The organism is Sphingomonas melonis (genome assembly GCF_013409985.1).
GTDB classification, from domain to species: domain Bacteria; phylum Pseudomonadota; class Alphaproteobacteria; order Sphingomonadales; family Sphingomonadaceae; genus Sphingomonas; species Sphingomonas melonis_A.
The window spans coordinates 389,631-500,507 of sequence record NZ_JACCBY010000001.1; the positions used below are offsets into that span (position 1 = coordinate 389,631).

Annotated in this window: 112 protein-coding genes and 1 tRNA gene (2 of these 113 running past the window's edge); 59 read left to right on the top strand and 54 right to left on the bottom strand. The window is 69.3% G+C overall.

Annotated elements, in window-relative coordinates; all coding sequences use genetic code 11:
• The 5 genes from HD841_RS01940 to gltX form a co-directional block, all read right to left on the bottom strand.
• Positions 1 to 22, bottom strand: the 5' portion of a protein-coding gene (locus HD841_RS01940) for a riboflavin synthase (protein WP_179507198.1). It extends 596 nt beyond the left edge of the window; the window shows 22 of its 618 coding nt (coding positions 1-22); its start codon is at positions 20 to 22; its stop codon lies off the left edge, out of view.
• Entirely contained in the window at positions 7 to 987 is a 981-nt protein-coding gene (gene ribD, locus HD841_RS01945; RefSeq protein WP_179508057.1) for a bifunctional diaminohydroxyphosphoribosylaminopyrimidine deaminase/5-amino-6-(5-phosphoribosylamino)uracil reductase RibD, read from the bottom strand. The genes HD841_RS01940 and ribD overlap by 16 nt, the downstream gene beginning before the upstream one ends.
• Before the next feature lie 23 nt (positions 988 to 1,010).
• Positions 1,011 to 1,358, bottom strand: a complete 348-nt coding sequence (locus HD841_RS01950; RefSeq protein WP_179507199.1) for a hypothetical protein — start codon at positions 1,356 to 1,358, stop codon at positions 1,011 to 1,013.
• A gap of 524 nt (positions 1,359 to 1,882) precedes the next feature.
• Positions 1,883 to 2,560 carry an energy transducer TonB gene (locus tag HD841_RS01955; protein WP_257015174.1) on the bottom strand — a complete coding sequence of 226 codons (678 nt, stop codon included), beginning with the start codon at positions 2,558 to 2,560 and terminating at the stop codon, positions 1,883 to 1,885.
• A gap of 122 nt (positions 2,561 to 2,682) precedes the next feature.
• A complete protein-coding gene (gene gltX, locus HD841_RS01960; protein ID WP_179507200.1) occupies positions 2,683 to 4,011 on the bottom strand; it encodes a glutamate--tRNA ligase in 1,329 nt (442 codons plus the stop codon).
• 118 nt (positions 4,012 to 4,129) lie between these two features.
• Between gltX and HD841_RS01965 the strand changes: the two genes are divergently transcribed.
• Positions 4,130 to 5,065: a ribose-phosphate pyrophosphokinase gene (locus HD841_RS01965; protein WP_179507201.1), complete on the top strand. Its 936-nt coding sequence runs from the start codon at positions 4,130 to 4,132 to the stop codon at positions 5,063 to 5,065.
• 37 nt (positions 5,066 to 5,102) lie between these two features.
• Positions 5,103 to 5,567, top strand: a complete 465-nt coding sequence (locus HD841_RS01970) for a hypothetical protein (RefSeq protein WP_179507202.1) — start codon at positions 5,103 to 5,105, stop codon at positions 5,565 to 5,567.
• Positions 5,568 to 5,583: 16 nt separating this feature from the next.
• Here HD841_RS01970 and HD841_RS01975 read toward each other — a convergent pair whose 3' ends face one another.
• Positions 5,584 to 5,919, bottom strand: coding sequence for a PilZ domain-containing protein (locus HD841_RS01975; protein WP_038664156.1), 336 nt, complete (start codon positions 5,917 to 5,919; stop codon positions 5,584 to 5,586).
• A gap of 24 nt (positions 5,920 to 5,943) precedes the next feature.
• Entirely contained in the window at positions 5,944 to 6,462 is a 519-nt protein-coding gene (locus HD841_RS01980; protein ID WP_179507203.1) for a sterol desaturase family protein, read from the bottom strand.
• Positions 6,463 to 6,593: 131 nt separating this feature from the next.
• On the opposite strand from HD841_RS01980, the gene sucC reads away from it, so the two are divergent.
• The 3 genes from sucC to HD841_RS01995 all read left to right on the top strand — a co-directional run bounded on the left by sucC (position 6,594) and on the right by HD841_RS01995 (position 9,676).
• Positions 6,594 to 7,793 (top strand): ADP-forming succinate--CoA ligase subunit beta, encoded by a 1,200-nt coding sequence (gene sucC, locus HD841_RS01985; RefSeq protein ID WP_179507204.1) that lies wholly within the window; start codon positions 6,594 to 6,596, stop codon positions 7,791 to 7,793.
• Between the two features lie 210 nt (positions 7,794 to 8,003).
• On the top strand, positions 8,004 to 8,750 hold the full coding sequence (locus HD841_RS01990) for an electron transfer flavoprotein subunit beta/FixA family protein (protein ID WP_179507205.1): 747 nt from the start codon (positions 8,004 to 8,006) through the stop codon (positions 8,748 to 8,750).
• Positions 8,747 to 9,676 carry an electron transfer flavoprotein subunit alpha/FixB family protein gene (locus HD841_RS01995; protein ID WP_179507206.1) on the top strand — a complete coding sequence of 310 codons (930 nt, stop codon included), beginning with the start codon at positions 8,747 to 8,749 and terminating at the stop codon, positions 9,674 to 9,676. Before HD841_RS01990 ends, HD841_RS01995 begins: the two co-directional genes overlap by 4 nt.
• A gap of 135 nt (positions 9,677 to 9,811) precedes the next feature.
• Here the strand turns inward: HD841_RS01995 and HD841_RS02000 are convergent, their stop codons facing one another.
• From HD841_RS02000 to HD841_RS02030, 7 genes are all read right to left on the bottom strand, one after another.
• Positions 9,812 to 10,048, bottom strand: coding sequence for a hypothetical protein (locus tag HD841_RS02000; RefSeq protein ID WP_179507207.1), 237 nt, complete (start codon positions 10,046 to 10,048; stop codon positions 9,812 to 9,814).
• A complete protein-coding gene (locus tag HD841_RS02005; RefSeq protein WP_179507208.1) occupies positions 10,045 to 10,824 on the bottom strand; it encodes a gamma-glutamyl-gamma-aminobutyrate hydrolase family protein in 780 nt (259 codons plus the stop codon). The genes HD841_RS02000 and HD841_RS02005 overlap by 4 nt, the downstream gene beginning before the upstream one ends.
• Positions 10,824 to 11,789 carry a serine O-acetyltransferase gene (locus tag HD841_RS02010; RefSeq protein WP_179507209.1) on the bottom strand — a complete coding sequence of 322 codons (966 nt, stop codon included), beginning with the start codon at positions 11,787 to 11,789 and terminating at the stop codon, positions 10,824 to 10,826. Before HD841_RS02010 ends, HD841_RS02005 begins: the two co-directional genes overlap by 1 nt.
• 134 nt (positions 11,790 to 11,923) lie before the next feature.
• Positions 11,924 to 13,153, bottom strand: coding sequence for an MFS transporter (locus HD841_RS02015; RefSeq protein WP_179507210.1), 1,230 nt, complete (start codon positions 13,151 to 13,153; stop codon positions 11,924 to 11,926).
• Entirely contained in the window at positions 13,140 to 14,345 is a 1,206-nt protein-coding gene (locus HD841_RS02020; RefSeq protein WP_179507211.1) for an MFS transporter, read from the bottom strand. The genes HD841_RS02015 and HD841_RS02020 overlap by 14 nt, the downstream gene beginning before the upstream one ends.
• A gap of 565 nt (positions 14,346 to 14,910) precedes the next feature.
• Positions 14,911 to 16,491, bottom strand: a complete 1,581-nt coding sequence (locus tag HD841_RS02025; RefSeq protein ID WP_179507212.1) for a lysine--tRNA ligase — start codon at positions 16,489 to 16,491, stop codon at positions 14,911 to 14,913.
• A 57-nt stretch (positions 16,492 to 16,548) separates the two neighbouring features.
• Entirely contained in the window at positions 16,549 to 16,857 is a 309-nt protein-coding gene (locus tag HD841_RS02030; protein ID WP_179507213.1) for a hypothetical protein, read from the bottom strand.
• 95 nt (positions 16,858 to 16,952) lie between these two features.
• On the opposite strand from HD841_RS02030, the gene HD841_RS02035 reads away from it, so the two are divergent.
• The 3 genes from HD841_RS02035 (at position 16,953) to HD841_RS02045 (ending at position 21,649) form a co-directional block, all read left to right on the top strand.
• Positions 16,953 to 19,682, top strand: coding sequence for an ATP-dependent DNA helicase (locus HD841_RS02035; RefSeq protein ID WP_179507214.1), 2,730 nt, complete (start codon positions 16,953 to 16,955; stop codon positions 19,680 to 19,682).
• Positions 19,679 to 20,218 carry a SixA phosphatase family protein gene (locus HD841_RS02040; protein WP_179507215.1) on the top strand — a complete coding sequence of 180 codons (540 nt, stop codon included), beginning with the start codon at positions 19,679 to 19,681 and terminating at the stop codon, positions 20,216 to 20,218. Before HD841_RS02035 ends, HD841_RS02040 begins: the two co-directional genes overlap by 4 nt.
• A 357-nt stretch (positions 20,219 to 20,575) precedes the next feature.
• Positions 20,576 to 21,649, top strand: coding sequence for an AI-2E family transporter (locus tag HD841_RS02045; RefSeq protein ID WP_179507216.1), 1,074 nt, complete (start codon positions 20,576 to 20,578; stop codon positions 21,647 to 21,649).
• 137 nt (positions 21,650 to 21,786) lie between these two features.
• On the opposite strand, the gene HD841_RS02050 is transcribed toward HD841_RS02045, so the two are convergent.
• Positions 21,787 to 22,305, bottom strand: coding sequence for a DUF177 domain-containing protein (locus tag HD841_RS02050; RefSeq protein WP_179507217.1), 519 nt, complete (start codon positions 22,303 to 22,305; stop codon positions 21,787 to 21,789).
• Positions 22,302 to 22,790, bottom strand: coding sequence for a ubiquinol-cytochrome C chaperone family protein (locus HD841_RS02055; protein ID WP_179507218.1), 489 nt, complete (start codon positions 22,788 to 22,790; stop codon positions 22,302 to 22,304). Before HD841_RS02055 ends, HD841_RS02050 begins: the two co-directional genes overlap by 4 nt.
• A 139-nt stretch (positions 22,791 to 22,929) precedes the next feature.
• Here HD841_RS02055 and HD841_RS02060 point away from each other — a divergent pair, with 139 nt between their 5' ends.
• The gene (locus tag HD841_RS02060) at positions 22,930 to 23,424 is read left to right on the top strand and encodes an outer membrane protein assembly factor BamE (RefSeq protein ID WP_179507219.1); all 495 of its coding nucleotides are present in this window, start codon (positions 22,930 to 22,932) and stop codon (positions 23,422 to 23,424) included.
• A 200-nt stretch (positions 23,425 to 23,624) separates the two neighbouring features.
• On the opposite strand, the gene pbpC is transcribed toward HD841_RS02060, so the two are convergent.
• Entirely contained in the window at positions 23,625 to 25,715 is a 2,091-nt protein-coding gene (pbpC, locus tag HD841_RS02065) for a penicillin-binding protein 1C (RefSeq protein ID WP_179508059.1), read from the bottom strand.
• A 222-nt stretch (positions 25,716 to 25,937) separates the two neighbouring features.
• Entirely contained in the window at positions 25,938 to 31,667 is a 5,730-nt protein-coding gene (locus HD841_RS02070; protein ID WP_179507220.1) for an alpha-2-macroglobulin family protein, read from the bottom strand.
• 174 nt (positions 31,668 to 31,841) lie between these two features.
• Between HD841_RS02070 and HD841_RS02075 the strand changes: the two genes are divergently transcribed.
• The 5 genes from HD841_RS02075 (at position 31,842) to HD841_RS02095 (ending at position 37,728) form a co-directional block, all read left to right on the top strand.
• Entirely contained in the window at positions 31,842 to 33,212 is a 1,371-nt protein-coding gene (locus HD841_RS02075; protein WP_179507221.1) for a glycosyl transferase family protein, read from the top strand.
• 386 nt (positions 33,213 to 33,598) lie between these two features.
• Positions 33,599 to 34,267, top strand: coding sequence for a hypothetical protein (locus tag HD841_RS02080; protein WP_179507222.1), 669 nt, complete (start codon positions 33,599 to 33,601; stop codon positions 34,265 to 34,267).
• Between the two features lie 39 nt (positions 34,268 to 34,306).
• Positions 34,307 to 35,221 (top strand): sulfite exporter TauE/SafE family protein, encoded by a 915-nt coding sequence (locus HD841_RS02085; protein ID WP_179507223.1) that lies wholly within the window; start codon positions 34,307 to 34,309, stop codon positions 35,219 to 35,221.
• Between the two features lie 35 nt (positions 35,222 to 35,256).
• Positions 35,257 to 35,979 (top strand): TIGR02186 family protein, encoded by a 723-nt coding sequence (locus HD841_RS02090; RefSeq protein ID WP_179508060.1) that lies wholly within the window; start codon positions 35,257 to 35,259, stop codon positions 35,977 to 35,979.
• Between the two features lie 66 nt (positions 35,980 to 36,045).
• A complete protein-coding gene (locus HD841_RS02095; RefSeq protein WP_179507224.1) occupies positions 36,046 to 37,728 on the top strand; it encodes an ATP-binding protein in 1,683 nt (560 codons plus the stop codon).
• Positions 37,729 to 37,761: 33 nt separating this feature from the next.
• Here HD841_RS02095 and HD841_RS02100 read toward each other — a convergent pair whose 3' ends face one another.
• On the bottom strand, positions 37,762 to 39,225 hold the full coding sequence (locus tag HD841_RS02100; protein ID WP_179507225.1) for a M23 family metallopeptidase: 1,464 nt from the start codon (positions 39,223 to 39,225) through the stop codon (positions 37,762 to 37,764).
• 335 nt (positions 39,226 to 39,560) lie between these two features.
• On the opposite strand from HD841_RS02100, the gene HD841_RS02105 reads away from it, so the two are divergent.
• The 6 genes from HD841_RS02105 to HD841_RS02130 all read left to right on the top strand — a co-directional run bounded on the left by HD841_RS02105 (position 39,561) and on the right by HD841_RS02130 (position 45,247).
• Positions 39,561 to 42,056 carry a helicase-related protein gene (locus HD841_RS02105; protein WP_373562911.1) on the top strand — a complete coding sequence of 832 codons (2,496 nt, stop codon included), beginning with the start codon at positions 39,561 to 39,563 and terminating at the stop codon, positions 42,054 to 42,056.
• The gene (locus HD841_RS02110; RefSeq protein ID WP_179507227.1) at positions 42,049 to 42,339 is read left to right on the top strand and encodes an RNA-binding S4 domain-containing protein; all 291 of its coding nucleotides are present in this window, start codon (positions 42,049 to 42,051) and stop codon (positions 42,337 to 42,339) included. Before HD841_RS02105 ends, HD841_RS02110 begins: the two co-directional genes overlap by 8 nt.
• Before the next feature lie 82 nt (positions 42,340 to 42,421).
• Positions 42,422 to 42,763 (top strand): ferredoxin FdxA, encoded by a 342-nt coding sequence (fdxA, locus tag HD841_RS02115; protein ID WP_179507228.1) that lies wholly within the window; start codon positions 42,422 to 42,424, stop codon positions 42,761 to 42,763.
• A 267-nt stretch (positions 42,764 to 43,030) separates the two neighbouring features.
• Positions 43,031 to 43,564 carry a CarD family transcriptional regulator gene (locus tag HD841_RS02120; RefSeq protein ID WP_179507229.1) on the top strand — a complete coding sequence of 178 codons (534 nt, stop codon included), beginning with the start codon at positions 43,031 to 43,033 and terminating at the stop codon, positions 43,562 to 43,564.
• A gap of 171 nt (positions 43,565 to 43,735) precedes the next feature.
• Complete coding sequence (locus HD841_RS02125; RefSeq protein WP_179507230.1) at positions 43,736 to 44,455, top strand: head GIN domain-containing protein; 720 nt, start codon at positions 43,736 to 43,738, stop codon at positions 44,453 to 44,455.
• Between the two features lie 96 nt (positions 44,456 to 44,551).
• A complete protein-coding gene (locus HD841_RS02130; RefSeq protein ID WP_179507231.1) occupies positions 44,552 to 45,247 on the top strand; it encodes a GIN domain-containing protein in 696 nt (231 codons plus the stop codon).
• A 33-nt stretch (positions 45,248 to 45,280) separates the two neighbouring features.
• On the opposite strand, the gene HD841_RS02135 is transcribed toward HD841_RS02130, so the two are convergent.
• On the bottom strand, positions 45,281 to 45,700 hold the full coding sequence (locus tag HD841_RS02135) for a DUF1489 family protein (protein WP_179507232.1): 420 nt from the start codon (positions 45,698 to 45,700) through the stop codon (positions 45,281 to 45,283).
• A 16-nt stretch (positions 45,701 to 45,716) separates the two neighbouring features.
• Positions 45,717 to 47,120, bottom strand: a complete 1,404-nt coding sequence (mgtE, locus tag HD841_RS02140; protein WP_179507233.1) for a magnesium transporter — start codon at positions 47,118 to 47,120, stop codon at positions 45,717 to 45,719.
• Positions 47,121 to 47,244: 124 nt separating this feature from the next.
• Between mgtE and HD841_RS02145 the strand changes: the two genes are divergently transcribed.
• On the top strand, positions 47,245 to 47,700 hold the full coding sequence (locus HD841_RS02145) for a peptidylprolyl isomerase (RefSeq protein WP_179507234.1): 456 nt from the start codon (positions 47,245 to 47,247) through the stop codon (positions 47,698 to 47,700).
• Positions 47,701 to 47,817: 117 nt separating this feature from the next.
• On the opposite strand, the gene HD841_RS02150 is transcribed toward HD841_RS02145, so the two are convergent.
• Entirely contained in the window at positions 47,818 to 48,705 is an 888-nt protein-coding gene (locus HD841_RS02150; RefSeq protein ID WP_179507235.1) for a LysR substrate-binding domain-containing protein, read from the bottom strand.
• Positions 48,706 to 48,960: 255 nt separating this feature from the next.
• Here HD841_RS02150 and HD841_RS02155 point away from each other — a divergent pair, with 255 nt between their 5' ends.
• A complete protein-coding gene (locus HD841_RS02155) occupies positions 48,961 to 51,252 on the top strand; it encodes a CDC48 family AAA ATPase (protein ID WP_179507236.1) in 2,292 nt (763 codons plus the stop codon).
• 95 nt (positions 51,253 to 51,347) lie between these two features.
• Here HD841_RS02155 and HD841_RS02160 read toward each other — a convergent pair whose 3' ends face one another.
• Both HD841_RS02160 and HD841_RS02165 read right to left on the bottom strand, forming a co-directional pair.
• Positions 51,348 to 52,586: an MFS transporter gene (locus HD841_RS02160; RefSeq protein ID WP_179508061.1), complete on the bottom strand. Its 1,239-nt coding sequence runs from the start codon at positions 52,584 to 52,586 to the stop codon at positions 51,348 to 51,350.
• Positions 52,587 to 52,636: 50 nt separating this feature from the next.
• Positions 52,637 to 52,960 carry an antibiotic biosynthesis monooxygenase family protein gene (locus HD841_RS02165; protein ID WP_179507237.1) on the bottom strand — a complete coding sequence of 108 codons (324 nt, stop codon included), beginning with the start codon at positions 52,958 to 52,960 and terminating at the stop codon, positions 52,637 to 52,639.
• 192 nt (positions 52,961 to 53,152) lie between these two features.
• On the opposite strand from HD841_RS02165, the gene HD841_RS02170 reads away from it, so the two are divergent.
• Together HD841_RS02170 and HD841_RS02175 are read left to right on the top strand one after the other, a co-directional pair.
• On the top strand, positions 53,153 to 53,764 hold the full coding sequence (locus HD841_RS02170; RefSeq protein ID WP_179507238.1) for a class I SAM-dependent methyltransferase: 612 nt from the start codon (positions 53,153 to 53,155) through the stop codon (positions 53,762 to 53,764).
• Between the two features lie 88 nt (positions 53,765 to 53,852).
• Positions 53,853 to 54,338 (top strand): MarR family winged helix-turn-helix transcriptional regulator, encoded by a 486-nt coding sequence (locus HD841_RS02175; protein WP_179507239.1) that lies wholly within the window; start codon positions 53,853 to 53,855, stop codon positions 54,336 to 54,338.
• 27 nt (positions 54,339 to 54,365) lie between these two features.
• Here the strand turns inward: HD841_RS02175 and HD841_RS02180 are convergent, their stop codons facing one another.
• Positions 54,366 to 55,535, bottom strand: coding sequence for a phospholipase D-like domain-containing protein (locus HD841_RS02180; protein WP_179507240.1), 1,170 nt, complete (start codon positions 55,533 to 55,535; stop codon positions 54,366 to 54,368).
• Between the two features lie 122 nt (positions 55,536 to 55,657).
• On the opposite strand from HD841_RS02180, the gene rpoZ reads away from it, so the two are divergent.
• Positions 55,658 to 56,002, top strand: coding sequence for a DNA-directed RNA polymerase subunit omega (gene rpoZ / locus HD841_RS02185; protein ID WP_038664062.1), 345 nt, complete (start codon positions 55,658 to 55,660; stop codon positions 56,000 to 56,002).
• A 464-nt stretch (positions 56,003 to 56,466) separates the two neighbouring features.
• Here rpoZ and HD841_RS02190 read toward each other — a convergent pair whose 3' ends face one another.
• Both HD841_RS02190 and HD841_RS02195 read right to left on the bottom strand, forming a co-directional pair.
• A complete protein-coding gene (locus HD841_RS02190) occupies positions 56,467 to 57,138 on the bottom strand; it encodes an RlmE family RNA methyltransferase (RefSeq protein WP_179507241.1) in 672 nt (223 codons plus the stop codon).
• Between the two features lie 13 nt (positions 57,139 to 57,151).
• Positions 57,152 to 58,174 carry a Ppx/GppA phosphatase family protein gene (locus tag HD841_RS02195; protein WP_179507242.1) on the bottom strand — a complete coding sequence of 341 codons (1,023 nt, stop codon included), beginning with the start codon at positions 58,172 to 58,174 and terminating at the stop codon, positions 57,152 to 57,154.
• A 174-nt stretch (positions 58,175 to 58,348) separates the two neighbouring features.
• On the opposite strand from HD841_RS02195, the gene HD841_RS02200 reads away from it, so the two are divergent.
• From HD841_RS02200 to HD841_RS02210, 3 genes are all read left to right on the top strand, one after another.
• A tRNA-Gln gene (locus HD841_RS02200) sits at positions 58,349 to 58,422 on the top strand.
• A gap of 26 nt (positions 58,423 to 58,448) precedes the next feature.
• The gene (locus tag HD841_RS02205) at positions 58,449 to 59,282 is read left to right on the top strand and encodes a DUF429 domain-containing protein (RefSeq protein WP_257015175.1); all 834 of its coding nucleotides are present in this window, start codon (positions 58,449 to 58,451) and stop codon (positions 59,280 to 59,282) included.
• A gap of 7 nt (positions 59,283 to 59,289) precedes the next feature.
• The gene (locus tag HD841_RS02210) at positions 59,290 to 59,847 is read left to right on the top strand and encodes a hydrolase (RefSeq protein WP_179507243.1); all 558 of its coding nucleotides are present in this window, start codon (positions 59,290 to 59,292) and stop codon (positions 59,845 to 59,847) included.
• Between the two features lie 28 nt (positions 59,848 to 59,875).
• Here the strand turns inward: HD841_RS02210 and HD841_RS02215 are convergent, their stop codons facing one another.
• Positions 59,876 to 60,469 (bottom strand): TlpA family protein disulfide reductase, encoded by a 594-nt coding sequence (locus tag HD841_RS02215; RefSeq protein ID WP_179507244.1) that lies wholly within the window; start codon positions 60,467 to 60,469, stop codon positions 59,876 to 59,878.
• 16 nt (positions 60,470 to 60,485) lie between these two features.
• Here HD841_RS02215 and argH point away from each other — a divergent pair, with 16 nt between their 5' ends.
• The 5 genes from argH to HD841_RS02240 are packed head-to-tail and all read left to right on the top strand — an operon-like array spanning position 60,486 to position 65,091.
• Complete coding sequence (argH, locus tag HD841_RS02220) at positions 60,486 to 61,853, top strand: argininosuccinate lyase (protein WP_179508063.1); 1,368 nt, start codon at positions 60,486 to 60,488, stop codon at positions 61,851 to 61,853.
• Positions 61,850 to 62,086 (top strand): hypothetical protein, encoded by a 237-nt coding sequence (locus HD841_RS02225; protein ID WP_179507245.1) that lies wholly within the window; start codon positions 61,850 to 61,852, stop codon positions 62,084 to 62,086. Before argH ends, HD841_RS02225 begins: the two co-directional genes overlap by 4 nt.
• Before the next feature lie 10 nt (positions 62,087 to 62,096).
• Positions 62,097 to 63,374 (top strand): diaminopimelate decarboxylase, encoded by a 1,278-nt coding sequence (gene lysA, locus HD841_RS02230; protein WP_179507246.1) that lies wholly within the window; start codon positions 62,097 to 62,099, stop codon positions 63,372 to 63,374.
• Complete coding sequence (locus tag HD841_RS02235) at positions 63,371 to 64,141, top strand: precorrin-2 dehydrogenase/sirohydrochlorin ferrochelatase family protein (protein WP_373562912.1); 771 nt, start codon at positions 63,371 to 63,373, stop codon at positions 64,139 to 64,141. Before lysA ends, HD841_RS02235 begins: the two co-directional genes overlap by 4 nt.
• Positions 64,138 to 65,091 (top strand): CorA family divalent cation transporter, encoded by a 954-nt coding sequence (locus HD841_RS02240; RefSeq protein ID WP_179507247.1) that lies wholly within the window; start codon positions 64,138 to 64,140, stop codon positions 65,089 to 65,091. The genes HD841_RS02235 and HD841_RS02240 overlap by 4 nt, the downstream gene beginning before the upstream one ends.
• Before the next feature lie 261 nt (positions 65,092 to 65,352).
• Here HD841_RS02240 and HD841_RS02245 read toward each other — a convergent pair whose 3' ends face one another.
• The 18 genes from HD841_RS02245 to HD841_RS02330 all read right to left on the bottom strand — a co-directional run bounded on the left by HD841_RS02245 (position 65,353) and on the right by HD841_RS02330 (position 82,411).
• The gene (locus HD841_RS02245) at positions 65,353 to 65,751 is read right to left on the bottom strand and encodes a flagellar export chaperone FliS (RefSeq protein WP_179507248.1); all 399 of its coding nucleotides are present in this window, start codon (positions 65,749 to 65,751) and stop codon (positions 65,353 to 65,355) included.
• The gene (gene fliD / locus HD841_RS02250; protein WP_179507249.1) at positions 65,752 to 67,248 is read right to left on the bottom strand and encodes a flagellar filament capping protein FliD; all 1,497 of its coding nucleotides are present in this window, start codon (positions 67,246 to 67,248) and stop codon (positions 65,752 to 65,754) included. It lies immediately after the preceding gene.
• A gap of 49 nt (positions 67,249 to 67,297) precedes the next feature.
• On the bottom strand, positions 67,298 to 68,437 hold the full coding sequence (gene flhB, locus HD841_RS02255) for a flagellar type III secretion system protein FlhB (protein ID WP_179507250.1): 1,140 nt from the start codon (positions 68,435 to 68,437) through the stop codon (positions 67,298 to 67,300).
• A complete protein-coding gene (fliR, locus tag HD841_RS02260; RefSeq protein ID WP_179507251.1) occupies positions 68,437 to 69,207 on the bottom strand; it encodes a flagellar biosynthetic protein FliR in 771 nt (256 codons plus the stop codon). The genes flhB and fliR overlap by 1 nt, the downstream gene beginning before the upstream one ends.
• Positions 69,208 to 69,370: 163 nt before the next feature.
• Complete coding sequence (fliQ, locus tag HD841_RS02265) at positions 69,371 to 69,640, bottom strand: flagellar biosynthesis protein FliQ (RefSeq protein ID WP_038664029.1); 270 nt, start codon at positions 69,638 to 69,640, stop codon at positions 69,371 to 69,373.
• Between the two features lie 108 nt (positions 69,641 to 69,748).
• Complete coding sequence (fliP, locus tag HD841_RS02270; RefSeq protein ID WP_179507252.1) at positions 69,749 to 70,642, bottom strand: flagellar type III secretion system pore protein FliP; 894 nt, start codon at positions 70,640 to 70,642, stop codon at positions 69,749 to 69,751.
• Positions 70,639 to 70,893, bottom strand: a complete 255-nt coding sequence (locus HD841_RS02275; protein ID WP_179507253.1) for a flagellar biosynthetic protein FliO — start codon at positions 70,891 to 70,893, stop codon at positions 70,639 to 70,641. The genes fliP and HD841_RS02275 overlap by 4 nt, the downstream gene beginning before the upstream one ends.
• 9 nt (positions 70,894 to 70,902) lie before the next feature.
• Complete coding sequence (fliN, locus tag HD841_RS02280; protein WP_038664020.1) at positions 70,903 to 71,205, bottom strand: flagellar motor switch protein FliN; 303 nt, start codon at positions 71,203 to 71,205, stop codon at positions 70,903 to 70,905.
• Positions 71,202 to 72,140 (bottom strand): flagellar motor switch protein FliM, encoded by a 939-nt coding sequence (locus HD841_RS02285; RefSeq protein WP_179507254.1) that lies wholly within the window; start codon positions 72,138 to 72,140, stop codon positions 71,202 to 71,204. The genes fliN and HD841_RS02285 overlap by 4 nt, the downstream gene beginning before the upstream one ends.
• Positions 72,141 to 72,144: 4 nt before the next feature.
• Positions 72,145 to 72,765: a flagellar basal body-associated FliL family protein gene (locus HD841_RS02290; RefSeq protein WP_179507255.1), complete on the bottom strand. Its 621-nt coding sequence runs from the start codon at positions 72,763 to 72,765 to the stop codon at positions 72,145 to 72,147.
• Positions 72,766 to 72,785: 20 nt separating this feature from the next.
• Entirely contained in the window at positions 72,786 to 75,473 is a 2,688-nt protein-coding gene (locus HD841_RS02295; RefSeq protein WP_179507256.1) for a flagellar hook-length control protein FliK, read from the bottom strand.
• 36 nt (positions 75,474 to 75,509) lie between these two features.
• The gene (locus HD841_RS02300; RefSeq protein ID WP_179507257.1) at positions 75,510 to 75,941 is read right to left on the bottom strand and encodes a hypothetical protein; all 432 of its coding nucleotides are present in this window, start codon (positions 75,939 to 75,941) and stop codon (positions 75,510 to 75,512) included.
• Positions 75,934 to 77,262: a FliI/YscN family ATPase gene (locus HD841_RS02305; RefSeq protein ID WP_179507258.1), complete on the bottom strand. Its 1,329-nt coding sequence runs from the start codon at positions 77,260 to 77,262 to the stop codon at positions 75,934 to 75,936. Before HD841_RS02305 ends, HD841_RS02300 begins: the two co-directional genes overlap by 8 nt.
• Entirely contained in the window at positions 77,256 to 78,017 is a 762-nt protein-coding gene (locus HD841_RS02310; protein WP_179507259.1) for a FliH/SctL family protein, read from the bottom strand. The genes HD841_RS02305 and HD841_RS02310 overlap by 7 nt, the downstream gene beginning before the upstream one ends.
• Complete coding sequence (fliG, locus tag HD841_RS02315; RefSeq protein WP_179507260.1) at positions 78,010 to 79,029, bottom strand: flagellar motor switch protein FliG; 1,020 nt, start codon at positions 79,027 to 79,029, stop codon at positions 78,010 to 78,012. The genes HD841_RS02310 and fliG overlap by 8 nt, the downstream gene beginning before the upstream one ends.
• A complete protein-coding gene (gene fliF / locus HD841_RS02320; RefSeq protein ID WP_179507261.1) occupies positions 79,026 to 80,708 on the bottom strand; it encodes a flagellar basal-body MS-ring/collar protein FliF in 1,683 nt (560 codons plus the stop codon). Before fliF ends, fliG begins: the two co-directional genes overlap by 4 nt.
• A gap of 3 nt (positions 80,709 to 80,711) precedes the next feature.
• On the bottom strand, positions 80,712 to 81,074 hold the full coding sequence (gene fliE / locus HD841_RS02325; protein ID WP_179507262.1) for a flagellar hook-basal body complex protein FliE: 363 nt from the start codon (positions 81,072 to 81,074) through the stop codon (positions 80,712 to 80,714).
• A complete protein-coding gene (locus tag HD841_RS02330) occupies positions 81,071 to 82,411 on the bottom strand; it encodes a sigma-54 interaction domain-containing protein (RefSeq protein WP_179507263.1) in 1,341 nt (446 codons plus the stop codon). Before HD841_RS02330 ends, fliE begins: the two co-directional genes overlap by 4 nt.
• Before the next feature lie 269 nt (positions 82,412 to 82,680).
• On the opposite strand from HD841_RS02330, the gene HD841_RS02335 reads away from it, so the two are divergent.
• Complete coding sequence (locus tag HD841_RS02335) at positions 82,681 to 83,709, top strand: flagellin N-terminal helical domain-containing protein (RefSeq protein ID WP_179507264.1); 1,029 nt, start codon at positions 82,681 to 82,683, stop codon at positions 83,707 to 83,709.
• A 151-nt stretch (positions 83,710 to 83,860) separates the two neighbouring features.
• On the opposite strand, the gene HD841_RS02340 is transcribed toward HD841_RS02335, so the two are convergent.
• Positions 83,861 to 84,784: an L-threonylcarbamoyladenylate synthase gene (locus tag HD841_RS02340; RefSeq protein ID WP_179507265.1), complete on the bottom strand. Its 924-nt coding sequence runs from the start codon at positions 84,782 to 84,784 to the stop codon at positions 83,861 to 83,863.
• Positions 84,785 to 84,820: 36 nt separating this feature from the next.
• On the opposite strand from HD841_RS02340, the gene HD841_RS02345 reads away from it, so the two are divergent.
• Both HD841_RS02345 and HD841_RS02350 read left to right on the top strand, forming a co-directional pair.
• Complete coding sequence (locus tag HD841_RS02345; RefSeq protein WP_179507266.1) at positions 84,821 to 86,539, top strand: acyl-CoA dehydrogenase; 1,719 nt, start codon at positions 84,821 to 84,823, stop codon at positions 86,537 to 86,539.
• Between the two features lie 327 nt (positions 86,540 to 86,866).
• Positions 86,867 to 87,685, top strand: coding sequence for an arylamine N-acetyltransferase family protein (locus HD841_RS02350; RefSeq protein WP_179507267.1), 819 nt, complete (start codon positions 86,867 to 86,869; stop codon positions 87,683 to 87,685).
• 692 nt (positions 87,686 to 88,377) lie between these two features.
• Here HD841_RS02350 and HD841_RS02355 read toward each other — a convergent pair.
• Complete coding sequence (locus HD841_RS02355) at positions 88,378 to 88,734, bottom strand: GntR family transcriptional regulator (RefSeq protein WP_179507268.1); 357 nt, start codon at positions 88,732 to 88,734, stop codon at positions 88,378 to 88,380.
• A 51-nt stretch (positions 88,735 to 88,785) separates the two neighbouring features.
• On the bottom strand, positions 88,786 to 89,367 hold the full coding sequence (locus HD841_RS02360; RefSeq protein WP_179507269.1) for a nitroreductase family protein: 582 nt from the start codon (positions 89,365 to 89,367) through the stop codon (positions 88,786 to 88,788).
• 118 nt (positions 89,368 to 89,485) lie between these two features.
• Here HD841_RS02360 and HD841_RS02365 point away from each other — a divergent pair, with 118 nt between their 5' ends.
• Entirely contained in the window at positions 89,486 to 91,081 is a 1,596-nt protein-coding gene (locus HD841_RS02365; protein WP_179507270.1) for a peptide MFS transporter, read from the top strand.
• Positions 91,082 to 91,252: 171 nt separating this feature from the next.
• Here HD841_RS02365 and HD841_RS02370 read toward each other — a convergent pair whose 3' ends face one another.
• On the bottom strand, positions 91,253 to 92,473 hold the full coding sequence (locus HD841_RS02370) for a dicarboxylate/amino acid:cation symporter (protein ID WP_179507271.1): 1,221 nt from the start codon (positions 92,471 to 92,473) through the stop codon (positions 91,253 to 91,255).
• 58 nt (positions 92,474 to 92,531) lie between these two features.
• On the opposite strand from HD841_RS02370, the gene glmM reads away from it, so the two are divergent.
• From glmM to HD841_RS02405, 7 genes are all read left to right on the top strand, one after another.
• Positions 92,532 to 93,884, top strand: coding sequence for a phosphoglucosamine mutase (glmM, locus tag HD841_RS02375; RefSeq protein WP_179507272.1), 1,353 nt, complete (start codon positions 92,532 to 92,534; stop codon positions 93,882 to 93,884).
• Positions 93,884 to 94,108 carry a DUF1272 domain-containing protein gene (locus HD841_RS02380; protein ID WP_179507273.1) on the top strand — a complete coding sequence of 75 codons (225 nt, stop codon included), beginning with the start codon at positions 93,884 to 93,886 and terminating at the stop codon, positions 94,106 to 94,108. Before glmM ends, HD841_RS02380 begins: the two co-directional genes overlap by 1 nt.
• A gap of 560 nt (positions 94,109 to 94,668) precedes the next feature.
• On the top strand, positions 94,669 to 95,436 hold the full coding sequence (thiD, locus tag HD841_RS02385; RefSeq protein WP_179507274.1) for a bifunctional hydroxymethylpyrimidine kinase/phosphomethylpyrimidine kinase: 768 nt from the start codon (positions 94,669 to 94,671) through the stop codon (positions 95,434 to 95,436).
• Positions 95,437 to 96,123 (top strand): ribonuclease HII, encoded by a 687-nt coding sequence (locus HD841_RS02390; RefSeq protein WP_179507275.1) that lies wholly within the window; start codon positions 95,437 to 95,439, stop codon positions 96,121 to 96,123. It abuts the gene before it with no gap.
• A 175-nt stretch (positions 96,124 to 96,298) separates the two neighbouring features.
• Positions 96,299 to 97,450 (top strand): site-specific DNA-methyltransferase, encoded by a 1,152-nt coding sequence (locus HD841_RS02395; protein WP_306455764.1) that lies wholly within the window; start codon positions 96,299 to 96,301, stop codon positions 97,448 to 97,450.
• A gap of 198 nt (positions 97,451 to 97,648) precedes the next feature.
• Positions 97,649 to 98,704, top strand: coding sequence for a dihydropteroate synthase (folP, locus tag HD841_RS02400; RefSeq protein WP_179507276.1), 1,056 nt, complete (start codon positions 97,649 to 97,651; stop codon positions 98,702 to 98,704).
• Between the two features lie 71 nt (positions 98,705 to 98,775).
• Positions 98,776 to 99,660, top strand: a complete 885-nt coding sequence (locus HD841_RS02405; protein ID WP_179507277.1) for a bestrophin family protein — start codon at positions 98,776 to 98,778, stop codon at positions 99,658 to 99,660.
• On the opposite strand, the gene HD841_RS02410 is transcribed toward HD841_RS02405, so the two are convergent.
• Both HD841_RS02410 and HD841_RS02415 read right to left on the bottom strand, forming a co-directional pair.
• Positions 99,661 to 100,401: an SDR family NAD(P)-dependent oxidoreductase gene (locus HD841_RS02410; RefSeq protein WP_179507278.1), complete on the bottom strand. Its 741-nt coding sequence runs from the start codon at positions 100,399 to 100,401 to the stop codon at positions 99,661 to 99,663.
• A gap of 36 nt (positions 100,402 to 100,437) precedes the next feature.
• The gene (locus HD841_RS02415) at positions 100,438 to 101,856 is read right to left on the bottom strand and encodes a sigma-54-dependent transcriptional regulator (RefSeq protein WP_179507279.1); all 1,419 of its coding nucleotides are present in this window, start codon (positions 101,854 to 101,856) and stop codon (positions 100,438 to 100,440) included.
• A gap of 157 nt (positions 101,857 to 102,013) precedes the next feature.
• Between HD841_RS02415 and HD841_RS02420 the strand changes: the two genes are divergently transcribed.
• The 15 genes from HD841_RS02420 (at position 102,014) to HD841_RS02490 (ending at position 110,105) form a co-directional block, all read left to right on the top strand.
• A complete protein-coding gene (locus tag HD841_RS02420; RefSeq protein WP_257015176.1) occupies positions 102,014 to 102,136 on the top strand; it encodes an aa3-type cytochrome c oxidase subunit IV in 123 nt (40 codons plus the stop codon).
• A 10-nt stretch (positions 102,137 to 102,146) separates the two neighbouring features.
• Entirely contained in the window at positions 102,147 to 103,268 is a 1,122-nt protein-coding gene (locus tag HD841_RS02425; RefSeq protein ID WP_179507281.1) for an NAD(P) transhydrogenase subunit alpha, read from the top strand.
• Positions 103,269 to 103,420: 152 nt separating this feature from the next.
• Entirely contained in the window at positions 103,421 to 103,720 is a 300-nt protein-coding gene (locus tag HD841_RS02430; protein WP_179507282.1) for an NAD(P) transhydrogenase subunit alpha, read from the top strand.
• A gap of 41 nt (positions 103,721 to 103,761) precedes the next feature.
• Positions 103,762 to 105,315, top strand: a complete 1,554-nt coding sequence (locus HD841_RS02435) for an NAD(P)(+) transhydrogenase (Re/Si-specific) subunit beta (protein ID WP_179507283.1) — start codon at positions 103,762 to 103,764, stop codon at positions 105,313 to 105,315.
• Positions 105,316 to 105,435: 120 nt separating this feature from the next.
• Positions 105,436 to 106,446 carry a MarR family winged helix-turn-helix transcriptional regulator gene (locus tag HD841_RS02440; protein WP_257015177.1) on the top strand — a complete coding sequence of 337 codons (1,011 nt, stop codon included), beginning with the start codon at positions 105,436 to 105,438 and terminating at the stop codon, positions 106,444 to 106,446.
• A 157-nt stretch (positions 106,447 to 106,603) separates the two neighbouring features.
• On the top strand, positions 106,604 to 106,900 hold the full coding sequence (locus HD841_RS02445; RefSeq protein WP_179507284.1) for a hypothetical protein: 297 nt from the start codon (positions 106,604 to 106,606) through the stop codon (positions 106,898 to 106,900).
• Complete coding sequence (locus HD841_RS02450) at positions 106,897 to 107,241, top strand: hypothetical protein (protein WP_179507285.1); 345 nt, start codon at positions 106,897 to 106,899, stop codon at positions 107,239 to 107,241. The genes HD841_RS02445 and HD841_RS02450 overlap by 4 nt, the downstream gene beginning before the upstream one ends.
• On the top strand, positions 107,238 to 107,405 hold the full coding sequence (locus HD841_RS02455) for a hypothetical protein (RefSeq protein WP_179507286.1): 168 nt from the start codon (positions 107,238 to 107,240) through the stop codon (positions 107,403 to 107,405). Before HD841_RS02450 ends, HD841_RS02455 begins: the two co-directional genes overlap by 4 nt.
• Positions 107,402 to 107,710, top strand: coding sequence for a hypothetical protein (locus HD841_RS02460; protein WP_179507287.1), 309 nt, complete (start codon positions 107,402 to 107,404; stop codon positions 107,708 to 107,710). Before HD841_RS02455 ends, HD841_RS02460 begins: the two co-directional genes overlap by 4 nt.
• Positions 107,707 to 108,015 (top strand): hypothetical protein, encoded by a 309-nt coding sequence (locus HD841_RS02465; RefSeq protein ID WP_179507288.1) that lies wholly within the window; start codon positions 107,707 to 107,709, stop codon positions 108,013 to 108,015. Before HD841_RS02460 ends, HD841_RS02465 begins: the two co-directional genes overlap by 4 nt.
• A 287-nt stretch (positions 108,016 to 108,302) precedes the next feature.
• A complete protein-coding gene (locus HD841_RS02470) occupies positions 108,303 to 108,683 on the top strand; it encodes a hypothetical protein (protein ID WP_179507289.1) in 381 nt (126 codons plus the stop codon).
• A complete protein-coding gene (locus HD841_RS02475) occupies positions 108,676 to 108,948 on the top strand; it encodes a hypothetical protein (protein ID WP_179507290.1) in 273 nt (90 codons plus the stop codon). The genes HD841_RS02470 and HD841_RS02475 overlap by 8 nt, the downstream gene beginning before the upstream one ends.
• Entirely contained in the window at positions 108,938 to 109,252 is a 315-nt protein-coding gene (locus tag HD841_RS02480) for a hypothetical protein (protein ID WP_179507291.1), read from the top strand. Before HD841_RS02475 ends, HD841_RS02480 begins: the two co-directional genes overlap by 11 nt.
• Positions 109,252 to 109,680: a hypothetical protein gene (locus HD841_RS02485; RefSeq protein WP_179507292.1), complete on the top strand. Its 429-nt coding sequence runs from the start codon at positions 109,252 to 109,254 to the stop codon at positions 109,678 to 109,680. The genes HD841_RS02480 and HD841_RS02485 overlap by 1 nt, the downstream gene beginning before the upstream one ends.
• Before the next feature lie 47 nt (positions 109,681 to 109,727).
• Complete coding sequence (locus HD841_RS02490) at positions 109,728 to 110,105, top strand: hypothetical protein (protein WP_179507293.1); 378 nt, start codon at positions 109,728 to 109,730, stop codon at positions 110,103 to 110,105.
• Here the strand turns inward: HD841_RS02490 and HD841_RS02495 are convergent, their stop codons facing one another.
• Together HD841_RS02495 and HD841_RS02500 are read right to left on the bottom strand one after the other, a co-directional pair.
• Positions 110,106 to 110,378 carry a hypothetical protein gene (locus tag HD841_RS02495; protein ID WP_179507294.1) on the bottom strand — a complete coding sequence of 91 codons (273 nt, stop codon included), beginning with the start codon at positions 110,376 to 110,378 and terminating at the stop codon, positions 110,106 to 110,108. It abuts the gene before it with no gap.
• A 324-nt stretch (positions 110,379 to 110,702) separates the two neighbouring features.
• Positions 110,703 to 110,877 carry the 3' portion of a hypothetical protein gene (locus HD841_RS02500; RefSeq protein ID WP_179507295.1) on the bottom strand. 68 nt of this gene lie beyond the right edge of the window, so 175 of the gene's 243 nt are visible here — the last part of the coding sequence; its start codon lies off the right edge, out of view — the gene reads right to left on this strand; its stop codon occupies positions 110,703 to 110,705.

The window sequence follows — 110,877 nt, forward strand, 5'->3', positions numbered from 1 at the left end:
CGCTGACTATGCCGGTGAACATGGGGTGCGCTCGTAGACCTCGAGACGGTCGGTGCCAAGGTCGCGCGCATCGTGCAACCGCCAGCGGCCGTGGGTGGTGCCAAGATCGGCGATGCCGAGGTCGCCGAGCGCCGCCTTGCCCGCGCCGATCAGGATCGGCGCACGGTAGAGCAGCAGGCGATCGACCAGATCGGCGCGGAGGAAGGCGGCGGCGGTCCCGGCGCCGCCCTCGACGAGGATATGGTCGGCGGGGAGGGTGGCGACGGCGTCGGGCGAGTCGATCCAGACCACCCCGCGCTCGCCCTCACCCGCAGGCGCGGATGGGTGAGGGCGAGAGGACAGGATGATGCGTAACGGGCTGCGATCCTCCAGCCCCGGCAGCCGCACGTCGAGGCCGGGCTTATCCGTCTCCCACGTCCCGCGGCCGACGAGGATCGCCTCGTGCCGGCTGCGTTCGAGGTGCGCGTGGGCGCGCGCCTCGGGGCCGGTGATCCAGCGGCTGCTGCCGTCGGGCAACGCGATCCGTCCGTCGAGCGAGGTGGCGAGCTTGAGCGTCACGAACGGCCGGCCGAGTCGCCGACGCGTGAGGAAGCCGGCCATGCTGCGCACCGCGTCCGCTTCGCACACGCCGACGCTGACCAGGATGCCCGCATCGCGCAGGCGGGCGAGGCCGCTGCCGTTCGTGCGCGGATCGGGGTCGCCGAGCGCCACCACCACGCGTGCCACCCCCGCCGCCACGAGCAGGTCGGCGCAGGCCGGTCCGCGCGGCGAAACATGCGCGCAGGGTTCGAGCGTCACATAAGCGGTGGCGCCCCGCGCGGCCGAGCCGGCGGCGGCGAGCGCCATCGCCTCGGCATGGGGGCGGCCGCCGGGCTGCGTCCAGCCGCGGCCGACGACGCGATCCTTCGCGACAAGGACGCAGCCGACATTGGGATTGGGTGCGGTGCGGCCGCGCGTCCGTTCGGCGAGCGCGAGCGCCGCGGCCATCCAGCGCCGGTCTTCGGCGGCGGTTACAGCCCCCACTTGTTCATCGCGTCATCGACCGTCTTGAACTGGCTGCGCAATTTCTCCTCGCGCGCCTTTTGCGCGGCGATGCGCTGATCCTGTTCGACCTTGTCGATCGCCTGCTGCGCCTTGATCTGCGCGTCGGTGCGATTGGCGGCGTAATTCTTGAAGTAGATGATGTTGGGCTGGTACGGCTCGGGCGGAATGTCGTTGCGCATGAAGGCGTAGACGAAGAAGCCGGTGACCGCCATCGCCGCCACCAGAAAGCCGAGGTCGCGCGGCTCACGCTGCGACAGGAAGAAACGCAGGTCGCGGAAGGCGTGGAGCGGCGAGAAGCGGCGGAAGAACTGCATCACCGGAAGATAGGGGACGGGGGACGGCGAGGCCAGCCCCCGGGACGCAGCAGGGCGATCGCGTTTGCCTATGGCTGCGGTGATGAGGTTCGATCGGCTTCCTCCTCTTACCCGTCACCCCGGACTTGTTCCGGGGTCCACCAGGCCACAAGGGAATGGTGTCGGATCGAGCCTTTCTCCTCGCCGCAGAGTGGACCCCGGAACAAGTCCGGGGTGACGGGGTGTTGGTGGAAAGCGGCGGACTCAAGCAGACCTCCATATGCGATGGCCCGCTCTAGCGGGGGAGGAACTGGACTGAACGTCGATCAGGCCTGGAGCACGGCAGACTCACGAACCCGCGCCTATGCACCCGCGGCGCGCAGAGGGTGCAGCCGATACCCAATCCCGGCGACACCCAGTTCCGGCTTCGTCGCAGCGACTTGCCCCGATGCGCCTGCGCAAGCCGGCACACCGGAGCCGCGGCAAGGCCGACGACCTCGGCGGTCGCGACGGGTGGGTAGGGCGAAGGTCCGCCCCACCGCCGTTCAGTCGGCGTCTTCCATGCGGAAGGTCAGCGTCATCGTCCGCCAGGCCTCGACGGGCACGCTGCCGCGGGTGGCGGGCTTGAAGCGCCAGGCGCGCGTCGCCCGCTCCATCGTCGCCTGCCAGAAGGCGTCGCTGGTCGCGTTGACCCGCTCGATCTGTTTGACGCGGCCGTCGGTGCCGACCAGCACGCGAACGGTGACGCGGCCATCGTGATTGGCGCGCCGCTCGGCGGGCGGATAGGTCGGCTGGAAGTCGTCGGCGTAGCGCGGATCGACCTGCGGCCCGACCAGTGGCGGCAGCGGCGGCGCGACCGGTTCGGCGGCGACGGGACCGGGGTCGCTGCCGATCGTCGGGCCGGCGGGCGGGGTCGGGTCGACGGCGCTTGTTGTGAAGTCCGATGTCGTCGGTACCGTGATCGGGGGGATCGGTGCGGTGATCGACTCGATCGGACGGCTCGCCGCCATCTCGTGCGGCTGGGGCTGGGGCCGCGGCTGTTCGGGCGGCGGCGGATCGAGCGGGATGTTGTGGGTCACCAGCACATGTTCGGGGCCGCCGGGCAGGATCTGCGGACCGGCGAACATCAGCGCGGCGACCAGCGCGGCGTTGATCGCGATCGCGGCGGTGAGGCCGGTGGGGTTGAAACGGGTCGGTTGGGCGTAGCGGTCAGCGTACATCATCCGTCTCCTGTGCTGCGACTCGATTTGTTCTCCTGCAGTGAAGCGATGCTACGTTGTATCGTCACGCCGTCAAGCCGAAGCTAGCCGTGGCGCGGAGGCACGGGCGGCGGCGCGGTCGCGGGTCAGGCGGACAGGCGCGCCATCGTCCGTTCGCGGCCGATCAGCGGCAGCAGCGCCGCCATGTCCGGGCCGTGGTCGAGGCCGGTCAGCGCCTGGCGCAGCGGCAGGAACAGCGCCTTGCCCTTGCGGCCGGTCGTCTCCTTCAGCGCAGCGGTCAGCGCCGCCCAGGGATCATGCGCCCAGTCGATCGCGCCGGCCGCGGCGGCCGCCTGGGACAGATAGGCTCGCGTCTCGTCGTCGAACGCCGGGGGCTCGATCGGCCCTTCGATCACCCGCCACCAGTCTGCCGCCTCGGCGACGCGGGTCAGGTTGGGGCGCACCGCGTCCCATTCCGCCGCGCCCATCCCCGCGGGCAGCCGTGCCGCCACCGCCGCGAACGGCAGCTGGTGGACGATCCGCGCATTGACCTGCGCCAGCTCCGCCTCGTCGAAGCGCGCGGGCGCGCGGCCGAAACGCGCGAAGTCGAATGCGGCGATCAGCGGCGCGGGATCGGCGAGCGGCTCGACCGGATCGCTGGTGCCGATCCGCGCGAGCAGCGCGATCACCGCCTGCGGCTCGATCGCGGCCTCGCGGAAATGCTCGACGCCGAGCGAGCCGAGCCGCTTCGACAATTTGCCTTCCGCGCCGGTCAGCAGCGCCTCGTGTGCGAAGCGCGGCGGGGCCACGCCCATCGCATCGAACATCTGCAATTGCAGCGCGGTGTTGGAGACGTGATCCTCGCCGCGCACGACATGGCTGATGCCGAGGTCGGCGTCGTCGATCGCGGACGGCAGCATATACAGCCACGAGCCGTCGGCGCGGCGGATCACCGGGTCACTCATCGTCTTCGGATCGAAGCTCTGCGGGCCGCGGATCAGGTCGTCCCAGGCGATCGGCGCGTCATGGTCGAGCTTGAAGCGCCAGTGCGGGCGGATGCCCTCCGCCTCCAGCCGGGCGCGCTCCGCCTCGCCCAGCGCCAGCGCGGCGCGGTCGTAGACCGGCGGCAGGCCGCGGCCGAGCAGGATCTTGCGCTTGAGGTCGAGCTCCTGCGCGGTCTCATAGGCCGGATAGATCCGTCCCGCCGCGACGAGCGAATCGAATCGTTGCTGGTAGAGGGCGAATCGCTCGGATTGGCGCACCTCGGCGTCGGGCGTCAGCCCCAGCCAGGCGAGATCAGCGCGGATCGCGTCGACGAACCGCTCCTCGGACCGTTCGGCATCGGTATCGTCGATGCGCAGCACGAAGCGCCCGCCATGGCCGCGCGCGAACATCCAATTGTGCAGCGCCGCCCGGATGTTGCCGACGTGCAGCATGCCGGTGGGCGAGGGGGCGAAGCGGGTGGTGACGGTCATGGCGGGTGGCCTAGTCAGTCGGCCCCGCGGCGACAAGCGCGTCGCCGGTGCGTCTCGATGCTTTCGATTTTGTGACGGTGGCTCTAAGGCGCGGGGCGATACGGGCGGGAGCTGACCAATGAAATTGATGACCGGCAATTCGAACCTTCCGCTCGCGCGGGCGGTGGCGGGCTATCTCGAAATCCCGCTGACCGACGCGCTGGTCCGCCGCTTCGCCGACGAGGAGATCTTCGTCGAGATCCAGGAGAACGTGCGCGGCGAGGACGTGTTCGTGCTCCAGTCGACCGGCTTCCCGGCCAACGACAACCTCATGGAAATGCTCATCATGATCGACGCGCTCAAGCGCGCGTCGGCGCGGCGGATCACCGCGGTGATCCCGTATATGGGCTATGCGCGGCAGGACCGGAAACCGGGACCGCGCACGCCGATCTCGGCCAAGCTGGTCGCCAATCTGATCACCGTCGCCGGCGCCGACCGCGTCCTGTCGGTCGACCTGCATGCCGGCCAGATCCAGGGCTTTTTCGATATCCCGACCGACAATCTCTATGCCGCGCCGGTGATGAGCGCGGACATCAACGCCCGCTTCAAGGGCAAGAACCTGATGGTCGTCTCGCCTGACGTCGGCGGCGTGGTGCGCGCGCGGCAACTGGCCAAGCGACTCGACAATGCCCCGCTCGCGATCGTCGACAAGCGCCGCGAACGGGCCGGCGAGTCGGAGGTGATGAACATCATCGGCGACGTCGAGGGCCGCTTCTGCATCCTGATCGACGATATCGTCGACTCCGCGGGCACGCTGTGCAACGCCGCAGCCGCGCTGCGCGAGGCGGGGGCGGAGGATGTCGTCGCCTATGTCACGCACGGTGTGCTGTCGGGTGGCGCGGTGGCGCGCGTCGAAGGCTCGGCGCTGCGCGAGCTGGTGATCACCGACTCGATCGGCAACCACGAGTCGATCGGCAAGGCGGACAAGATCCGCCACCTGCCGATCGCGCCGCTGCTCGGCGAGGCGATCAAGCGCATCGCCGACGAGACGAGCGTGTCGTCGCTGTTCGATTGATGCTATAAAGCGAGCGTTGGACCGGCCCTCATCTCTGATGAGGTGGCTGCGGAGGTGTCGCAATGTCCTTGTTCCCCAAGATCAAGCGCCCTGCCCTTATGTCAGCGATCTCGATGCCGTTGTTTCACAAGGGCATTGTTCCTATTGCGACAAGGTCGTCCACGATATCACCTGCATGACCGATGGCGGGCGGCGGCAGCTGGTCGAGTCGCACGACGGCAATCTCTGCGTGCGTTACACGGTGCTCCGCCCCGTCCTGGCGGCGATGGCGATCGGCCTGAGCACGACGGCGGCGGTCGCCGCCGATCGACCGGCCGAACCGGCCCGCCATCATAAGGGCAAAGCCGTCAAGGCCGCGGCGAAGACGGCGCACGATCCGCCCGTCATCGCTGTCCCCATGGTGGGGGCGCCGATCATGCCGTCGCCAGCGGAGGACGCATCTCATCCAGCGCCGGACGGCGTCACCTGGGTCAAGGAAACGCCCGCCGTCAGCAACGATTGAGCCGGCGTCCTCCTGCTCAGCGCTGCGAGAGCGCGACGATATGGTCGAACACCGCCGGGTGCAGCGGCTTGGCAAAGGCGCAGCCGTATTTGAACTTGTCGCGCCAGGCGACGACCGCCTCCAGCCCCGCGAGGCCAGGCAGCGTCAGCCACACCACCGTGCCCGGCCAGAGCGTGAAGCTCGTCTCGGCGCGGAAGCCGGACAGCGACAGGTCGGTCACCTCGATCTCGAACCGGGTCTGGCCGCGATCGCGCAGGTGTGCGCGCATCTTGACCGACTTGCGCAGCGCCTGACGGGCTTCCTCACCCGGTTCGACCGGGTCATAGGGTGGCGTGAAAGTCGGCTGTTCCATGGCCGCAACCCTGGCAGCGATTGGTTACTTTTCTGCCAACGTCTGTCCCGCGGCGGGCACGCGGACACCCTGGCGGCCGCGCCGCTTGAGCTCCGCCTTGAGGTCTTCGGGCCGGGGCGCGACGAGGAAGCCGAAGCTGACATTGCCCTCGCGCGTCTCGACGACGTGATGCAGCCGGTGCGCCTGGACGATGCGGCGCATATAGGCCGATTTCGGCAGGTAGCGCGTCGGGATGCGCTGATGGACGATGATGTCGTGGAAGCCGAAATAGATCGCACCGTATGCGGCGATCCCCGCACCGATCCAGACGCAGCCCGGCCACCAGCCCCATTGCAGTCCGCCGAGCAGCAGCACGAACGAGGGCACCGCGAAGATCGCGGCATAGAGGTCGTTGAGTTCCCACGCCCCGGTGCGCTTGCGATGATGGCTGGCGTGCAGGAACCAGCCCGGCCCGTGCATCACCCAGCGGTGCGCGGCATAGGCGAACGCCTCCATGCCGATCACGGTGGCGAGGAAGAGGAGGATGCCAAGCGGCCAGGCCATGCGCGTTCCGTGTAATGCGATGCGTTTGCAATAACGATCGAACGGGGATGTCGATCCGGGGTGGATTCGGCGCGCTGCCTGTGCAAAAGGCCGCACCAATCTCCTCTTAATAGCATAACGCGAGGCAGGCCATGAACATCCACGAATATCAAGCCAAGGAACTGCTCGCCAAGTTCGGCGTGCCCGTTCCCGCCGGATTCGCCGCGCTGAGCGTCGAAGAAGCCGTCGCCGCGACGAGCAAGCTTCCCGGGCCGCTCTACGTCGTCAAGGCGCAGATCCACGCAGGCGGCCGCGGCAAGGGCAAGTTCAAGGAACTCGGCCCCGACGCCAAGGGTGGTGTCCGCCTCGCCAAGACCGCCGACGAAGTCCGTGCGGCGGCGACCGAGATGCTCGGCAACACGCTGGTGACGATCCAGACGGGTGAGGCCGGCAAGCAGGTCAACCGCCTGTACATCACCGACGGCGTCGACATCGCCAAGGAATTCTACCTCGCGCTGCTCGTCAATCGCGCCACCGGCCGCGTGTCGATGGTCGCCTCGACCGAGGGCGGCATGGACATCGAGACCGTCGCGCACGACACGCCCGAGAAGATCCACTCGATCGACATCGATCCGGCGACCGGCTTCATGCCGCATCACGGCCGTGCCGTCGCCGCCGCGCTCGAACTGTCCGGCGATCTCGCCAAGCAGGCCGCCAACGTCGCCGCGAAGCTGTACGACGCCTTCCTCGGCACCGATGCCGAGCAGATCGAGATCAACCCGCTCGCCGTCACCGAGGACGGCAAGCTGATGGTGCTCGACGCCAAGGTCGGCTTCGACGGCAATTCGATGTTCCGTCACAAGGACCTGATGGAGCTGCGCGACACCACCGAAGAGGATGCGATGGAGCTGGAGGCGTCGAAGTACGACCTCGCCTACATCAAGCTCGACGGCGACATCGGCTGCATGGTCAACGGCGCCGGCCTCGCGATGGCGACGATGGACATCATCAAGCTCAACGGCATGTTCCCGGCCAACTTCCTCGACGTCGGCGGCGGCGCCAACAAGGAGAAGGTGACCGCGGCGTTCAAGATCATCCTCGCCGATCCGTCGGTGAAGGGCATCCTGGTCAACATCTTCGGCGGCATCATGAAGTGCGACATCATCGCCGAGGGCATCGTCGCCGCGGCGAAGGAAGTGAACCTGCAGGTGCCGCTCGTCGTCCGCCTCGAAGGCACCAACGTGCAGGCCGGCAAGGACATCCTCGCCAATTCGGGCCTCGCGATCGTCCCGGCGAACGACCTGGGCGATGCCGCCAAGAAGATCGTCGCCGAGGTGCAGAAGGCGGCGTGATCCGGCTTCTTCCCCGCGAGGGGAGGAAATCGCGTAAAATTTATCGGGCCCGGGCATCATGTCCGGGCCCGATTCGTTTGATCGGGGCAGATGCCGTTACGGCAAGCGGCATTTCCCGTACCGGACTTGCGAAAGTCGCGGAAAATAGCCATCTCACCCGCCGATGCGACGCCGGAAACAGGCGTCGAGGGCGCAATCGGAAGGAAGCTGATGAAGGTGCTGGTGCCGGTCAAGCGCGTGCTTGATTACAACGTGAAGCCCCGCGTGAAGGCGGACGGGACGGGCGTCGATCTGGCGAACGTCAAGATGAGCATGAACCCGTTCGACGAGATCGCGGTGGAAGAAGCCATCCGTCTCAAGGACAAGGGCGTCACCGAGATCGTCGTCGTTTCGATCGGCGAGCCCAAGGCGCAGGAGACGCTGCGCACCGCGCTGGCGATGGGCGCGGATCGGGCGATCCTCGTCACCTCCGACACCAAGGTCGAGCCGCTCGGCGTCGCCAAGATCCTTGCCAAGATCGTCGAGGAGGAGGAGCCGCAGCTGGTCATCCTCGGCAAGCAGGCGATCGACGACGACAACAACCAGACCGGCCAGATGCTCGCCGGCCTGCTCGGCTGGGGCCAGGGGACGTTCGCGTCGAAGGTCGAGTTGGGCGACGGCACCGTTACCGTGACGCGCGAGGTCGACGGCGGGCTGGAGACCGATTCGTTCCCGCTGCCGGCGATCGTCACCACCGACCTGCGCCTCAACGAGCCGCGCTACGCCTCGCTGCCCAACATCATGAAGGCCAAGTCCAAGCCGCTCGCGCAGAAGACCGCTGCCGATTACGGCGTCGACGTCACGCCGCGGCTGACGACGCTCAAGGTCGTCGAGCCGGGCAAGCGCCAGGCGGGCGTCAAGGTCGCCGATGTCGACGAACTCGTCACGAAGCTGCATGCGATGGGGATTGCCAAGTGAAGACGCTGGTCTGGGTCGAGCATGACGGCAGCGCCGTCAAGGATGCCACGCTCGCCGCGGTGACCGCCGCGTCGCAGCTCGGCGAGGTCCATCTGCTGGTCGCCGGCCAGGGCGTCGATGGCGTCGCACAGGCGGCGGCGAAGATCGCCGGCGTCGGCAAGGTGCACGTCGCCGACGATGCCGCTTATGCCCATGCGCTGGCGGAGAATATCGCGCCGCTCGTCGTCGATCTGATGGGGCATCACGATGCCTTCGTCGCGCCGTCGACGACCACCGGCAAGAATGTCGCGCCGCGCGTCGCCGCGCTGCTCGACGTCATGCAGATCAGCGACATCCTGTCGGTCGAGAGCGAGGACACGTTCACGCGTCCGATCTACGCCGGCAATGCGATCGCGACGGTGCAGTCGTCGGACGCCAAGAAGGTGATCACCGTCCGCGGCACCGCCTTCGAGAAGGCGGCGACCGAAGGCGGGACGGGCGAGATCGAGGCGGTGGCGGCAAAGGGCGATGCGGGCGTGTCGACCTTCGTCAACGCCGAGATCGCGCAGAACGCCCGGCCCGAACTGACCAGCGCGAAGATCATCGTGTCGGGCGGCCGTGCGCTGCAGAACGGCGAAAACTTCCATGCGATCATCGAGCCGCTCGCCGACAAGCTCGGCGCCGGCGTCGGCGCGAGCCGCGCGGCGGTGGACGCGGGCTTCGTGCCCAACGACTATCAGGTCGGCCAGACCGGCAAGATCGTCGCGCCGGAAGTCTATATCGCGGTCGGCATCTCCGGCGCGATCCAGCATCTCGCCGGCATGAAGGATTCGAAGGTCATCGTCGCGATCAACAAGGACGAGGATGCACCGATCTTCCAGGTCGCGGACATCGGCCTTGTCGGCGACCTCTTCAAGGTCGTGCCGGAGCTGACCGAGAAGCTGTGATGTGACGGTGGCGCGCGGCCTGCGGGGCGCGCGCCACCTTCCCGTCCGAACAAAAAAGAGCGGCCCGACACCAGCAATGTCGGACCGCAGTCTACGCCTAGGGAGCTGACCTGGCGTGTTCGGGAAATCCAAAACCTAGAGCGCGTTGCCCGCCGCCGGAGCCGCTGCGTTGTCGCCGGCGGCACCGTTGTCGAGCGCGACGTCGTTGCCGGTCGCGAAGTCGTCGGCATTGCCGAGGCCGGCGTCACCCTCCTCGTTGAGCGTCAGCGTATCGGTCGCGGCGGTGTTGTTGGCGGCATCGCCCTTTGGCGTGCACGCCGCGAGGCTCAGCGCGGCGAGCGCGGCGATCGGCGCGAGGGTGGTGATCTTCATTCGGTCCTCCGTGTTGAAACAGCGTCGGTGCCGCCGCGCAGGCCGGCACCGATCAGGGAAAAGAAGGCGCGGCTCGCCGGCGAGCTCGCGGTGTCCCATTCGGGATGCCATTGGACGCCGAGCACATCGGCGCCGCATGGCCGCGCCGAGACGGCCTCGATCAGCCCGTCATCGGCGGCGACCGCTTCCACCGTCAGGCCGCCGCCGAGCCGGTCGATACCCTGCTGGTGAACCGAGTTGACGCGCACCCGCTGCGCGCCGGTCGCGTCGGCAAGCCGGCCGCTGGCGCTCAGCTCGATGTCGTGGCCGTGATGGAACAGCGAATCGTAATCGTCCGACCAGGCGCCGCGGTGATGGCGTCCGGCATCGGCGGCGGCGCACAGGCTGCCCCCGAACAGCACGTTGATCTCCTGCAGGCCGCGGCAGATGCCGAACACCGGCTTGCCCGCCTCGATCATCCCGCCGGCGAGCGCCAGCGCGACCTCATCGCGGCCCTCGTCGACGATCTGGCCCGCGGGCAGCGGCCGCGCGCCATAGCGCCATGGCGCGACATGCGAGCGCGACCCGGTCAGCAGCAGCCCGTCGAGCACCGCGGTGAGCGTCGCGACATCGGTCGAGTCGGGCAGTGCCGGGACGAGCAGCACGGTCGCCCCCGCGAGGCGGGTGAGCGGCGCGACGAAGCGGCTGGCGACGGCCTGCACCGGACGGTCCGCCACTTCGTTGCAGCAGAGCACGCCGATGACGGGGCGGCGGCAGGGATCGGCGCGGCGACCCATCACACCACCGCCGCGACGAGCGTGTCGCGCAGCGCATGGCCGGCGGAGGGGGCGAGCAGGTCGGCCTCGGGCTGGACCACAACACCGCCGGGCGGCATGTCGGTGAGCAGCCAGACGTTGCCGCCGATCGTCGCGCCGGCGCCGATCGTCACCCGGCCGAGGATCGTCGCGCCGGCATAGATGACGACGTCGTCGCCGACGATGGGATGGCGGGCATAGCGCTCGCGCGGGCCGCGGCGGGCGGCGCCCAGCGGGCTGCGCGCGCCGAGCGTGACATGCTGGTAGAGGCGCACGCCCGTGCCGACGATCGCGGTCTCGCCGATGACGACGCCGGTGCCGTGATCGATGAAGAAGCGTTCGCCGATCGTCGCGCCGGCGTGGATGTCGATGCCGGTGCGCTCGTTGGCGAGTTCGGAGATCAGCCGCGCGATGATCGGCGCACCCAAGCCGTGCAGCTGGTGTGCGATGCGATGGTGCAGGCTGGCGATCGCACCGGGGTAGCAGACGAGGATCTCGTCGGTGCTGCCCGCCGCGGGATCGCCGAGGAACGCCGCCTCGACATCGCTGTCGATCAGCCGCCGGATGTCGCCGAGAGTATCGGCGAACAGGCGGACGATCGTCGCAGCCTGGTCGGGATCGAAGGCGCAGCGCGCCTCCGCCTGCCAATAGCCGAGCTCGTGACCGATCTCGCGCTCCAGCTCGGTGAAGGCGGCGGTGAGCTTGGCGGCGACGAATCGGTCTTCGTCCGCCGGCGCGATCGCCTGACGGCCGAGGCGGCGGGGATAGAGCGCCTCGGCGAGGAGCTGGACGATCCGCTCGATCGCGCCGCGCGACGGGAAGGTGGCGGCGGCGCGGGCCGGGGCCTGCCGCGCCCGCCAGTCCTGTCGGGCGGCGCGCAATGCATCCACCGCCTCGCCGAGCGTCGCGCCGGCGGACCGGACCGGCTGAGGGGCGACGGCGGTCATCGGCGCAGCCGGCGCGCGGCGTGGGCGGAATTGCGCATCCTCATCGTCCGATACCTCCAGCGTGGAAGATATCCTATCATCTTAGTAGGAATAGGAAGAAAAGCTATCCCTGCGCCAAGTTTCGGCTCATCCGCTCATGGTTCGAGCGGGGCGGACTGGCGTGTTTCGGGGAGGGCGAGCGGCGGAATCCGCGCGAGCAGCACCCCCAGCAGCAACGCGATTCCGCCGAGCGCGAGGCAGAACAGCGCGACTCCCGGCCAGCCGGCGTGCGTCCACGCGAACCCGCCCGCCGATCCGAGCACGCTCGACCCGAGATAGTAGAAGAACAGGTAGAAGGCGGCGCCCTGGCCGCGATTCGCCTGCGCACGGCGGCCGACCCAAGCGCTGGCGATCGAATGCGCGCCGAAGAAGCCGATCGTGACCAGCGCGATGCCGAGGATGACGAGCGCCAGCGCGCGCGCCTCGGTCGCGGCGACGCCGGCGATCAGCAGCACGATCGGCAGCCAGAACACGCGCCGCCGCCCGACGGTACCGGCAAACGACCCGAACACGGCCGAACTCGCCGAGCCGAGGATGTAGAGCAGGAAGACGCCGCCGACCGCGGCCTGGCTGAGGCCATAGGGCGGTGCGAGCAGACGGAAGCCGGCGTAGTTGTAGATGGTGACGAAGACGCCCATCAGCAGGAACGCCTCGGCGTAGAGCAGCGGCAGCGCGCGGTCGCGGAACAGCGCCGCCGCGCCGGCGAGCGGGCTGCCGCCGGCCCCCGCGATGAAGCCACGCGACGGCGGCGCAAGGCGACGGAACGCCTCGGCCATCACGAGCCCGGCGAGGCCGACGCTGCCCAACGCCCAGCGCCAGCCGGCGAGGTCGGCGACGAGGCTGGCGACGAGCCGTCCGCCCATGCCGCCGATCGCGCTGCCGGCGATATAGAGGCCCATCGCGGCACCGACCGAGGCGACATCGACCTCTTCGGCGACATAGGCCATCGCCACCGCCGGAACGCCGGCGAGCGCGACGCCGGTGAGCAGCCGCAGCGCGAGCAAGGCGCTCCAGCCCGGCACCAGCGCGGCGGCGAGGGTCAGCGCGCCGGCAGCGAACATCGCCCAGACCATCAACGGCCGTCGCCCGACGCGGTCGGACAGGATGCCGGCGAACAGGATGCCGATCGCCAGCGGCCCGGTGGCGAGCGAGACCGCCAGCGACGCCGCCTCGGCGCTAAGCGCGTAATCGACGGCGAACAGCGGCAGCAGCGGCTGCACCGAATAGAGCAGCGAGAAGGTCGAGAAGCCGGCGAACAGCATGGCGAGGGTCAGCCGCCGATAGGCCGGCGTGCCCTTTGCCAGCCGCACGTCACTGGCGGGCATGGCGGCGCCCGGTTGCGAAGGGGAGGCCGCGCTCGAGCATCAGCGACGCCGCCCAGATCGCGAGCCCGCCGAGCGCGAGGCCGCAGCCGACGATCCCCGTCGAGGTCCAGCCCAACCCGGCGGCGATGGCAAGCCCGCCGAGCCACGGCCCGATCGCATTGGCGGTGTTGAACGCCGAATGGTTGAGCGCCGCGGCGAGCGACTGCGCATCGCCGGCAACGTCCATCAGCCGCGTCTGCAACACGGTGCCGAGCGCACCGCCGAGGCCGATCGCGAAGATGTCGAGCGTCATCGTCCACACGTTGCCGGCGGCAAGCGGATAGAGCAGCAGCGCCGCCGCCGACCAGACCAGCAGCGCGCCCGCGGTGGGCATCAGCGCCCGGTCGGCGAAGCGCGGCACGACGAGGTTGCCGAGCGTCATGCCGGTGCCGAACACCGCGAGCATCAGCGGCACGCTGCGCTGGCTGAGGCCGGTTACGTCCATCAGCGTCGCGGCGAGATAGGTATAGACCGCGAACATGCCGCCGAAGCCGATCGCGCCGGTGCCGAGCGTCAGCCACACCTGCGGCCGGCGCAGCGCGGTGAGTTCGCGCAGCGGGCTGGCGTTGCGGTCGGGCGCGTCGATCGGCGCGAGCAGGGCGACCAGCCCGGCCGTGGTCAGCGCGAGCAGCGCGACGAGGCCGAACACCCAGCGCCAGCTCGCGATCTGGCCGAGCAGCGTCGCGAAGGGGACGCCGACGATCGTCGCCACGGTCAGGCCGAGCATCACCCGCCCCACCGCCTGCGTGCGCCGGTAGACCGGCACCAGCGACGCCGCCACCAGCGAGGCGATACCGAAATAGGCGCCGTGCGGCAGGCCGGCGAGGAAGCGGAAGACGAGCATCCAGCCATAGCTCGGCGCCAGCGCCGACAAGCTGTTGCCGATCGCGAACAAGGCCATCAGGCCGATCAGCAGCGTCCGCCGCGACATCTTCGCCGACAGCACCGCAATCGTTGGCGCGCCGACGACGACGCCGAGCGCATAGGCGCTGATGACATGGCCGACGCTCGGCGCATCGATGCCGAGCCCGCGCGCGAGATCGGGTTCAAGGCTCATCGCGGCAAATTCGGTCGTACCGATCGCGAATCCGCCGACGGCGAGCGCGAGGTGGACGAGGCCCGGATGGGACTCGGCGGTCTGTCTTAGGGTCATGGGAGTCTTCTAGCCGCCGTTGCTGCAATGCAGCAAACAACGGGTGGCGGGTTGGAGAGGTTCCGACCGGTAAATCTTCCCTCGCGGGGCCGCCTCTCCCTGTCGGGGGAGGACCATCGCATAGGGGTGCGATGACGGGGCTCGATCCCTGTCCTCCTCCTATCCGTCACCCCGGACTTGTTCCGGGGTCCACCGGGCCGCAAGCGAACGGTGTCGACTTAAGCCTTTCTCCTCGCCGCAGGGTGGACCCCGGAACAAGTCCGGGGTGACGGGGGGCATGGCAGGCGCCGGGGCCAACAGGACCGGCCATCTGCGGTCGCCCTGTCGGGGGAGGATCATCGCATAGAGCTGCGATGATGGGGCTCGATCCGTGCCCCCCAACCGTCACCCCGGACTTGTTCCGGGGTCCACCGGGCCGCAAGCGAACGATGTCGACCCAAGCCCTTCTCCGCGCCGCAGAGTGGACCCCGGAACAAGTCCGGGGTGACGGGGGGCTTGGCGCGCGCGGGGCCAACAGGACCGGTCATATGCGATCGTCCTGCTCTGGCGGGGCAGGACGATGGAATCAGCCCGCCTTCGCCAGGGCCTCGGCGATCAGCTTGCGGCTGTTGTCGATGCCATACAACGCGATGAAACTGCCCATCCGCGGGCCCTGCTCCGAACCCAGCAGCGTCTCGTACAGCGCCTTGAACCAGTCGCGCAGGGTTTCGAAACCGGCGGTCTTGCCGATCTCATAGACGACGTTCTGGATATCCTCGGCGCTCGCCTCGGCCGGCAGCGCGGCAAGGTCGGCATCGAGCCGGCGCAACGCCTCGATCTCGACGCCTTCGGGCGCCCGGCGCTTCAAGGTCGGCGCAACGAAATCGCGCGCATAGGCCAGCGCATAGCCGATCAGCCGGTCGAGCTCGGGATCGCGTTCCGGCGTCGCGTCGGGAACGTAGTTGCGCAGATAGCCCCAGACCTGCTCCTTGCTCGCCTCGCCCATCACGCCGACGAGGTTGAGCAGCAGGCCGAAGGTGACCGGCAGCGTCGCGGTCGGCACCTTGCCGTCGTGGATATGGTGGACCGGGTTGCCGAGCCGCTGCGCGATCGCCTGCGTCGGATAGGTGCCGCGGAACTGCCAATAATCGTCGACCGCGCGCGGGATGACGCCGAAATGCAGCGCCTTGGCCTTCTTGGGTTCGCGATAGGCGAAGAAGGCGAGGCTCTCTTCGGGGCCATAGGTCAGCCATTGGTCGAGGCTGAGGCCGTTGCCCTTCGACTTGGAGATCTTCTCGCCCTTTTCGTCGAGGAACATCTCATAGTTGAAGCCCTCGGGCGGGCGGCCGCCGAGCACGCGCGCGATCTTCGACGACTGCGTCACCGAATCGATCAGGTCCTTGCCCGCCATCTCGTAATCGACGCCGAGCGCGACCCAGCGCATCGCCCAGTCGACCTTCCATTGCAGCTTCGAAAGACCGCCGAGCGCCGACTGGACGATGCGCTCGCCGCTTTCGTCGGTGAAGGCGATCGTGCCCGCCTCGGCGTCGACCACCTCGACCGGTACCTGCAACACGATGCCGGTCGTCGGGCTGACCGGCAGCACCGGCGAATAGGTCTCGCGGCGTTCGGCGCGCAGCGTCGGCAGCATGACGTCGAGGATGCCCTGATAGTGCCGCAGCACGCCCTTGATGGCGTCGTCGAACCGGCCGCCCTCGTAATAGTCGGTGGACGAGGCGAACTCATAGTCGAAGCCGAAGCGGTCGAGGAACTGGCGCAGCATCGCGTTATTGTGCGCGGCGAAACTGTCGAACTTGCCGAACGGATCGGGGATGCGGGTCAGCGGCTTGCCGAGGTGCTCGCGCAGCATGTCGCCGTTGGGGACGTTGTCGGGCACCTTGCGCAGGCCGTCCATATCGTCGCTGAACGCGATCAGCCGCGTCGGCTGGTCGGACAGCGCGTGGAAGGCGTTGCGCACCATCGTCGTCCGCAGCACCTCGTTGAACGTGCCGATATGCGGCAGGCCCGACGGGCCATAGCCGGTCTCGAACAGGATCGGTGCGCCGCCGGGCTTGCCGTCGGGATAGCGCTTGAGGAGCTTGCGCGCCTCCTCATAGGGCCAGGCCTTGGAGTCGAGGGCGGCGGATCGCAGGTCGATATCGGTCATAGCGCCGCGGGACTAAGCACCCGGCGCGCTCACGGCAACTCTCTTGGCAGGCTGGACTTAGCGGCAGCGATCCTTTGCAGTGATCGTGCGGTCGATCGCACGGCCCGCAAAGGCGCCGCCGACCGCGCCGCCGATCGTCCCGAGCGCGCCATGGCCGAGCACCGACTTGCCGAGCAGCGCGCCGCCGACGCCGCCCGCGACAAGGCCGGTGGTGCCGCTCGAATGGCGGCAGCGCTTGACGTGGCGATAGCCGCGCTCGTGCGAGTTGCGATAATGGTGGCGGGCCTCGGCCTTGCTGACCGGCAGCGCGACGCTGGCGGGCAGGGCGAGCGAGACGGCGCCGAGCGCGAGCAGCAGATGACGCATGGAACTGATCCTTATCAAGCGGATGATCCGGGCCGAACGTGCGATGGACGGTCCGGTTGCACCACCGTCCGGTTGCCATTCTGTTCCGGCGGGCTATGGCGGCAGGGGTGATCGCCTATCCCGCCCTCCACGCCAGCCATGGCGGCATCTGGATCGCCACCGTCGAGGGGACGCGGCCGATCGGGCGCGGCGAGGCGATCCGCATCGCCGCTGACACGCCGGTGATCCTGCTCAACGCGCCCTTGGTGGGGCAGCGGCTCGGCTATCCCGAACTGTCGGGGCTCGACCTGCTCGAGCTGTTCGCCTTCCTCTATCCGGCACGGTTCGCGGTGCCGACGCCCAAGGGGCTGGCGCGCGCGGTCGATCTGTCGCCGCCCGAGACGGACGAGGGCGTCGCCGCCTTCCTGCGCGAGGCGGCGGCGGCGCTGCTCGCGGTGACGCAGGGCGACTGGCCCGAGCGCGAGGGCGCGTGGACCGCGGCGCAGTCGCTGACCCGGCTGCGCTGGCCATGGGGACCGGCGCTCGCGCCGCTGCTCGCCAAGCCGCAGGTCAACGAGCGCTGGCTGTTCTCGACCCTGCCCGAATGGGAGGAACAGGCGCCACGGCCGGCGCCGCTGACCGTCGCGATCCCGCCTGCGGATGCCGAGGCGCGGCTCGCCGACCTCACCGGTCATGGCGCCGAGGAGCGGCTCGGCCAGCGTGCCTTCGCCGCGGCGGCGACCGATGCCTTCGCCCCGCGCGCGATGCGCGACGCGCCCAATCTGGTGCTCGCCGAGGCGGGGACGGGGATCGGCAAGACCCTGGGCTATCTCGCGCCCGCCTCGCTCTGGGCGGAGCGGGCCGGCGGCGCGGTGTGGATCAGCACCTATACCAAGGCGCTGCAACGCCAGCTGTCGAAGGAGACCGAGCGGCTGTTCCCCGATCCGGCATTGCGCCGGCAAAAGGTGGTGACGCGCAAGGGCCGCGAGAATTATCTGTGCCTGCTCAATCTGGAGGATGCGTTGCAGGGCGGGTTTGCCGGCCGCGCGGCGATCCTCGCGCAACTGGTGGCGCGCTGGGCGGCGTATAGCGCCGATGGCGACATGGTCGGCGGCGACCTGCCCGGCTGGCTGCCGACGCTGTTCCGGCGCAACGGCCCAACCGCGCTGACCGACCGGCGCGGCGAATGCGTCTATGCCGGCTGTCCGCATTACCGCAAATGCTTCATCGAGCGCGCGGCGCGCGCCTCGGCGGAAGCCGATGTGGTGATCGCCAATCATGCGCTGGTGATGGTCAATGCCGCGCGCGGTCGCGAGACGACGACACGGCCGACACGCTATGTGTTCGACGAGGGCCATCATCTGTTCGAGGCAGCGGATTCGATGTTCGCCACCGCGCTGACCGGGCAGGAGACGATCGAGCTGCGGCGCTGGATCCTCGGGCCGGAGAGCGGCGGGCGCGGCCGGCGGCGCGGGCTTCAGGCGCGGCTGTCCGACGTCGCCAGTTACGACGAACAGGGCGGCATCGCGATCCAAGACGCGATCGAGGCGTCGCGGCATCTCGCCAGCGACGGCTGGCTCGCGCGGATCAATGAGGGCGCGCCGTTCGGGCCGATCGAGCATCTGCTCGCCGCGGTGCGCGGCCTGACCTATGCACGCGCCGAACAGCCGGGCGATGCCGGTTACGGGCTGGAAACCGAGCTCGCCGAGCCGACCCCCGAGCTGATCGAGGCGGCGGCGCCAGCCGCGGCGGCGCTCGATGCCCTGGTGCGGCCGCTGGTGACGCTGGGGCGGCGGCTGGAGGCGGTGCTCGCCGAGGCGCCCGACTGGATGGATGCGCCGGCGCGGGCGCGGGTCGAGGGCGCGATTGCTTCGATCGGCTGGCGCGCCGAGACGGTGGCGGCGTGGCTGTCGCTGCTCGCGCGCGTCGGTGGCCCGGTCGATCCGGCGCACGTCGACTGGCTCGCGGTCGACCGGATCGAGGGGCGCGAATACGACATCGGGCTGCACCGCCACTGGCTCGACCCGACCCGGCCGTTCGCCGAGATCGTGCTGAAGCCCGCGCATGGCGCGCTCGTCACCTCGGCGACGCTGACCGGCGGCGGGGATTGGGAAACGGCGGAGGCGCGCGTCGGTGCGCCGCATCTCGCCCGCGCGCCATCGCGGTTCGAGGCGAAAAGCCCGTTCGACTATCCCGCCAATGCCGAAGTGCTGATCGTCACCGACGTCAAGCGCGGCGACCTGCCCGCGCTCGCCAATGCCTATGCGCGGCTGATCGTCGCCGCGGGCGGCGGGACGCTCGGGCTGTTCACCGCGATCCGGCGCTTACGCGGTGTGCACGGCCGTATCGCCGACCGGCTGGCGCGCGAGGGGCTGCCGCTCCACGCGCAGCACGTCGATCCCATCGATACCGGCACGCTCGTCGATATCTTCCGCGACGATCCGCACGCCTCGCTGCTCGGCACCGATGCGCTGCGCGATGGCGTCGACGTGCCGGGATCGTCGTTGCGGCTGGTGGTGATGGAGGGCGTGCCCTGGCCCAAGCCGAGCGTGCTGCATGCCGCGCGGCGGCTGGCGGGGGGCGGGTCGGCCTATGACGACCGGATCGTGCGGGCGCGCCTCGCGCAGGCGTTCGGGCGGCTGATCCGCCGCGCCGACGATCGCGGCGCGTTCGTGATGCTGTCGTCGGCGATGCCGTCACGATTGCTCTCGGCGTTTCCGCCCGGCGTCGGGATCACGCGGGTGACGCTGGACGAGGCGGTGGCGCGGGTGCAGGCGCGGCTTTCCTTGTCGGACCGTATCGGGCATGAGGCGGCTCTCGCGACGCACCACGGAGACTCCGGTTGAAGACGCTGACGCTGCTGCGCCACGCCAAGTCCGGCTGGGACGATCCGGTGACCCGCGACTTCGATCGGCCGCTCAACGCCAAGGGCAAGCGCGCCGCCGAGGCGGTGGGGCGCAACATGCGGTCGCTGGAGCTGGCGTTCGATCATGTCGTCGCCTCGCCGGCGGTGCGCGTCGGCGAGACGCTGGATGCGGTGGTGGCGGGCTATGGCCGCACGCTCGCGCCGGTGTGGGAGCGGCGTATCTACCTCGCCTCGGCGGCGACCCTGCTCGACGTGGTGCACGAACTGCCGGCGGAGGCGCAGCGGGTGTTGCTGGTCGGGCATAATCCGGGACTCGAGGATCTGGTGCTGATGCTGGTGCCGGCGACGCCCGCGGGGCTGCGCGCCCTGGTCGAGGAAAAGTATCCGACCGCAACGCTGGCGGAGATGACCTTCGACATCGCCGACTGGTCGGCGGTGGCGCCGGGCGGAGGGGCGCTCAGCCGGTTCGTGCGGCCGCGCGACCTCGATCCGAGCCTCGGGCCGGACGAGCGCTGATTTCCACGCGAAGGCGCGAAGGCGCGAAGAAGAATTTGCGCGCAGAGGCGCAGAGAACGCAGAGCTGTTGTCGCTGCTACGCCGAAGGCGCTCACAAATCTGGTGGGGATCTGCCTACGATGCACGCACTCACTCCGCTGCGCCTCGTTGCGCAAATCTGATCGGGGCCGTGCTTGTGGTGCGCGGTGACGATCCCGCGGGTGCTACCTCTCCGCGCCTCCGCGCCTCTGCGCGAACCGATCTTCCTGCTTCTTCGCCGCGTCGCGAGGTCCAACTTGCATCCGAGACGGACCCGAAACGGTCCTGACGGGTTCTTGCCCCGGTCCGCATGGGGACGGACGGCGAAGGGGGACTGACGTGATCGAAAGACGACGGCTCGAATCGGGCGGGCTGATCCTGTTCCTGGTGCTGATCACGGCGGGGCTGCTGCTCGTCGTCTCGTCGTTCATTGGCGCGCTGCTGTGGAGCCTGCTGGCCGCGATCCTGTTCCAGTCGCTGTTCCACTGGCTGCTCGCCAAATGGCCGGGGCGGCGCAATTGGGCGGCGGCGGCGACGCTGCTCATCATCCTCGTCGCGGTGATCATTCCGGCGCTGGCGATCACCGGCATGGTCGTCGACCAGTCCGCCGGCGTCTATGCCAAGGTGCAGAGCGGCCAGATCGACTTCGCCCGCTACTTCAAGCAGGTTCATGACGCGCTGCCCGATTGGGTGCAACGGCCGCTCGATCGCGCCGGGCTCGGCAGCTTCGACACCGCGCAGGCGCGGATCGCACAGGGCCTGCGCGCCAGCTTCCAGTCGATCGCCACGCAGGCGCTGTCGATCGGGCGCAACGCGGCGGCATTCCTGCTCGCCTTCGGCGTCGGGCTGTACGTCACCTTCTTCCTGCTGCGCGACGGCGACCGGCTCGGGCCGGCGATCCGCGATGCGCTGCCGCTGCAACGGCCGGTGGCGGACCGGCTGATCGACAAATTCGTCGCCGTGGTGCGCGCGACGATCAAGGGATCGGTCGTCGTCGCCCTCGTGCAGGGGGCGCTGGGCGCGGTGACCTTCTGGATCGTCGGTGTACCCGCGGCGCTGCTATGGGGCCTGTTCATGGCGCTCGCCGCGCTGCTGCCCGCGATCGGGCCGGCCTTGGTCTGGGTGCCGGTCGCGATCTATCTGCTCGCCACCGGCGCGGTATGGCAGGGCGTCGTCGTGGTCGTCTCGGGCGTCGCAGTGATCGGGCTCGCCGACAATATCCTGCGGCCGATCCTAGTCGGGCGCGATACCGGCATCCCCGACTGGCTGGTGCTGGTCACCACGCTCGGCGGGATCGAGGTCGCCGGCATCAGCGGCATCGTCGTCGGCCCGCTGGTCGCCGCATTGTTCATCACCGGCTGGCAGATCCTGACCGAGGAGCGCCACGGCCAGCGCGGCGCGGAAGCGGCGTAGCGAGCGAGCACGACACCCCCGTGCGTCATCCCGACGGAAGTCGGGACCCATGGATGCGGCACGCTGGTGAGGTGCATTCCATCAGCCGTCCGTGACCATGGGTCCTGCCCTTCGCCGGGATGACGGCGTCGGGGACGTTATCGCTTCTCCATCAGCGATTTGAGGTCCTGCAACGGGCTGTACGGACGGTGTTCGTCCTCGCTGATCACACCGGCGGCGCGCAGCACCGCTTCGGCATCGGGACTGCGCGGGAACGGATCGAGCGCGAGCGCCATCGTCTCCGCCGCCGCCTCGCCGAGGTCGACCGCGCCGCCCTCGATCTCGACGGTGTCGAGCGCGCCGGCGTCAAGTTCGACCTCCTCCTGATCGTCAAGCGCCTCGACGAACAGCAGCGCCACCGGCTCGTCGATCGTCGCGTTCAGCGGCGTGCCGGTGACCGAACACGCCTGGACCAGCGCGCCGGTGACCCGGCCGCGCACGGCGATTCCCGCCGCCTCGCGCTTCACCTTGAGCACCGCGTCGAGCCGCCCGACCGACAGCACGCCGAAGCGCACCGCCAGCGCCTGGCGCTCCGCCTCGGTCGCGGCGATCTGGATCTCCCGTTCGCCGGCGCCGATGGCGTCGAGTCGTTCGGGGCGGCTGAATTCGGGTGTCATGGCAGGTCTCCGGCGACGAGGCGGTCGAGCGGGGTGGTGGCGAGCGCGGCGTGCAGCGCGGTCAGGTCGCGCGCGACCTGCGCTAGCGCCGCCGGCGCGGGCGCCGTGCCGCGATAGAGGTTGCGGACCAGCGCCGGGGCGAGGTCGCCGGTGGCGAGCCCGTCGCGATACGCGCCGATACGGCCGCCGAGCATGCTCATCATCTTGCCGATATGCTTGCCGACGACGATGTCGCCGATGCCCATCTGACGCAACTGGCCGTCCATGTCGTCGACGAACCGCTCGGTCAGATGTGCCGACAGCGCCGCCGCCGCAGGCTCATGCTCCAGGCGCACCAGCACCAGCGCCAGCACCGCCGCGATCATGTCGAAACGGCCGTCGACCGTGTCCGGCACGGCGCCCGCCAGATACCAATGTTCGGCGCGCCCGCGCGTCACCACCGCATTGTAGAGCGGCAACGCCTCGTCGCGGCGTTCCCCGAACAATCGACCCCACCAGCCCAAATCACATCCTCACCATTCGCGCCAACATGGCCCCGGCGCTTGAAGCCCGCCCGTGCTTCGCATATCGAGGCGATCGGCGGGCGATGCAATCACATGCGCGCGGCTGCCGCTGGAGATAGTGATGAGCGTATCCTTTGCCCGTATCGGCCTCGGGCTGACCCTCGGGCTGACCGTCGCCATGGGCGCCTGCGCGCCGCTGCGGTCGCATCAGGGCTATATCATCGATGCCGACCTGGTGAATTCGGTGCAGCCGGGGGTCGACAATCGTCAGTCGGTGGCAAGCACCCTCGGCCAGCCGACGATCGCCAGCCAGTTCGCGCCGCAGGATTGGTATTATGTCGCTCGCGACAGCCGCAACCTCAACTTCCAGAAGCCCAAGGCCAAGGACCAGATCGCGCTAAAGATCAGCTTCGACGCCAATGGCACGGTCAAGTCGGTGACGCGCACCGGTCTCGAGCAGATCGCCAGCGTCGATCCCTATGGCAAGACGACCCCGACGCTGGGTCGCAAGCGCGGCTTCTTCGAGGATCTGTTCGGCAACATCGGCACGGTCGGTGCGGCGGGTGCGGGCGGCGGCGCGGGCCGCGGCACCGGTGGCGGGCGCGACACGCCGTAACCGTCCAGCACGTTGGCCGCGCCGCCTGCTACGCATCGGCGCGACCGTGCCGTGCTTGGACCGGCACTGATCCCGAAAGGGGAAAAGGGATCAGTGGCGAGTAACGCGCCGACCGGCGAATGGTTCGCCCGATTGTGTCCGTCCGGCGCAATTCTCGTGCGTGTCGGCGAACACCTCGGTCGCGACACGCTCCGGGCTGCTCAGCGGATCGTGAAGACGACCTGATCGACGACGCGGCCGGCGATATCGACCAGCCGCAGCCGGTGCTGCCCCGGGCCGGGGAGGATCAGCGGCGCGTGATCGGCGGGGCCGAGGTCGCGGCGGTCGAGCAGCACGCGATGCGCGGTCGCGGCGCCGCTGATCGCGATGCCGAGCCGCTGGCGGTCCATCGGAATATCGGGATCGAGCGCATAGACGCTGCCCGACACCGGATTGGTGATCCGCGGCCGGCGTGCCGCGGCAGGGGCGGCGGCGACCAGCGTCTGGGCGGTGCCGCGCAGGAAGTAATCGCGGCGCGGTTCCTCGATGCCGTCGGCGAAAGCGACGCGCGTCGCAGCGACGTCGACGGGGGCGGCGGGTTCGCGGCTTGGCCGGTGCGCGTGCAACGCCATCATCACGTCGCGCCAGACCGGCGCCGCGCCGCTGGTCCCGGACACCGCGCGCATCGGGTCGCCCTCGGCATTGCCGACCCAGACCGCGACGGTGAAGCGGTCGGAGAAGCCGACGCACCAATTGTCGCGCATCGCCTTGGACGTGCCCGTCTTCACCGCCGCCCAGAACGGCAGCCGCAGCGCCGAATCGAGCCCGAAGGTGGCGGCCCGCGCGTTGGGATCGGCGATGATATCGTCGACGATCCATGCCGCTGCGGGGGCGACGATCGCGCGCGGCGCCGCGGTCGGCTGGTCGCGGGTCAGGCGGAGCGCGCTCCAGCGGCCGAGGTTGGCGAGCGCGCGATAGGCGGCGGCCTGTTCGAGCAGCGTGACCTCGGCCGAGCCCAGCGCCAGCGAGAAGCCGTAATAGCCGCCATCCTCGACCAGGCCACGATAGCCGAGATCCCAGAGGCGGTCGCGGAAGGGCTCGACCCCGACCAGCAGCAAGGTGCGCACCGCGGGCACGTTGAGCGATCCCGCCAGTGCCGTGCGCGCCGACACCGGCCCCTTGAAGCCGCGATCGTAATTCTGCGGCACGTAGAGGCCCGACGCGGTGTCGAGCTGCACCGGCGAATCGTCGAGGATCGACGCGGCGGTGAGATAGCGACGCTCGATCGCCTGTGCGTAGAGGAAGGGTTTGAGCGTCGATCCGGCCTGGCGATAGGCGTTGGCATTGTCGACCGCGGGGGCGGTCGAGGCGCCGCCGATCCCGCCGACATAGGCGAGCACCTCGCCACTGGCATTGTCGACCACCACCACCGCGCCATCGCGGGCGCGGGTGCCGCCGAGGCCGAGCAATTGCCGGCGCAGCGCCGCCGCGGCGTAGCGCTGGATATCGGCGTCGAGCGTCGTGGCGACGCGCAGCCCCGGTCTGGTGAGCAGCCGGTCGGCGAGATGCGGCGCGAGGCCGGGATCGAGCGCGAGGCTGCGCGCCGGGCCGAGCGTCGCCGCGGCGAGCGCGGGGAAGCGGGCGCAGTCGCGCGTCGCGGCAAGCGCGCAGGCGCGGCGGGCGATCGTCGCGGCGTCGGCGCGCGGATCGGGGAGCAAAGCGGCGAGCAGCAGGCCGTCGTCGCGGGTCAGGCTGGCGGGGGTCTTGCCGAACAGGCCGAGCGCGGCGGCGCCGATCCCCTGCGCCTCGCCGCGATAGCCGGCGAGGTTGAGATAGGCTTCGAGGATCTGGTTCTTGCTCCAGCGCGATTCGAGCGCGCGGGCGGCGCGGAGCTGGCGGAGCTTGTCGCGCCAGCCGCGCGCGCCGGGGCGGGCGAGCGCGGGCGACAGGAAGGCGGCGAGCTGCATCGACAGCGTCGAGGCGCCGCGCGTCCGGCGACGGTCGAGCCGGTCGCGCGCGGCGGCGCCGAGTGCGATCCAGTCGATGCCGCCATGGTCGCGGAAGCGGTGATCCTCGGCGGCGACGATCGCATCGCGCGCGGCCGGTGCGACCGCGGCGAGCGGCGTCCAGGCGAGGCGGCGCGCGGCGAAGTCGACGCGGGCGCTGTCGATCAGCCGGCCATGGCGATCATAGAGCCACGCTTCGGACGGATGCCAGCGCGCGCGGACCTGCGCATAATCGGGGAGGGCGGGCGGACGGGTCGCATAGTCGATCGCGCCGCCAGCGACGGCGAGCGCGGCGACCAGCGCCATGACGCGGGGCGGGGTGAACAGGGTCACGGGCGGGTGGAGCGCATGGGAGGGGTTCGGGACCCGTCCACACGAGACCCGTCACCCCGGGCGTGTTCCGGGCTCCACGCCGCGGCGAGGAGAGGGGCTTGAGCCTTGAGCGTACCCTTGCGGCCCGGTGGACCCCGGAACACGTCCGGGGTGACGGGGGAGCGGGGTGGAGGTGCGGGCATCACCGGGGCGCCGTCACCTCTGCGCCACCACCACCGGCGCGTTGGGCAGCTGCGCGCGGATGCTGGGCGAATACATCGCCTCGATCCGCGTCGGCGGCAGGCTGAAGCGCCCCGCGCCGTTGAGCCGCACCGTATAGCTCACCGTGAAGCGACCGCGTGGCACCCAGGCGAAGAAGCCGCGCCAGCTGTCGTTGCCGCGCTCGACATAGGAGGGCTGGACGCCCGCCTCGCTGCCGCCGTCGCCCAGCATCTGCGACTGGTTGGCGAGATCGCCGATGATCGTTGCGCCGGCGGGGATCGGATCGTTGACCACCACCCAGTTGCGCTCGGCACTGGCATCGACGGTGATCGTCACGCGTACCACGTCGCCGCGGGTGAGCTGGCCCTTGGTGCGCACCTGTACCGGCGTGACGCTGCGGCTGGCGCGATAGCCGGCGAACAGCGGCGCCTTGAGCGGCACCGCGGCGCGCACCGACACCGTCGCCCAAGGTCCGTCGCCCCCGCTCTGGCGCAGCAGCAGCGGCGTCGACGCGGCGGGCAGCGGCAGGCTGATCGTGCGCGCCGTGGGGGCGAGCGGCCAGGCGCGCGAGACGCTGGTGCCGCCGAGCTGCACGTTCGTGGTGCCGGCGATCGCCTGCGCCGGATAGAGTTGCGCGAACTTGCGGACGGCGACGCTGCCCCAGGCGTTGGCGGTTGTCGTGTCCCAATGGCCGCGCGACTGACGCAAGGTGACGCCGACCATCATCTTCGCCGCCTCGTCCTGCCAGCCGGGGCGGCCGAGCGTCACCAGCAGCGCCTTGATCGACGCTTCGTCGCCCGACGACATCAGCCACCACGGCGAGCCCGCCGCATCGGAGAGGTCGAGCCGCGTGCCTTCGTAGACGAGGCGACTGCGCAGCACGGTCTCCGCCTGCGCCTTGAGGGCCGCGGCATTGGCGAGGGGGACGCGGTCGAGCGCGGCGATATAGTCGGCGAGCAAGGCGGTCGGCATGTCCTGCGCGGGCAGGCCGATCTGGCCGAGCATCGCCGGCGTCGCCGCCCCGGCGCGGGCCAGCGCGGCGAAGGCGACGACGCGCTGCTGGCGCGGATCACCATAGCTTTCGCGGCGGACGCGGCCGTCGAGCACCGCCTTCAGTCCTTCGATCATCCGTGCGCGCGGCGCGGCGGGCAGCGGCAGGCCGGCCTCGCTGGTCAGCGACAGGACATAGGCGGTGAGCGCCTCCGATCCGTCGAGCGACTCGCTCGGCCAGTAGCGCAGCAGCCCGTCCGATGCCTGATAGGTCGGGATCGCCCCGGCCAGCGTGGTCCAGCCGCGCGTGTCGCCGAGCGCGACGATCCGGCTCAATTGCTGCTCGAAGCAATTGTACGGATAGTCGGTCATATAGCGGCGCACCCCGGTGAGCGGCGGCGCGAGCGTGTCGGTCAGCTGGATGTCGACCGAGCCGCGGCCCGGGATCGCACCGGCGGGCGGCGCGACCGGCAGCGTCGTGTCGGCGACGCGGGTCAGCGCCGCCGCCCAGGTTTCGACCGGCACCGCGGTAATGACCTCCTGCGATGCGGTGATCGTGTCGACGGCCTTGCCGTCCTTGCTGCGCGCGGTGACCTGCCAGCGCAGCGTGCCGCTCGCCGGGGGCGCGGTGAGGTTCCAGGCGACCGGCACCGCCCCGCCCGCGGGGATGGTGACGGTGAGCGGCTTGCCCTGCGCGATGCGCGGCGACACCTCGACCGCGGCGGTGACGGTCATCGGCTTGTCGCTGCCGTTGCGCAGCGTGAAGCCGGCGGCATACCAGTCGCCGCTGCGCACCAGCGGCGGCAGGCCGGCGTAGAGCGACAGATCCTGCGCGGTACGGATCGCAGTGGTGCCGGTGCCGAACAGGCCGTCGCCGTCGGTGGCGATCGCGACCAGTTTGAACGAGGACAGGGCATCGGACAGCGGCACCGAAAGCCGCGCCCGGCCCTGTGCGTCGAGCGCGACATGGCCGCGCCACAGCAGCACCGGCTGGAAATTCTCGCGGTTGAGCGCCGCCGCGGCATCGCCGCCGCCGCCGCCCGCCTCGACCGCCTTGCGACCGTAATGGCGCTTGCCGACGACCTGCATCTGCGCGGTCGCGGTCAGCACCGACAGCGGACGCTCGCCCATCATCGCGGTCAGCACGTCCCAGCTGGGGTTGGGCGCGAGTTGCAACAATGCCTCGTCGACCGCGGCGAAGGCGACGTCGGCGCTTGCCGCAGGGCGGCCGTCGGGCCGGCGGACCTGCAATGCGACCTGCGCGGTGCCGCGCGGCGCAAAGCGTTCGCGATCCGCCTTCACGTCGACCGCGAGCGTATGACCTTCCCAGCCGACCTTAACCTTGGCGATGCCGAGGCGATAGGCGGGCTTGGACAGGTCGACCAGCGCGGTCGGTTCGGGGGCGGGTTCGGCGCGCACCAGCCCGAGCCTGGCGCCGATGCCGCGCAGCCAGCTCGTCCAGCCGCTCTCGATCCGCCCGCGCACGGCCATCACCGACACGTAGACATCGGGCGCATAGCTGCCGGGCATCGGCACCTCGACGACGGGATCGGTGCCGCTGAGTTCGGTGACGAAGCTGGACAGCACGCCCTCGCGCTCGACGGTGACCAGCGCGGTCGCGGAGCGGAACGGCATGCGCACCTGGAAGCGCGCAGTCTCGCCCGCCTTGTAGGTGGTGCGTTCGGGCACGACGTCCATCCGGTCGCCATTGTCGCCGCCGAACCACCAGGCGTCGTCGCCCGCCAGCCATACCGAGCGGACCGCGCGCGCGACATTGCCGTCGGCGTCGGCGGTGGTGGCGACGACATAGACCTCGCCCGACACGCCGGGATCGACGCTGCACTGCGCCAGGCCCTGTGCGTCGGTCGTCGCGGTGCAGGTCGCAGCGATCCGGGTCGTACGCATCTGATTGTCATAGGCGTAGAAACCGCCGATCAGCCGGCGCCGCGCGGTGAGGATCTGGCGGCTGTAGAGCGCGACCTCGATCTTCTGGTCCTTGAGCGGCTTGCCCGCGGTGTCGAGCGCGACGAAGCGCAGGCGCAGGTCGTCCTGCTTCATCAGCCAGCCGTCGGTCTTCACCCCGAGCTGCACCGCGGACGGATAGATCGGCACAGTGCGGCTGGCGGTGAGCACCTCGCCATTGGCGTCCTGATAATCCATCTCGACGCGCATGTCGGCCAGGCCGTCGAGCGCGGGCACGTCGACAGTGGTGCGCGCGGTGCCGCCGGCGCCGAGCGTGACGGGGAGCGTCTGGGTCGGCGGCAGCGATGTCGGCTGGTCGTCGCCCTCGCCGTCGAGCGGCTTGACGCCCTCCTCGATCTTCGCGCCGCCGAAGGTGAAGCCGTCATAGCCCTCGGGCGCGGCGGAGCGCGCGAACCAGCCGATGCGCACGTCGACCGGCAGATGGCCCGCGCCGCCGCCGGAGAGATAGCCGACGTACAGGTCGAGCGGCAGCGACTTGGGCCGGACCGCGGCGGTCTTCGGCCCCGATACGGTCGCCCGCATCGTCGGCAGCCTGTATTCGTCGACCTTGAACGACTGGTCGGTGTAGGTGACGTCGTCGCCGCGGACGATGCGCAGATCATAGTCGCCCATCGGCGCGCCCTGCGGCGCGGTCCAGCGCGTCTCGCCGATGCCGCGCGCGTCGATGGTCAGCGGCAGGTCGAATTCCGTGTCCGAGCCGCGGTGCGAGAGGCGCAGGGTGCCAGTGAAGCCCGTGGGAATTGTGAAGCCGCTGCCGTTGGGCCGGCGCATGATGTGCTTCATGTGGATCGTCTCGCCCTGGCGGACGAGCGCCCGGTCGAAGACGGTGTGGAAGATGTCCGCCGGCGCGGAATAGCCATAAGGCAGTTCGAAATCGGACGGGCGGATGCCCTCGCCCCAGCTGGTCAGCGCGAAGCTGAAATCGTCGCCGGCGCGCGCCGACACCATCAGCGGGTGCGACGAACTGGTTTCGCTGCAACTGCCGTAGGTTTCGGGTTCCGGCAGTCCGGCGGGGATCATCACGCCGCCGCTGCGATAGGTCGCGCCGCGGGCGATCGGCTTGCCGGTGCAGCTGTCGCTGATCTGGATGCTGGCGTTGGCCACGGGCTTGCCGGTGTCGAGCGCGGTCACCCAGACGAGGCTGCGCTCCCGCCCCCATTTGAAATGGACCGCCATGTTGGTGACGAGCGCGGCGCTGGCGACGTAGCGCGGCGCGTTGCGGCCGAGGAGTGAGCGGCCGAGCACCGGGCTGGCGAGTTCGACGACGTAGAAGCCGGGCTTGCCGAGCGGAATGCCGACGACCTCGAAGTCGCGCCCCTTGCCGGGCAGGCCGAGCTTCAGCCCCGCGCCCTGGCTGCCGAGGATCGAGCGGTCGCCGGTATGGTTGATCCGGCGCACGACCGCGTCGCCGCGCTTCACCTCCTCGATATTCTCTTCGTCGGCGGCATCGACGGTGCGCAGCCATTCGGCGACCGCGCCGTCGGAATCGGCGACCTTGAGCGTGCGGCCGCCGATGTTGAGGTTCTTGCCCTGCAACGCCGGCTCGACATTGCGCACGGTGACCGGCAGCACCCCGCCCTGCGCCGCCTCGAGGATGCCGAAGCCGGCGGCGAACTTGACCAGCGGTGGCGCGGCGTCGAAGCGCACGTCCAGCGGGAAGCGCTCGGCATTGGTGAGCGGGCGGCCGCTCTCGTCCTTGAGCGCGGCGGGCAGCGTCAGCTTCGCCGCGCTGTCATAGGGCAGCGGCGCCTTGAAGGTGATGTCGGCGATCGTCGCCTTCTTCTTGTCGTCGTCGTCGAAGGTCGGTGCGATCTGCTTGCCGTCGGCGAGCGTCAGCCGGATCTTGGCCGCCTCGCTCATCGGCACCGGCGCGGTGAAGCGGACATAGGCGGGCTGCACCGGGCTGCATCCCGCCTGCGGATTGGTGCGGCTGCATTCGAAGCGGGCGGCGAACGGCTTGCGTACGCTATAGTCGAAGCGTTGGTCGCTGCCGGCGAGCTTGCCCGAGGCGGAGGCGATGCTCTTCGGCCAGACGAGCGCGATGTCGCGGCCGGGGGGCAGGGCGCGGCGGCATTTCAGCGCGGTGATGCCGGCATAGAGCGCCTGGCGCTCGGCAGGTTTGGCGGGGATCGCTTCGGGCAGGCCGGCGCTTTCGAGGAAGCTGCGCACCGACCAGGTCTGCGTCCCCATCTCGCCGATCAGGCGGGCGGCGAGATCGGGGGCGAGCACGTCGACCGGGATCTTCTCGCCCAGCCCGTCGACGGCGCAATAGGCATTGGCGGCGACCGAGGCGCGCGTCGGTGCAACCGGCGCCGCGACGAGGAAGACCTGATCCTCCTCGATCGTGTCGCCATCGCCCGAAGGCAGGACCGCGAGCGCACGGGGGCCGCCGGCCTCGACGGTGAAGCGGGTACGGCCGCTCAGCGTATAGCCGGCCACGCTCTTGACGCCCTCGGCCGCCGTGAAGCTGCACGTCGTCTCGCCGCTCAGCGGGGCGGCGAAATCGAACACCCAGGTCTGCGTATCGACCCAGCGGCCGGTGCCGGCGCAAGCGGTGGTGAAGGGCGCGGCGGCGCGGGGATCGCCGAGCGGGACCATCGGCTGGTTGAAGCGGATCGTATAGCGTTCGATCGCGCCGCTGTTGCCGCCGCTGCCGGGCTGGGCGAGCACGACCTGTGGGCTGTTGTCGCCGAACGCCGCCACCGGCGCGAGCGCCAACGCCAGCACCGCCCACCGCATCGCCCTGCGCATCCGCCGTCTCCCCCCGTCGTCATCACAGGCTAGGCGCGTTGCCGGACCGAATCCAGCGGTGATCGATATGTCAGCGTAACGAGGGTGTTGAGCGTTTATAGCGAGTTGCACAATTCTCCTTGCCGACGACGTGTCCATATCGGATCATATGATCGGAAAGACGGGGCGGGGGTCTTGGATTTTTACACGATCGTCTTGGACGGTGCCGCACGCGAGTCGATCCTGTTCGCGGCGACCTGGTTGTTGATCGGCGGCATCGATGACCTGGGGGTTGACCTGTGCTTCCTCGGCAACCGGTTGACGCGGCGCAAACCTCGCGCGCTGGTGGAGGATCTGCCTGCCTCCGCCGTGCCGGAGTCATTTGCGGTCTTCGTCGCGGCGTGGCGGGAAGAGGCGGTGATCGGCGCGATGCTGGCGGCGGCGGTTGCGCGGCTCGATCATCCGGATTACCGTATCTATGTCGGCGTCTATCCCAACGATCCTGCGACGATCGCCGCGGTCGGGGACGCTGCCGCGAGGGATGCGCGCATCCGCCTGGTCATCGGCACGCGGGACGGGCCGACGACCAAGGCCGATTGCCTCAACACGATCTGGGCCCACCTGCAGCAGGAGGATGCCGCCACCGGACGCCGCACCACGGCAATCGTGATCCACGATGCCGAGGATGTCGTCCATCCCGCCGAACTGCGCGTGTTCGACGCGTTGCTGCGCACCTATGGTGTCGTGCAATTGCCCGTTCTGCCGCTGATCCGGCCGGGTTCGCTGGTGTCGGGCCATTATGCCGACGAATTCGCCTATGCGCATGGCGTGCAGCAGCCGGTGCGGGCGATGCTGGGCGCGCCGTTGCCGCTCGCCGGCACCGGTTGCGCGATCCGTACCGCGACGCTGGCGGCAATCGCCGCGGAGCGGGGTGGCGCGCCGTTCGACCCGTCGAGCCTGACCGAGGATTACGAACTGGGCCTCCACGTCGCGGCGCGTGGCGGCGGCGTGTGTTTCGCGCGGCTGCGGGACGCGCGGGACGGCAGCCTCGTCGCGGTGCGCGCCTATTTCCCGGAGACGCTGGTCGCCGCGATCCGCCAGAAGGCGCGGTGGATGACCGGTATCGCGCTCGCCGGCTGGGACCGGATCGGCTGGGGCGAGCCGGCGGCGTTCGCCGATCACTGGATGCGCATGCGCGACCGGCGGGCGCTTATCGCGGTGCTGGTAGTCGCCGTGGCCTATGCTGCGATCGGCCTGTGGCTGGTGACCGCGATGCTGCACTGGCTGGGCGGCCTTCCGGATGCGGGGCCGCATCTTGCCGGTTGGCTGTGGTCGACAACGACACTGCTGCTCGGCTGGCGGCTGTCGGCACGGATCGTGTGTACGGGGCGCGCGTATGGCTGGCGCGAGGCCTGTTTGTCGCTGCCGCGGTTCATCGTCGGCAATGTCATCGCGTTGCTCGCCACGCCACTGGCGTTGCGCCGGTACGCGCAATTCCTGCGCGGGGACGCGCCCGTCTGGGACAAGACGGTCCATGCCTTTCCCGACGCTGCCGCATTGGGATGAAGGTCAGCCGGCCCTTCCGGTTCCTGATGCTGGTACTTGGAGTGTGGACGGGAATGCGGGTGACGGACGTGTGGCGGCGCGGCATGGTCGAGCAGCGGTCGCGGGTGGCGCTGCGCGTCGAGGATCGGCATGTGGCTCGCCCTCCACGCCGGGGTTCGCCTCTGGCGAGGGCCGCCGTGCCGCAGCGGGTCGCGCGTTCGATGGCGTCCCAAGAGAGCGAAAGTCCCCCACCGCACGTCAGCGCCCGACGTCTTTCAACTGCCGGCGTCGCGGTCGGGCGGGAGGTCGGAATCAGCGGCCCAGTCGGTCGGCCGGCGGGTAAGTTCGCTCTCGCCGTGCTGCCGCCGCTGCCGCCCGAGCCGCCCGTCGTGCCCGATACGCCCATCGTGCCCGTCACACGTCTCGCAAGGGTCGCCATACCGCCGCCTGCGGGGCCGCGGCTCGCCGGCAGTGGCTGGCTGATCGTCCGCGGCGGTGCCACCTCGCGCGTGCCGGCCAGCCAGCTCGGCGGCTCGCAGGCAGGACTGCGGCTGACCTATCCGGTGGACGATAGGCGCCGCATCGCGCTGTCGGCGCGGGCATCGGCACCGCTGGAAGGGCGGGGCAGCGAACTCGCGATAGGGCTCGACTGGCAACCGACGCGACTGCCGGTCCATGTCCTCGCCGAACAGCGGCTCGCGATCGATGGCGGGGCGAGCGGGCCGATGATCGCGATGGTCGGCGGCTTCGGCCGGGGCGCAGGTGCGCACCGCCTCGATCTCGAAGGCTATGGCCAGGCCGGCTTCGTCGCGCGGCGCGACGGCGGTGGTTTCGTCGATGGCGCGCTGCGTGTGACGCATCTGCTCGGAACGATCCACGGCGTGGCGGTTGGCGCCGGCGCCGGCATGTGGGGCGGCATGCAGCGCGGTGCCAGCCGTCTCGACGTCGGGCCGACGATCGGGTTTGCACTCCCTCTCACCCCCCGCATCCGGCTGGCCGCTGACTGGCGGCAACGGATCGCAGGCCGGTCGCGACCGGGCTCCGGCCCGGCTTTGTCGCTCGGCACCGGTTGGTGACGGCTGGTCCGCGGCGGAGAGCGGCGTATAAAGCCCGCCGTGGACGTCTATCTCCCCATCGCCAATCTGTCGGTCAACGCGCTGGTCATCGTGCTGCTCGGCGGCGGCGTCGGGCTGCTGTCGGGCATGTTCGGCGTCGGCGGCGGCTTCCTGACGACGCCGCTGCTGATCATCTACGGCATTCCGCCGACCGTCGCCGCTGCCTCCTCGGCGAGCCAGGTCACCGGCGCCAGCGTCTCGGGCGTGGTCGCGCATTTCCACCGACGCGGCGTGGATATCAAGATGGGCGGGGTGCTGGTCGCCGGCGGTATCGTCGGCAGTTTCGCCGGCGCGTGGATCTTCCGCCTGCTGCAGGCAAGCGGCCAGATCGATACGGTGATCGGCGTCGTCTATGTCGTGATGCTCGGCTCGATCGGCACGCTGATGGCGCGCGAATCGATCGGCGCGATCGGCGTGGCACGCGGGCGCAGGCCGGTGAAGCCGCGCAAGCGCCGCCACCATCCGCTGGTCGCCGCGCTGCCGCTGCGCACCCGCTTCTACGCCTCCGGCCTCTACATCTCGCCGCTCGCGCCGCTGCTGCTCGGCTTCGGCACCGGTATCCTCACCATCCTGCTCGGCATCGGCGGCGGCTTCATCCTGGTGCCGGCGATGATCTACCTGCTCGGCATGGCGACCAGCGTCGTCGTCGGCACCTCGCTGTTCCAGACGCTGTTCGTCACCGCGGTGGCGACGATGGTGCACGCGCTGACCACCAAGGCGGTCGATATCGTGCTCGCCGGCCTGCTGCTGATCGGCTCGGTGATCGGCGCCCAGCTCGGCGCGCGGTTCGCGACCAAGGTGAAGCCGGAATATCTCCGCCTCGCGCTGGCGATCATGGTGCTGCTCGTCGGCCTGCGCATCCTGCTCGGCCTCGTCTGGCGGCCGGAGGAGATCTTCACGGTCGAGCTGACGTGACGCGCCGGCTGCTCCTGCTGCTCGCGCCGCTGCTGATGGCGCAGGCGCCCAAGCCGGTGCTGGTCCCCGACGTGTCGCAGCGCGATATCGAGATCGCCTACAGCTTTACCGGTGCCGAGCTGCTGCTGTTCGGCGCCATCCTCTATCCCGGCGGGCGGCTGCCCCGGGGCGAGGCGCGCACCGACATCGTCGTCGTGGTCAAGGGGCCGACCCAGCCGGTGCTGGTCCGCGAGAAGAAGAAGGTCGCCGGCATCTGGGTCAATGCCGAGCATCAGCGCTACAGTTCGGTGCCGAGCTTCTATGCGCTCGCCTCGTCGCGGCCGATCCAGCAGATCGTCGACGAGCGCACCCGCGCGATCTACGAACTGGGGCTCGACAGCCTGCAATTGTCGCCCGGCTCGAACACCGCCAGCGCGGTCGAGCATCGCTTCCAGCGCGGGCTGGTCGATCTCAAGCGTCGCGCCGGCCTGTATCTCGAGGCGCCGCATGCGGTCGAGATCACCGAGGGCGTGCTGTACCGCGCGCGGCTGACCATCCCCGCGCGCGTGCCGGTCGGGCGGTTCACCGCCGAAACCTTCCTGATCCGCGACGGCCGCGTGCTTGCCGCCGCGGTGCGTGAGATCGACATCCGCAAATCGGGGTTCGAGCGCTTCGTCGCGCGTGCCGCCGAGCGCCAGTCGCTCCTCTACGGCCTTGCCGCGGTGGCGCTCTCCGTCGGCCTGGGCCTTGCCGCCGGCTGGATCGCGCGGCGCATTTAATTCCGCGATGACGGTATCTTAACGGCTCGCCTCTAGCCGCAGCGAGACGATGAGGAAGCTGCCGCAATGACCGAGATGCCCGGATCGAGCGTGTTCGCGGGCGCGATGCCCCTGGTTGCCGCGGCGGCGGCGCAGCCGGGCGCGGGGCCGCTCCCGATCGGCTGCGTGGTCGCGGTCGCCGGCGGCGGCAGCCGCGTGCTGTTCGACCGCAACGCGCTCGAACTGGCGGCGCAGGATGGTGACCCGGTGGTCGCCACCGCCGGCCAGGTCGGCGGCCAGATCAAGATGCGCGTCGGCGGTGCCTGGCTGATCGCCAACGTCCGCAGCCTGGTGCTGGACGGCGCGGCCAGCGACTGGGTTGCCGCCGACATCGACTTCTTGGGCGAGGGCGACGAGGAGCGGCTGACCGGCAGGCTCTATCATTTCCGCCGCGGCGTGACGCGCTATCCCATCCCCGGCTGCGACGTCTTCGCGATCACGACGCGCGACCTCGAACAGATCTATTCCGCCGCCGACCAGCCGCATATCAAGGTCGGCACCGTCTACCCGACCCGCGACGTCCAAGCCTCGCTCTACGTCGATGCGATGCTCGGCAAGCATTTCGCCCTGGTCGGCTCGACCGGCACCGGCAAGTCGACCGCGGCGGCGCTGATCCTCCACCGCATCTGCGCGCTGGCGCCGCAGGGCCATGTCGTGATGATCGATCCGCACGGCGAATATGCCGCGGCGTTCCGCGGCAACGGCGCGATCTACGACGTCAACAATCTCGCCATGCCCTATTGGCTGATGAACCTCGAGGAGCATTGCGAGGTCTTCGTCACCGCGAGCGCAGCCGATCGCCAGACCGACAGCGACATCCTCGCCAAATGCCTGCTGATGGCGCGCGCCAAGAACCGGCTGGGGCAGGAGATCGCCAAGCTGACCGTCGACGCGCCGATCCCCTATCTGCTCAGCGACCTCACCGGCATCATCAACGCCGAAATGGGCAAGATGGACCGCGCCGGCGATACCTCGCCCTATCTGCGGCTCAAGGCGAAGATCGACGAGATCAAGGCCGATCCGCGCTACAGCTTCATGTTCTCGGGCATGCTGGTCGCGGACACGATGGCGGATTTCCTCGCGCGCATCTTCCGCATGCCGGGCGACGGCAAGCCGATCTCGATCATCGACGTGTCGGGCGTGCCATCGGAGATCACGTCGGTGGTCGTCGCGGTGCTGAGCCGGATGACGTTCGACTTCGCGATCTGGTCGCGCAACGAGCCGCAGCGGCCGATCCTGCTCGTCTGCGAGGAGGCGCACCGCTACATCCCGAGCAGCGCGCGCGACGAGGCGCGCAACGCCTCGGTCGGGCGCATCCTCGGCCGGATCGCCAAGGAAGGGCGCAAATATGGCGTCAGCCTGGGGCTGATCACGCAGCGGCCGTCCGATCTCGAGGAGGGCGTGCTGTCGCAATGCGGCACGATCATCGCGATGCGGCTCAACAACGAGCGCGACCAGGCGTTCGTCCGCGCGGCGATGCCGGAGGGCGCGCGCGGTTTCCTCGATGCGATCCCCGCGCTGCGCAACCGCGAATGCGTCATCTGCGGCGAGGGCGTCGCGGTGCCGATCCGGGTGAGCTTCGATACGCTCGACGACGGCAAGCGGCCGGCCTCGGGCGATCCGATCTTCTCGGCGCTGTGGCGCGATGCCGGCGGCGAGGAATCGATCATCCAGCGCACCATCCTGCGCTGGCGCGCGCAGGGGCGGTAACCGCGCCTTCCTCCCCCTGGCGGGGGGAGGCATTCAGCTGTGTCCGGGCTTTACCGCCAGCAGCGCCGCGACGCGCGCCTTGAAGCGGCGCAGGTCCTCGCCCGACAGCGCCTGCACGCTGGCGAAGGAGATCGAGCGCGGGTTGATCGTCTGGCCGTTGCGCCAAACCTCCCAATGGAGGTGCGGGCCGGTCGACATGCCGGTCGAGCCGACATAGCCGATCACCTGTCCCTGCCGGACGTGCTGGCCGCGCGCCACCGCGATGCGGCTCATATGGCCGTAGCCGCTCGCCAGCCCGCCGCCATGGACGAGCTTGACGAAATTGCCATAACCGCCCGACCGGCCGGCGCCCTGCACGACTCCGTCGAGCGCGGCGAAGATCGGCGCCCCATAGGGCGCGCCGATATCGAGCCCCTTGTGCATCTTGAGATAACCGAGCAGCGGATGCATGCGATAGCCGAACGACGAGGTGATCCGCCCCGCCACCGGCATGCCCATGAACCCGCGACGCTCGCTCTGGCCGTGGGCATCGAACCAGGCCGGCTTGCCGCCGTCGTCCCAGCGTACGAGCTGCACGGTGCGGCGGCCCTGGTCGATCCCGGCGTAGAGCAGATCGCCGAGCCGGACCTCGCCGGTGGCGGCCCGCTGCTGCTCCACGATCAGGTCGAAGCCGTCGGCGGCGGTGATGTCGCGGCCGATCGACAGGCGGGTGGCGAGCGCCTTGATATAGCTTTCGACGACGCGCGCCGGGGCGCCGGCGGCGCGCGCCGAGCGGTAGAGGCTGGAGCCGACGAGGCCCTGGATGCGCAAGGGCGTGCTGTCGACCGCGATCGGTTTGCGCGTCATGACGAGGCCGCCGGCGCTGCGGTCGAGGCTGAGCGCGAGGTCGAAGCGCGCGCGCAACGCCAGCTTGTCGAGCGGGCGCGCCACTGTCTTGGCTGGGCGGCGGCCGAGCGTCAGCGCGATCCGCGTACCCGGCTGGATGTCGCCGAGCGTCACCGCCTGCGCGACGAGCCCGGCGGCGGCGCGCGCATCGCCGCGGCCGACGCCGGCGCGCATCAGCACATGGTCGAAGTCGTCGCCCTCGCCGAGCGTCGCGTTGAGTTCGACGACCGGCCGTTCCGGTGCCTCGGCGAGCGGTGCGACGAGGTCGTTCGCCGCCATCCGCCGCCCGGTGTCGCCGCCCCAGGCGAGCGGCGCGATCGCCTGCGCGCGATTCTCCTCGAACGCCGCGCCGTCGAGCGGTGCGGGGGTGGCGCCGGTCAGCGGCGGGATACCGGGCGCGAGCGCCCAGACCGCGCCGATCAGCGTGCCGAAGGTGGCGAGCCCGCGCCACCAGTCGCGGCTGCCGATCCGCACGCCGAGATCGGGTGCCCAGTCGAGCGCGCGCAGCTGCTCCATCCGCCCGCGCTGGCGCGGCACGGCCAAGGCGCGCCCGAACGGTCGTGCGGCGGTGCCGCCGGCGAGATCGAAACCCTGATCGGTGCGCAGGAACACGCGGGAAAGCGCCTCATCGTGGAGCGTGGACGGTTGCCGATCACCCGGCGCCGTGTGGCCGCACTGTGGGGGGCAAAGTCTAAAGTCAAATTAACCGGGGCCCCGGGTGCGGTGGACGGGTTTGCCGCTGCGGTGGTTCGGCGCGCTACCCGATCCACGGCTTCGTCCCGGACTCGGTCCGGGGTCCGCCGGGCGGCTGGGGGAAGCGCTTGATGCGCAAGCTGCTTTCCTCGCCGCGGAGCAGAACCCCGGAACGAGTCCGGGGTGACAGGGGATTTGAGGGAAGGCTTCGCCCCGCTTGCTTTGCCTCATTGCACGATCGCCCGCGACACCCGATGTTGCGGCGTATGAAAGCGGCGGTCACCGCGGTCCTCGGGCCGACCAACACGGGCAAGACCCATCTCGCCGTCGAGCGGATGTGCGCGCATTCGAGCGGGATCATGGGCTTTCCGCTCCGCCTGCTGGCGCGCGAGGTCTATGACCGCGTCGTCAAGCTGAAGGGCGCGGACAGCGTCGCGCTCGTCACCGGCGAAGAGAAGATCGTGCCGCCCAATGCACGCTGGCATCTGTGCACGGTCGAATCGATGCCCGAACATGACGCCGCCTTCGTCGCGCTCGACGAGGCGCAACTCGGCACCGATGCCGAGCGCGGCCATGTCTTCACCGACCGGCTGTTGCGCCGGCGCGGGCGCGAGGAGACGATGATCCTCGGCTCCGAGGCGCTGCGGCCGATGGTGCGCGCGCTGGTGCCCGATGCCGAGATCATCGTCCGGCCGCGCTTCTCCAAGCTGACCTATGCGGGGGCCAAGAAGATCAGCCGGCTGCCCAAACGCTCGGCGATCGTCGCATTCAGCGCCGAGGAGGTCTATGCCGTCGCCGAGATGCTGCGGCGGGTGCGCGGCGGCGCGGCGGTGGTGATGGGCGCGCTGTCCCCGCGCACCCGCAATGCACAGGTGGCGATGTTCCAGGCGGGCGAGGTCGATTATCTCGTCGCCACCGATGCGATCGGCATGGGGCTCAACATGGACGTCGCGCATGTCGCCTTCGCGGGCTTGAGCAAGTTCGACGGGCGCCGCAGCCGCCGGCTGACGGTGGCGGAGATGGCGCAGATCGCCGGCCGCGCCGGCCGCCACCAGCGCGACGGCACCTTCGGCGGCGTCACCGAGGAGGGGCCGGGCGCGTTCCTGCCCGAGGAGGTGTTCGCGATCGAGGAGCACCGCTTCCCGCGCATCGAACAGCTCTATTGGCGCAACGGCGAGCCCGATTACGCCAGCGTCGACGCGCTGATCGCCAGCCTTGAGCGGCGCCCGGAACCCGGCGTGCTGCTCGCCGCGCCGCAATCGACCGACCTCGCCGTGCTCAAGCGGCTCGCCGACGAGCCATGGGTGCGCGAGCGTGCGCGGCATCCGGCGATGGTCAAGCGGCTGTGGGCGGCGTGCGGCCTGCCCGATTTCCGCAAGCTCGGGCTCGATCCGCATACCCGCTTCGTCAGCCGCATCTTCGGCTATCTCAGCGAGGGGCGCGGCGTCGTGCCCAACCAATGGTTCGCGGACGAGGTGACGCGGCTCGACACGATCGCCGGCGATGTCGAGACGATCGCCGGACGGATCGCCGCGATCCGCAGCTGGGCCTATATCGCGCAGCGGCCCGATTGGCTCGCCGACCCCGCCGCCGGCGCCGAGCGCACCAAGATGATCGAGGAGCGATTGTCCGACGGCCTCCACGCCAGCCTGACCCAGCGCTTCGTCGACAAGCGCACCACCGCGCTGATCCGCCAGATCGGCGCCGACGCCTCGCTGCTGCCGGTGGTGATCGGACCGGAGGGCGAGGTGCTGGTCGAGGATCATCCGATCGGGCGGCTCGACGGCTTCCGCTTCACCGTCGATCCCGCGGCGCGCGCGACCGACCGACGGCTGCTGCTCGCCGCGGCAGAGAAGCATCTCAGCGGCGAACGGCGTCGGCGCGGCGAGGCGCTGGTCGCGGCGGAGGATGCCGCCTTCACGCTGGTCGAAGAGGCGATCGTCTGGAACGGCCATGTCGTCGCGCGGCTGACGCCGGGGCCGTCGCTCGCCCGGCCGCAGCTCAAGCTCGACCGCGACCTCGACTGTCTCGCCAAGCCGCAGCGCGAGGCGGTGGCGGCGCGGGTCGCCACGTGGTTCGCGGCGATGCTCGGTCGGCATCTGCCCGCGCTGGTCGCTCTCGCCGATGCGGCGCGCGATCCGCAGGCGACGCCGGCGCTGCGCGTCGTCGCGGGCGAGCTGGAGGCGGCGGGCGGGCTGGTGCCGCGACTGGCGCTGCACGAGCCGCTCGACGCGCTCGGGCAGGACGAGCGCAAGCGGTTGCGCCGGATCGGCATCACCATCGGCGCGCTCGACCTGTTCGACGCGCGGCTGCTCAAGCCCGGTGCGGCGCGCTGGCGGCAGGCGCTGCTCGGCGTGCGCGGCAAGGTCGGCGTGCTGCCGCGCGAGGGTGCGACGGTGTTGCCGCGCGGCGTGCCGGGGGCGCAGCTCGCCACCGGCTTCCGTCCGCTCGCCGCACAGGCGGTGCGCGTCGATCTGGTCGAGCGGATCGCGCGCGCCGCGCATGACGCGCGACAGGGGCGCAAGCCGTTCGCGCCCGATCCGGCGCTCGCCACCTCGATGGGGATCACGGCGCCGACGCTGGAGCGGCTGATGACCGAACTCGGCTTCCGCACCGTACGCGGCGAGGGGGAGGGCGAGGCCCCGGCCTGGGTGTGGCGCGGCCGCCGGCCGCCGCAGCGCGCCGAGCGGCCGGTAGCGTCGCCGACCGGCGCCTTCGCCGCACTGGCGGCATGGAGCGGCCATGGCTGACAGCATGCGGATCGATATGTTCCTGTGGTTCGTCCGGCTCGCCAAGACGCGCAGCCTCGCCCAGGACCTCGCGTGCGATGGCCGGTTGCGCATCGACGGGCGGCGGATCGAGCGCAGCGCGGCGCCGGTGCGCGTCGGCAATATCCTCACCTTCGCGCTCCACGATCGGGTCCGCGTCTTGCGCGTCGAGGCGCTGCCGACGCGGCGCGGACCGGCACCCGAGGCGCAGGGCTGTTACCAGGAGCTCGTTGCAAACGTGTCGCAACCGAACGGCTTCGATTGACGCGGGGGGGAACGCGGCATAGCAGCCTCGCGTTCATACCCGGCTTTTCCCGAGCCGACGCATAAGGCCGCAAGGAACCAGAATGACCTACGTCGTCACCGATGCCTGCATCCGCTGCAAGTATATGGACTGCGTCGAGGTGTGTCCGGTCGACTGCTTCTACGAAGGCGAGAACATGCTCGTCATCAATCCGAGCGAATGTATCGACTGCGGCGTGTGCGAGCCTGAATGCCCGGCCGAGGCGATCCTGCCCGATACCGAAAGCGGGCTGGAGCAATGGCTAGAGCTCAACACGACCTTCTCGGCGCAATGGCCCAACGTCACGCGCAAGCTCGACCAGACGCCGCCCGATGCGGATGCGATGAAGGGCGTCGAGAACAAATATGAGAAGTTCTTCTCGCCGGAGCCGGGCGCAGGCGACTGAGCCTTCGCGCTAAGCGTCGGAAACGCGCGGATCGGTACGGCCAACCGCGCCGGCCGGCCCGAATCGGGTGCGATCCTTGCCGGTAAGTCAGCCCAACTGGCTTATCCACGCTGGTAATTTTGTTGCGACTGTGTTAAAAGTGTCCATGACGGGCATGATGAGTCCTGTCCGTCAGGAGACACTCGTACCAACCATCCTCGCCGTCCGGACCGCGGATACCCGCCCCGGACGACCCTCGCGACGGATGCGATCCAGAAAGGCCCGTTCATGGCTGCCAAGGCATTGTCCTTCGATGTCGGTGATTACGTTGTTTATCCGAAGCATGGCGTCGGCCGTGTGATCGAGCTGCAGAAGCAGGAGATCGCTGGTTGCAGCCTGGAGCTGTACGTGCTGCGCTTCGAGAAGGAGCGGATGACGCTCCGCGTCCCCACCAACAAGGCCGAATCGGTCGGTATGCGCAAGCTCTCGTCGGACAAGACGATGCGCGAGGCGATGGAAACGCTCAAGGGCAAACCCAAGGTGAAGCGCACCATGTGGTCGCGCCGCGCGCAGGAATATGAGGCGAAGATCAACTCGGGCGACCTTGCGTCGATCGCCGAAGTGGTCCGCGACCTGTTCCGCGCCGACGATCAGCCCGAACAGAGCTATTCCGAGCGGCAGATCTTCGAAGCGGCGTGCAGCCGCCTCGCCCGCGAACTCGCCGCGATGGAAGAGGTCGACGAGCCCAAGGCGCAGGAGAAGATCCTCGACATCCTCCGCGCCGCTGCGGCGATCTACAACAAGGAGAAGGTGCCGGCGTAAGCCGCGCCCCTTCGGCGATCCAAGAGGGCGGTCCCGCGGGGCCGCCCTTTTTCTTTGGCGTTGCCGGGCCACGTCACCCATCTTGCCCGCCGGCGCGGTGAGGACGGCAAGGGGGCTTGCGCTTGCCTCATCCCGTGTATTAATCATGCAATACACACGGAGGGATCACCGATGTACGCTATCGCGATTGTCCTGCTCGGCGCGGCGCTCGCCGGCTGCTCGATCGGACAGGACGACGGGCCCGGCGTCGCGCCGAGCGGCAGCGGCCCGACGCGCAGCTTTGCGGTCGACGGCTTCACCAGGATCGATCTGACCGGCAGCGACAGGGTGGAGGTGCACGCCGGCAAGGCGTTCTCGGTCCGCGCCGAAGGAAAGCCGGAGGATCTCGACACCCTGCGCATCGCCCGGAACGACGACACGCTGGCGATCGGCCGCAAGCGGTCGTTCCGCTGGGGCCATAACAGCGAGGTCACCGTCTATGTGACGCTGCCGCGCTTTGCCGAGGCGCGCATCACCGGCTCTGGGACGATGGCGGTCGATCGCGTCGTCGGCGACAGCTTCACGGCGGATGTGAAGGGATCGGGCGATCTCAACATCGCCACGCTCACCGTCGACCGTGCCGATCTGTCGATCGCGGGGACGGGCGACATCCGCGCGGGCGGTGCGGTCAAGGTCCTGGCGGTCCGCATCGCCGGCACCGGTGACCTCGACGCCGCGGGGCTGCGCGCCGCGCACGCCGATGTTTCGGTCGCCGGCACCGGGGACGTCCGCGCGGCTGTCACGGGCACCGCGAAGGTGTCGCTGACCGGAACCGGCGATGTCGATCTCGGCGCGGCGGCGCGCTGTACGGTGGCGAACACCGGCACCGGCTCGGTCCGGTGCGGGCGCTAGGATCGACCTGGGGGCTTGTTGCCGGACGGAGAAGGAGTCGCGCGGCGCAGCGCTAAACCCTTGCTGCGGCAGGGAAGGGGTGCGACGTTCGCGGTCATGATCCGTCTGGCCGCGCTGCTTCTGCTTCTCCCTTCCGCAGCGATGGCGGAGGAACGCCGCGTCGCGCTCGGCAGCTTCGAGCGGGTGCGGATCAACGGCGCGTTCGAGGTGACGATCACCACCGGCTCGCCCGGCGCGACGGTGATCGGTGATCGCACCGTGATCGGCGACATCGACCTGCACACCGACGGCACGACGCTGATCGTGCGGCAGAGCAATGCCGGACGCTGGGGCGAACGGCGGCAGGGCGCGGCGACCGCGCCTGTGCGCATCCTGCTCGTCACGCCGCGGCTTTCCGGCATCATGATGGTCGGCGGCAGCACGATATCCGTGGCGCGGCTGGTCGGCACGCGCGTCGACCTGTCCGCCGCCGGCCCCGGCGCGATCCAGGTCGCCGCGGTGCAGGCCGACCAGCTCACCGCGCAACTCGCCGGCGACGGCAAGATCGGCCTGGCCGGTCGCGCGACGACGGCACGGTTGACCGCAAGCGGCGCGGGGATGATCGACGCCGCCGGGCTGGAGGCAGGCGATCTCAACGTGCATCTCGACGGCCCCGGCGCGGTGACCGCGCGGGCGCGCTATACCGCCTTGGTGGCGAGCAACGGACTGGGACGCGTGACGGTTTCCGGGCGTCCGAAATGCCGCGTCATCGCCGCGGCCGGTGCGCCGGTGACCTGCGGTACGGCGGAGTAGCGCGCCTCCGCCCCCAGCGGACCGGCGCGTCGTTCAGATCAGCGCCAGTTCCGCCAGCTTGCCGACCAGCGCCGGCGGCATCTGTGCCAGCCCGTCCGCGCCATCGCCGCCGAGATCGAGCGGCGCGTCGGCTGCTTCCAGATAGCGCCAGCCCTGATGCGCGCGCTTCGGCCGCGCCTGCACCAGCACCAGCACCGGATCGATGTGGATCGCGACGCGCCCGCCTTCGGCCTCGCCGAAGCCGAGGATCGCCGAGCGCGCGACCAGCTGGTGCTTGAGGATCCAGAACAGCGAGCCCCCCTCTTCCGCCTTGGGCCCGGCGACCTCCTCGTGGCGCTTGGGCAGGTAGCGGGTGGTGAGGAACACCGGCCCGTCGGCGGCGCGCACCGCAAGGCGTTCGGCGAGATGCTCGACACTGGTCGCGCCGAAGGCCACTTTCGTCAGGTGCAACATGGACGTGCGATGTGGGTCAGGCGTGCAGTCCCCACAAGGTCGCCAGACCCAGGAACGAGAAGAAGCCCATCGTGTCGGTCAAGGTGGTCACGAACACCGCGGAGGAGACGGCGGGGTCGATGTTCATCCGGTCGAGCGTCACCGGCACCAGCACGCCGCCCAGCCCTGCGGTGATGTTGTTGGTGAACATCGCGGTGGCGATGACCAGCGCGAGATCGGCCCGGCCGAAGATCAGGAAGGTGCCGATCCCGATCAGCACGCCCAATGCCGCGCCGTTCGCCGCCGCGATGCGCAGCTCGCGCATCACCATCCAGCGCGTATTGGAATCGGTCAGCTGGTTGGTGGCGATCGCGCGGACGACGACCGCGAGCGTCTGCGTGCCGGCATTGCCGCCCATCCCCGACACGATCGGCATCAGGATGGCGAGCGTGGCGAAACCGGCGATCGTGCTTTCGAACACGCCGACCACCGACGAGGCGATCATCGCGGTGCCGAGGTTGACGACCAGCCACATCAGCCGCGTCCGCACCGTCAGCCGGATCGGTTCGTTGATGTCGCCGTCGCCCGCGCCGGAGAGCAGCAGCGTATCCTCGCCGGCCTCTTCCTGGATGATGTGGACGATATCGTCGACGGTGATCATGCCGACCAGCCGGTTGGCCGAATCGACCACCGCGGCGCTGATCAGCGCATATTTCTGGAAGCGGAGCGCGACCTCTTCCTGGTCCATGTCGACCGGGATCAGCGTCTGTTCGCGCTTCATCACGTCGGCGATGGCGATATTGCCCGGCGTGCGCAGGATCCACGACAACTGGCAGGTGCCGACCGGGTGATGGCCGGCATCGACGACGAAGATCTCCCAGAAATCGGTGGTCAGTTCCTCATGGCCGCGCAGGAAGTCGATCGCGTCGCCGACCGTCCAGTGATCCGGCACCGCGATCAGCTCGCGCTGCATCAGGCGGCCGGCGGATTCCTCGGGATAGGACAGCGCCTCTTCGATCGCGGCGCGATCGTCGGGGTCGAGCGCGCGCAGCACTGCGCGCTGCTCCGCCTCGTCCATGTCCTCGATGATCGCGACGGCATCGTCGGTGTCGAGTTCGGAGGCGAGGTCGGCGACCTCGGTCGGCGTCAGCGCGTCGATCAGGTCCTCGCGGACGTAATCGTTCATCTCCGCGAAGACGTCGGCGTCGAGCAGGTCCTTCAGCGCCTTGGCGAGCGGACCGCGATCCTCGTGCGGGGTCAGCTCGAACAGATCGGCGATGTCGGCGGGGTGCAGCGGCTCGACCAGCGCGCGCGCCGCCTCGTCGTCACCCTCGGCGACCGCATCGAGCACCGCATCGACGAACTCGGGGCGCAGCCGGTCGTCCTCGTCGAGCTCGTCCTGCTCCGGCGCGGGCGCCTCGGGAAGTTCGGTCTCGCTCATCGCTGCCTCCTCCCGGCGTTGTTCGCTGGCGCTCTACCGCGCTGCGGCACGATTGGCCACCCTCGCGCATTTGCCTCGCGGCGCCAGCGATACTACCTGCATGTCAACCATAAGAGGACGAACCATGGCCGACACTTATTCTACCCTGACGCTGACGCTTGCCGACGGCGACGTCACGATCAAGCTGCGCCCCGATCTCGCGCCCAACCATGTCGCGCGCATCGCCGAGCTGGCGAACGAGGGCTTTTATGACGGTGTCGTGTTCCATCGCGTCATCCCCGGCTTCATGGCGCAGGGCGGCGATCCCACCGGCACCGGCACCAGCGGGTCGGACAAGCCGAACCTCAAGCAGGAATTCAGCAAGGAACCGCACGTGCGCGGCGTCTGCTCGATGGCGCGGACCAGCGATCCCAATTCGGCGAACAGCCAGTTCTTCATCGTCTTCGACGATGCCCGCTTCCTCGACAACCAGTACACCGTCTGGGGCGAAGTCACTGATGGCATGGAGCTGATCGACGCGCTGCCGAAGGGCGAGCCGCCCCGCGAGCCGGGCAAGATCGTCAAGGCGCGCGCCGAGTAACGATGCGACCGGGAGCTGGGGCGGATGCGGCGGATGGTCCGCGTCCGCCCCTGCGTCGCCGCTTTGCGGGGGACCGGGGAAGCGGGTGAAGGGGGAGGACGCGGGACGTCCGCTCCCTCACACCTCGCCCAGCGTCCGGATCAGCCAGTCGTGGAACATGCGCACCGGCCGCTGTTGCAGCGCCCTTGGGCGGCAGACGAACCAATAGCTGTACGGGCTTTCCACGACGATATCGAACAGCCGCACCAACCGCGGATCGCGCGCGTCCTGGAAATGGCTTTCGTGCATGAAGGCGACGCCGAGCCCCTGCGCCGCCGCCTCGAGCATCAGCGCACCCGAATCGAAATAGTCCACCGCCAGCGGTTCGATGCTCGGATCGATGTTCGCCGCCTCGCGCCAGGCGGTGAAATTGTCGGGCATTTCGCGGTGGATCAGGGCGGTGAGGCGGGAGAGCTGGTCCGGCCGGGTCACCGGGTCCGGTCCCTCCAGCAGGGTCCGCGCGCCGATCACATAGACCGAATTGCGGTCCAGCCGCTTGGCGTAGAGCGTCGGGTCGATCTCGCGCGACAGTGCGATCACCGCGTCCAGCCCTTCGCCGAGCCGCGCGATGCCATGACCGGCGGTATCGATGTCGAGATGCAGTTCGGGATGCGCGGCGCGCAATTCACCCAGCCGCGGAAACAGCCGCTGCGACGCGAACAGCGGCAGGATGCCGAGCCGCAGCCGCAGCACCTCGACCGTACCGGTCATCGCCTCCACCGCATCGGACAGGCTGTCGAGCACCGGCGCGATCTGGCCGAGCAGCCGTTCGCCGTCGGCGTTGAGCACCATCGCCTGATGCCGCCGCTCGAACAAAGGCCTGTCAATAAAGCGTTCTAGCGACTGGACGCGGCGGCTGAGCGCCGGTGCGGACAGCGCCAATTCGGTGGCCGCGGCCTTGACCGAGCCCAGTCGTGCCACCTGCACGAAGGCCTCGATCGCGCCAAGCGGCGGCAATCTGCGCATGACGATCCTCCCCTGCATCCGATCTTGACCCATCCCGCCAGCGAATGCAACTTCTGCAATCGTAATACATCTTTTCGCACTTGCAACATAAAGCTGCGACGGACAAAAGGGACGGGCCTTTCAGGCATCCTCTCCTAAAACTTTCACGGGCCGGCCCTTCGGGGCTGGCCCTTTTTTTGGTTCGGCGTCCGGGTGGCGCAGCCGGAACCGCCTCCCTATCTCGCACGCTCGACGCCCTTTCGAGGACCTGACTGCATGGCCGATAGCGATACCCCTCCCCGTAAGATCCAGGTGGCGAACAGCCGGCCGGAAGATTCCGGCCGTGGCCTTGCGCATATGCCGCGCAGCCTGATGGCGGCGCTGGGCGTGGGCGAAGGCGACGTGATCGAGATCGTCGGCAAACAGTCGACGCCGGCGCGCGCGGTCGGCCCCTATACCGAAGACGAAGGCATCGAGGTGCTGCGCATCGACGGCCTGCAGCGTGCCAATGCCGGCGTCGGCGCCGGCGATTTCGTCGAGGTGCGCAAGGTCGAATCCAAGCCGGCGACGCGCGTCGTCTTCGCCCCGGCGCAGGCCAATCTGCGTCTGCAGGGCCAGCCGCAGGCGCTCAAGCGCACCTTCTTCGGCCGTCCGCTGTGCCAGGGCGATGTCGTCGCGACCGCCGGGCATCAGCGCGTCGGCAACATGCCGCCGGGCATCCAGCAGTTCATGAATGCGCCCGCTTATGCCTTGCAGGAGATCCGCCTTGCGGTCGTCTCGGCGAGCCCGAAGGGCGTCGTCCATATCGACGAGAATACCGAGATCGAGCTGCGCCCCGAATATGAGGAGCCGACGCAGCGCCGCGCCGACGTGACCTATGACGATATCGGCGGCATGGCGACGACGATCGACCAGCTGCGCGAGATGGTCGAACTGCCGCTCCGCTATCCCGAATTGTTCGAACGGCTGGGTGTCGAGCCGCCCAAGGGGTTGTTGCTCTATGGCCCGCCGGGCACCGGCAAGACGCGCCTCGCCCGCGCGGTCGCCAATGAATCGGACGCCAGCTTCTTCCTGATCAACGGGCCGGAGATCATGGGCTCGGCCTACGGCGAGTCCGAAGGCCGGTTGCGCGAGATCTTCGAGGAGGCGGCCAAGTCGGCGCCCTCGATCGTCTTCATCGACGAGATCGACTCGATCGCGCCCAAGCGCGGCAACGTGCAGGGCGAGGCGGAGAAACGCGTCGTCGCGCAGCTGCTGACGCTGATGGACGGGCTCGAATCGCGCGCCAATCTCGTCGTCATCGCCGCGACCAACCGGCCCGAGGCGATCGACGAGGCATTGCGCCGGCCGGGCCGCTTCGATCGCGAGATCGTCGTCGGCGTGCCCGACGAGCGCGGCCGGCGCGAGATCCTGGGCATCCACACCCGCGGCATGCCGCTGGGCGAGAAGGTCGACCTCGCCGAGCTGGCGCGCACCACCTACGGCTTCGTCGGTGCCGACCTCGCCGCGCTGACCCGCGAAGCGGCGATCGAGGCGGTGCGGCGGATCATGCCCAAGCTCAACCTCGAGGAGCGCACCGTGCCGCCCGAGGTGCTCGATACCTTGTCGGTGACGCGCGAGGATTTCCTCGGCGCGTTGAAGCGGGTCCAGCCCTCCGCAATGCGCGAGGTGATGGTCGAGGCGCCGCGCGTGCGCTGGGAGGATGTCGGCGGGCTCGATGCTGCGCAGACCCGGCTCAAGGAGGGGGTCGAACTGCCGCTCAAGGACCCGGATGCGTTCCGGCGGCTCGGTATCCGGCCGGCCAAGGGCTTCCTGCTCTACGGCCCCCCCGGCACCGGCAAGACCTTGCTCGCCAAGGCGGTCGCGCGCGAGGCGGAGGCGAATTTCATCGCCACCAAATCGTCGGACCTGCTCAGCAAATGGTATGGCGAGAGCGAGCAGCAGATCACCCGCCTGTTCCAGCGCGCACGCCAGGTCGCGCCGTGCGTGATCTTCATCGACGAGCTCGACAGCCTGGTGCCGGCGCGTGGCTCGGGCGCGGGTGAGCCGCAGGTGACCGAACGCGTGGTCAATACGATCCTGGCGGAGATGGACGGGCTGGAGGAGTTGCAGTCGGTCGTCGTGATCGGCGCCACCAACCGGCCCAATCTGATCGATCCGGCGCTGCTGCGGCCGGGCCGGTTCGACGAGCTGGTCTATGTCGGCGTCCCCAACACCGAGGGGCGGCGGCGGATCCTGTCGATCCAGACGCAGAAGATGCCGCTGGCCGGCGATGTCGATCTCGACGTGGTCGCCAAGCGGACCGATCGCTTCACCGGTGCCGATCTGGAGGACGTGGTGCGCCGCGCCGGCCTGATCGCGCTGCGGCGCTCGCTGCAATCGACCGAGGTGACGATGGCCGACTTCGAGGAAGCGCTGACCGAATCGCGGGCGAGCGTCACGCCCGAGATGGAGAAGGATTACGAGCAGATCGCCTCGCGCCTGAAACAGGATGCGGCGGCGATCCAGCCGCTCGGCTTCATCTCGCCCGGCCAGTTGCAGAGCCGCGGCAGCAAGGCGGATTATTGACCTTCTTCCGTTCGCGCTGAGCCTGTCGAAGCGCCGCTCTCCCCGAGCGTCACGCCGGCGGGGGGGCTTCGACGGGCTGAGCCCGAACGGAGCGGCTAGCCGCGCTCCTTCAGGCTCACCCACGCATAGCCGAACAGCAGCACCAGCGCGGCCGCCGCCGTCAGATACGGCAGCGGCCGCGCCATCTCGTACAGCCCGACCCCGATCGACGGCCCGAGCACGAAGCTGGCGCCGTTGACGCTGGTCACCTTGCCCGCGACCGACCCTTGCGCCGCCGGTCCGACCGCAAGGCTCGCGCCCGCGGTGAACCCCGGACGGGTGAAGCCGAAGCCGAGGTTCGCCAGCGCATAGGCCGTCGCGATGCCGTACAGCGATGTCGCCACGCCGGTCAGCGCCACCCCGGCGGCGGCGAGCACCAGCCCGGTCAGCACCAGCCGCCGCGGGCTGAGGTTGAGCAGCGGGATCACGCCCCATTGCACGAGCAGCGCCGCGCCCGCGCCCATCATCAGCACGATGCCGGTCGGCTCCAGCGCCAGGCTCGGCGCGATCGCCAGCCGGTCGATGACCAGAAAGCCGATCGCCTGGCTGGTCATCGCCTGCGCATGACCCATCACCAGCCCGGCGATCATCCAGCCGCGCACGCGCCGGTCGAGATAGCCGACCCGCTCGGCATGCGGCTGCGTCGCGGCGGTGACGCTCGCCCCGGTCGGCGCGCCGCCGATCGAGGGATAGGCAGCCGAGGCGCCATGTTCGCGATGCCCCGTGCGCCGGTCGTCGGGCAGCAGCGCCCGCACCGCGATCCACACGCCGACGCCGAACAGCGCGAAGACGAAGGCCGGCCCGGCCAGCCCGATCTCGACCCCGCCGACGCTGCCCAGCAGCAGGTAGGGCGCGATCGCCGGGCCGAGGATGGTGCCGAGCCCGAAGGCGCTCGCCAGCAGCGTCAACGCGCGGGTGCGATCCTGCCGGCTGGTCTCGCCCGCAACGAGCGCCTGCACCGCCGGCGGCGCGGCCGAGCCGAAGGTCCCGTAGATCAGCCGCCCGCCGATGAAACAGCCGAACGCCGCGGTGCCGCCGATCCAGCCGTTGATCCCGGCCGCCAGGAACAGCCCGCACAGGCCGAGCGATACCGCAAAGCCGCCGACGCCGAGCAGGATCAGCGCGCGATGGCCATGCCGGTCCGACCGGTTCGCCCAGAAGGGCGCGGCGATCACCCACAGCAGGGCCGAGACGGAGAAGGCGGCCGCGACCGCACGGTCGGCGACGCCGAGCGAGCGGCCGAGCGCCGGCAGGATCGACTGCAACGCGGTATTGCCCGCCGCGATGGTCAGCATGACGAGGAACAGCAGCGCGAAATGCGGATCGATCGTTCTTTGATCGCCCCTCACGCGCGCGTCCAGGCATAGGCCCGCGTCGTCGTCGTCACGGCGACGCGATACCAGTCGTACCAGGTCGCGCGGCCGCGGTCGCGGATCGCGACATGGTCGGGGTGGTCGCGCCACGCCTGTGCGCTCGCCGTGTCCGCCCAATAGCTGATCGTGATGCCGATGCCGGCGGCATCGCGCACGCTGTCGACGCCGCGATAGCCCGGCTGCGCCGCGGCCAGGGCGTCCATCGCGGCCGCGGCGGCATCGTAGCCGTCCGGATCGACGCCGTTGCGCTGCGAAACGAAGATCACCGCCACCTCGCCTTCGGTCTTCCGCTGCATAGCCGCTTGCCCTCCATGCCGACGTGCGTCGCACCCGTCCTACGCCGCGGCGCGCATGGAGCAAGCGGGGCCGTGCTGCGATGAACCGCGATGCCAAACGCAACCCTGCGTCTTGAAACGCGTTCGGGAAACGTGGCACGGGGTGTCACCCGCGTGTCGACGCGGGCCGATCACGAGAACGACAGGAACACGATGCCCAGTCCGACCACCGCCGCCCGGCGCAATTCCCGTCCTGCCGGCGTGCCGAGTCCGGTCGCGATGTTCTTCCAGGGGTTCCTCAAGCATCCGGTGATGGTCGGCTCGATCATCCCGTCGTCGGACAAGCTGATCCGCAAGATGCTCGGCCCGGTCGACTGGAACGCCTGCAAGCTGTTCGTCGAATACGGCCCCGGCGTCGGCACCTTCTGCCGCCCGATCCTCGAGCGGATGGCACCGGACGCGACGCTGATCGCGATCGACACCAATGCCGATTTCATCCGCTACCTGGATCACACCATCACCGATTCGCGCTTCGTAGCAGTCGAGGGGTCGGCAGCGGACGTCGAGCAGATCGTCCGCGATCACGGCCACGACCACGCCGATTACGTGCTGTCGGGCCTGCCCTTCTCGACTTTGCCCGCCGGGGTCGGCCCGGCGATCGCGTCGGCGACGCATCGCGTGCTGCGCACCGGCGGCGCGTTCCTGGTCTATCAGTTCTCGCCGAAGGTGAAGGATTTCCTCACCCCGCATTTCGATTCGATCGATCACGACATGGAATGGTGGAACGTGCCGCCCGCCCAGCTCTATTGGGCATGGAAGGATTGATCGTAAATCCAACGCTTAGAGAAATTTAGATGCGTTTTCGGTTTCGAATCCGCTTCCATTTTATACGAGGTTAAGGTACCCGTCCGTAATGGACGCACCCAAGCTCTCGTCTGCGCTGTTCCTGCACGATTCGGCGATCCGTCGCGGCATGGAATTGATGATCTTCGCCCAGTCCCGGTTCGTCCGCAGCGCGGACGAAAAGCTCGCCGAAATCGGCCTGGGACGGGCGCATCATCGCGCAATGTACCTCATCGGCCGTAAGCCCGACATCACGGTCGGCGAACTGCTCATGCTGCTTGGCGTCACCAAACAGTCGCTCGGTCGGGTGATGAAGGATCTGGTCGACCGCGATCTCGTCAAGATGCGGCACGGCGACCTCGACCGCCGCCACCGCCTGCTGCGGCTGACCGACAGCGGCGAGGTGCTGGAACAGGCGCTGTACGAAGAGCAGCGCGACAAGATGGCACGCGCCTATTCGCATGCGGGGCAGGACGCGGTCGCGGGCTATTGGTCGGTGCTCGAGGCGCTGATCCCAGACGCGGCGCGGGTGCACGTCGACGCGCTGGGGCGTTGACACCGGGGGGCTTCGACAAGCCCCGCCCTATTCGTCGATGCCGAAATTGAGGCCGCGCGATACGCCGGGATCGACCACCGCGATCATCAGATAGGCGAAGAACTGGCGGATGCGCTGCACCGGCCCGGTATGCGCCTTGTACCATGCCTTGGTGATCGGCTGCGAGCGCGCGATCTCGCCCTCGACATAGCTGCGGACGTGATCGGCAAAGGCGCGGTCCTCGACGCGGAACATCAATTCCATGTTGATGAACAGGCTGCGCATATCGAAATTGGCCGAGCCGATGTGCACCGCATCGTCGATCACGTACAATTTGGTGTGCAGCTTGGTCGGCTGATATTCGTACAATTCCACGCCCTTGCGCAGCAGGCCGGCATAGGTGAAGCGCGCCGCGGCGATCGTCGCGGCATTGTCGGACTTGGCGGCGGTGACGATCCGCACCTTGGCCTTGCGCCGCCCCGCCTTGTCGAGCCGGCGCAGGATGGTGGGCGAGGGGGTGAAATAGGCGGCGATGATGTCGATCCGCCTGCCGCGGCGCAGGTCGTCGCGCACCGCGCGCGCCCAGGGTGACAGCCGCCGCGTCGGGCCGCCGATCAGCCAGCGGGTCAGCCCACGCGCCTCGCTCCACCGCGACAGCGCCTTGTTGAGGTGGCGTACCTTGCCCTTGGGCGCGCGCACCCACGCGTGCAGCGCGTCGAAATAGCCGGCCAGCCGCCCCGCCGCCGGTCCCTCGACCAACAGGCCCAGGTCGCGCCACGCCGCTTCGGCCGGGGTGCCGAAATAATCGTCCTCGACGTTGAAGCCCCCAATGATGATGCGCTGGCGGTCGCTGCCGGCATCGGCGAGCGCCAGTTTCTGGTGGTTGCGCAGCAGATAGCGGCGGCCGAACCGCGGCGAGAAGCGGCACACCGACACGCCCGCCTCGCGCAGCGGTGCGTAGAAGCTTTCGTCGGTCTCGCTGCCGAAGCCGTCGACGATCAGCGCGGTGGCGACGCCGCGTGCCGCCGCGGCGATCAGCGCGGCGTTGACGCGCCGGCCGGTCGCGTCGTCCGCATAGATATAATAGAGGATGCGCAGGTCGCTTTGCGCCCCGTCGATCAGCGTCAGCAGCGCGTCGAGCCGCCGCGGCCCGGTGTCGAGCAGCGTCAACCGGTTGCCGTCGACGGTGAACGTCGGCTGGGGGGCGGGGGCGGCCATCGCCGTGTGTGTGGCGACTGCGCCGCCGCGGCACAAGCGCAGCCGCGCTTTTCTTGACTTTGCGGGCATAGGGGCCTAGTGCCCCGCCTTCACTGCATCGGTATTTGCGAAGGAAAGCGTCCATGGCGCGCGTCACTGTCGAGGATTGCGTCGACAAGATCCCCAACCGCTTCGATCTGGTCCTGTTCGCCGCGCAGCGCGCGCGACAGATCTCGGGCGGCGCAGAGCTGCTGCTCGATCGCGATCGCGACAAGAACCCGGTCGTCGCGCTGCGCGAGATCGCCGACGAGCTGGTCCGTCCGGACAATCTCGAAGAGGCGGTGATCAACAGCCTGCAGCGTGTCCAGATCGACGACGACGACGAAGTCGATGCGGTCGGCTCGCTGTCGGCCTCGGCCGAGGCGCTCCGCCTGACGGCCGCCGCGCCGCCGCGGAACCAGAATCTCGGCGCCGATTACGACGGGTGAGGGATCGGTCAGCGGATTAGCCTGCTAATCCGCGTCCCGGACCGATCCCTGGCCAGCGGGCGGCTGGCCCGACTGACGACGCGGCTTTGCCGCGTCGTTTGCGTTTGGGGGCATGGGCGTCCTCCCACCCGTCATCCCCGCGGAGGCGGGGATCCATAAACGCTGACGTCCATGACTGGAGCCGCGGGACCCGCAGGTATGGATTCCCGCCTGCGCGGGAATGACAATTTTGGGAGGGAGGAACGCGGCCCCACCCCTTCGTCATCCCGGCGAAAGCCGGGACCCATGGTCACGGTGTCGCGGGAGATCCGTGCACCATCAGCCGCCCGCATCCATGGGTCCCGGCTTTCGCCGGGATGACGAGGGTGGGGGCAGGGATGGCGTTGGCCCCCGCCGCAACAAAGCCGCGTCGTGAGTCGTCGCGTGCCGCGACGCTGGCCGAGCAGGTCAGCGGACCCGCTGCGCTACTCCGCTGACCTGCCCTTGAATCCCTGCGCCACCACGAACCATTCGACCGAGCCCTTGCGGCTCGACGGCGGCTTGGCGTGCTTCACCGTGGCGAAGTTGCGCTTCATCTCGGCGACCAATTGCTGGTCCGCGCCGCCGGCGAACACCTTCGACACGAACGTGCCGCCCTTCTCCAGCACCTCGACCGCGAAGGCCAGGGCGGTCTCGACCAGCGCCATCGTGCGCAGCGCATCGGTCTGCGGGTGGCCGACCGTGTTCGCCGCCATGTCCGACAGCACCAGGTCGGGCGCGCCGCCCAGCGCCTCGATCAATTTGCCCGGCGCGGCATCGTCCATGAAGTCCATCTCGAAGATCGTCACGCCGTCGATCGGATCGACCGGCAACAGGTCGATGCCGACCACCGACGCCTTGGGCAGGCGGCGCTTGATCACCTGGCTCCAGCCGCCCGGCGCGATGCCGAGATCGACGACGCGCTTCGACCCGCGGATGATCCCGAACCGCTCGTCGAGCTCGATCAGCTTGTAGGCGGCGCGGCTGCGATAGCCCTCCGCCTTGGCGCGTTTGACATAGGGATCGTTGAGCTGGCGTTCGAGCCAGCGCGTCGACTGCGCGGTGCGTCCGCGTGCCGTCTTCACCCGCGTGCGCAGGCCGCCACCATCACGGCTCAAGGGATATTCCTCTTCACGGTCGGGGACTCCCCATCAAACGTCGCAAAATGCCCTCGCGGATGCCGCGATCGGCGATGCCGAGCCGTTCGGCCGGCCAGAGATCGAGGATCGTCTCGAGGATCGCGCAGCCGGCGACGACCAGATCGGCGCGCTCCGATCCGATACAGGCGAGCTGCGCGCGTTCGCGCACCGACTTGCGCGACAGGTCCGCGCTGATCCGCCGCATCGCATCGGCGGGCACGATCAGTCCGTCGACCTGCGCACGGTCGTAATGGCTGAGCCCGAGATGGACGCTGCCGAGCGTCGTCACCGTGCCGCTGGTGCCGAGCAGCCGCGGCCGCGCCACCTTCCTGGGCAGGCGCGCGGCGAAGCCGGCGAAGCTCTCCGCGACGATGCTGCGCATCCGCTCGTACGCCGCGAGCCGGCCGCTCTCGCCCTCGCCGCCACCGGCATGTTCGGTCAGCGACACCACGCCCCACGGCGCCGAATGCCAGTCGAGCACGCGCGGCATCGCGCCCGGCTTGGTGTCGATCAGCACCAGTTCGGTCGAGCCGCCGCCGATGTCGAAGATCAGCGCCGGATCGTCGCCCGGCTCGATCAGCGCATGGCAGCCGAGCACGGCGAGCCGCGCCTCCTCCTCCGCCGAGATGATGTCGAGGTGGATGCCGGTCTCGGAATAGGCGCGGGCGATGAAGTCGGTGCCGTTGGCGGCGCGCCGGCACGCCTCGGTCGCCACCGAGCGCGCGAGCGTGACGTTGCGGCGCTTCAGCTTGTCGGCGCAGACGCGCAGCGCCGCGATGGTCCGCTCGATCGCGGTATCGCTCAGCCGCCCGGTCGCGGCCAGGCCTTCGCCGAGTCGCACGATTCGCGAGAAGGCATCGACCACCGCGAACCCGTCGCCCTGCGGGCGCGCGATCAGCAGGCGGCAATTGTTGGTGCCGAGATCCAATGCGGCAAAGGCCTGCGCATCGGACCAGCGGCCGCGAGGCGGCCGGCTCGGCGCCGGACGGGCAGGGGAGTCCTGCCGGTACGGCATTCGGGCGGATCGATCCCCCATAGCCGTGGTGACTTTCTATTTTGTACTGCCGTCGCGGGACGATACCCACTCGGTGCTTGCCCCCTAGGTAGCGTGGCGCGGGGCTTGCGACAAGCGGAGGCGCGTTTGCCGTTGACAGCCCTGCACCCGCACCCTAGATGCGCCGCCTGCGATTGCCCGATCCTCTAATGGTAAGAGAGCGGACTCTGACTCCGTCAATCAAGGTTCGAATCCTTGTCGGGCATCCAGTTTTCATCGCCGCACGGGCGATTTCTTGTCACCGCTGAACCCGGATGTCGTGCTCGGCATCGACGCTGCCTGGACCGCGACGCGGCCGAGCGGGGTGGCGCTTGCCGTGCGGCGGGCGGGACGGTGGACGCTGCGCGCGGTCGTGCCGTCCTATGGGCATTTCCTGGCGCTCGCGCGCGGCGAGGCGCTGGACGGCGCGCCGATGGGAGCGGTGCCGGACGTGGTGGCGCTGCTCGATGCGGCGCAGAAGCTGGCGGGAACGCCCGTCGGGCTGGTCGCGATCGACATGCCGCTGGCGCACACACCGATCGTCGCACGGCGGCCGTCAGATAATGCGATCGCGCGGGCGTTCGGGGCGTGGCATTGCGCCACCCATTCGCCGAGCGCCGACCGGCCGGGGGTGCTGAGCGATGCGTTGCGCGCGGGCTTCGCCGCCGCCGGCTATCCGTTGCGGACCCGCGACGCGACCGCCGGCGGGCTGATCGAGGTCTATCCGCATCCGGCGCTGGTGCGTCTCGCCGGCGCTACGCGGCGCCTGCCGTACAAGGCGGGCAACAGCGCCAGATATTGGCCGGGCGAATCGCTCGCGGTGCGCCGCGGCCGGCTGCATGCCGAGTGGCGGCGGATCGCGGCGCTGCTCGCGACGCGGTTCGCGGGGCTGGCCGATCATCTGCCGCCGCTGGCGCAAGACGCCAGCGGCGCGGCGGCCAAGGCGCATGAGGACATGCTCGACGCGATCGTCTGCGCCTGGGTCGGTGTCACCGCCCTCGACGGCGCGGCGGACGCCTATGGCGATGAGGAGTCGGCGATCTGGGTGCCGCGCGCGCTGCCGGGAACCGGGGCAGGCACGACCGGTTGAAGCGGGCATGCCGACGCTCGACCCCCGCTCCACCGCCCTCATCCTCATCGACCTGCAAGACGGCATCGTTGCCGGCGACAAGGGGCCGCATAGCGCCAAGTCGGTCGTCGCCGCGGGCAAGGCGCTCGCCGGGCGCTTCCGCGCGCAGGGCGCGCCGGTGGTCCTGGTCCATGTCGGCTTCACGCCCGAGACGATGCCGAGCCGCACCGTCGACGACCCGCGCCTGCCCGCCGAGGGCACGCCGCCCGCATTCAGTACGCTGGTCGAGGGATTGCGGCAGGACGGCGACATCGTCGTGCTCAAACATCATTGGGGCGCCTTCACCGGCACCGACCTCGACCTCCAGCTGCGTCGCCGCGGCGTGAAGACGGTGGTGATCGCCGGCATCGCGACCAATTTCGGCGTCGAATCGACCGCGCGATCCGCCTGGGAGCTGTCGTACGACGTGGTGATCGTCGAGGATGCGTGCACCTCGCGCTCGGCCGAGCTGCACGACTTCGCAATCCGCCACATCCTGCCGCAGATCGCGCGGGTGGTCAGCGTGGAGGCGGTAACGCTGGGGTGACGGAGTGGGTGGGCTGACGGTCTGAACCTCACCCCGCTTCCGCGATCAGCCTGGCGGCGGCGGCGCTGTTCCAGTCGTTGCCGCCGTTCCAGCGCCACACTTCCTTGCCGGCCGAATCGAACAGGATCGTCGTCGGCAGGTTCGCGCTCCAGCCGGTCGACAGCGCCATTGTGTCGTCGAGATAGGGCGTCAGCGTCGGCGCGCCGTGGTCCTTGAGGAACGCCGGCACCGTCGCCGCCGCACCCGTGTCCTGGCTGATCGCGGCGACGCGCACCTTGCCGCTCTTCGCCAGCGCCTCGAGCGTCGGCAGTTCGGCGACGCACGGCCCGCACCATGTCGCCCAGAGGTTTACGAGCACCGGCTTGCCCTTGAACGCCGCCAGCGTCGTCGGCTTGCCGGCGGCATCCTTGAACGTCGTGGTGGGCGCGGCCTCGCCCTTGTGGCTGCGATCGACGCCGATCTGCGCGGTCGCGCCCGCGCCCGTCGCCTCGTCCGGAGAGGGCGCGGTCGCGTTTGCTTGCGCGTTTGCTTGCTCAGGGGGCGGGCTTTGCCTATCGCAGCCCGCGGCGGTGAGCGCCAGGAGACAGACGATCGCGACGCGCGCGGAAGAGGCCAAGAGCATGAGCGGTTCCAATTCGATGTGGGGCGGCAGGTTCGCCGAGGGCCCGGCGGCGGTGATGCGTGAGATTAACGCATCGATCCCGTTCGACAAGCGGATGTGGCGACAGGATATCGCCGGATCCAAGGCGCATGTCGCGATGCTCGCGCAGCAGGGCATCGTCTCGGCGGACGATGCCGCGACGATCGACGCCGGGCTCGACACCGTCGCCGCCGATTATGCGGCGAACGGCGTGCCGGAGGATCTGGCGCTCGAAGACATCCATATGCTGACCGAGGCGAAGCTGGCGCAGGCGATCGGCCCGGTTGCCGGCCGGCTGCACACCGCACGCTCGCGCAACGACCAGGTCGCGACCGATTTCCGCCTGTGGGTGCGCGATGCGATCGACCAGGTGCTCGCCGCGCTCGACGCGCTGACGCAGGCGCTGCTGACGCGTGCGGAGGAGCATGCCGATGCGGTGATGCCCGGCTTCACCCATCTGCAATCGGCGCAGCCGGTGACGCTCGGCCATCATCTGATGGCCTATGTCGAGATGGTCGCGCGCGACATCTCGCGCTTCCGCGACGCGCGGGCACGGATGAACCTGTGCCCATTGGGTTCGGCGGCGCTGGCGGGGACGAGCTTCCCACTCGACCGGCAGATGACCGCGGCGGCGCTCGGCTTCGACGGGCCGACGCGCAACAGCCTCGATGCGGTCAGCGACCGCGACTTCGCGCTCGATTACCTGACCGCGGCGACGCAGACCGCGCTGCACCTGTCGCGGCTCGCCGAGGAATTCGTGCTGTGGGCGTCGCAGCCGTTCGGCTTCGTCGCGCTGTCCGATCAATGGTCGACCGGCAGCTCGATCATGCCGCAGAAGCGCAACCCCGACGCCGCCGAGCTGGTGCGCGGCCATGCCGGGCGCATCCTCGGCTGCCAGACCGCGCTGATGGTGACGATGAAGGGCCTGCCGCTCGCCTATTCCAAGGACATGCAGGACGACAAGCCGCCGGTGTTCGAGGCGCACGACCTGCTCGGCCTGTCGATCGCGGCGATGACCGGCATGATCGAGAGCGCGACCTTCCGCACCGACCGGATGCGCGGCCTCGCCGAGAGCGGCTTCGCCACCGCGACCGATTTCGCCGACTGGCTGGTGCGCGAGGCGGGGCTGCCGTTCCGCGAGGCGCATCACGTCACCGGCCGCGCGGTCAAGCGCGCCGAGGAGCTGGGCGTGCGGCTCGACGAACTGCCCTATGCCGAATTCCAGGCGATCGACGCGCGGGTGAACGAGAGCCTGTACGACGTGCTGTCGGTCGATGCCTCGGTCGCCAGCCGGACCAGCTTCGGCGGCACCGCCCCCGCCAATGTGCGCGCCGCGATCCGCGCCGCGCGGGAGAGCCTGCGATGAAATGCCTGATTCCCGTCGCCCTGCTGCTGGCGCTCGCCGGCTGCGGCGCCGCCAAGGAACTGCAGCCGGCGCCGGGCGCGTCGCTGCCGGTCGCGCCTTATGGCGCCAAGGCGACGCCGACCCCGGCGCAATTGCTCACCCCGACGACGCAGCAGCGGCCGCAGCGCAGCGACGAACTGCTGCGCAATTCCGAACAGCGGCGCAGCGACGATTTCGACCTGCCCCCCAATTGATACGGCATTCATGAACCATTTCGAGTATCGCGACGGCATCCTCCATTGCGAGGACGTGCCGATGACCCGCATCGCCGACGAGGTCGGCACGCCGGTCTATGTCTATTCGACCGCGACCTTCCGGCGCCATGCGCAGGTGTTCCGGGACGGGCTGAAGGACCTCGGCCGCATCCATCTCGCTTATGCGATCAAGGCCAATCCCAACGTCGCGGTGCTGCGCGTCCTCGCCGAGGAGGGCTATGGCGCCGACGTCGTCTCGGGCGGCGAGATGGCGCGCGCGCTGGCGGCGGGCATCCCGGCCGCGGACATCGTCTTCTCCGGCGTCGGCAAGACCCGCGCCGAGCTGTCGCGCGGGATTGACGAGGGGATCGGCCAGTTCAACCTCGAGCTGGAGGAAGAAGGCGTCGTCCTCGCCGAGATCGCCCACGCCAAGGGCAAGCGCGCGCCCGCGGTGCTGCGCGTCAATCCCGACGTCGATGCCGGCACGCATGCCAAGATCTCGACGGGGCGCGCCGAGAACAAGTTCGGCGTGCCGATCGACCAGGCGCCGGCGATGTTCGATCGGCTCGCGCCGCTCGACGGCATCGACCTGTGCGGGGTCGCCTGTCACATCGGCAGCCAGCTCGCCGACCTGTCGCGGCTGGAGGAGGCGTATCGCCGTATCGGCCAGCTCGTTGCCGACCTGCGCGCTGTCGGCCACACGATCAGCCGCGTCGATCTCGGCGGCGGCCTCGGCGTGCCGTACAAGCAAGGCGACGTGCTGCCGAGCCCGGCCGACTATGGCGCGATGGTCGCGCGGGTCACCGAAGGCTGGGACGTCGAGCTGATGTTCGAGCCCGGCCGCGTTATCGCCGGCAACGCCGGGGTGCTGCTGACCGAGGTAATCTGGGTGAAGCCGGGCGTCACCAACCCCTATGTCATCGTCGATGCGGCGATGAACGACCTCGCCCGCCCGGCGCTGTACGACGCCTGGCACGACTTCGACGCGGTCGCGCCGAGCGGCGAACGGATGACCGCCAACATCGCCGGCCCGGTGTGCGAAAGCGGCGACACCTTCGCGATGGGCCGCGATATCGATGCCGTGAAGAGCGGCGACCTCGCCGTGTTCCGCACCGCCGGCGCCTATGGCGCGACGATGGCCTCGACCTACAACAGCCGCGCGCTGGTGCCCGAGGTGCTGGTCGACGGCGAGCGGTTCGCCGTGGTCGCCGACCGGATCGCGGCGGAGACGATCCTCGCCGCCGAGCGCGTGCCCGACTGGCTGACGCCGGGGCGCGACCAGCGGTGACGCTGCACAGCCTGCCGCTGTTCGTGCGGCTGGCGGGCCGCGCGGTGATCCTGCTCGGCAGCGGCGAGCCGGCCGACGCCAAGCGCCGGCTGCTCGAACGCGCCGGCGCGGTGATCGTCGGTGAGGAGGCCGCCGCGTCGCTCGCCGTGGTCGCGATCGAGGATGAAGGCGAAGCGCTCGCCGCGGTGGCGCGGCTCAAGGCGCGCGGCATTCTGGTCAATGCGGTCGACCGGCCCGACCATTGCGACTTCACCACCCCGGCGATCGTCGATCGCGCGCCGGTGCTGATCGCGATCGGCACCGGCGGGGTCTCCGCAGGGCTGGCGGCGGCGCTGCGCCAGCGGCTGGAGGCACTGCTGCCCGCCGGTCTCGGGACGCTCGCCGACCGGCTCCAGGCCGCACGGCCGGCGCTGCGGCGGCGTTATCCCGACGGCGGCGAGCGGCGGCGGGCGCTCGGCGCGGCGATGGCCGCGGGCGGCCCGCTCGATCCGCTCGCAGCGGAGGCGGATGTCGCACGCTGGCTCTCCGCCGATCAGGCGCGGCCGAGCGGCCATGTCCGCATCGTGCTGACCTCCGCAGACCCCGACGACCTGACGCTGCGCCAAGCGCGCGCGCTCGCCAACGCCGATCGCGTGCTCCATCATCCCGGCGTATCGGCGGCGATCCTCGACCGGGCCCGCGCCGACGCGGCGCGGCAGCCGTGGCGGCCCGATGCGGCGTCGGACCCGGCGCCGGAGGGTCTCACCGTCGAACTGATGATGGCGTGAGCGGCTTCGGCTATCGCGTCGCCGGCGGCTCGGTCGATCGGGTCCCGGTCAAGGAGGCGCTGTCCTGCACCGCCGACTTCGTCTGGGTGCATCTCACCAGCAACGAGGGCGAGGTGCAGGCGTGGCTGCGCGACGCGGCGGGGATCGACGAATATGTCGTCGACGCGTTGACCGCCACCGAGACGCGGCCGCGCTGCGAGGCGTTCGCCAACGGCGCGCTGCTCAACCTGCGCGGTCGCTCGACCGAGGAGGTCACCTCCGGCGATGCGCTCGCCTCGGTGCGAATCTGGGCGATCAAGGGCCGGGTCTATTCGGTGACGCGCCGCGCGCTGGTCGGCATCGCCGAGGTCGAGAAGGAGGTCGAGGCGGGCGAGATCGTCGATCCCGGCGACTTCATCGCCGCGGTGGCGACCGCGATCACGAGCGATCTCGACCCGCATGTCGCCGATCTCGGCGACGAGCTCGACGATTGCGAGGAACGGCTCGACGCCAACCGCGTGTTCGACCTGCGCCGCGTCGTCACCCGCGTCCGCGTCGCCGCGATCGGCTATCGCCGCTTCCTGGCGCCGCAGCGCGCGGCGCTGGAGAAGCTCGCGACGCTGCCCGGCGCGTGGCTGGCCGAGGACGATCGCCGCCACCTCGCCGCCGCCGCCGACCGCGCCGCCCGCATGGCCGAGGAGCTGGAATCGATCCGCGAACGCGCCTCGCTGATGCACGAGGCGCTGACCGACCTGCGCAGCGAACAGATCGACAGCCGCTCGCTGATCATCTCGATCATCGCGATGATCTTCCTGCCGCTCACCTTCATCACCGGCGTCTACGGGATGAACGTCGCCGATCTGCCCTATGCGCAGGAACCCTGGGCGTTCGATGCGATCATGGGATTGTGCCTCGCGATCGCGGCGCTCGTACTCGGCTATTTTACACGCAAGCACTGGTTCCAAAAATAACTCATGCCTTCCCCTGGGGGCGGGATCATGGCGTATGGTCATTTACGGGAGCACGTCGTTCATTTCGAACGTGCTCCGTCACCCCAGACCCGTTCCGGGGTCCACTCTGCGGCGAGGGAAGAGGCTTGATCCGACGCCGTTCTCTTGCCGCCCGGTGGGCCCCGGAACAAGTTCGGGGTGACGGAGGGGCTAAGGCGAACAATCGCGCCTTATCGACGGACCGCCATGGCGATTGCCCTGCCCGTCGGAAGAGCGCCGTCGTTACGCCGCGCGTGCGATGCGCCAGGCCTCGGCGATCTCGCTGAGGCTGCTCGCCGCGTCGCGGAACGGTGTGGGGTCGAGGCCGACCGAGGCGCTGATCACGGTCTGGCGGATACCCGCATACAGTCGCGACAGCGTCATCGACACGTCGCCGCCACGCTCGAAATCGAGGCCCGATTCGAGCGCAAACAGGATTGCGGTCGCGCGGGTCACGCGCTCGCTCTTGGTGCGCAGCTGGTTGTGCTCGACGGCCCAAGCCGCCGCGCGCAGCGCCGAGATCAGTTCCTCATAGAGCAGCTGGACGAGGCCGGCGCCATGCGCTTCCGCGGTGCGGCCGACGACGTCGATCTGGCGGTACGTGGCGTAGGGGTCGCCCCGAAGTGCGGTCGCGTAGGCCATTTACTTGTCCGAATTCCAAGCCTTGATCTGGTTTTCGAGGAACGTCTGGGTCGATTTGTAGGCGGCGACCTTGCTGTTCATCGTCGAGAATTGCTGCGTCAGCCGCGTCGACATCGCGTCGGACAGCGTCGTCACCTTGCTCTGCTGCTCGGTCAGCTCGGTCTGCGCCTTGGTGTAGCGCGCCGCCGAGGCACCGAGGCCGGTGCTGCTGCTCGCCGCGGCCAGCGAGATGCCGCTCAGCGTGCTCGGCAGACCGATCGCATTGCCCGCGGTGGTCGCGAACATCGCCTCGACCTCGTCCGGGAAGGCGGCCATCACCTTGTTGAGCGTCGCGGTGTTGACGCTCAGCGTGCCGTCGCGGTTGGTCGAGACGCCGAGCTGCGCGAGGGTCGTCGGCGCGCCGTTGGCGCTGGTCGAGACGAGCGATTTGGTGGTCAGCGACTGTAGCGAACGCAGCAGCGTCTTGGCGGCGGTATCCGACTTAAGGTCGCCGGTGCTCGCATCGGTCAGCCCCTTGGCGCTGGCATAGACCTGATTGTACGTGTCGACGAAGTCGCTGACCGCCTGGGCGACGGCGCTCGTCGGACGGGTGATCGACAGCGACACCGGCCCGGTCGAGACCGCGTTGAGCTGCAGCTTCACGCCGGAGACGAGGTCGGAGATGGTGTTGCTGCTGCGCTGCACGTCGATGCCGTCGACGGTCAGCCGCGCATTCGCGGCGGTGCCGGTCAGCGTCGTCGCGGCGCCGGGGCCGACGTTGAACTGGCTGAGCGGGCTGGCGGCGTCGTCGGCCTGGAGCGTGAATGCCTGCGCGCTGCCGGTGGTGCCCTTCAGCGACAGCACCGCCTTGCCGTCGGCATCGGTGATGACGCTGGCGGTGACGCCCGCCTTGGCGGCGTTGATCGCGCTGGCGATCCCGTCGAGGCTGCCGTCGGTGACGTTGATCGAGACCGAGGTGCCGCTGGTCGCGGTGAAGTCGGTCATCGCGGTGCCGGTGCTGTTGTAGGTCGCGGTGCCCAGCTTGAGCGTCAGCGTGCCGGTGCCGATCGTCGCGCTGCGGTCGGCAACCGCGGCGGACCGTGCGCCCTGCGCCGAGGCGAGCGCGTTGACCGTGATGCTCGAGCTGAGATTGCCGACCTTGGCGCCGCTGATCGCGGTCGCGCCGAGCGCGGTCGGGTTGGAGCTGACCGGCTGCGTCTGCAACGTGCCGCTGCTGCTCAGCGCGCCGAGCGCGGTCGAAAAATTGGCGATCGTGCTCTTGAGCGTGCTCGCCGCCGAAATCTGGGCGGTGAGCGCCGTGTTGCGGCTGGCGATCGCGGCGTTCTTCGCGGCGAACTGCGCCTGCACCAGCGCGGTGACCAGCGACGCGGTGTCGACGCCCGACCCGGTGTTGAGCGAGGTCAGCACCTGCTGCGCGGCATTCTTGGTGACGCCCACGCCGGTGGTCGCCGTTGGGGTCGGCGTCGGCGTGCTGGTCATGGCAGTCGTGGTGGTCATTGTCGCACTCCGCGCTTCCCTCTGATTAACGACCGCGGCCGCGGCGGTTTTAGGGTTTCCGTGCGGTTATCTTGATGCCGTGTTCGTCGAAGCGCGCGCCCTCCGGTACGTCGATCGGCGGCTGGGCGACGCCGCCCGCCGCGGCGTTGACGTTGAAGACGAAGGCGAGGACGGTGGCGATCGCGACATACAGATCGTCGCGCACCTCCTGATTTTCGCGGCTGGTGTAATAGACGGCGCGGGCGAGCATCGGATATTCGAGCACCGGCACGCGCATCTCGCCCGCCGCCTCGCGGATCGCCAGCGCGGTCGCGCCGCGGCCCTTGGCGACGACCACCGGCACCTGATCCTGGCCGCGCTCGTAGCGCAAAGCGACCGCGAAATGCGTCGGATTGGTCAGCACGACGTGCGCCTCCGCCACCGCCTTGCGCACGCCGCCGCTCGCCATCGCCCGCTGCATCGCGCGCTGATGGCCCTTGGCCTCGGGCGAGCCCTCGGTTTCCTTGTGCTCGTCGCGCACCTCCTGCTTGGTCATGCGCAGCTTGTTGAGCAATTGCATGATCTGGATCGGCACGTCGAACAGCGCGATTGCGAACAGCCCCGCCGCCATCGCGATCATGATGCCGATGAAGGTGCCGCCGAGTTCCGCCACCGCATCGTGCAGGCTCGACGAGGTGAGGCCGAGCGTCGCGCGGCTCGACGTCCACAGCATGTAGCCGCCGATCACGCCGAGCAGCACCACCTTGAGCAGCGACTTGCCGAGCTCGATCCACCCCTGCGGCCCGAGGATGCGCTTGAGGCCGGAGGCGGGGTTGATGCGATTGCCCTTGAAGGCGATCAGCTTGTTGTTCCAGGTCAGCGAGCCGAGGCCCGCCGAGCTGATGATCGTCGCGACGATGCTGACCGCAAACAGCGTGATCAGCGACGGCAGCAGCTTCCATCCGGCCTGCTGCAACGGTCGCCACGGCGAGAAATCCTCGACATCGGTGCGATCGAACTGGAAGCTCGCCGCCATTACCGCCTTGCACGCCGCGACCAGCGAGGGGCCCGCGAAGATCAGCCAGGCGACGCCCGCCATCACCACCAGCGCCGTGGCGAAGTCCTTCGACTTCAGGATGTTGCCGTCTTCGGCCGCCTTCTGCTTGCGCTTCGGCGTCGGGGCTTCCGTCTTGTCGCTACCCTCCGACATCAGCCGTTCACCAGGCTTTGCGTCGCGGCGAGACCTTCGCGGACGATGACGAGCATATAGTCGCCCATCGCCGGGAAGGCGACGGCGAGCGCGATGACGCCGACCGCAAGGCTGGCCGGCATGCCCACCGAGAACAGGTTGAGCGCCGGCGCGGCGCGGCTGACCATGCCGACGATCAGGTTGAGGCAGAGCAGCAGGAATCCGACCGGCAGCGCCAGCAGCAGCCCGGCGAGAAAGGCATAGCCGCCGAAGAAGGCGATCTGTTTCAGCCGCTCGGGCGCGATCCAGCTGCCCGGCGGCATCGTCTCATAGCTTTTCACCAGAAGCTCGACGAGGACGAGATGGCCGTCGACCGACAGGAACAGCAGCGTCAGCATCACCGAGAAGAACTGGCCGAGCGCCGGCGTCGAGCGGCCGTTCTGCGGATCGATCGACGAGGCGAAGCCGATCCCCATCGATCCGCCGATGATCTCCGACGCGATCATCGGCGCGGCGAAGGCGATCTGGAGGATGAAGCCGATCGCGGTGCCGACCAGCGCCTCGGCGGCGATTGCCAGGAAGGTCGCCACCGCGAAGATCTGCGCGGGCGGCACGATCGGGTGGACGTTGAGCACGAAGATGCCGATCGCGCCCGACAGGCCGACGCGGACGGGCAGGGGGATCGCCACCGCGCCGAACACCGGCGCGACGATGAACGCCGCGCCGATCCGCACCATGACGAAGATCAGCGCCCAGAGCTTGGGCTCGATGGCGAGGCCGAAGCCGAGCATTATGCGCCGATCTCTGCCCGCGAAACGATTGCCACGATTGCCGTGTCACCCCGGACTCGGGTCCACGCCGCGGCGAGGCGAACGGCCGGGGCCCCCAGCCGCGCGCCTGCGGATGAGTGGCCGCTGGAGCGAGTCCGGGGTGACGAAGAAGCGGCGGCGACGGTCACTTCACCAGATCCGGGATGCGTTCGAACATGCCGACGGTGAAGTCGGTGAGCAGGCCAAGGATCAGGCTGCCGAAGATCATGATCGAAAAGGCGACGACCACCAGCTTGGGGACGAAGCTCAGCGTCTGTTCGTTGATCGACGTCGCCGCCTGGATCATGCCGAGGATCAGCCCGGCGAGCAGCGCCGGGATCAGGATCGGCGCGCTGGCCAAGGCGAGCACCCACATCGTCTGATTGGCGACGGTGAGGAAATAATCAGCGTCCATCATCGGTCCCTGGAACGTCGACCGCCAAGTGCGATCCGTTCGCCTTGAGCTTGTCGAAGGGCTTGAGTCTCACGTGCTTCGACAGGCCCAGCACGAACGGGGCAAGGGTCACGTCGCGAACGAATTGGCGAGGCTGCCCATCGTCAGCGCCCAGCCGTCGACCAGCACGAACAAGAGCAGCTTGAACGGCAGCGAGATGATCGTCGGCGACAGCATCGCCATGCCCAGCGCCATCAGCACCGTCGCGACGACGAGGTCGATGACGATGAACGGCAGGAACATCAGGAAGCCGATCTGGAACGCGGTCTTCAGCTCCGAGGTGACGAAGGCGGGCAGCAGCACGGCGAAGGGGATGTCGGCGGACGAGCTGTAGGGGCCCGATTTCGCCATGTCGGCGAACATCGTCACGTCCTTGACCCGCGTCTGCTTGACCATGAACGCGTGGAGCGGCGCACCGGCGCGCTCGATCATCTGCGTGCCGGCGAGCTGGCCGGCGGCATAGGGCTGGATCGCCTGCGTGTTCATCTGGCTGATCGTCGGCGCCATGATGAACAGCGACAGGAACAAGGCGAGGCCGATCAGCACCTGGTTCGGCGGCGTCTGTTGCAGACCCAGCGCCTGGCGGAGCACCGCGAGCACGATGACGATACGGGTGAAGCTGGTCATCATCAGCAGGATGCCGGGCAGGATCGTCAGCAGGCCCATGATGATGAGGACCTGGAGCGACAGCGACAGCGGTGCCGACTGCGTGCCCCCCGATGCGGCGCCCGAGCTAAGCTGGCCGAGCGCGCGATCGACCGCATCGCTGACGCCGGGTGCCGGCGCGGCCGGTGCCGCCGGCGCGACCTGCGCGAAGGCGGGCACCGCGATGAGCAGCGCGAGCGCGATGGCGAGGACCGCCCACACCCATTTGTGCGCACGGTCGCGGCCGCGCGTGCGCGACGGACGCGCCGCCCGGATCAGCGCCGGGCCATGGCCGTTGCGGGTTACGGTGATGCTCACCGGTCCGCCTTGTCGATCAGGGTGACGCCGCCGCGGCCGACCGAGACGAGCAGCCGCTTGCCCTCGAAATCGAGCACCGCGAGCCGCAGGCCCGGCGAGATCATCATCGTTTCCTGCACGGCGATCAGCCGGTTGGGCGCCTTGCCGGGCATCCGCGTCTCCAGCTTGCGCCAAGCGTAGAGGCAGGCGATCATCAGGCCGCAGACCAGCGGCAGCAGGATGACGAGCTTGAGGATATAGGACCAGAGCATCGGAAGCCTTCAGCCGCGCGAGGGGGCGGATTTGTCGGGGGTGACGAGTTCGGTCATGCGCACGCCGAACCGGTCGCCGACGGTGACGACCTCGCCGCGGCCGATCAGCGTGCCGTTGACGAACACGTCGAGCAGTTCGTTCGCCTGCCGGTCCAGCTCGATCACGCTCGATTCGCCCAGCGCGAGCAGTTCGCGCAGCGTGAGCTGGGTGGAGCCGATCTCCACGGTCAGCTTGACATCGACGTCCTGGAGCAGCCGGAAATTGGCGGCCACCCCCGCGTCGAGCGGGAAGCCGCCGGTCATATCGTTCATGCGTCAGGTCCTTCGTCGTCGAATCGGGCAATGGAGGTGAGGCGGACGGCGGCATGGCCGTTCGAGGTGCCGACGGTGCCCTTGCCCAGGCAGTCGCTGCCGACCATCACCGGCACCTCGGCGCCGAAGCTGATCGGGATCACGTCGCCCGGCTTGAGGTTCATCAGCATCGACAGCGGCACCACCGGCTCGGCGAGCACCGAGCGGATCGGGAAGCGCACGTTCATCGCGGCGCGGGTCAGCGACGTGCGCCAGGCGGGGTCCGCCTCCTGCTTGTCGAGTACCTTGCCGGTCAGCGTCGGCGCGTGCGGCTTGAGCGCGGTCACCGGGTAGAGCAGGTCGATGAACACCGGCTTGTCGTCGCCCGCGGCCAGGCCGAAGCGGGTGACGATCATCGCGTCGTCCGAATCGGTGGCGAGCATCGATGCATTCATCTCGACGCGGGTCGGCGTGAAGTCCATCCGCGCCAGCGGCTCCCAGGCGGAGCGCAGCGGGCCGGCGATGGCGGCGCCGATCTTGCCGACGATCGCCTCGGCGGCGGGCGAGAATTCGGCCGGCACCACCGCGGGCGCGGCGCCGGTGCCGCCGAAGAACAGGTCGAGCATCTCGAGCACGAACACGCCGTCGAGCACGCACAGGCCGGTCGCGCCCTGCGGCGACATGATCAGCGGCAGCCAGGCGGTCAGCCCGTCCGCGCGTTCCGCACGATAGTCGCCGAAGCGCTGGACGACGAGCGGCTCGGCCCAGGCGCGCACCTCGCGCCGCAGCAACGGCTCGAACACGCCGCGCAGCGCCCGCGCCAGCCGCGCGGACAGATGCTGCAGCGTGTGCAGGTCGCCGAACGGGTTGAGCTTGGTCTCGCCGAGCCGCGCCGCATGCGCGGCGGGGCGGCGCTCCCGCGCGCGTCGTTCGGATGTTGCCTCGGCGTTAACCATGGGCTCACTGAACAACGAAATTGGTAAAGTAGACGTTACTGATGCCGCCGAATCCCTCTTTTTGCTCGAGAGTTGCGTTGATTGCCTTGGCGATCCGCTGCTGCATCTGCTGCTTGCCGGCGGAGGTGAACACCTGCTCCTCGGGCGTGTCGCCGAGGGTCAGCAGTACCGCGGAGCGGATCGCGATGTCGTTGGTCTTCAGGTTCTCGATGACGGTGTCGTCATAGGGGGTCGAGATGGCGATGCCGACCTGGATGACGTGCACCGAATCCTGCAGGTTCGAGGTGAACTGCGGGTCCATGGCATAATAATTCGAGGCATATTTGTCGCCGTCGCCGCCCGACGGCGTGTGCTTGCCGCCGCTCGCAGCCGCCTCGCCGCCGCCATGGCCGCCCTCGCCGCCTTCGCCGCCCTCGCCGGGGCGCTTCTGCTCCGACTTGGGGATCAGCTTGGGGCCATGCTCTTCCGGCGCCGCGGCGTGGCCGCCGCCGATCAGGCCGCTGCTCGCCGCATAGACGCCGGCGCCGACGCCGCCGCCCACCAGGACGAGCAGCGCGACCACCATGATCACGATCTTCTTCATGCCGCCCTTCTTCTTGGGGGCGTCTTCGGGCTTGTCGCTCATCGTCTCGGGTCCTCAGGATGTCAGGCGACGCGGCCGTCGGCGGCGGCGTCGGTTTCGGGGGTGGACGCCCGCGCCGGCGAGGCCGGCTGGCGCGTGGAGGTCTGGTTCTGGCGCGGCTGCTGCTGGCCGGTTTGCGGCTGGTTCGCCTGCGGCTGGCCGCCGGCGGTCTGTGCCGCGGGCTGGCCGGTCGCGCCGCCCTGCGACGTCTGGCCCTGCGACGCCTGGCCGTTGGACTGGCCGGTGTTCGACTGGCTGGCGTTCGCCGGCGCGGCCTCGACCACGGTCTGGCCGATGCGCAGCCCGCGCTCCTCGGCGATCGCGGCGAGCCGCGGCTGCGCATCCTCGATCAGCGTGCGCGTCGTCGCATCCGCGGCGGCGAAGCGGACGTGGATCGCGCTGCCGACCGTCTTGACCGCAATGTCGATCACGCCGAGCGCATCGGGCACGAGGCGGATGCGCGTGTCATTGGCGTTGGCCGCGTCGCGCAGCGTCTCGATATGGTCGATCATCGCCGCGGGCCAGCCGTTCTGGCGGAGGTCGAGGGTCGGCTGCGCCTCGGTGATCCCGCTGCTGCCGGCGACCGGCACCGCGGCAGGCGCGGCGGTCGGCGTCAGTTCGACCGGCTCGGCGGGGCGGCGGTCGTCCTGCCCGGCGGCGGCGTGGATCGCCGCGCCGAACACCTGCGATGCCGGCGCGGTGGTGCCCGCCGCCGGCTGCGGCAGCGCTGCCGCCTGGGGACGCAGCGCGACCGTCTGGCGGCTGGTGCCGGCGACCTCGCGCACGAACGCGCGCGGTTGGGGCTGGGGCTGCGGTGCGGCAGGCACAGGGCTGGCGATGACCGGCGCGCCGGCAACCGCGACGGGTGCCACGGCGGCGAGGACGGGCGCCGTCGGAGCGGCGGCCGGCACGGGAGCGGCCGGGGGCGTGGGGACGGCCGCTGGCGTGGGGGCGGTAGCGGCGGCCGGCACGATGCTCGCCTCGGCAGTCGGCGGCGTCAGCGGCGCGTTCGACGGTGCGGTAACCGTCGGCTGCGGCGCGACAGTGGCGGGAGCCACGGCCGGCAGGGTGGGCGCTGCGGACTGAGTGGCAATCGCTGGTTGCGCAACGATGTCGGTGACCGCAGCGTCGGCGGACGCGACTGGCGCGGACATCGGTGCGGCAAGCGGTGGGGTGACGATCGGCTGCTCGACACGTGCCGACGTCGTGGCGGCTGTTGCCGTGGACGGGAGGGCCGCCGGACGGTCGAGGGCAATCGGGCGCTCCACCGGCGCCGACGAAGCTGGCGCGGCGGCGGGAGCGAGCGATGGCATCCGCGTCGTCGGCTGTCGTAGTGTCGGTTTACCCCCTGTGCCGGGCATCGAACGCACCGCGGGGCTCTGTGCCGGTGCTGCTGCGGCCACTGCGTCCGTCACGACCGCCGTTGGCTCCGGGGCGACGGGCAGAGGACGCTGGGTATCCGTCACGCGCTGTGCGGCTTCCGGCCGGGCGGCGTTCTGCCGCGTCACCGGCGCTGGTGCATCCGTGTCGCTCACCGGCGTCGGGATAGCGCTGGCGTCGCCGACGGGCGCGGTGGGCTCGGCTCCCGGCATCGGGCTCGGCGTTGCGGCGCGCGGTGCAGGCGCCGGCGTGGCGTCATCGCGTACCGGAGCGGTCGCGGGGTCCGGGTGTCGATTTTGCGCCATGGGAACAGGCGCCGCCCGCGGCGTCACTGCAACCGCACGCGTCGGCTGGGCATCGCTGGAAGCGGTCGGTACCGGCGCGGGCGCAGCGGCCGGGGCCACCTGCACGGCCGGCATGATCACGGCGGCGTCAGGTCGTGGCGGCGCCTGTACCTCCACGGCGACTGGCATGGCGGTTTCGTCGATCGGCTCGCTGGCAGGCGCGGGCGCGTCGTCCAACTCGGCGGGTGCCGCGGCAGCCGGATCGGCGAGACGCGGCACGCCGGATGGCGCCCGAGCGTCCTTGCCCGACGCGGCCTTCGTGCGCGCGTCGCGTGTGACGGGCGGCGTCTCCACACCGGGTGCCGCTTGCGGAGCTGCACCCGTTTCTTCCGTCAGCGGCCGGGTCTGCGGTGCCGCCGTCACCGGAGCCGCAACCGGCGTAATGTCCGCCACCGGCGCTGCCGTCTGCAGCGTCACGACCGTTGCGCTCGGCCGCGGCTCGGCGGGCGCCGTCGTGGCTGGCGCGGCTGCGGATCGTGCCGTGACGGGCGCGGCAATCACCGGCGCCGAGGGCCGGCCGCTCGGCGGAGTCTCGACCGGCGGGGGAGCCAGCGCCACGCCTCCGACATCCGGCGTGGTCGCCACCAGCGCCACCACCGACGCGCCATTGGTCGCCGCCGGCCGGAAACTGCGCGGCGCCGGCATCGGCACCGCGTCCGCGCTCACCGGCACCGCGGCGAGCGCCGGCGGCACCTCCAGCGGCGCGGGAACGGCGATGTTGACCGCGGGCAGCCACGCCAGCGCCGGGTCGACCGGCATCGTCGTCGGCGTCACCGTGGCGGTCGGCAGCGCCATGCCGGAAGCGGCAAAGCCTTGCCGGTCGGTCTCCCCCGGCGTCACGATCGCGGCGGGCGCGGCGGTCGGTATCCCGCCGTCCCCGCTCACCGCCAGCATCGACAGCGCGAACAGATCTCCACCGGCCGGCGACGCGCCCTTGCCCGGCTGGCCGGGGGCGATCGGAGTGACGGCAATGGCGGGGGTGATCATCGGGGCAAACTCGTCACAGAGGGTGTCCCGTCCTGATCAGCAAGGATCGTGCCGTTTTGCCTTCAGCGGCGAGACGGGCGGCGTATCCTCCAGCGCGCGCATCTCCTTGGCGACCGCGGCACGGCGCGCGCGGTCGAGCAGCTTCTCGATCGCGCTCTGGTCGCGCTTGGCGGAGCGCGTCGCCTCGACCGCGCGGTTGACGAACATTTCGGCGGACTGGACGCGCATCTGCGCCGCCGCGGAGGATTGATGCAGCCGGTCGCGGAAATGCGCCTGCGCGCCCATCGCCGCGGCGCTGGCGCGCGTGTCCGGGGTGGGCGACACCGCGTCGGCGAGCGCTTGGATGCGCCGGGCGAGATGCTCCTCGCTCGCGAACTTCTCGTGCGCGCGCACCTCGTCGGCGCGGGTCAGGCCGAGTTGCAGCGTGCGCACGCGATGGATGCGCGCCAGCTTCCTGGCGTCAGGCACCGAAGACGCCGGTCAGTTCGCCGATCGCCTCGCCGAGCGAGACGGTCTCGTCCGATCCCTGTTTGATATATTCCATCACCGCCGGATGCGCGGCGATCGCGGCATCGATCGCAGGGTCGGCACCGGGGCGATAGGCGCCCATCAGCACCAGGTCGCGATTCTCCTCATAGGTCGCGAGATGGCGGCGCAGCACGCGTGCGGCATGGACGTGGTCGGCATGCGCGATGTCGGTCATCACGCGGCTGACCGAGGGGCCGATGTCGATCGCCGGATAGACGCCGCGCTCGGCAAGGTGCCGGTTGAGCACGATATGCCCGTCGAGGATCGAGCGTGCCGAATCGACGACCGGGTCGTTGCCGTCGTCGCCGTCGGCGAGCACGGTGTAGATCGCGGTGATCGAGCCGCCGGTGCGCACGTCGGTGCCGGCGCGTTCGATCAAATTGGGCAGCATCGCGATCGCCGACGGCGGATAGCCGCGCGCGGAGGCGGGTTCGCCCAGCGCCAGCCCGATCTCGCGACCGGCATGGGCGACGCGGGTCAGGCTGTCCATGATCAGCAGCACCTTCTTGCCCTCGTTGCGGAAGGCTTCGGCGATCGCGGTGGCGCGTAGCGCGCCGCGGATGCGCAGCACCGGCGAATGGTTGGCGGGCACCGCGACCACCACCGAACGCTGGCGGGCGGCACCGGCGACCTTGGTCTCGAGGAAGTCGGCGACCTCGCGGCTGCGTTCGCCGATCAGGCCGATGACGATCACGTCCGCCTGCGCCGCGCGCACCATCATGCCGAGCAGCACCGACTTGCCCACGCCCGAACCGGCCATGATGCCGACGCGCTGACCCTGGCCGATCGTCAGCAACCCGTTGATCGCGCGCACGCCGACGTCCATCGGTTCGAGCACGCGGCCGCGGTCGAGCGGCGATTGCAGCTTGCCGGCGAGCGGCCATTTGCCCGCGCCGCGGATTGGGCCGAGCCCGTCGATCGGCCGGCCCGCGCCGTCGACGACGCGGCCGAGCAGCGCCGCGCCCACCTCCGCCTCGCCGGGCGGGCCGACGGGGCGCACCGGCGCGCGCGGCAGCAGCGCGGCGGGACCACCGAGGTTCATCAGCAGCGTCCGCCCGTTGCGGAAGCCGATCACCTCCGCCTCGACCTTGGCGTCACCGTCGCCGCCGATCTCGCAGATCGTGCCGACCGGCAGCGACAGGCCGACCGCTTCCATCAGCAGCCCGTCATAGGAGGACAGCCGCCCCGACACCTTGGGGGTCGGGCGGAAGTCGGCGGCGGCGAGCGTTTCGAGGTAATCGGCGGTAAAGCGGTTCAACACGCGTCCGCCTCCAGCGACGGCACCGGCACGCGGTCGATCGCCTCGGCGAGCTGGCCGAGCCACAAGGCCGGCCCGTCCTCGATCAGCGTCGAGGCGCTTTCGAGCACGAAGCTGCCGCGGGCCAGCGATGCGTCGCCCGCGGCGAAGATCGTCTTGGGCAGCGATGCTTCGACCAGCGGCAGGTCGTCGGGGTTGAGCCGCAGCAGCGCCGATTCCCCGGCATCCGCCAGCATCTCCGCCGCCGCCTCGATCCGGCCGTTGAGCACCGCCGGCGACACGCCGCATTCGCCGACCAGCTTGTTGACCAGCAGCAGCACCGTCTGGCGCAGCTGCCCGGCGATCCGGTCGCGGTCGAGCTGCTGGCCGTTGGCGAGCGCCGCGGCGAGCTGGGTGAGCAGCGCGCGATCGCGGTCGCCGCTTTCGCGCGCCGCCGCGGCCGCCGCGGCGAGTCCCTCGGCAAAGCCGGCGGCGTGTGCGGTCTCGACCGGGTCGATGAAGCCGCTCGGCTCCGCCTCGGTATCGAGCGGGTCCCAGCCGCGCGTCGGCTTGTCGCCGCCGGGATCGGCGGGGCTGAAGTGACGCGGGCCCGAGCGCGGCTCGGCCGCGGGTGCGGCGGGGGCGGCGCCCCCCATCGTCCGCTCCAGCTTCGCCCACATCTCGCGCGGCGAGAAGCCGGCGGGCGGCGCGAACGCGGCCTGCAACAGATGCGCGGCGGTGTCGTGCCGCGCGGCGAATCCTGCGACGAAATCAGACATAATCGTCGTCGCCTGCGCCCATCATGATCGTGCCGTCCTTGGCGAGGTTGCGGGCGATGCCGATCATAGCCTTCTGCGCCTCCAGCACCTCGGCGAGCTTCATCGGCCCGCGCGCCTCCATCTCGTCGCGGATGCCGTCGGCGGCACGCGCCGACATGCAGCCGAGGAAGCGGTTGCGCGCCGTCTCGTCGACGCCCTTGAGCGCGCGCGACAGGATGTCGCCGTCGACGTTGCGGATGAGCGTGCCGAGGTTCTTGTCGTCCATGTCGAGAAGGTTGTCGAAGACGAACATCGCCTCCTCGATCGCCTTGGCGACGTCCTTGTCGATCTTGAATAGCTTCGGCAGCACGCGCTGCTCGGTTGCCTTGCGCGCGCCCTGCAGGATCTTCGCCGCCTCGCGCGTGCCGCCGAGCGACAGGCCGCTCGCCGAACCGCCGCCGCCGCTGCCGCCGCGCCGGTTGGCGAGCACGGTCTTCAGCGTGTCGATCGCATCGGCGTTGATCGGCCCCAGCCGCGCGATGCGGTGGAGGATGTCGGGCTGCACCGCGTCGGGCAGCAGTTCGAGCACCTGCCCGCCGACCGCGGGGTCGAGGTTGGCGATCATGACCGCGGCGATCTGCGGATGCTCCTTCTCGATCATCTGCGCGATCTCGCTGGCGTCGAGCCAGTCGAGCAGTTCGAGCTCGCACGCCGCCTCGGCCGGGGTGATGCGCGCCAGCACGCTCTCGGCCTTTTCGGCGCCGAGCGCGCGGTTCATCACCGCCTCGATCCGCGGGCGCGGTTCGAAGGTGACGCCGGTGCGCTCGCGCGCCTTGCCGACGAAATCCTCCAGCACGTCCTCCATCTCCTGTTCGGAGACGTCGGCGACCGCGAACATCGCCGCGCCGAGCTGGCGCACCTCCTCGGGGTCGAGCTTCTGGAGGATGGCCGCGGCCTCGTCCTCGCCGACCAGCATCATCAGCACCGCGGCGCGTTCGACGCCGGTATAGGTTCGGGTGGCAACCGCGGTCACTTGGCGTCGGCCTTGATCATGTCGCGGATCGCCAGCGCGGCGCGCGCCGGATTGTCGCGGGTGAAGCCGCGGACCGCGCCGATCCGGTCGTCGACCGTCTGCGACGCCTCCAGCCGATCGAGGCTGACCGCCTCGTGCACGGTGATGCCGTCATTGTCGGTGCCGCCGGCGGGCAGGCCGCCCGCCCCGGCAAGCGCCGGTGCCGCATCGTCGCGCTTCTTCATCAGCCCCTTGGCGAGCGGGCGCACGCCGAGCAGCAGGACGAGCAGCGCGATCACGATCGCAGTGGCGTTGCGGGCGAGCACCGGCAGCCACGCATTGTCGTACCACGCCGGGCCGTCGGCATCGGCGGAGGCATCGGCGAACTTGCGGCTGATCACCGTCACCTGGTCCTGGCGCGCCTGGTCGAACCCGACCGCGCTCTTCACCAGGTCGGTGATCTGGCCGATCTCGGCGGCGGTGCGCCGCGTCTTGTCGGGATCGCGCAGCAGCACGGCGACCGACAGGCGCTTGACCGACCCCGGGGCCTGGCGCGTCACCGACACCTCCTTGCCCAGGTCGTAGGCGCGCTGGAAGCTGTCGCTCTGCTTGTTGGGATTGGGAGCAGGGCCGCCGGCAACCGGCGCCGGTGCCGCGGCGGGCGCACCGCTCGCGCCATTGGCGGGCTGCGGCGTCTGCAACTGGCTGGCGGGCGGCGGCGTGTTGGACAGCGCGCCGGGAATGCCGCCCGGTGTCGCCGGGCCGTTCCCCTGGTTGCCGACCCAATTGCCCGTCTCGGCGCGCAGCGCGCCGGTCTTGTCATAGGTCTCGCGCGTCGCCTGCGTCTGGTCGAGGTTGATGTCGGCCTGCACCTCGGCGGTGAAATTGCCGGCGCCGACCAGCGGGGTCAGCAGCTGCACCAGTTGCTGGCGCACCTTGTCTTCGGTCTTGCGCTGCATCTCGAGCCGCGCGTCGCTCTCGCCGTCGACACCGCCGGCGCCGGGCTTGGACAGCAAGGCGCCCATCTGATCGACGATGGTGACGCTTTCCGGCTTCATCCCCGGCACCGACGAGGCGACGAGGTTGACGATCGACTGCACCTGCGACTGGCTGAGCGCACGCCCCCCCTGCAACTTGACGACCACCGACGCCGAGGGTGAGGCATTGTCGCGCACGAACACCGACGCTTCGGGCATCGCGAGATGCACGCGCGCCTCGGCGACCGCGTCGATATCCTCGATCGAGCGGGCGAGTTCGGTCTCGCGCGCCTGGCGCAGCCGTTCGCCCTCCACCGCGCGGCTGACGCCCATCGGCAGCTGGTCGAGGATCGCATAGCCGCCCGGCGCCTGCTTGGGCAGGCCCTGGCCGGCGAGCAGCATCCGCGCCTTGCTAAACTGGTCCTCGTTGACCGTCAGCGCGCCGGTGCCGTCGTCGATCCGGCTGGCGATATTGGCCTGCGTCAGCGCGCTGGTCACCGCCTGCTTGTCGGCGTCGGTCAGCCCGGTGAACAGCGTCTTCTGCGTCGGCGTCGAGAAGGTCATCCAGGCGAGCGCCGCCGCGCCGATCAGCGCGACGAGCATCGCCATCGGCAGGCTGCGGCGTACCGCGGGCTGCGCGAGCACGCCCTTGATCTGCAACAGCGGGTTGGCGAATTTCTCGGGCAGAGCCGAGGGCGAGGTGGTGGCGAGGGCAGTGCTCATCGATTACACCGGCATGCTCATGATGTCCTTGTACGCGGACAGCAATTTGTTGCGGACTTGCAGCGTCGCCTCGAACCCGACCGAGGCCTGCTGGCGCGCCAGCATGACCTTGGCGATGTCGACCGTCTCGCCGCGTTCGTAGCTTTCGGACAGGCTCGACGCCTGCGTCTGGCTCGCGTTGACGTCCTTCAGCGCGTCCTGCAGCGTGTCGGCGAAGCTGGTCGGCTTCGTCGCACCCGCAGGCGCGGTGGTGTTGGCGGTCGCCCCGGCGCGGCTGAGCGCCTGGTTGCGCTCGAGGATCTGCGCGCGCAGCTGCATCACGCGGTCGACGCTCATCGCGCCGCCCATGCCTGCCACGCCGCTCATGCCGATGCCGCCAGGCTGAGCGGACGGGCAAGGTCGTTACCCTGTTCGCGCGCCTTGGCGAGGCGATAGCGCAAGGTGCGTTCCGAGATGCCGAGCCGGCGCGCGGTCTCGACGCGGCTGCCGCCGCACGCCGCCAGCGTCTCGCGGATCGCCTGGAATTCACTCATCTGCACGACATTGCCCAGCGTCGCCGGTTCGGCCGGGGCAGCGGCGGGTGCGGGCGCGGGCACCGGTGCCGCGGCGGCCTGCGGGAACAGCTGCGTCACCGGCGCGGGATCGCGCTGGAAGGTGAAGCTGACCGGACGGTCGAACACGATATGGCTTGCCTCGATCGTGTCGCCGGCGGCGAACAGCAGCGCGCGCTGGATCACATTCTCCAGCTCGCGGACGTTGCCCGGCCATTCGTGGCGGACCAGCGTCTCGACCGCCTCGGCGGTCGGCCACGGCACGACGGTGCGCGCGCCGGCATGGCGCAGGATCATCGTCGCGGCGAGCGCGGGAATGTCCTGCGGACGCTCGGCGAGCGGCTTGGTCGACAGCGGGAAGACCGACAGGCGGTAATAGAGATCGGCGCGGAACCGGCCGGCGGCGACTTCCGCCTGCAGGTCGCGGTTGGCGCAGGCGACGACGCGCACGTCGATCGCCTGCGGCACCGACGCGCCGATCGGCACGACCTCGCGCTCCTGCAGCACGCGCAGCAGCTTGGCCTGCAATTGCAGCGGCATCTCGGCGATCTCGTCGAGCAGGATGGTGCCGCCGTCGGCGGCGCGGAAGAAGCCTTCGCCGCCCGAGGAGGCGCCGGTGAACGCGCCCTTCTGGTGACCGAACAGCAGCGCCTCGAGCATCGTTTCCGGCAGCGCGGCGCAGTTGATCGCGATGAACGGGCCGTTGCGGCGCGGCGACTGGTTGTGGATCGCGCGGGCGAGCACTTCCTTGCCGGTGCCGGTCGGGCCGTTGATCAGCACGGTGATGTCCGCCTGCGCGACGCGCTCGGCGAGCGCCAGCAGCGCCAGGCTTTCCGGATCGGCGGCGGTCGGCGTCTCGGGCCCGGCGACGAGCGCGCGGGCGAAGCCGTTACCGACCGCGGCATCCTCTGCCGCATAGGCGATGCGCGCCGGATTGCCGTTGCGCGACGGCAGGACGTGACGGCCTTCGTTGCCGATGATGACCGACCGTGCGGGCGCCGGCGGCACCTCGCCCTCGGCGATCAGGAACAGGTCGGTCGCGCCCGGACGGGCGGCCTCGTACGAGCCCAGGCCGAAGCCCTGTGCGCGCAAGCTCGAGACAAGCGGGTAGTGACGCTGCAACACTGCAGCGGACGGAAAAATCGAACGCATTGCTATCCCCCAAGGATGAGCCTCCAATGCGTCGCGCCGGGTAAATGCCGGATTAAAATTCGTTCCTTGCCGGCAAAATTTTTCCGGGCGCGACACGCGCGTGCCGCTCGCGCCTCTACGCGCGCGTAGGCGCGTGCGAGGCCAGACCAAAACCGACCATCCCGAATTTTTCCGCTAAATCCCCGTTGGCACTGGCCGTTCTTCATTTTGGCGGCTCGGCCCTCCGCTCTGGGGGCGGCGGGGAGCGCCGCAGCTTTTGGAGACTTCACATGACCGTCATCGGTACCAACATCGCTTCGCTGCGTTCCGCGAACGCTTCCACCTCGGCCAACATGCAGCTGTCGACCGCCATGGAGCGCCTGTCGACCGGCAAGCGCATCAACTCGGCCAAGGACGACGCCGCCGGCCTCGCCATCTCGACCTCGATGAACGCCCAGGTCCGCGGCATGAACCAGGCGGTCCGCAACGCCAACGACGGCATCGCGCTGGCCCAGACCGCCGACGGTGCGCTCGGCGAAGCCAGCAACATCCTGCAGCGTATGCGTGAACTCGCCGTCCAGTCGGCGTCGGGCACCTACCAGAACTCCGACCGTACCAACATGGGCACGGAAATCGCCGAGCTGCAGAAGCAGCTGGTGAACATCTCGCAGACCAAGTTCAACGGCGTCTCGCTGTTCAGCGCCTCGGCCGACCAGACGATCTCGATCCAGGCCGGTGCCAACTCGACCGACCAGATGAAGCTGACGATCAACAAGCTCAACCTGGTGCCGGTCAGCGGCACGGTGACCGCCGGTGCGGTGACCGCGGGTCTGACCACCGCCCTCGGCGCCAGCGATCCGCTGGTCGGCACGAAGCGCACCGTGACCGCGGAAGACGTGGCCTATGGCGGCAAGCTCGGCGGCGCGACCGTCCTCGCCGCCGACATCGGCACCGAGAAGACGCTGGCGGCAGGCGACCAGATGTACCAGGCGGCTGGTTCGGACGGCATCACCGGCGGCATCTCGGTCAGCAACGCGACCAACGCCCAGAACGCGCTTGCCACGCTCGACACCGCGCTCAGCGCCGTCAACACGACCCGCGCCTCGATCGGTGCCGGTCAGAGCCGTCTGCAGTCGGTCGTCAACAACCTGACCACCAACGTCACCAACCTGACCGACGCGAAGAGCCGCATCGAAGACGCCGACTTCTCGGCCGAAACGACCGCCCTCGCCAAGGCGCAGATCCTCAGCCAGGCGTCGACCGCGATGCTGTCGCAGGCCAACCAGAGCCAGCAGGGCGTGCTGAAGCTGCTTCAGTAATCTCCTGATCGGCGCTGGCGCTGCCCCCCAAGGGCGTTGGCGCTGACCGAGCTCGCTCCCCCAAGGACGAGCGCACCAGAACCCCGGTGGTCCTCCACCGGGGTTTTTGTTTGTCGGGGCCGGCGGTGGCGCGCCCGGCTGGCGCCACCGCTTACCGGTGCGCCGCGCGGCCCAACCGGTCGTTGATCGCCTCGCCCAGTCCTTCGTGCGGCACTGGCGCAACTGCGATCGCCGCCCGGTCGCTGGCGTCGGCACGATGCAGCGCATCGAACAGCCGCGCCGCCGCCTCGCGCAGGTCGCCGGCCGCCGACAGCGTGTCGTCGCCTGCTGACACGCCGAACCCGATCAGCCATTCGCCCGGCCGCGCCGCTTGGGCCTCCAGCCGCAGCGGCTTGCGCGGCGCATAATGCGTCGCGAGCTGCCCCGGCGCGGTGATCGCGGACTCTATAGTATGCGGCAGTGCGGCGAATGGCAGTTCGGCCGCCGTGATCGGCCCCGGCCGCAGGATCGACCGTCCGGCAATGATCGTCGATTCGAGCCCCGCCTCGGTCGCGCCGTCGTCGAGGATCAGCGGCACCCGCGTCCCCAGGCTCCCCGCGACATGGCTCGCGCGCGTCGGACTGATGCCGTTGCTCGCGTTGGCGGAGGGCGCGGCGAGCGGGCGGCCCGTGGCGGCGATCAGCCCCTGCATCGCGCGATGCCGTGGCACCCGGATCGCCACCGTCGTCAGGCCCGCGGTGACCAGCGACGCGATCCCCGCATCGTCGCGCAGCGGCAGCACTAGCGTCAGCGGTCCCGGCCAGAACAGCGCCGCCAGCGCGCGCGCATCGTCGTCGAACGCCGCCAGCCGCTCGGCGGCGGCGCGATCGGCGACATGGACGATCAGCGGATTGAAGCTCGGCCGCCCCTTGGCGGCATAGATGCCCGCGACGGCATCGGCATTCCCGGCGTCCGCGGCGAGGCCATAGACGGTCTCGGTCGGCACCGCGACGCATTCGCCGGCGATGATTCGCGCCGCCGCCTCGGCGAGCGCGGCCGTGCCGTAGGGTAAGATGCGCGGGTTTGGATCGGCCATCCGTCCGGCCTATATCGCGTGCGATCCTAGGAGAGAATGATGTCCTTTACCGCAGCCGTGGCCGACCAGCGTTTCGTGCTGGAGCATGTCGTCAAGATCGACGAACTCGCCGCGACCGAGCGCTTCGCCGCCGCCAGTCCCGACGTGGTCGACGCGGTGCTCGAAGGCGTCGGCCAGTTCGCAAGCGGCGAATGGGCACCGCTCAACCGCGAGGGCGACACGGTCGGCGCGAAATGGTCGCCCGACGGCGTCCACATGCCGGCCAGCTTTATCAAGGCCTATAAGGAGTATGTCGCGGGCGGCTGGGGCACGATCGGCGTGCCCGAGGATTTCGGCGGCCAAGGCCTGCCCTTCGCGATCCAGACCGCGGTGCTCGACACGCTCGGCTCGGCCAACATGGGCTTCGCGCTCTGCCCGACGCTGACCGTCGGCGCGATCGAGGCGCTGATCCACCACGGCAGTCCTGAGCAGCAGGCGCTGTATCTGCCGCATCTGGCGACGGGCGAATGGACCGGCACGATGAACCTTACCGAGCCGCAGGCGGGCAGCGACGTCGGCGCGCTCCGCGCCACCGCCAAGCCGCTCGGCGACGGCAAATGGTCGATCAAGGGCACCAAGATCTACATTTCGTTCGGCGACCACGACATGGCGGACAATATCGTCCACCTCGTCCTCGCGCGCACCCCCGACGCGCCCGCCGGCACGCGCGGCATCAGCCTGTTCCTCGTGCCCAAGTTCCGCCTCGACGACGACGGCACGCCGGGCGCGTTCAACGACGTCCGCGTCGTTTCGATCGAGCACAAGATGGGGCTGCACGCCTCGCCGACCTGCGTGCTCAGCTTCGGCGACAATGACGATTGCGTCGGCGAGCTGATCGGCGCGGAACATGCCGGCATGCGCGCGATGTTCACGATGATGAACAACGCGCGGCTCAACGTCGGCCTGCAGGGCGTCCAGATCGCCGAGGGCGCAACGCAGAAGGCGGTCGGCTATGCGCTCGAACGCGTCCAGTCGGCGCGCGCCGGCTCGGCCGTCAAGGACGCGGTGCGCATCGTCGATCACCCCGACGTGCGCCGCATGCTGCTGCGGATGAAGGCGCAGACCCAGGCGGCACGCGCGCTCGTCTATTATGCCGCAGGGCAGGTCGATCGCGCCGGCCTCGGCGACGGCGCCGCGAAGAACCGGCTCGAGGTGGTGACGCCGCTCGCCAAGGCGCACGGCACCGACATCGGCAATGAGGTCGCCTCGCTCGGCATCCAGGTCCATGGCGGCATGGGCTATGTCGAGGAGACCGGCGCCGCCCAATATTTCCGCGATGCGCGCATCACCCCGATCTACGAGGGCACCAACGGCATCCAGGCCGCCGACCTCGTCGGCCGCAAGCTGGCGCTGGACAATGGCGGCGCCTTCGCCGCGCTCGTCGCCGACATGCGCGCCGAGGCGGAGCATCCCGAGCTGGTCGCGCTGATCGACGCGGTCGAGGCGATCGCCCGCCGCCTCGCCACGCTCGACGCCGACGACAAGCTCGCCGCCAGCTATCCGTTCCTGACGATGACCTCGGTCGCGGTCTGCGGCTGGCTGATGGAACGCGAAGGCCGCCACGCCACCGGCGACGAGGCGTTCGCGATCGTCAAGCGCGCCGCGGTCCGCTTCTACCTCGACCAGATCGTGCCCGAAGCGCTCGGCCTGAAGGCCGCGGCGACCGCCAGCGCCGACGTGCTCTACGCCGTGCCGGCAGAGGCGTTTGCCGCCTGACGTGCCCCCCCTGAAGCGCGCCGATTTCCAAGCCCCCGTCACCCCGGACTCGTTCCGGGGTCCACCCTGCGGCGAGGAGAGTGGCTTGAGAACGCAGCATTCTCCTGCGGCCCGGTGGACCCCGGAACGAGTCCGGGGTGACGGACAGGAAGAGGAAGCCGATCGACCCTCACCACCGCAGCCATAGGCGATTGCCCTGCCCGCCGGGGAAGGGGAGGAAAAAGGGCGGGAGCTTTCCTATATAACGCCACCTTTCCTCCCCCTCCGTCCGCGCTATGCGCTGCCACCTCCCCCTGGCGGGGGAGGAATTGTCTGCAAGGACCCATCATGTTCGACCTCGACGCCTATCTCGCCCGCATCGGCCTGCCCGCCCGCGTCACGCCCGACGCCGAGGGGCTCGGTCGCCTCCAGCGCGAACACCGCTTGTCGATCCCGTTCGAGAATCTCGACGTCCGCCTCGGCCGCGGTATCGCGATCGACAGCGACTCGGTCTTCGCCAAGCTGGTGACCGGCAAGCGCGGCGGCTATTGCTTCGAACAGAACCGCCTGTTCATGGACGCGCTGGCCGCGCTCGACTTCGCCGTGCGGCCGCTGCTCGCCCGCGTCTGGCTCGGCGCCACCGAGGCGCCGCCGCTCACCCATACGCTCAGCCTGGTGACGATCGACGGCCGCGAGTGGATCGCCGACGCCGGCTTCGGCGGCAGCTATGCGCCGGTGATGGCGCTGGCCGACGGCTGGGAGGCGGAGGCGCCCGACGGCGCCTGGTTCCGCCTCGAACGCCACGCCGAGCACGGCTGGATGCTCAGCCGCAAGGGCGACCCCGGCTCGACCGACGGCCGCGGCACCGGCGAGGGCTGGCAGCCGCAATATAGTTTCCACGAGACCGCGGTGTTCGACGCCGACCTTGCGCTGTCCAACCACTGGGCCTCGACCGCGCCGCAGAGCCGCTTCACGCAGCTCACCATCGCGAGCATCGTCCTGCCGCACGGCCTCGCCGGCCTTACCGACCGCCGCTACCACCGCCGCGCCGGGGACAGCAGCAGCGCCGCCGAGATTACCGATCCGCGCGTCTACCGCATGCGCATGTCGCTGATGTTCGGTATCGACCTGACAGCCGAAGAGGTCGCAACGCTCGGCCTGTTCTGAGCGCGGCCCGGTTTCACGCGAAGACGCCACAAGGTCGCCCCACCAGCAACCGCATGCCCCACGCGCCGCCGGCCTATCGCTACGGTGATGGGATACGGTTCCACATCAGCATCGTCACCCCGGACTCGTTCCGGGGTCCACCGAGCCGCACGAGACCGGTGTCAAACCAAGCCTTCCGTTCGCCGCAGAGTGGGCCCGGGAACAGCGTCTATGAAAATCATACTTTGAAGCGTTCCCAAATCCGGAGTGAAGGAGCGGGCGCGGAACACGACGTAGTCATAACCCGCCTGCACCCAACGGCCCCCGCCACGCGCCGGAAGGCGGTCACGCCCGCGGCAGACGCAACCCCTCTGCGCCTCCGCGCCTCTGCGCGAACAAACCTTCTGAACCACGGCGACGGAGCGGAGCGGCTGACACCGGGGGAAAGAAGGGTTCACGCGAAGACGCGAAGACGCGAAGGGTTGCGTCTGCCGCGGGCACCGCTGCCTTCCGGCACGGGGTGGGCATGCGATCGCCTGCGGCGCGACCTCTTTGCGCCTTCGCGCCTTCGCGTGATCATCTTGCAGACGCTTCCGGTCGAAACGACCCATGTCACGAAGCGATTGCGCGCAAAGACGCAGAACGACCGTTCCAGCACGCTGACGAGGACCGCCACATCGACCTGCGACGCACCCCCGCGCCGACGAACGGAATTACGCCCGCTCGCACTCCAGCAGGTCCGCCGCATCCAGCCCCAGCAGGTCGATGTAGCTCCGGATCCGCGGCCATTGCGTCTCGACGAAGTTCGCCCGTTCCGCCGCGCGCAGCTTCTCCGATGCGCCCGGCAGCACGAACATGCCGACGCCGCGGCGGACCTCGACATAGCCGTCGTCCTGGAAGCTCTGGTACGCCTTGGCGACGGTCAGCGGGTTGGCGCCGTGTTCGGCGGCGAAGGCACGCACCGAGGGGAGCTGGTCGCCCGCGCGATAGTCACCGCGCAGGATCCCCGCCGCGATGGTGCCGCGTAACCGGATATAGACCGGGCTGTCCTCGTTGCTGAGCGCTGTCATGCTGACTTAATACACCAGCCGCCGAAAAGGTCCATATCGCGCGCGACTTTGCTATCCCATGTTGGGCCAATGCGAGACGACCCGTGCCAGGTCCGGGCGAGGCCGTTCGTCGAGCGGCCGGCTCGGCGTGCCGATGAAGACGAAGCCGGCGATCCGCTCGTCCGCGGTCGCGCCCAGGCCGGTGCGCACGCCGTCGGAAAAGGTCGGCCAGCCGGTCAGCCAGCCCGCGGCAAAGCCCATCGCATGCGCCGCGTGGAGCAGGTTCATCGTCGCCGCGCCGGCGGACAATTCCTGCTCCCACAACGGGATCGGGCTGCTCGTCACCGGCGACGAGAGCACCACGACCAGCGTCGGCGCCTGCCGCGCGAACTGGTCGAGCGCGTCCATGTCGCCGCGCGGCGCCTGCGGCCGTTCGGCGCGATAGGCGTCGGCGAGCAGCCGCGACAGCGCGTCGCGATCGTCGATGACGACGAACCGCCACGGCGAGAGCTTGCCGTGATCGGGGGTGCGCGCGGCGATGGCGAGCATCTGCGCGAGCTGGTCGCCGTCGGGACCGGGGGCGACGAGGTCGCGCGGCTTGCCCGAGCGGCGGGTGGCGAGCAGCGAAAGCGGCGTGCTGGTGTCGTTGAACATGATGGCGCCGACATAGCCGGTGGCGGCGATGTTTACAGCAGGGGATCAGCCGTTAGGTTGCCGCGATCCGCCGCCCGGACCGGCCGGCGCCACGAATGTGTTGGAGTTGTCAAACCTTATGGCCATCGCATCAGCGAGCGGGGGCGGCGTACCGGCCCACGCGCGCACCTTCCTCGGACATCCGCTCGGGCTGTTCCTGCTGTTCTTCGCCGAGATGTGGGAGCGATTCTCCTATTACGGCATGCGGGCCATCCTCGTCTTCTACCTGACCAAGCACTTCCTGTTCGGCGAACAGCCCGCCTTCGCGGTCTATGGCGCCTATACCGCGCTGATCTACGTCACGCCGATCATCGGCGGCTATATCGCCGATCGCTATCTCGGCCCGCGCAAGGCGGTGCTGGCCGGCGGCGTGTTCATCACCGTCGGCCATCTGATGATCGCCGCGGTCGAGGCGCCGGCGGGGGTGCAGGGCAGCGCGCTCAACGGCTTCTACCTGGCGCTCGCCTTCATCATCGTCGGCACCGGCTTCCTCAAGGCGAACATCTCGGTGCTCGTCGGCAAGCTCTATCCGCGCGACGATAGCCGCCGCGACGGCGCCTTCTCGATCTTCTACATGGGGATCAACACCGGCGCGTTCATCGGCCCGCTGCTGGTCGGCTATCTCGGCGAGCGGATGGGCTGGTCGTACGGCTTCGGCGCCGCCGGGATCGGCATGGCGCTCGGCCTGATCGTCTTCGTGCTGTTCCGCCGCGAATTGTACGACGTCGGCGAGCCGCCCGTCGCCGGCGCGCTGCAGACGCGCACCCCGATCGGCCTGACGATCGAATGGGCGATCTACGCCGGCGCGCTCGTCGCGGTGGCGCTGTCGTGGTGGCTGGTCCGCAACCAGGGCGCGGTCGGCATCGTGCTGATCGCCGGATCGGTGCTCACCGTCGCCTATATCCTGCTCACCTCGTTCCGCGCGCTGCCCAGGGTCGAGCGGCACCGCATCTTCGCCGCGCTGTTCCTCGTCGCGCTGTCGCCCTTGTTCTGGGCCTTGTTCGAACAGGCGGGCTCGTCGCTCAACCTCTACACCGACCAGTCGGTCGACCGCACGGTGCTGGGCTGGGAGATGCCGGCGTCGTGGTTCCAGTCGGTGAACTCCTTCTTCATCATCACGCTCGCGCCGCTGTTCGGCCTGTTGTGGACCGCGATGGGCAAGCGCGGCATCGAGCCGTCGGCGCCGTTCAAGTTCGGCATCGGGCTCGTCCTGGTCGGGGCGGGCTTCTTCGCGCTGATCCTCGGCGCGCCGGCGAGCGGGCTCACCCCGGCGATCTTTGTGATCCTGCTCTACATGCTCCATTCGATGGGCGAATTGTGCTTCTCGCCGATCGGCCTGTCGTCGATGACGCGGCTGTCGGTGGCGAGCATGACCGGGCTGATGATGGGCACCTGGTTCCTCGCCACCGCGGCGGGCAATTTCATCGCCGGGCTGATCGCGCAGGCGACCGGCGGCGAGGGCGCCGGCCCGGCACAGGTGCTCGTGGTCTATGGACGGATCGGCTGGTTCTCGATGGGCGTCGGCCTCGTCGTGCTGGTGCTCGCGCCGTTCGTGACGCGGCTGATGCACCTCGACACGATCGGCGACCCGTCCGAGCACACGCTGGCGGGTGACACGGCGATCGGCGAACCCGCCGCGGCAGGCGTGAACACGCGCGAGGAGCGGCGGCCCTGATCCTTCCGGCGCGGGGAGGACTATCGCATATGACCGTTACTGCGAGTCCGCCGCGCTCCCACCCCACCCCGTCACCCCGGAACACGTCCGGGGTGACAGGTCCGATGAGGAAGCCGATCGAACTTCATCACCGCAGCGATAGGGGATAGCCCTCCCCGCCAGCGGGGAGGATCAGTCGCGCTTCCCCACCACCCCGGTCACCGCGACGTCCATCGTCACGTTGCCGACGGTGCGGAACAGGTCCGGCACCGTCTCCACCGCGACCAGCAGCCCCAGCGCCTCGATCGGCACGCCCATCGCGAACGCGACCGGCGCGACGCTGGCGAAGAAGCTCACCGTGCCCGGCAGCGACACCGAACCCATCGTCGTGATCGCCGCGGTCGCGATCCCCGCGGCGAGCTGCCCCGGCCCGATCGGCACGCCGAGCCAATGCGCGACGTACAGCGCCACCGCCAGGTTCATCGCCGGACTCGTCGCACGGAAGATCGCCACCGCCACCGGCAGCACGATCCCCGCGGTCGCCGGCGCGGCGCCGATCTCCGCCGCCCCCTTGAGCATCGCCGGCAGCGAGGCGAGCGAGCTTTGCGTGCTGATCGCCACCGCCTGCGCCGGTGCGACCGCGCGCGCGAAGCGGCGCAGCGGCACGCCGCCGGCGAAGCGCGCGACCGGATAGGCGGCGAGCAGCACGATCAGCCCGATCGCCGACACCATCACGATATAATGCAGCAACGCGCCGAACGCCGCCGCGCCGGTCCGCGCGCCGACGCCGTAGGCGAGCGCGAAGATGCCCACCGGCGCCAGCCTCAGCACCCAGCCGATGATCACCAGCATCGCATCGGTGATCGCCTGGAACAGGTCGGTCAGCCGCTGCCGCGCCGCATCCTCCAGCCGGGTGATCGCGAAGGCGAAGGCGAGCGTGAACACGGTCAGCGGCAGGAAGGCATCGCCCGCTGCCGCGCCGACGACGTTGGTCGGCACGATCGTCGCGAAGAAATCGGCGAGCGTCGGCACCTTGCCCATCGGCGGCGCGGCGGTCAGCGCGCTGCGCAGCGCCACCGACCATGCTTCGGGCAACGGCCACAGGTCGAGCAGCACCGGCATCACCGCCGCCGACATCAGCGTCGTGCACCACAGCACGACGACGAACAGCACCACCGCCCGCCCGGCGATCCGCCCGGCCTTCGCCGCCTCCGCGGTGGCGGCGATCCCGGTCACCAGCAGCCCGACGATCAGCGGCACGATCACCATCTGCAATCCGTGCAGCCACGCCTCGCCGATCGGCTGGCTGACGCTGGTGACGCGCAGCGCCCAATCCCGGTCGAGCGCCACCGCCAGGATGCCGAGCGCGATGCCGGCGACGAGCGCCAGCAGGATACGGGTGGCTTGCGACATCGGGTTCCTTGGCGCATCGGGGGATCGACACGCGGCATAGCGGAACGGATCGCACGCAATGGCAAGGAAATATTTCGGCACCGACGGCATCAGGGGCGCGACCAACGCGGGCGCGATGACGGCCAGCATGGCGATGAAGGTCGGCATGGCCGCCGGCACCTACTTCCAGCGCGGCGGCCACAAGCATCGCGTGCTGATCGGCAAGGACACGCGCCTGTCGGGCTATATGCTCGAATCCGCGCTGTGCGCCGGCTTCACCAGCGTCGGCATGGACGTGATCATGGTCGGCCCGCTGCCGACGCCGGCGGTGGCGATGCTCACCCAGTCGATGCGCGCCGACATCGGCGTGATGATCTCGGCCAGCCACAATCCCTATGCCGACAACGGCATCAAATTGTTCGGCCCGGATGGCTACAAATTGTCCGACGAGGCGGAGGAGACGATCGAGCAGCTGATCGACAGCGCGATGGCCGGCGACGTGCCGCTGTCGCCGTCGGCGCAGATCGGCCGCGCCCGCCGCATCGACGACGCGCAGGGCCGCTACATCCATTTCGCCAAGGCGACCTTCCCGGAGGATCTGCGCCTCGACGGGCTGCGCGTGGTGATCGATTGCGCCAACGGCGCCGCCTACAAGGTCGCGCCGCTGGCGCTGTGGGAACTGGGCGCCGACGTCGTCTCGATCGGCATCACCCCCAACGGCACCAACATCAACGACGGCGTCGGCTCGACCGCGCCGCAGGCGCTGTCGGAGACGGTGGTCGCGGCGGGCGCCGATATCGGCATCGCGCTCGATGGTGACGCCGACCGGCTGATCATCGTCGACGAGACCGGCCGCGTGGTCGACGGCGACCAGCTGATGGCGACGATCGCGGCGGGCTGGGCGCGCGCTGGGCGGCTCGCCGGCGGCGGGCTGGTCGCGACGGTGATGTCCAACCTCGGCCTCGAACGCCATCTGTCGGCGCAGGGGCTCGGCCTCGTCCGCACCAAGGTCGGCGACCGCTACGTGCTCGAGAAGATGCGCGGTTCCGGCTACAATGTCGGCGGCGAACAGTCCGGCCATATCATCCTGTCGGATTACGGCACCACCGGCGACGGCCTCGTCGCCGCGCTCCAGGTGCTCGCCGAGCTCAAGCGCGCCGGCGCACCGGCGAGCGAGGTGCTCCACCGCTTCGAGCCGCTGCCGCAGGTGCTCAAGAACGTCCGCTTCGCCGGCGGCAAGCCGCTGGAGGAGGAGTCGGTCAAGGCGGTCATTGCCGCCGCCGAGGCCGAGCTTGCCGGCACCGGCCGCCTCGTCATCCGCCCGTCGGGCACCGAGCCGGTGATCCGGGTGATGGCGGAGGGCGACGACGCCCGTCAGGTCGAAACCGTCGTCGACCGCATCTGCGACGCCGTGCGTCAGGCGACCGCCTGATGCTCGCGATGCATCCCGATTGCGAGCGTTGCGGTGCCGACCTGCCCGCCGACGCGCCCGGCGCGTTCATCTGCTCGCTGGAGACGACCTTCTGCAGTGAATGCGCGGACGAACTCGACGAGCGCTGTCCCGACTGCGGCGGCGAGCTGCTCGACCGGCCGACGCGGATCGGCAAGGCGCTGAAGGCGCATCCGCCGGTCACGGAACGGCGCTTCCAGAGCTGAAGAGGATTTCGCGCGAAGCCGCGAAGCCGCCAAGATGGTGCGCGCGCGGCAGCTTCACCGCCTGCACCGCGGCCGTTGCCGCGGCCGGAGGGGAAGAGCTGCCGCAAAGCCAACCGGAACACCTTCGCGTCTTCGCGCCTTCGCGTGACTCACTATTCTCTATCCTCTCCCGCCCGCGTCGCCGGATCGGATTGCCGTCGCGCGTCGGCGCGGAGAGAAGGGATTCGCGCAGAGGCGCAGAGAACACGGAGGTGCTTCGCCGATGCCCCGGTCCGTTCCCCCGACCATGTCGAAGAACATCGGGTCCGCCGTGCCCCGACACGCTCCGCACGAACGGTGGCGAGGGAGACGCGCGGCACAAGGTGACGGCCCCTCCGCGTCCTCCGCGCCTCTGCGCGACCCAAAGCTTCCGCTGTCTTATGCCCCCCGACCTGTGGCATGGGCGCCGCCATGGCGCATACGATCAGCCACGCTCCGCCCATCGCCGGTCCCGCCCTGCCACGCGGACGATGGTCTCGACGCCGAAACGGCCGCCACTCCGCTAGAGTCCGGGGCCTGGGATGATCCCGCGCGTGCTCATCGTCGCCGGGTCGGATTCGGGCGGCGGCGCCGGTATCCAGGCGGATATCAAGACGGTCACGATGCTCGGCGGCCATGCGATGACCGCGATCACCGCGCTTACCGCGCAGAACACGCGCGGCGTCCAGGCGGTGCATGCCGTCCCGGTCGACATGGTCGTCGCGCAGATGCGCGCGGTGATCGACGACATCGGCGTCGATGCGGTCAAGATCGGCATGATCGGCTCGGCCGCCATCGCGCATGCCGTCGCCGACACGCTCGACCGGATCGACGCGCCGATGGTGTTCGACCCGGTGATGATCGCGACCAGCGGCGCGGTGCTCGCCGATGCCGCGACGGTCGCGGCGTTCGAACGGCTAATCCGCCGCGCGACGCTGGTGACGCCCAACCTGCCCGAGCTCGACGGGCTCGGCGGCGAGGGGGGCCTGCGCGCGATGGGCACCGCGGTGCTGGTCAAGGGCGGCCATGCCGAGGGCGACATCATCGAGGATCGGCTGATCGATGCCGAGGGCGTGCAGGCGCTGTGGACGCATCCCCGCGTCGACACGCGCCACAGCCACGGCACCGGCTGCACGCTGGCGAGCGGCATCGCGACCGGTCTTGCCGCCGGCCTGCCGCTGACCGATGCAGTGGCGCGCGCGATCGCCTATGTGCAGGCGGCGCTGGCCGCGGCGCCGGGGCTCGGCGCCGGCCACGGGCCGATGGGGCACGCGCTCGGTGGCGTGCCGTTCGATCGAATGGAGGGCTGAATGCCCGGATGGAAGCATGAGAAGACCTGCCAGCCCCCCGTCGCCGGGGTGGACGAGGCGGGACGCGGGCCGCTCGCCGGGCCGGTGGTCGCCGCCGCGGTGGTGCTGCCGGCGAAGGGCACGCCGCGCGGCATCGACGATTCGAAGAAGCTCTGCGCCGCCGAGCGCGAACGGCTCTACGGCCTCATCACCACCCGCGGCGTCTACGGCCTCGGCATCGTCGAGCCTGCCGAGATCGATTCGCTCAACATCTATTGGGCGACGATGAAGGCGATGACGCTGGCGGTCGATGCGCTCGTCGCGCGGCTCGGCTGCGATCCCGGCCATGTCCTGGTCGACGGCAACCGCCTGCCGCGCTGGAGCTATGCCGCCACCGCGATCGTCTCGGGCGATTCGCACAGCCTGTCGATCGCCGCCGCCTCGATCGTCGCCAAGCATACGCGCGACGCGATCATGCTCGATCATGCCGCGGTCCACCCGCAGTACAATTGGCATTCGAACAAGGGCTATGGCTGCAAGCACCATCTCGCCGCGCTGCACGAACACGGGCCGACGCCGCTCCATCGCCGCAGCTTCGCGCCGGTCGCCGCCGCTTATGCCCGAATCACGGCGGCGGGTGGTTCGGCCGCCCCGCACCCCGCTGCGGGGGATGGCGACGGCAGAAATCTGCACCAAGTCGCACGCTGAGTCTTTTGAGTCACAGACCCCATCACTTGGGGTTGGAGGCGGCCGCACTTCCCAACATCTGGATCGCGGGCGCCGTGGCCGGTCGCGTTAACCGAACGGCAGGACTCATCGTTAACCAATCATCCCTTGACGAGAGTCCGGTGTTTCGCGCGAATAGGGCGGCAAGGGGGACGTAATGGCGGTTATCGAGAAGGTCAGGCGGTCGCGGGTCGCGGCGCGCACAGCGGCGCCGACGGCGACGCGCCCGGCCGCACAGCTTCCCCTGGACAGCATCATCCGCGGCGATTGCATCGCGGCGATGCGCGCGTTGCCCGACAAGTCGGTCGACATGGTCTTTGCCGACCCGCCCTACAATCTCCAGCTCGGCGGCGAGCTTTTCCGACCGGACGGCACGCATGTCGATGCGGTCACCGACGATTGGGACAAGTTCGACACCTTCGCCGCCTATGACGCCTTCACCCGCGCCTGGCTGGCCGAGGCGCACCGCATCCTCAAGGATGACGGCACGATCTGGGTGATCGGCAGCTATCACAACATCTTCCGCGTCGGCGCGGCGGTGCAGGATCTCGGCTATTGGATCCTCAACGACATCGTCTGGCGGAAAGCCAATCCGATGCCGAACTTTCGCGGCACCCGCTTCACCAACGCGCACGAGACGCTGATCTGGGCGGCGAAGGGGGAGGGCGCCAAATACACCTTCAACTATCGCTCGATGAAGACGCTCAACGACGAGTTGCAGATGCGCTCGGACTGGGAATTCCCGATCTGCGGCGGTGGTGAGCGGCTCAAGAAGGGGGGCGTCAAGGTCCACCCGACGCAGAAGCCCGAGGCGTTGCTGTACCGCATCCTGCTCGCCTGCACCAAGCCGGGCGACGTCGTGGTCGATCCCTTCTTCGGCACCGGCACCACCGGCGCGGTCGCCAAGCGGCTCGGCCGCCGCTGGATCGGCATCGAGCGCGAGGGCGACTATATCGCCGCCGCCGAGGAGCGGATCGCCGCAGCGCTGCCGCTCGACGAATCGGCGCTGTCGACGATGCAGAGTCCGCGCCAGCAGCCCAAGGTCGCCTTCGGCGTGCTGGTCGAGAACGGCTATCTGACCCCCGGCGCGGTGCTGACCGACGCCAAGCGCCGCTTCCGCGTGACGGTGCGCGCCGACGGCAGCCTGTTGTCGGATTGCGGCGCCGCCGGCTCGATCCACAAGCTCGGCGCGGCGCTGCAAGGCGCCCCCGCGTGCAACGGCTGGACCTTCTGGCACCACGACGGCGAGGGCAAGCTCAAGCCGATCGACACGTTGCGCCAGACCTACCTGCTCGCGACGCAGCCGTAACCTTCATTTCTCCGACCCTGCGCTGGGAACCGCCCGCGCCGGCGGGTGGTGGAGGGGGCGGTCCCGCATAGGCCGAAGTTCGCCGCATCCTCCCCTCCGTCCGTGCCTTGCACTGCCACGATGTCGGGTCGCACCCGCGCTTGCGGGGGAGGAATTAGGGATATTGCCTTGTTCGAGCCGCCGTCGGAAGGGTCGGCCATGAGCCTCCACCTCCGCCCCGTCCAGTTCGTCGACACTCCCGTCACCCATGCCGACGGCGCGGTGGCGCGCCTGGCCGGCGGCCTGCAATGGTTCGCCGCCTATGAGGTCATCGAGCCCGGCAAGCGCCGCACCGTCGCGGTCGCCGAACTCGCGACCCTCGGCGACCGCGCCGCCCGCCTCCACGCCGCGATCACCGCGCCGCGCCCGCCGCTCCGGCTCGGCGAGCGCACGCTGCGGCTCGACCAGCCGCTGGTCGCCGGCATCCTCAACGTCACGCCGGACAGCTTTTCCGACGGCGGCCAGCATAGCGACGACCCCGCCGCCGCCGCTGCGGCCGGCGTCGACATGGCCGCCGCCGGCGCCGCGCTGGTCGACCTCGGCGGCGAATCGACCCGCCCCGGCGCGGCGCAGGTCTGGGAGGGCGACGAGATCGCCCGCGTCGTCCCGGTCATCGAACGCCTCGCGCGCAGCGGCACCCCCGTCTCGATCGACACCCGCAAGGCGGCGGTCATGGAAGCGGCGCTGGCCGCCGGGGCGCATATCGTCAACGACGTCTCGGCGCTGCTGTGGGACGAGCGCGCGCTCGACGTGGTGGTGCGGGCGCAATGCCCCGTCGTGCTCATGCACTCGCCCGATCCCCGCGAGGGCGGCCATGCCCGCACCGGCTATCGCGACGTGCTGACCGACGTGTTCGACTGGCTGGAGGCGCGGATCGCCGCGGTGGTCGCGGCGGGCGTGGATGCGACGCGGATCATCGTCGATCCCGGCATCGGCTTCGGCAAGACGCTCACCGAGAATCTCGCGCTGATCAACGGTCTGGCGCTGTTCCACGGTCTCGGCTGCCCGATCATGCTCGGTGCCAGCCGCAAGCGGATGATCGGTGCGCTCGACCATGAAGCGCCGGTGGCGGCGCGACTCGGCGGCAGCCTCGCGCTGGCGCTGAAGGGTGCCGAGGCGGGGGTGCAGCTGTTGCGCGTCCACGACGTCGCCGCGACGGTTCAGGCGCTGCGCGTCTGGCGCGGCCTGCGCGACCGTGCGCTGGTCGGTGGCTGAATTGTGATTTTGCGTTGCAGCAGAACGATTGTTGATGCGTTCGGGCCGCTTCGATCCCATTTGGACCCGCTATGATCGTTGCATCCTCGCCCCGCCTCGGCCGCATCGTTTCCGAAGTCTGGAAACCGCTCGTCATCCTCTTCGTCTGGGACGTGATCGTCACGGTCACTTACTACGTGCTGCCGTTCAAGGCGCCGTCGCTGCCGCTGACCCTGTTCGGCTCGGTGCTGGCGCTGTTCCTCGGCTTCCGCGACAATTCGGCCTATCAGCGCTGGTGGGAAGGCCGCGTGCTGTGGGGTGCGATGATCAACGCCTCGCGCAGCCTCAGCCGCGAGGCGCGCAACTTCCTGCCGATCGACGAGGCGCACGATCTGCGCCGGACGATCGTCATCCGCCAGATCGCCTATGTGAACGCGCTGCGCTGCCAGCTGCGCCGCCAGCCGGTGGACGAACAGGTGCTCAAATTCCTGTCGCGCGGCGAGGCGGAGCCGGCGCTGACCCGCAGCAACATCGCCAACGGCCTGCTCGACGGCACCGGCCGCCGCATCGACGATGCCCGCCGCCGGGGCTGGATCGACACCATCCAGCAGACGCGGATGGAATCGACGCTGGTTGACATCGCCAACGCGCAGGGCGGCATGGAACGGCTCAAAAACACGCCGCTGCCCAACCAATATCGCTTCTTCCCGACACTTTTCACCCATATCTTTTGCATCCTGCTCCCCATCGGCCTCGTCGAAACCCTTGGATTCGCTACGCCACTGGGCTCGACTGTTGCTGGGCTGATGTTCCTGGCGGTGCTGCAGATCGGTGACGATCTCGTCGATCCCTTTGCGGATACGGTCCACGACGTGCCGTTGACCGCGATGTGCCGGACGATCGAGATCGACCTGCTCCAGTCGATCGGCGATCCCGCCCCCGACCCGGTCAAGCCGGTCAAGGGCGTGTTGTGGTGATCACAACGTATAGCCGCCGTCGCTGACCAGGCAGGCGCCGGTGATCAGCGTCGCCGCGTCGGAGAGCAGGAAGCCGATCTGCGCGGCGATTTCCTCCGGCTTGGCATAGCGGCCGAGCGGCGTCGCCAGCGCGGCGAGTTCGGCGAAGGCGGCATCGCGGCCGACCGCGGCGACCCGGTCGGCGAACATCGGGATCGCGTCCCACACCGGCGTCTCGACCCCGGCCGGAGCGATCGCATTCACCCGGATGCCGCGCGGCGCGCCTTCCTTGGCGGCGACCTTGGCCAGATGGATCAGCGCCGCCTTCGACGCGCCATAGGCCGCGACGCCGGCCTCCGCCTTGATCCCCACCGCCGAGGCGGTCGCGACGATCGCGCCACCGCCGTGCATCGCGCGCAGCGCCGCCCGCAGCGTCAGGAACGCACCGTCCAGATTGACGCTGAGGATGCGCCGCCATTCGGCGAGAGGGAGATCGGCGATCGGCCCCGCCCCGGCGACCCCTGCATTGATCACCGCGCCATCGATCCCGGCGAGGCGAGGCGCGGCCTCGTCCCAGAAGCCTTCGTCGGCGACATCGCCGACCAGTGCCTCGACCGGGCAGGACAGCGCGATCCGCGCCAGCGCCGCCGCGTCCCGATCGACTATCACGAGCCGGTCGGCACCATGCGCCGCGAGATGCTGCGCGGTGGCGAGGCCGATGCCGGAGGCGGCACCGGTAACGAGGATCTGGCGACAGGGCATCAGTCGAGGCTAGCGCCGCCCCGTCGCCGATGGAAGTCAGGCGGCGTTGTCGATACCGAGTTCGCCGAGCTTGCGGTACAGCGTCGAGCGGCCGATGCCGAGCCGGCGCGCCACCTCGGTCATCCGGCCCCGGTAATGGCCGATGGCGAGCCGGATCACGTCGGCCTCGATATCCTCGAGCGGGCGCAGATTGCCGTCCGGCCGGAACAGGGTGATGCCCCCGGCCGACGCGCTGGCCGAGCCGGTGGTGCCGACGCGGCGATCGCCGAGCGCGGCGATCTGCGGGAAGTCGGCCCGGGTCAGCGCCGCGCCCTCGCAGAGCACGGCGGCGCGGAACAGCGCATTCTGCAACTGCCGGACATTGCCGGGCCAGTCATATTGCACCAGCAACGCCAGGGCGTCGTCGGTGATGCCGAGCGGGCGCAGGCCCGGCTGCTGCGCGATCCGCGCGAGCAGATGGCGGGCAAGCGCCGGCACGTCGCCCAGCCGCTCGCGCAGTGGCGGGATCGTCACCTGCACGACGTTGAGCCGGTAATAGAGGTCTTCGCGGAACCGGCCCGCCTCGACCTCCTGGAGCAGCTTCTTGTTGGTCGCGGCGATGACGCGGACGTCGACCTCGCGGCCGTGCCGCGCGCCGATCGGCTGGATCACGCCCGATTGCAGGACGTGCAGCAGCTTCGCCTGCGTCTCCAGCGGCATCTCGCCGATCTCGTCGATCAGGATGGTGCCGCCGTCGGCGTCGACGAACTTGCCGATCTTGCGTTCGAACGCGCCGGTGAAGGCGCCCTTCTCGTGTCCGAACAGCTCCGATTCGACTAGGTTGCCGGGAATGGCGCCGCAATTAACCGTGATCATCGGCTTCTTCGATCGCGGCGAGGCGGCGTGGATCGCATCGGCGACCACCTCCTTGCCGACACCGCTCTCGCCCTCGACCAGCACCGACACCCGGGCGCGCGCCGCCTTGGCGGCGATCGCCAGCGCGGCGCGGAAATCGGGCGACGAGCCGACGATTTCGTCGAAGGCGAGCAGCGCCGGAATCTTCTCGGTCAGCGGCCGCAGCTCGCCGACCGCGGTGCCCGCCACGGCCGATTCGAGCGCGGCGAGCAGCCGTTCGGGCGCGAGCGGCTTGACCAGGAAGTCGGTCGCCCCGGCGCGCATCGCCGCCACCGCATGCGCCACCGAGCCGTTGGCGGTCACGAGCAGCACCGGCAGGGCCGGGCGCCGCTCGCGCAGCTCGGCGATCAGCGGCGCGGCATCCGCATCGGGCGCCCAATGGTCGAGCAGGATGGCGTCGAGCTGCATGCCATCCTGCGTGCCGAGCTGGGCGAGCGCCATCTCGCCGTCGGAGGCGAAGATCGATCGCCACCCGGCGCGGGCGGCGAGCGCCGACACCAGGCGGCGCTGGGCAGGCTCGTCGTCAATCAGCAAAAGCAGGCGCTGTCCGTTGCGCGTCATGGTCTATTCCTGTCCCGGTTCGGGGCAGGTGATACAATGCACGAGTAAAGGCGACCTTAAACCCCCGATGCGGCGGCCCGCCTTGACGGCTGCGACGCTTTGCGGGCAGGTATCGGCCACAATGGCGCATACGCCAGGAGCAGACGAGGGTTGGATGATGGCCGGCAATGGTGATTTGAAGGCGCATGAATCGACCTATTCAAGCGTCACGAAGATGCTGTTCTGGGGCGCCATCGCCTGCGCGGTCATCGTCGCGCTGGTGATCTGGCTGATCGCCTAGGCCCGCCGACATGAAGATCGCCGTCCTCAAGGAACATGCAGACGGCGAGCGGCGGGTCGCCGCCACGCCGGAAACCGTCCGGAAGTTCGCCGCCCTGGGCGCGCGTGTCGCGATCGAGGCCGGTGCCGGGATCGCCGCTAGTTACACCGATCAGGCCTATGCTGACGCCGGCGCCATCGTCGCCGATCGCGGGGCGACCATGGCGGGGGCGGACATCATCCTTGGCGTGCAGGGCCCCGATCCAGCCGACCTCGCGGCGGCCGCTTCCGGAGCGTGGATCGTCGCCGGTCTCAACCCCTTTGGCGAGCGCGCCCGTATCGAGGCCTATGCCGCCGCCGGCTTCGAGGCGCTGGCGATGGAGTTCATGCCGCGCATCACCCGCGCCCAGTCGATGGACATATTGTCGTCCCAGTCCAACCTCGCCGGCTACAAGGCGGTGCTCGACGCCGCGTCGGAATATGGCCGCGCCTTTCCGATGATGATGACCGCCGCGGGGACAATATCCGCCGCCAAGGCGTTCGTGATGGGTGTCGGCGTCGCGGGACTGCAGGCGATCGCCACCGCGCGGCGGCTGGGTGCGCAGGTGTCCGCCACCGACGTCCGCGCCGCGACTCGCGAGCAGATCCAGTCGCTCGGCGCCAAGCCGGTCTTCGTCGAGAATGTCGCCGGCATCGAGGGCGAGGGGACCGGCGGCTATGCCGGCGAGATGAGCGACGCATATAAGGCGGCGCAGGCCGAACTCGTCTCCAGCCATATCGCCAAGCAGGATATCGTCATCACGACCGCGCTGATCCCCGGCCGCCCGGCGCCGCGGCTGATCAGCGACGCGCAGGTCGCCTCGATGAAGCCGGGTAGCGTGATCGTCGACCTCGCGGTCGAGCAGGGCGGCAATGTCGAGGGCGCGGTGGCGGGCGAGATCGTCGAGCGGCACGGCGTGCGCATCATCGGTCACCGCAACATGGCGTCGCGCCTGCCCGCCGACGCCTCGGCGCTGTTCAGCCGCAACCTCTACAATTTCCTGTCGACCTTCTGGGACAAGGACGCCGGTCGTCCGGTGCTCGACGCCGAGATCGGCGATGCGATACGGCTGACCAGGGGCGGGCAGATCGTCAACCCGCGGTTGCTGTCATAGACCGTGGAGGCCGACGCCCTTCTCGGCCGGATGCGGCGGAACCAGCGTTGGCGAACGCCTATGATGCGGTACGTGGCTGGATCGAGGCGGCCGAAGAGATCGGGCATCCGGTATCATCACCGCACCGCATCGCCGCCTGAAGGAGTGGGATTATGGACTTCGTAGCGATCCTGTCGATCTTCGCACTGGCGTGCTTCGTCGGCTATTATGTCGTCTGGTCGGTGACGCCGGCGTTGCACACGCCGCTGATGGCGGTGACCAACGCCATCTCCAGCGTGATCATCGTCGGCGCGCTGATCGCCGGCGCGGCGGCGGGAAGCACTGCGTCGAAATGGCTCGGGCTGCTCGGCGTCGTGCTCGCCAGCATCAATATCTTCGGCGGCTTCGCGGTCACCCAGCGGATGCTGGCGATGTACAGGAAGAAGGACCGGCCGGCGCCGGCGAAGCACTGACGGGCGCAGCCCACACCGACACATGACGATCCGGGGGTAGGATGGAACACGCAACCGCAGGCAGCTCGTTCGCAGCGCTCGCCTATCTGATCGCCGGGATCTGCTTCATCCTCGCGCTCCGTGGCCTCTCGTCGCCGACGTCGAGCCAGAGCGGCAACCGTTTCGGCATGATCGGCATGACCATCGCGGTGGTGACGACGTTGGTCACGCATCTTCCCGGCCGTATGCAGCCCCCAGGGAAGAGTCAGTTATGTAGCCAGCTGCATACTGCTGCGGGCAGCGGCGAGCCCGTTTGTCACACATTCATCCATTCACCTGCGTTCGCCTTGGACTGGACGACGATCGGACTGATCCTAGCCGCGATCGGTATCGGCGCGGTCATCGGCATCACCACCGCGCGGCGGATCGCGATGACCGCGATGCCGCAGCTCGTCGCCGCCTTCCACAGCCTCGTCGGGCTCGCCGCGGTGCTGGTCGCCGCAGCAGCCTTTCTCAACCCGATCGCCTTCGGCATCGCCGACATGGTGATCCCGATGCTGGGCCGGCCCTTTGCGGCGATCCATCCGGTCAGCCGGATTGAGATGGGGCTGGGCGTCGCGATCGGCGCGATCACCTTCTCGGGCTCGGTGATCGCCTTCCTCAAGCTCAACGGCACGATGGGCGGCAAGCCGATCCTGCTGCCCGGCCGCCACGTCATCAACCTCGGCGTGCTCGCCGCGATCCTGCTGCTGATCGTCGCCTTCACGCAGGACCAGAGCCCCTGGATCTTCTGGACGATCACCATCCTCAGCTTCGCGATCGGCTTCCTGCTGATCATCCCGATCGGCGGCGCGGACATGCCGGTCGTGGTCAGCATGCTCAACAGCTATTCGGGCTGGGCGGCGGCGGCGATGGGGTTCACGCTGCACAACAGCGCCATGATCATCACCGGCGCGCTGGTCGGCTCGTCCGGCGCGATCCTCAGCTACATCATGTGCCGCGCGATGAACCGCAGCTTCGTGTCCGTCATCGCCGGCGGCTTCGGCGCGGAGAGCGGCGGCAGCGGCGACGCCGCCCGGATCGACCGGCCGTGGAAGCGCGGCAGCGCCGAAGATGCGGCCTTCCTGATGAGCCAGGCCGAACAGGTCATCATCGTTCCCGGTTATGGCATGGCGGTCGCGCAGGCACAGCATGCGCTGCGCGAAATGGCCGACAAGTTGAAGGCGCACGGCGTCCGCGTCAAATACGCCATCCATCCGGTCGCCGGCCGCATGCCGGGTCATATGAACGTGCTGCTCGCCGAAGCCAACGTGCCCTATGACGAGGTGTTCGAGCTGGAAGACATCAATTCCGAGTTCGCGCAGACCGACGTCGCCTTCGTCATCGGCGCCAACGATGTCACCAACCCCGCCGCCAAGACCGACAAAAGCTCGCCCATTTACGGCATGCCGGTGCTCGATGTCGAAAAGGCGAAGACCGTGCTGTTCATCAAGCGATCGATGGGCGGCGTCGGCTATGCCGGTGTCGATAACGACGTGTTCTACAGAGACAATACGATGATGCTCCTCGCCGACGCCAAGAAGATGGTCGAGGAGATCGTCAAGTCGCTCGACTGAGTCTAGGGTGCATCCGTTTCGGAGGTGATAAGGTCTGGTGGATGTTTTCGCGCGTGGCAGTGGCGCGAAAATGGAGGTGAATCAGCGCGAACCGTTTTGCGTGCTGCTTATCCTGACAGCATGGGGATCGCGACGTTTGCTGAAGCCGAGACGATGGATTGCCGGGCGCGGTCCTATACCGATCGAGGCCGGCCCGTGCTGCTGATCGCCGAGCCCGCCGCCGCGGCGCCGTTCGAGGCCGCGATCGCGCGCGTCGGTGCGCGGCTGCTGCAGCGGATCGGCTGGGCCGACGTCGCCGCGACGCTGCCAATGCTGGCGGGGCGGCCGACCATCGTCGCAGAGGCCAGCGCCATCGATCCCGTCGTGCTCGACACGGTGCTGCCGCTCGTTACGGCGCACATGATGGCCAACGATGTTTCCGCCGTGATCGCATTCGACGAGCCGCACCTCGACCTCGTCGCGCGCCATTTGCTCGGCCTGTCGGCGGACATGCTCTGCCGTCCGACCGCGGAGCAGCGGGTGGCGAGTCTCGCCGCGACGCTCCGTCCGCCGCTGCCGGCGCTGCACGACCGCCTGCGCGACGCGGTGCAGACCGATCGCGAGCCGTTCCAATATGACGGGCGCGACAGCGCGGAGGAGCGGCTCCGGCGACTGACCGAGGGGATGGAGCGCATCTCGCGCTTCGCCGCCGACGTGATGCGCCACAGCGGCGTGCCCGCCGACCTCGGCGACCGTCGCACCGCCTACGACAGCGAGCCGGCGACGGCCGGCCTGCCGGTGCGCGCGCAGGATGTCCGCCGCGTCATCCACCGCCGGCAGTTGCGCAGCAAGTTTTTCGGCCAGTTCGGCGGCGAGGCGCTGTTCGAGGACCCGGCGTGGGACATGCTGCTCGACCTGTTCGCCGCCGAGCTGGAGGGGGTGCAGGTCAGCGTGTCCAGCCTGTGCATCGCCGCGGGCGTCGCGCCGACCACGGCGCTGCGCTGGATCGCCAAGATGACCGAGATGGAGCTGTTCATCCGCCACCCCGACCCCGCCGACCGCCGCCGCGCCTTCATGACGCTCTCCCCCCGCGCCAGCGAGGCGATGCACGCCTATATGATCGCGCTGCGGAAGATCGAGGCGGCGGGGTGATCCTCCCCCCTTGCGGATCGCCGTCAGCTTTGGCAGGGCAGGCGAACCCGCAAGGGGGCGATTAGCTCAGTTGGTAGAGCGTCTCGTTTACACCGAGAGATCAGCCCCAAGATACACGGTTCTAAGCCACTTTGCTTCGCGAACGGAGTGGCAACAGATGCAGAACAATCCCGAATTTGCGGTCCATCCGCGGACCATTAATCAGACGGTCGTATTGACCGATGTTTACCCAAAGCTACGTGTGCCAGTGCCTGACGACGGCGAGTGGCTGGACTTCTTCATCGCTGACACCACGGCGCGCTATTCGCTGTACTGGCGCTTGAACGATGGTTCGCGCGTCGATCCCGACACCGTAGAGTTCGGTCTGATATCGAGCCACAAGAGCATGCAGAGGGCGCAGTCGAAAGCCGCTTGGCTTATCCATTCGCAGCTTATGTTGGGGCTAGCAGCATGAGCGGCGTCTGCGCAACATGCGGCTTTCCTTGGGGGATAGATGCCATTCGGCATTCGGACATGTGCGACGGTCGCCGCCTTGCCATCGCTGATGACGCGGTCGCCGAGATGCTGACGCAAACTGACGAGCAAATTCTTGCCTCCTCCACGCCAGAGGAAATCGATGCCGCCTGTAAGCTGCACGGCTCAATCATGGCCACCAGTGAACGCATGTCTGTCATCGCCTTTCTCCGCAACGGCGGCCAGACGATTAGGGGGCAGTGGTTCGCGTGGGACATGGAGATGCGTGGCTACGCCAAAAGCTTCGCAGACATGATCGAGCGGGAGGACCACAACCAATGACGCAGGAAGTCGCGCCCACGCTCTACGCCGCTTTGGTCGAGGCAAAGAAGGCCTTGTGGATGGAGCACCGCCACATGTGGAACCTCGAAGACTTCAACAATTTCGCCGTCGTGCAGCAGATTAATGCTGCCCTGACGCGCGCCGATGGAAAGGTCCGTCCATGAGCGACAATATGCCTGTAGCGTGTCCGAACGTTCGCACGGAATGGGACATGGCTCTGTCCGCTATCGCAGCCGGCAACGCTGCTACGCTCGACGTTGCTGAGGCAATGCGCGGTGACATGCCGATCGGAGACAACCTCCGCCATCGCGAGACGGCTTACCAGATGGCCGACGCGCTCCGCTCGGTTCTCGCGCTGCTGCATGGCGCACCGCCTGAATATGAGAACCTCGACCAGCGAGGGCAGTACGATGACGGCTGCCGGCTGCTCGTCGCGGTTCAAGAATACCTTGAGGGGTGGGAAGCATGACGGCCGATGAGATCAAGAGCATCATTCGCACATGGCTTGACGCTGACGATGCAACCCATTGGGGCGCATTTGAACAAGCGCTTGATGCGGCTACATCCGGCGAAACAGAGCGCTCGCTGATCGTATCAATGTTGCGATCAGACGCGAAAACGATGCGTGAGAACGCGAACGCATACAGCGAAGAAGCGCCATCTGACGCCCGCGCTCTGCATGAGGTGGCTGCTACTCTAGCTTTCAAAGCTGCGCAGATAGAGCGCGGCGATCATTATTTGCAGCTTCTAGATCAGCATAGGGAGGCGCTGTGATGTCTATCCATAATCTACGACTAGACGAAATTCAGCAGGCACTTTTTGACGCGCAATCTGTAGAGTCTCTGATTGCGCCAGACGAAATGCCTGATCTACCTATGGCAGTGGCTACTCAAAGGCATGTTGTTAGCTTCCTGCAACGGCTGTGGGACGCCAAGCTTGCCGACGTTGTAAAGTGATCGCGCCATGAAGCGCCCCCTTTGGCAGATCATAGCGCTTATACCGCTGTGGCTGATCTACGCCCCGGCACGGGCATACGTCACATTCATGGATAGGAACCTGTGATGAGCAACGACATCACCAACCGCGCGGGCGACTTCGAGAAGGCATACTTCGAGCGCGGCATGTTCGCGGCATATGCATGGATGGTGACGCGAAAGCGCGGCGAGCAGCTATCGGATGCTGTGGTGGAAGATGCGTGGGAGCACCGCGACGAGGGTATGGGGCCAACCGAATGCCTCCCAACCCGCCCTGTTATCGCGGCGGTAGGCCATCCACTCGACGGCGCGACTTTACAAGAAGTGTTCGATTACGCTGCCCGTCGCCTTGCTGATGCGTCTGCCGACGCAGGCGAGCCGCGAGAATTGCGCTTGGCGGTCGACCGCTTTGATGAAGCGTACATGTGGATGGTCGCGGCCACCCCCCAGGAGCCTCCCCATGCATAACCTGATCGCGAGGATAGAGGCCGGCACCGGGCCAGACCGTCACCTCGATATGGAGATCCACGACGTGCTCTGCGACGGCTTCGACATGATGCCGGACGCTACCGAGGCGGACATCGCTGAGCTGCTGCCTGATGACGCCGACGCCGCGGCCGTCATGGAAGCGTGCGGTGGGTTCGCCATCATGACGGTGCCGGAATACACCCTTGATCGCGCGGCTGCTGTTGCCAAGCTGCGGTCGTTTCAGGAGCCTCCCCATGCAGGATGATCTGATAGCGGTGACGCAGGCTGATCATGCCGCGACCAAGGCAGCAATTCGCGAGATGCTGCAAGAGATGTGCGAAGCATGCGTCGAGGAGTTCGATTACGGTGCGATCGTGCGGGCGATGGCAGCCCACCGCCAGCAAGCCGAGGACGCGATGCGGGAGCGGTGTGCAAGGATCTGCGAGGAATTCCCCTTGGCCGAGGATCATCCAGACGCGGGCGTTTTAGGATGTCGCGATATGGAAATCGCCACCGCCATCCGCGCCACCCCACCCAAGCCCGACCGGCTGAACGGGGAGGAGGTGTGATGAGTGATATAAAGCCCGTGCCAGATGAGTATGGCTACATACTCTCGCCGATCACTGACGGGACACGATTTAGCGACATGGTCGAGCGGGCTCAGGAAAACGGCACCTTGCAGAAAGTTGGAACATATCCGCCAACCTTGTGGGGTCCAGACGGTAGCTTAGCGCGCTTTACCCGCGCGGCAAAAGGCATCCACAATGCAGCAGAAAAAGTGAGAGCGATGCGCATGAACCAGACCGACCAAGAGGTAGAAGCTGTTGCGCAGGCTATCTACGGAGGCGATAAAGCCGACTGGCTGGCGCTGCCGAATACAAAGGTAGAGCGACGGGCTGCCGGCTATGAGAGCGCCTTCACGCGAGACGACTTCCGCGACGATGCCCGCGCCGCCATCCTGCGGCTCGATCAGGTGCGCGAGGGGAGGGGGAAGTGAGCGCGGAAATGCTGTGCGAATCGTGAAAGCAGGCATAGCGTAGCCCGATGGACACGATCGAACGGGCAGCCCGAGCTTACGCTGAGTGGGAACTTGGGTTGGAAGGCGAGGCAGCCAAGGATGACATTCGCTTCGGAAAGGACAGCGCCGAGTCGAAGCGCGCCGAGGTGGAACGGCTTTGGCCCTCAAAGATCGTGCAAACTCGGCAGTTGCTTGAGGCAGGAGAGACCGGTGACGCCCCCCGCATTGAGGGTGGCAGTCGAGGTGATCTGCTCAACCATATCCGCGACAAGGTGTTTCCCAGCCGGCGCGCTCTAAATGACGATGCACTCCTCGCCGCCTACCAGGCCACAGACGGGGAGCCGAGCAATCTAGAGGCGGCCGCCCTGCTAGCCGAGATCAGACGCCGCAATCTGGACATCTGATCACGACTGATACCGCGGCTTCCACCCCCGCTTTTCCAGCTGCAACCGTATGCCGTTGAGCGAGGCCGTCATCGTCTGAGCCCGGCCAATCTCATGCTCGTTGGTGACGCCGCCCCAGAAACCCTCCAGCGGCCATTTCTCGGGGCAGTGGGGCAGTAGGACTCTCAGCGCAAGGCGTACGCTGGTGAGGCTTTCCGGCGGCTTCTTCATCAGCGAGGCTTCTTCCAGCACCTTCAGGGCTAGTTCGATTACGGTTTGCTCGCGGGGGGTCATGGGGCGCGGATAGCGCGATAGATGCCGGGCTTCCACCGACTGCCAGCGGATCGGATCGGACCATCGCCCAAGACCACCGCTGTCTGACGATCGGCAACGCGACCTCTCGCCAACCTGATGCCATGCTTGAGCCGCTAGCAGAGCAGGGACTTCGTTGCTGCGGCAGGAGGCCTTACCACCCGGTCTAGCGCGGATCGCGCCGCCCGTGTCGAAACGGGTGCCTTCCCTGAGTATCCGGTCACGTCTCAAATGAGCGCCACAGCACCACGTATATAGCACCACCGGAACGCGAGGTGAATCTGGAAAGTTCGTGCTTTCGGGTATTTACGTCAGCGGCGCGGCCGGGTCGATCTCGTTGCTGAGCTTCTTCACGCGGTGCCCGGCAAACTGAGCATGTCGCGGACCCCAGCCGATCACGTCCCCAACCGTCGGTGCCACATCCTCCCGCGGCGTGTAGAACTGCAACCGCTCGCCGCTGTCACGATCCACGGTGATCAGC

What these genes read in the sequence shown, in the direction of transcription:
- ribD (WP_179508057.1), bottom strand. Translation starts at nt 987, where the DNA reads ATGGCCGCGGCGCTCGCGCTCGCCGAACGGACGCGCGGCCGCACCGCA.
- HD841_RS01950 (WP_179507199.1), bottom strand. Translation starts at nt 1,358, where the DNA reads ATGCAGTTCTTCCGCCGCTTCTCGCCGCTCCACGCCTTCCGCGACCTG.
- HD841_RS01955 (WP_257015174.1), bottom strand. Translation starts at nt 2,560, where the DNA reads ATGATGTACGCTGACCGCTACGCCCAACCGACCCGTTTCAACCCCACC.
- gltX (WP_179507200.1), bottom strand. Translation starts at nt 4,011, where the DNA reads ATGACCGTCACCACCCGCTTCGCCCCCTCGCCCACCGGCATGCTGCAC.
- HD841_RS01965 (WP_179507201.1), top strand. Translation starts at nt 4,130, where the DNA reads ATGAAATTGATGACCGGCAATTCGAACCTTCCGCTCGCGCGGGCGGTG.
- HD841_RS01970 (WP_179507202.1), top strand. Translation starts at nt 5,103, where the DNA reads ATGAGGTGGCTGCGGAGGTGTCGCAATGTCCTTGTTCCCCAAGATCAA.
- HD841_RS01975 (WP_038664156.1), bottom strand. Translation starts at nt 5,919, where the DNA reads ATGGAACAGCCGACTTTCACGCCACCCTATGACCCGGTCGAACCGGGT.
- HD841_RS01980 (WP_179507203.1), bottom strand. Translation starts at nt 6,462, where the DNA reads ATGGCCTGGCCGCTTGGCATCCTCCTCTTCCTCGCCACCGTGATCGGC.
- sucC (WP_179507204.1), top strand. Translation starts at nt 6,594, where the DNA reads ATGAACATCCACGAATATCAAGCCAAGGAACTGCTCGCCAAGTTCGGC.
- HD841_RS01990 (WP_179507205.1), top strand. Translation starts at nt 8,004, where the DNA reads ATGAAGGTGCTGGTGCCGGTCAAGCGCGTGCTTGATTACAACGTGAAG.
- HD841_RS02000 (WP_179507207.1), bottom strand. Translation starts at nt 10,048, where the DNA reads ATGAAGATCACCACCCTCGCGCCGATCGCCGCGCTCGCCGCGCTGAGC.
- HD841_RS02005 (WP_179507208.1), bottom strand. Translation starts at nt 10,824, where the DNA reads ATGGGTCGCCGCGCCGATCCCTGCCGCCGCCCCGTCATCGGCGTGCTC.
- HD841_RS02010 (WP_179507209.1), bottom strand. Translation starts at nt 11,789, where the DNA reads ATGACCGCCGTCGCCCCTCAGCCGGTCCGGTCCGCCGGCGCGACGCTC.
- HD841_RS02015 (WP_179507210.1), bottom strand. Translation starts at nt 13,153, where the DNA reads ATGCCCGCCAGTGACGTGCGGCTGGCAAAGGGCACGCCGGCCTATCGG.
- HD841_RS02020 (WP_179507211.1), bottom strand. Translation starts at nt 14,345, where the DNA reads ATGACCCTAAGACAGACCGCCGAGTCCCATCCGGGCCTCGTCCACCTC.
- HD841_RS02025 (WP_179507212.1), bottom strand. Translation starts at nt 16,491, where the DNA reads ATGACCGATATCGACCTGCGATCCGCCGCCCTCGACTCCAAGGCCTGG.
- HD841_RS02030 (WP_179507213.1), bottom strand. Translation starts at nt 16,857, where the DNA reads ATGCGTCATCTGCTGCTCGCGCTCGGCGCCGTCTCGCTCGCCCTGCCC.
- HD841_RS02035 (WP_179507214.1), top strand. Translation starts at nt 16,953, where the DNA reads ATGGCGGCAGGGGTGATCGCCTATCCCGCCCTCCACGCCAGCCATGGC.
- HD841_RS02050 (WP_179507217.1), bottom strand. Translation starts at nt 22,305, where the DNA reads ATGACACCCGAATTCAGCCGCCCCGAACGACTCGACGCCATCGGCGCC.
- HD841_RS02060 (WP_179507219.1), top strand. Translation starts at nt 22,930, where the DNA reads ATGAGCGTATCCTTTGCCCGTATCGGCCTCGGGCTGACCCTCGGGCTG.
- pbpC (WP_179508059.1), bottom strand. Translation starts at nt 25,715, where the DNA reads ATGGCGCTGGTCGCCGCGCTCGCCGTCGCTGGCGGCGCGATCGACTAT.
- HD841_RS02070 (WP_179507220.1), bottom strand. Translation starts at nt 31,667, where the DNA reads ATGCGCAGGGCGATGCGGTGGGCGGTGCTGGCGTTGGCGCTCGCGCCG.
- HD841_RS02090 (WP_179508060.1), top strand. Translation starts at nt 35,257, where the DNA reads ATGGCGCAGGCGCCCAAGCCGGTGCTGGTCCCCGACGTGTCGCAGCGC.
- HD841_RS02095 (WP_179507224.1), top strand. Translation starts at nt 36,046, where the DNA reads ATGACCGAGATGCCCGGATCGAGCGTGTTCGCGGGCGCGATGCCCCTG.
- HD841_RS02105 (WP_373562911.1), top strand. Translation starts at nt 39,561, where the DNA reads ATGTTGCGGCGTATGAAAGCGGCGGTCACCGCGGTCCTCGGGCCGACC.
- HD841_RS02110 (WP_179507227.1), top strand. Translation starts at nt 42,049, where the DNA reads ATGGCTGACAGCATGCGGATCGATATGTTCCTGTGGTTCGTCCGGCTC.
- fdxA (WP_179507228.1), top strand. Translation starts at nt 42,422, where the DNA reads ATGACCTACGTCGTCACCGATGCCTGCATCCGCTGCAAGTATATGGAC.
- HD841_RS02120 (WP_179507229.1), top strand. Translation starts at nt 43,031, where the DNA reads ATGGCTGCCAAGGCATTGTCCTTCGATGTCGGTGATTACGTTGTTTAT.
- HD841_RS02125 (WP_179507230.1), top strand. Translation starts at nt 43,736, where the DNA reads ATGTACGCTATCGCGATTGTCCTGCTCGGCGCGGCGCTCGCCGGCTGC.
- HD841_RS02130 (WP_179507231.1), top strand. Translation starts at nt 44,552, where the DNA reads ATGATCCGTCTGGCCGCGCTGCTTCTGCTTCTCCCTTCCGCAGCGATG.
- HD841_RS02135 (WP_179507232.1), bottom strand. Translation starts at nt 45,700, where the DNA reads ATGTTGCACCTGACGAAAGTGGCCTTCGGCGCGACCAGTGTCGAGCAT.
- mgtE (WP_179507233.1), bottom strand. Translation starts at nt 47,120, where the DNA reads ATGAGCGAGACCGAACTTCCCGAGGCGCCCGCGCCGGAGCAGGACGAG.
- HD841_RS02145 (WP_179507234.1), top strand. Translation starts at nt 47,245, where the DNA reads ATGGCCGACACTTATTCTACCCTGACGCTGACGCTTGCCGACGGCGAC.
- HD841_RS02150 (WP_179507235.1), bottom strand. Translation starts at nt 48,705, where the DNA reads ATGCGCAGATTGCCGCCGCTTGGCGCGATCGAGGCCTTCGTGCAGGTG.
- HD841_RS02155 (WP_179507236.1), top strand. Translation starts at nt 48,961, where the DNA reads ATGGCCGATAGCGATACCCCTCCCCGTAAGATCCAGGTGGCGAACAGC.
- HD841_RS02160 (WP_179508061.1), bottom strand. Translation starts at nt 52,586, where the DNA reads ATGCTGACCATCGCGGCGGGCAATACCGCGTTGCAGTCGATCCTGCCG.
- HD841_RS02165 (WP_179507237.1), bottom strand. Translation starts at nt 52,960, where the DNA reads ATGCAGCGGAAGACCGAAGGCGAGGTGGCGGTGATCTTCGTTTCGCAG.
- HD841_RS02170 (WP_179507238.1), top strand. Translation starts at nt 53,153, where the DNA reads ATGCCCAGTCCGACCACCGCCGCCCGGCGCAATTCCCGTCCTGCCGGC.
- HD841_RS02175 (WP_179507239.1), top strand. Translation starts at nt 53,853, where the DNA reads ATGGACGCACCCAAGCTCTCGTCTGCGCTGTTCCTGCACGATTCGGCG.
- HD841_RS02180 (WP_179507240.1), bottom strand. Translation starts at nt 55,535, where the DNA reads ATGGCCGCCCCCGCCCCCCAGCCGACGTTCACCGTCGACGGCAACCGG.
- rpoZ (WP_038664062.1), top strand. Translation starts at nt 55,658, where the DNA reads ATGGCGCGCGTCACTGTCGAGGATTGCGTCGACAAGATCCCCAACCGC.
- HD841_RS02195 (WP_179507242.1), bottom strand. Translation starts at nt 58,174, where the DNA reads ATGCCGTACCGGCAGGACTCCCCTGCCCGTCCGGCGCCGAGCCGGCCG.
- HD841_RS02210 (WP_179507243.1), top strand. Translation starts at nt 59,290, where the DNA reads ATGCCGACGCTCGACCCCCGCTCCACCGCCCTCATCCTCATCGACCTG.
- HD841_RS02215 (WP_179507244.1), bottom strand. Translation starts at nt 60,469, where the DNA reads ATGCTCTTGGCCTCTTCCGCGCGCGTCGCGATCGTCTGTCTCCTGGCG.
- argH (WP_179508063.1), top strand. Translation starts at nt 60,486, where the DNA reads ATGTGGGGCGGCAGGTTCGCCGAGGGCCCGGCGGCGGTGATGCGTGAG.
- HD841_RS02225 (WP_179507245.1), top strand. Translation starts at nt 61,850, where the DNA reads ATGAAATGCCTGATTCCCGTCGCCCTGCTGCTGGCGCTCGCCGGCTGC.
- lysA (WP_179507246.1), top strand. Translation starts at nt 62,097, where the DNA reads ATGAACCATTTCGAGTATCGCGACGGCATCCTCCATTGCGAGGACGTG.
- HD841_RS02245 (WP_179507248.1), bottom strand. Translation starts at nt 65,751, where the DNA reads ATGGCCTACGCGACCGCACTTCGGGGCGACCCCTACGCCACGTACCGC.
- fliD (WP_179507249.1), bottom strand. Translation starts at nt 67,248, where the DNA reads ATGACCACCACGACTGCCATGACCAGCACGCCGACGCCGACCCCAACG.
- flhB (WP_179507250.1), bottom strand. Translation starts at nt 68,437, where the DNA reads ATGTCGGAGGGTAGCGACAAGACGGAAGCCCCGACGCCGAAGCGCAAG.
- fliR (WP_179507251.1), bottom strand. Translation starts at nt 69,207, where the DNA reads ATGCTCGGCTTCGGCCTCGCCATCGAGCCCAAGCTCTGGGCGCTGATC.
- fliQ (WP_038664029.1), bottom strand. Translation starts at nt 69,640, where the DNA reads ATGGACGCTGATTATTTCCTCACCGTCGCCAATCAGACGATGTGGGTG.
- HD841_RS02275 (WP_179507253.1), bottom strand. Translation starts at nt 70,893, where the DNA reads ATGCTCTGGTCCTATATCCTCAAGCTCGTCATCCTGCTGCCGCTGGTC.
- fliN (WP_038664020.1), bottom strand. Translation starts at nt 71,205, where the DNA reads ATGAACGATATGACCGGCGGCTTCCCGCTCGACGCGGGGGTGGCCGCC.
- HD841_RS02285 (WP_179507254.1), bottom strand. Translation starts at nt 72,140, where the DNA reads ATGGTTAACGCCGAGGCAACATCCGAACGACGCGCGCGGGAGCGCCGC.
- HD841_RS02290 (WP_179507255.1), bottom strand. Translation starts at nt 72,765, where the DNA reads ATGAGCGACAAGCCCGAAGACGCCCCCAAGAAGAAGGGCGGCATGAAG.
- HD841_RS02295 (WP_179507256.1), bottom strand. Translation starts at nt 75,473, where the DNA reads ATGATCACCCCCGCCATTGCCGTCACTCCGATCGCCCCCGGCCAGCCG.
- HD841_RS02310 (WP_179507259.1), bottom strand. Translation starts at nt 78,017, where the DNA reads ATGTCTGATTTCGTCGCAGGATTCGCCGCGCGGCACGACACCGCCGCG.
- fliF (WP_179507261.1), bottom strand. Translation starts at nt 80,708, where the DNA reads ATGAGCACTGCCCTCGCCACCACCTCGCCCTCGGCTCTGCCCGAGAAA.
- fliE (WP_179507262.1), bottom strand. Translation starts at nt 81,074, where the DNA reads ATGAGCGGCGTGGCAGGCATGGGCGGCGCGATGAGCGTCGACCGCGTG.
- HD841_RS02330 (WP_179507263.1), bottom strand. Translation starts at nt 82,411, where the DNA reads ATGCGTTCGATTTTTCCGTCCGCTGCAGTGTTGCAGCGTCACTACCCG.
- HD841_RS02335 (WP_179507264.1), top strand. Translation starts at nt 82,681, where the DNA reads ATGACCGTCATCGGTACCAACATCGCTTCGCTGCGTTCCGCGAACGCT.
- HD841_RS02340 (WP_179507265.1), bottom strand. Translation starts at nt 84,784, where the DNA reads ATGGCCGATCCAAACCCGCGCATCTTACCCTACGGCACGGCCGCGCTC.
- HD841_RS02345 (WP_179507266.1), top strand. Translation starts at nt 84,821, where the DNA reads ATGATGTCCTTTACCGCAGCCGTGGCCGACCAGCGTTTCGTGCTGGAG.
- HD841_RS02350 (WP_179507267.1), top strand. Translation starts at nt 86,867, where the DNA reads ATGTTCGACCTCGACGCCTATCTCGCCCGCATCGGCCTGCCCGCCCGC.
- HD841_RS02355 (WP_179507268.1), bottom strand. Translation starts at nt 88,734, where the DNA reads ATGACAGCGCTCAGCAACGAGGACAGCCCGGTCTATATCCGGTTACGC.
- HD841_RS02360 (WP_179507269.1), bottom strand. Translation starts at nt 89,367, where the DNA reads ATGTTCAACGACACCAGCACGCCGCTTTCGCTGCTCGCCACCCGCCGC.
- HD841_RS02365 (WP_179507270.1), top strand. Translation starts at nt 89,486, where the DNA reads ATGGCCATCGCATCAGCGAGCGGGGGCGGCGTACCGGCCCACGCGCGC.
- HD841_RS02370 (WP_179507271.1), bottom strand. Translation starts at nt 92,473, where the DNA reads ATGTCGCAAGCCACCCGTATCCTGCTGGCGCTCGTCGCCGGCATCGCG.
- glmM (WP_179507272.1), top strand. Translation starts at nt 92,532, where the DNA reads ATGGCAAGGAAATATTTCGGCACCGACGGCATCAGGGGCGCGACCAAC.
- HD841_RS02380 (WP_179507273.1), top strand. Translation starts at nt 93,884, where the DNA reads ATGCTCGCGATGCATCCCGATTGCGAGCGTTGCGGTGCCGACCTGCCC.
- thiD (WP_179507274.1), top strand. Translation starts at nt 94,669, where the DNA reads ATGATCCCGCGCGTGCTCATCGTCGCCGGGTCGGATTCGGGCGGCGGC.
- HD841_RS02390 (WP_179507275.1), top strand. Translation starts at nt 95,437, where the DNA reads ATGCCCGGATGGAAGCATGAGAAGACCTGCCAGCCCCCCGTCGCCGGG.
- HD841_RS02395 (WP_306455764.1), top strand. Translation starts at nt 96,299, where the DNA reads ATGGCGGTTATCGAGAAGGTCAGGCGGTCGCGGGTCGCGGCGCGCACA.
- folP (WP_179507276.1), top strand. Translation starts at nt 97,649, where the DNA reads ATGAGCCTCCACCTCCGCCCCGTCCAGTTCGTCGACACTCCCGTCACC.
- HD841_RS02405 (WP_179507277.1), top strand. Translation starts at nt 98,776, where the DNA reads ATGATCGTTGCATCCTCGCCCCGCCTCGGCCGCATCGTTTCCGAAGTC.
- HD841_RS02410 (WP_179507278.1), bottom strand. Translation starts at nt 100,401, where the DNA reads ATGCCCTGTCGCCAGATCCTCGTTACCGGTGCCGCCTCCGGCATCGGC.
- HD841_RS02415 (WP_179507279.1), bottom strand. Translation starts at nt 101,856, where the DNA reads ATGACGCGCAACGGACAGCGCCTGCTTTTGCTGATTGACGACGAGCCT.
- HD841_RS02420 (WP_257015176.1), top strand. Translation starts at nt 102,014, where the DNA reads ATGGCCGGCAATGGTGATTTGAAGGCGCATGAATCGACCTATTCAAGC.
- HD841_RS02425 (WP_179507281.1), top strand. Translation starts at nt 102,147, where the DNA reads ATGAAGATCGCCGTCCTCAAGGAACATGCAGACGGCGAGCGGCGGGTC.
- HD841_RS02430 (WP_179507282.1), top strand. Translation starts at nt 103,421, where the DNA reads ATGGACTTCGTAGCGATCCTGTCGATCTTCGCACTGGCGTGCTTCGTC.
- HD841_RS02435 (WP_179507283.1), top strand. Translation starts at nt 103,762, where the DNA reads ATGGAACACGCAACCGCAGGCAGCTCGTTCGCAGCGCTCGCCTATCTG.
- HD841_RS02440 (WP_257015177.1), top strand. Translation starts at nt 105,436, where the DNA reads ATGGGGATCGCGACGTTTGCTGAAGCCGAGACGATGGATTGCCGGGCG.
- HD841_RS02445 (WP_179507284.1), top strand. Translation starts at nt 106,604, where the DNA reads ATGCAGAACAATCCCGAATTTGCGGTCCATCCGCGGACCATTAATCAG.
- HD841_RS02450 (WP_179507285.1), top strand. Translation starts at nt 106,897, where the DNA reads ATGAGCGGCGTCTGCGCAACATGCGGCTTTCCTTGGGGGATAGATGCC.
- HD841_RS02455 (WP_179507286.1), top strand. Translation starts at nt 107,238, where the DNA reads ATGACGCAGGAAGTCGCGCCCACGCTCTACGCCGCTTTGGTCGAGGCA.
- HD841_RS02460 (WP_179507287.1), top strand. Translation starts at nt 107,402, where the DNA reads ATGAGCGACAATATGCCTGTAGCGTGTCCGAACGTTCGCACGGAATGG.
- HD841_RS02465 (WP_179507288.1), top strand. Translation starts at nt 107,707, where the DNA reads ATGACGGCCGATGAGATCAAGAGCATCATTCGCACATGGCTTGACGCT.
- HD841_RS02470 (WP_179507289.1), top strand. Translation starts at nt 108,303, where the DNA reads ATGAGCAACGACATCACCAACCGCGCGGGCGACTTCGAGAAGGCATAC.
- HD841_RS02475 (WP_179507290.1), top strand. Translation starts at nt 108,676, where the DNA reads ATGCATAACCTGATCGCGAGGATAGAGGCCGGCACCGGGCCAGACCGT.
- HD841_RS02480 (WP_179507291.1), top strand. Translation starts at nt 108,938, where the DNA reads ATGCAGGATGATCTGATAGCGGTGACGCAGGCTGATCATGCCGCGACC.
- HD841_RS02485 (WP_179507292.1), top strand. Translation starts at nt 109,252, where the DNA reads ATGAGTGATATAAAGCCCGTGCCAGATGAGTATGGCTACATACTCTCG.
- HD841_RS02490 (WP_179507293.1), top strand. Translation starts at nt 109,728, where the DNA reads ATGGACACGATCGAACGGGCAGCCCGAGCTTACGCTGAGTGGGAACTT.
- HD841_RS02495 (WP_179507294.1), bottom strand. Translation starts at nt 110,378, where the DNA reads ATGACCCCCCGCGAGCAAACCGTAATCGAACTAGCCCTGAAGGTGCTG.